Raw genomic sequence first — 115,343 nt, 5'->3', positions numbered from 1 at the left:
AGTGCCAGCGCCTGTCGACAGGTCTGCGCCGCCGCAGGCAGGGCAGACATCATCAGCCACAGGATCATCACTTTAAGTATTAAAGGCGTCATGGACGTCGGAAACCTGCTGGCTGCTTCTATCTCACGATAGCCAAAGGCCCCGTATCCGCAAATCACATTAAAGCGGGTATGCGTTAATCGTTCCCGTTCAGCATCGCCGAGACAGGGGCGAGCGCCACGCGGCTGGCGCGGTCCTGCAAGCCCCAAAGCAGCAACGCACTCACCGTGTCGGGACGCAAACGGCCAACCATGACCACACCGCCCTCTTCCTGTCCGGCCTTAAACGCGGCCTGGTCCAGGAAACGGCGGATCACCGTTGCGTTCTGCCCCGAGGCATCGAAATCACGAAATACGCTGGCCGAGGGCACACCCTCGCGCGCCAACAATTGTTGCGCGGTGTTCAAGCCTTTGGGAAACAGCACGGCGCCATGCCCAGAGTCCAACAGGATGGGGGCCAACTGGTCAGACGCCTCGCGGCTGGCTTGCAGGCCCGAGCCTGTGCCATCCATCACCGCGACCACTTCGGGCAGTTTTGCCAGATTGGCCTGCATTGCCACTTCCGTGTCCTGCGCCCCTGCCCCCTCTGGCAGGTTGATCATCGCCAGCACCTCGAACCCCGAGGCGCGGTACATCGCCATCGCATCCGCCGCACCATCCCAACTGGCATCAACCGCGAAGCTGAGCGGATATGGAAAGCTTTCCAACGCCTCAAGACCGATCGGACTTGAACCGTCATCGATCAATACGATCGACATCAGTGGCTTGCCCTCCGAGTTCTCAAATTCCGCTGCATAGCGTTCAAGCGGCGTGCCGATGTCATCGGCAGGCTCTGTCACCGCCTCGGGATCAGCCTCGGTAACCGCATCATCAGGCGCATCCGCAGCAGGCTCATCCGTGACCGATGGCAAACGGTTGGTCTTCACTTCGGGGGCCAGATCCCCAATCGTGCTTGACGGCTCGGTAGTGTCACCGGCAAGACCTGTGTCTGGCGTATCCGTTTCTGATGCGTCGGCATCCGGGGTGTCGGTGTCGTCTGTTTCAGGCTCTGTGGCAGCAGACCCGGTGACCACATCTTCCGGTTCGCTTTCCGGAATGGGTTCGGCCTCTGGCTCCGTCGCCTCGACGCCGTTATCCTCTTGTGTTTCTGGTGTCTCCGGGGCCTCTGAGGCTTCGGGAACCTCGACAGTCTCTTCTGCCACCGCGGCCAGTTCTTCTTCTGGGAAGACGGCGCTGTCCTCCACATCCGGGGTGCTTGGCTGGGCTGGATCAATGGAAATGGACAGGTCTTCCTCGCTTGCGGGAAGTTCGGGGGCCGCGGCTTGCGGGCTGGGCAGAACCGGGCTTTCGCTGTCCACGGCAACATCCGCAGCACCATCTCCGGTCGCGGGAGTGCCAAGCGCGCCATCCGCCGTCCCAGTCTCGGGCTGCGCGGCGGGTTCAAGATCAGCCTCGTCGATCACAGTCAGGTCATCCGGCTCGGGCGCGGCCACTTGTGGTACCTGCCCGGCCTCGGGCGTATCCGTTTCAGCCGGCAGCGCAGCAGCCGTGTCATCCTTGGGTTGGTTAAAACCTGATCCGTCCGAGACCTCGACCGAGCCGGTCTTGGGTGCCATCATCCCACCGTCACTCGTCAGAACCGATGCCGTCCCCAGACCAAGCCCGGAAACCAGCGTTCCTGCGATCACACCTGAGAAAAATCCGCGTGCCACTGCTTTTGCCCTCTTTTTTGCCTCGCGCACAGTTTTGCGCCCCTTGACGCCCACGCGCAACCCTGAACAAGTATACCGCGACCACGCCCCGGGCCTCCAGCCCTCAAAAAATGACCAAAGGACCGGCAAGATGTTGCTCTTGATCGATAACTACGACAGCTTCACCTATAACCTTGTCCATTACGTGGGCGAACTGGGTGCCGAGGTTGTTGTTAAACGCAATGACGCGCTGAATGTGCAGGAAGCCATGGGGATGAACCCGGCAGGCATCCTGCTGTCCCCCGGCCCCGGCACTCCGGATCAATCGGGCATCTGCCTTGCCCTCACCGAGGCTGCGGCGGAAACCGATACACCCCTGATGGGGGTATGCCTTGGACATCAGGCCATCGGGCAGGTGTTTGGCGGCAAAGTTGTGCGCCACACGGATATCGTACATGGCAAGATGGGGATGATGCAGCACACCGGCAAAGGCGTTTTTGCCGGCCTGCCCTCACCTTTCGAGGCAACGCGCTATCACTCGTTGGTGGTGGATCGCGACAGCCTGCCCGACAGCCTTGAGATCACGGCCGAACTGGACGATGGCACGATCATGGGTCTGCAACACCGCGAACTGCCAATTCATGGCGTGCAATTCCATCCGGAATCCATCGCCTCGCAACATGGGCATGCACTGCTCAAGAACTTCCTTGACGTGATGAAAGTCCCGGCATGAGCGATGCACTGAAACCGCTGATTGGAACAGCCGCCGACCGCGCGCTTACCCGCGACGAGGCCGAGACCGCCTTTCAGATCCTGTTCGAGGGCGAAGCCACACCGGCACAGATCGGCGGTTTCCTGATGGCCCTGCGTACGCGCGGTGAAACCGTGGATGAATTCGCCGCCGCCGCCGCCGTGATGCGCGCCAAATGCAACAAGGTTGCGGCCCCCGAAGGCGCGATGGACATTGTTGGCACCGGCGGGGATGGTAAGGGCACGCTGAACATCTCAACTGCAACGGCCTTTATCGTGGCAGGCGCGGGCGTGCCGGTGGCCAAGCATGGTAACCGCAATCTCAGCTCGAAATCCGGTGCTGCGGATGCCCTGACCCAAATGGGTATCAACGTGATGATCGGCGCGGATGCGGTTGAAAAGGCACTGAAAACTGCCGGCATCTGTTTCATGATGGCGCCGATGCACCATCCGGCCATGGCCCATGTTGGCCCGGTACGCGCCGAGCTATCCACCCGCACGATCTTCAACATCCTCGGCCCGCTGACCAATCCGGCAGGTGTCAAACGTCAGCTGACCGGCGCGTTCACCCGGGATCTGATCCGACCCATGGCCGAAACACTGGGTCAGCTTGGATCGGAGCGGGCGTGGCTGGTTCATGGCAGCGACGGCACGGATGAGCTGACCATCACAGGCGTCTCGTGGGTCGCCGAGTTGAAAGAAGATGGCACCGTCGAGGAAACCGAAACCCACCCGGATGCGTTTGGTCTGGACGTGCACCCGTTCGAGGACATTCTGGGCGGCACGCCCGAAGAAAACGGTGCGGCTTTTCGCGCCTTGCTGGACGGGGCGCCGGGGGCGTATCGTGACGCCGTGTTGCTAAACGCCGCCGCCGCACTGATGGTGGCGGGCAAGGCAGATACCCCCCAAACCGGCGTCGAAATGGCGCGAGAGAGCATTGATAGCGGAGCGGCACGACGCAAGATCGACCTGCTGGCCCAGCTGACATCGGAGAGTAAATGAGTACCCCAACCATCCTGGACAAGATCAAGGCCTATAAACTGGAAGAAATCGAGGCTGCCAAGGCTGCAGTACCGCTGGCAGACATCGAGGCGGCGGCAACAGCCGCGAGCGAAGTGCGCCCGTTTGGCGAGGCGCTTCTGCAAGCCAGCAAGCAGGGCTACGGCCTGATCGCGGAGATCAAAAAAGCCAGCCCGTCCAAAGGCTTGATCCGCGAAGACTTTGACCCCGCCGCCTTGGCCGAGGCTTATGCGGCCGGCGGCGCCAACTGTCTTTCGGTGCTGACCGACACGCCCAGCTTTCAAGGCGCGCCCGAATACTTGCAGCAGGCCCGTGCGGCGTGTGAACTGCCCGTTCTGCGCAAGGATTTCATGTATGATCCCTATCAGGTGGCCGAAGCGCGTGCCTGGGGGGCGGATTGCATTCTGATCATCATGGCCTCGGTCAGTGACGCACAAGGTGCCGAACTGGAAGAGGCCGCCAACCGCTGGGGCATGGATGTGCTGCTCGAAGTCCACAACGAAGACGAGTTGCTGCGCGCCTCCAAGCTCACCTCCAAGCTGATCGGTATCAACAACCGCGACCTCAACACGTTTGAAACCTCGCTGGATACCACGCGGACGCTATCCAAGCTGGTTCCCGTGGAACGCATGATCGTGTCTGAAAGCGGACTTTCGACGCCCGATGATCTTAAAGACATGGCGATGTATGGCGCGCGGTCCTTCCTGATCGGCGAATCCCTGATGCGGCAGGATGATGTGGCCGCTGCCACACGCGCCCTTCTCGCCAATCCGATGACTGCTAGCGGGGGCTTCTGAATGTCCGGGCTCACACATTTTGACGGCAAGGGCGATGCCCATATGGTCGACGTGTCGGACAAGGCCGTCACCTCACGCGTTGCGGTCGCCCAAGGATACATCAAGATGGCCCGTGAAACCTTTGATATCATTTCGGAAGGTCGCGCCAAGAAGGGTGATGTTCTGGGGGTTGCCCGCCTGGCCGGGATCATGGGGGCCAAGGAAACCTCCAGCCTGATTCCGCTCTGCCATCCCCTGCCGATCACCAAGGTGGCAGTGGAACTGACGCTTAATCCGGATCTTCCCGGCGTGCAGATCGAAGCCACCGTGAAGACCACCGGCCAGACCGGCGTTGAAATGGAGGCATTGACCGCCGTGTCGACCGCCGCCCTGACCGTTTATGACATGAGCAAGGCCGTGGACAAGGCCATGGAGATCGGTGGCATCCGCGTTATGTTGAAAGATGGTGGAAAATCAGGGCGGTACGAGGCGACATGATCACCGTTGAAGAGGCGCTGGCGCATCTGTTCTCATTGGTCAGGCCCCTTGGCGCCGAAACTGTTCCACTCAGCGAAGCTGCTGGTCGAGTTCTGGCGGAAGACGCAATCGCAGGACGCGACCAGCCCCCGTTTGCCGCCTCGGCCATGGATGGCTATGCGGTGCGTCAAAGTGATGTCGCCACGGGGGCCACGCTGCAGGTGATCGGCGAGGCAGCGGCAGGGCATGGCTTTGACGGGTCCGTCGCAACAGGCCAAACCGTACGCATCTTCACGGGGGCTCCTGTGCCCGAGGGGGCCGACCGGGTGATCATCCAGGAGGATGTCACGCGCGCCGGAGATCAGATCACTCTAGGTGATAATCTGAGCAAAGGCCCGCATATCCGAGCTGCCGGGGCCGACTTTAAAATTGGCGATCACCTCAAGGCTCCCCGCCTGCTTGGCCCATCTGATATTGCCCTTCTGGCCTCGATGAACCTGGCCGAGATCACCGTGGCGCGCCAACCAGAAGTTGCGCTGATCTCAACTGGCGACGAATTGGTGATGCCTGGCGAAGATCCTGGCCCGGATCAAATCATTGCGTCGAACACTTTTGGGTTAAAAGCTCTTTTGGAACAACATGGTGCCCGCGCCCGCATCCTGCCTATCGCACGCGACAATCGCCCTGCATTGGAGGCTGCTTTCGCGCTGGCCGAAGGGGCTGATCTGGTGATCACCATTGGAGGTGCCTCGGTCGGCGATCATGATCTAGTGGGGCAAGTGGCTGCCGATCTGGGCGTCGAACAGGCGTTTTACAAAGTTAAAATGCGCCCGGGAAAGCCATTGATGGCGGGCCGGATGGGTGAGGCGGCGATGGTCGGTCTGCCGGGTAACCCGGTCTCTGCGATAGTCTGCGGACATGTGTTCTTGCGCCCAATGCTGCGCGCGATGCTGGGGCTGGACGCGGGTCCCGTTCCTCGCCATACCGCACGACTGGCTGTCGATCTGGGAGAAAATGGCCCCCGCGAGCACTACATGCGCGCCGATGTGCAGGATGGCACCATCACGCCCGAAGACAGTCAGGACAGCGCCCTGCTCAGCGTTCTGGCCCATGCCAACGCGTTGATGATCCGCCCGCCTGATGACGGACCGCGCAAGGCGGGTGAGCAGATTGAGTACATCGCCCTCTAAGCGCATCAATCCGACTTATCCACAGAACATGTTGACACAAAACGGGAACATGCGTAGAACAAAATGAAACGCATGGCCCCGGAGGACGTTCAATATGCTGACAAAGAAACAGCTGGACCTGCTGGAATTCATTCACAAGCGCGTACAACGCGATGGTGTGCCGCCCAGTTTTGACGAGATGAAGGATGCGCTGGACCTGCGCTCGAAATCGGGCATTCACCGGCTGATCACCGCACTGGAAGAGCGCGGATTTATCCGCCGTCTGGCGCATCGTGCACGGGCATTGGAGATCGTGAAACTGCCCGAAACGCTAGGCGGCGAGGCCACGCATGGCTTTCATCCCCGCGTAATCGAGGGCGACAAGCCTGACGCGCCGCAACCTGCCAATTCGCAACCTGTCGAGGCGCGGGGATTTGAATTGCCCGTGATGGGCCAAATCGCCGCCGGTGTCCCGATCGAAGCGATTGCACATGCCAGCCATAACGTGTCGGTTCCCGGCTCGATGATCAGCGGCCAGGGTGAACACTATGCCCTTGAAGTCAAAGGTGATTCGATGATCGACGCAGGCATCAATGACGGCGATGTGGTTGTGATCCGGGAAACATCTGTGGCCGATAATGGCGATATTGTCGTAGCGCTGGTCGAAGATCAGGAGGCAACATTGAAACGCTATTTCCGCCGGGGCAATGCGATTGCACTTGAGGCCGCAAACCCGGCTTATGAGCCGCGCGTGTTGCCAGAAGACAAGGTCAAGGTACAGGGCCGTCTGGTTGGTCTGATCCGCACCTATTGATCCCTAGTTTGCATTCCATAACCGCGTGCCCGTTACCTGGCGCGCGGTTATTTCTTTGTATCCCGCCTCGGTCTTGTAAATCGCCATAGCCCCGGTTTGGCGCAGACTGGCGGGATGCAGCACAGCACAGCCCAGCCCTTCGGGAACGCCCTCAGGTGGATCAGCATTCATAACGATCCAGCGCACCTTGTCACAGTCTAGCGGCGCGGCAGCGGCTTTCTTACCCCGCACCGTGGCAAGCGGAAGGCTGGCAGGGCTTAGCATCGCCCATCGTTCCGCCGCCTTATCCTGTTCTGCCGGATCACCATCATTCTCAAGCCAGTTCTGCGCAATGAACCCGCCCCCTTTGGGTCGGTTCAGCGCCCTGCCCTCTGGCGTCATCACCCCCACCAGCGCGCCGGTGTCCGAGATCAGGATGTCTGGGCGTTCTGTCTGTGTCCAAAGGCCAAAGGCCAGCGCCACCGGGATCACGCCCGCAAAACGCACCCGTCCCTGCCACAGCACCAACATCAAGGCACCAAGGGCAATCAGGGGCAGCACCTCGCCCCCCGGGCTGATCACCGTGCCACGCGCACCGTCCAACTCACTGACCCATTTGGCAACGCCCAGAATCCACGCCACACCCTTTCCCATCACCCAAAGGGCGATCCATTCCAACCCCAATGGCATCAGAAATGCCGCGACCACGGCGGCGGGCATCACCAGAACCCCCATCAAAGGCACGCTGAGCAGATTCGCGATCAGCCCGTAATGTGCAAACTGGTTGAAATGCGCCGCCGCGATCGGGGCTGTGGCCAGCCCCGCAACCGTAGAGGAAATCAACACCGCTGTGATGGGCCGGGTCCAGCGCGGCCCCAGCGGGATCTGATGATCCCGTATCCAGTTATAGACCGCCACCAGCGCAGTCGTGGCGGCAAAGGACATCTGAAACCCCGGACCCAGCAAGGCCTCGGGACGTAAGGTCAGCACGATGACGGCGGCAAAGGCCACAGCGCGCAAGCTGAATGCGCGTCGGTCCAGCAAGACTGCCGTCAGCGCCACGGCCACCATGATGAACGCGCGTTCCGTCGCCACATTGCCACCAGACAGGGCCAAGTATCCTGCCGCGACCGGCAGGGCGCATAAGGCGGCCAATTTCTTGGCCGGAAGACGCAGGCCAATCGCCGGAATGGCGGCAAACAGGTAGCGGAGTGTCGCGAAAACAAACCCGGCCAGCAGCCCCATATGAAGCCCGGAAATGGCCAGCAAATGTGCCAGATTGGTGACCCTGAGCGCGCGCAACGTCTCCTGCCCCATGGCCGAGCGGTCTCCGGTCATGATCGCGGTGGCAAAGGCCCCCGGTTCGCCCGGAAGGGCCTTTTGCACCTTGGCCGACACCACCATACGCGCAGCAAACACCTTCTGGCTGCCATCCGGCGGTGCGCGTACCAGAACCGGCGTGCGGGTATAGCCCACCGCGCCGAGTTTCAGAAACCAGGCATGGCGCTGAAAATCGAAACCGCCCGGTTCAACCGGACCACCCGGCGGCGACAGATGTGCTGTCATCATCACATACTGGCCAGGTTCGGGGACAAGAAACCCTTGTTGTCCGTGCAGGGACACCCGCACACGGTCGGGCGTGCGCCCCGGGCTGACGCGATCCAGTTGCACCTTGTCCAAGGTAAGGCGAAGCGCGTCCGAAGACGAGCGATCTATCCCCACGATCCGCCCTTCGACCGGGCCATAGTAACGCCAGCCCAGCACCGGCAAATCCATCTGGTGGGCGCGCCACCCGGCAAGGCAGAAGCCCAACGCGATCAAAGCGCCCCCCCAGAGCAGCGGCGAGAGGGCATCATTCACCAGCCGCCCTAACAGGATCAGCGAAGCTGCACCCGCAAGCGCATAGGCGTAATGAAGCTCTGAAGGTTCTGATCTCAAGGTGAAATACGCCCCGATCCCGGCACCAAGACACACCGGAACCCACGGGAACAGATGCCCCCGCTGAGCCAGCCATTCGGCCTGCCAGGATTGCCAGATCGCCATGTCTTGTCTCCCCTCCGGCGCGCCGATAGACAGGGGAGAACGCTAGCTCCCTCACAGTTACCGAAAGGTTAATACAGCCCATGTCCGAGACAATCGTGACCCGTTTTGCCCCATCGCCCACCGGCTATCTGCATATCGGCGGGGCACGCACAGCGCTGTTCAACTGGCTTTTCGCCCGTGGACGGGGCGGCAAATTCCTGCTGCGGATCGAGGATACTGATCGCGCGCGGTCCACCCCTGAAGCGACGCAGGCCATTCTCGATGGGATGGCGTGGCTGGGGCTGGATCATGATGGCAAGACAATCAGCCAGTTTGAGCGCGCAGATCGTCATGCCGAGGTCGCCAATCACCTGCTGGCCGAGGGTAAGGCCTATAAGTGCTTTGCCACCCAGGACGAGATTCAGGCGTTTCGCGATGCGGCGCGGGCCGAGGGTCGCTCGACCCTGTTTCGCAGCCCCTGGCGCGATGCCGATCCGGCCACACACCCGGATGCGCCTTTCGTCATCCGCATCAAGGCCCCGCAGGACGGTGCCACCGTGATCCGCGATCAGGTGCAGGGCGATGTGACGATCCGCAACGACCAGTTGGACGATATGGTGTTGCTGCGCAGCGATGGTACTCCCGTCTATATGCTGGCCGTTGCGGTGGACGATCACGATATGGGCGTCACCCATGTAATCCGTGGGGATGATCACTTGAACAACGCCGCGCGCCAGATGATGATCTATGACGCAATGGGTTGGCCCCTGCCCGTTTACGCCCATATCCCGCTGATCCACGGGCCCGATGGCAAGAAGCTGAGCAAACGGCACGGCGCATTGGGCGTTGAGGAGTATCAACAGCTTGGCTATCCGGCGGCAGGCATGCGCAACTATCTCGCGCGGCTGGGATGGAGCCATGGCGATGACGAGTTTTTCAGTGATGCCCAAGCCAAAGAGTGGTTTGACCTTGGCGGAATCGGAAAATCCCCAGCCCGGTTTGACTTCAAGAAACTTGAAAATCTTTGTGGTCAGCACATCGCCGCATCGGAAAATGCTGCACTGCTGCATGAACTGGAGGAGTTTCTGGCCGTAACCGGGCAAAACATGCTGTCCGACGACAAAAAGTCGCTTCTCATGGCAGCAATGCCCACCCTCAAAGAGCGCGCGAAAACCTTCTTTGAACTCATTGATAAAGCTGAGTTTATTATGACCGAACGCCCCATCTTACCAGACGAAAAGGCTAGCTCACAGCTTGACAATGTATCCCGTGGTATACTGAAAGAATTGACGCCGCAGTTGCAAAATGCTAGGTGGGAACGAGACGAAATTGAGGCGGCTGCGATGCAGTTTGCCGAAACCAAGGACATGAAATTCGGGAAACTGGCGGGGCCAATACGGGCCGCGCTGGCGGGTCGGACTGCGACACCTAGTGTATTTGATATGATGCTGGTGCTGGGACGGGAGGAAACCATTGCCCGGCTGACGGACGCCGCAGCCAGCACAGGTTAATCTTATCGCAAGCCCCCCGAGTTAAAGACCGCTTAAGGAACGCCGAGCGCACCCCCCGCGCAGGCAGGACGAGGGAGACCACTAAGATGGCCGACACCAAGAAAACCGCAACGCTGAACGTGAATGGCGAAAGCTATGACCTGCCGGTCTTTTCCCCCACCGCCGGGCCAGATGTCATTGATATTCGCAAGCTTTATGGCCAAGCGGGTGTGTTCACCTACGACCCGGGATTCACCTCAACCGCCAGCTGCGACAGCACCATCACCTTTATCGATGGCGGCAAGGGTGAACTGCTGCACCGCGGCTATCCGATCGATCAATTGGCCAGCAAGTCGCATTATCTCGAGGTATGCTATCTGCTGCTTTACGGCGAACTGCCCTCGGCGGCGCAGTTGGAAGATTTTGAAAGCCGCGTGACCAACCACACGATGCTGCATGAACAGATGCACTTCCTGTTCCGCGGATATCGTCGGGACGCGCACCCGATGGCCATCATGGTCGGCGTGGTTGGCGCGCTGAGCGCGTTCTACCATGACAGCACCGATGTCAGCGACCCCTGGCAGCGCGAAGTGGCCTCGATCCGCATGATCGCCAAGATGCCGACCATCGCGGCAATGGCCTACAAATACGTACTGGGCCAACCCTTCGTCTATCCGCGCAATGATCTGGATTATGCGTCGAACTTCCTGCGGATGTGCTTTGCCGTCCCTGCCGAGGATTACGAGGTGAACCCGATCCTGTCGCGCGCGATGGATCGGATTTTCACCCTGCATGCCGATCACGAACAGAACGCGTCAACCTCGACCGTGCGTCTGGCCTCCAGCTCGGGCGCGAACCCCTTTGCCTGTATCGCCGCCGGCATCGCCTGCCTCTGGGGCCCCGCCCATGGTGGTGCCAACCAGGCCTGCCTTGAGATGTTGCAAGAGATCGGCACCGTGGATCGCATCCCCGAATACTTGGCCCGCGCCAAAGACAAGGATGACGACTATCGCCTGATGGGGTTTGGTCACCGGGTCTACAAAAACTTCGATCCGCGCGCCAAGGTGCTCAAGCAATCCGCCGACGAGGTGCTAGAACTGCTGGGGGTCGAGGACAACCCGACCCTGCAAGTGGCCAAGGAGCTTGAGAAACAGGCACTGGCCGATCCCTACTTTGCCGACAAGAAACTGTTCCCGAATGTCGATTTCTACTCGGGCATCATCCTTGAGGCGATGGGCTTCCCCACTTCGATGTTCACACCGATCTTCGCGGTCAGCCGCACGGTGGGCTGGATTTCGCAGTGGAAGGAAATGATTGCCGATCCGCAGCTGAAAATCGGCCGCCCGCGCCAGCTGTACCAAGGCGCGACACTGCGCGATTACGTAGATATCGAAAACCGCTGATCCGGCGGACATCAAGAAACCGGGCCTTGCAACAGGCCCGGTTTTTCTTTGTATGATAAGGCCCTAGCGCCCTTCGAAATGCGGTGGGCGTTTTTCCGTGAAGGCAACGACGCCTTCCTTGAAGTCCCGCGACATCGCGCATTTGCCCTGCAGCTTTGCTTCCAGATCCAACTGCCCGTCAATGCCATTTTCCCATGACTTGCGGATCGCTTGTTTCATATGTGCATAAGCCTGCGTCGGACCCTTGGCCAGATGCGCGGCGCGGGCCTGCCAGGTGGCTGCGAACTCACCGTCCGGCACCCATTCCCAGATCATGCCCCATTCGCTGGCTTGCCGGGCGCTGATCGGCTCGGCAAACAGCGCCGCCCCCATCGCCTTGGCAGCCCCCATCTGACGGGGCAACCAATAGGTGCCCCCGGCGTCCGGGATCAGACCAATGCGGGCAAAGGCCTGTAAGAAATACGCACTCTCGGACGCAATCACGACATCTGCGGCCAGCGCCAGATTGGCCCCTGCCCCGGCGGCAGGGCCGTTGACTGCAGTGATCGTCGGGATCGTGCAGTCGGAAATCGCGCGCAACATCGGTTCGTATTCGTCCCGCAGCACCCGTTCCAGATCAAGCGCAGACAGATCGCCACTGTCGCTGAGGTCCTGGCCAGAGCAGAACGCCTTTCCCTCTCCGGTGATCACCAACACGCGGGCCTTGCGCCCGGCTTCGGTGGCGGCATCGGTGATCTCGGCGCGCATCTGGGTGTTGAGCGCGTTCATCTTGTCCGGACGGTTTAGCCGGATCGTGGCGATATCCGCATCATACTCAAGTGCAATGGTTTGGTAATCTTTCACCGGGCCGCCTCCTTTGGATTGGATAGACGTATCAAACGGCAAAGCCCACGCGGATCAAGTGGAAACGGCGCGTCACCCGCGCATGATTTCGTCCAGACGGGCCTTTTCCTCGGCGCTGAGATCATCATGCGCCTCGCCCGTGGCCTTGGCCCGGCGGCGCAGATAATTCGTCCCGATACCGGCCGCAATCAGCAGCATCAATGGCCCAGCAGCCCAGAGCACAAGGTTTGAACCACCTAGTTTCGGTTGCAACAGCACGTATTCACCATACCGGTCCACAACGAAATCGATCACCTGCTCGTCGCTGTCGCCTTCGACCAACCGTTCCCGCACCAGAAGACGCAGATCGCGCGCCAGAGGCGCGTTTGAGTCATCAATACTCTCATTGCGGCACACCAGACAACGCAGACCCTTGCTGAGATCGCGCGCACGCTCTTCAAGGGCCGGATCGGACAACACCTCATCGGGTTGCACAGCGTAAGCCGGGATGGCCAAGACAAAGCACAGCAGAAGCGCCAGACGTTTCATTCGGCAGGCACTCCTTTTGGGGTCTTGCGACGCGTCTTTTGCGCCCCTGCGGCCACGCGATAGCGCCGATCACTCAGCGATAGCGCGCCACCCAACGCCATAAGGATGGAACCACCCCAGATCCAGTTGGCCAGCGGCTTGTAATAGGTCCGTACAGCCCAGCCGCCATTGTCCTGTGGATCGCCGATGACAACATAGATGTCCCGCAGGAACCCGTTATCAATCGCCGCTTCGGTGGTGGGCATCTGCGCCACCGGATAGAAGCGTTTTTCGGGGTGTAGCTCTGATACGTCACGACCGTTGAGGTCGATATCGAAAGTGGCCTTGGTGCTTAAAAAATTTGGGCCTTGCTCGTCATGCACTTCGGTTAGCGTGACAGTGTGACCGGCCAGATCGAAACTTTCGCCGACATTGACGACGCGGATATCCTCGACCTTCCAGGCCATCATCGCAGCGACACCCGCCATGGTGATCCCCAGCCCCGCATGGGCAACGGATTTACCCCAATCCGCGCGCGGCAGACGGCGCAAACGGCCGAACCTGTCCGGTCCACGACCGGTGCGCGACCACAGGTCAACCGCCGATCCCATCACCAGCCAGGCGGCCAGGAACATCCCAACAGGCCCAAGGGCCGAGCGCCCGGTTTGCATCGCATAGGCCAGGCAGCCAATGGCAATCGCCAGAACGAAGGGCCATTTCAGACTGTTTAGCGCCCGGTCCAGCTTGGCCCGTTTCCACGACAGCATCGCGCCCACGGGCAGGATCAGCCCCAGCACCACCATGAAGGGGGTAAAGGCCATATTGAAGAACGGGGCACCGACGCTGAGTTTACGGTCAAAGAACATCTCGGCCACCAGCGGCCAGATCGTACCGACAAAGACCACGAAACAGGCAACGGCCAGCAGGATATTGTTGACCAAAAGCACGGATTCCCGACTGACCAGCCCAAACACGCCCTTGGCCTGCAGCACGTTGGAGCGCGCCGCGAAAAGCGTCAGACCGCCAAGCATGAAGGTCGCGGTGATCATCAGCAGGAACACGCCACGTTCAGGGTCGTTGGCAAAGGCATGCACCGAGGTAATCACGCCCGAGCGGGTGATAAACGCCCCGATCATCGAGAACCCAAAGGCGATGATGGCGAGCAGAATAGTCCAGCTTTTCAGCGCCTCGCGTTTTTCCACCACGATGGCAGAATGCAGCAAGGCGGCAGAGATCAGCCAAGGCATGAAGCTTGCGTTCTCGACCGGATCCCAGAACCAGAAGCCGCCCCAGCCCAGCTCGTAATACGCCCACCAACTGCCCAGGGCGATGCCGATTGTGAGGAAAATCCACGCCGCCAGCGTATAGGGCCGCACCCACCGTCCCCAGGAGGCATCGACACGCCCCTCAATCAGGGCCGCAATGGCAAAAGAGAACGTCATCGAAAGGCCAACATATCCGACATAAAGGAAGGGGGGATGGAAGGCCAAGCCGGGATCCTGCAACAGCGGGTTCAAATCCTGCCCGTTGAAGGGCGGCACCTCGAGGCGCAGGAACGGGTTCGAGGTGAAGATGATGAAGGCGAAAAAGGCCGCGCCGACCATACCTTGCACCGACAACACCCGCGCTTTCAGCCCCGGAGGCAGGCCCTGACCAAACCAGGCGGCAAAGGCCCCGAACACGGTCACGATCAGCACCCAAAGCAGCATCGACCCTTCGTGATTGCCCCAGACACCGGTGATTTTGTAGAGCATGGGTTTGTCGGTATGACTGTTCAGCCAGACCAGACGTAACGAGAAATCTGACGTCACAAACGCCCATGTCAGCGCGGCGAAGGCCAATGCTGTCAGAAGGAACTGAACAGTCGCCGCGGGTTCAGCCACAGCCATCCAGCCGGGCCATCGTTTATGCGCCCCGATCAGCGGAACAACCGATTGAAAACACGCCACCATGAAGGCGAGGATGAGGCAGAAGTGACCGAGTTCATTTATCATGTCTGAACTATAGTCTGCCGCCGACCTCTGGCCAACACAAACCGCTGCGACAGGAGATCACAGTTTGGTGGTTTGGTGGCGCTTAACGGTCTCGCCGTTCGCCCTGACGCCAATCGTTGAGCGCGCGGTTGGTATCGGGTTGCGTGGTCGCGTTGGTGAGAACGGCATCAGTGCCCGTGGCCGCCGCCCCGGGCGTGTCATTTTCCAAGGCACGCAGATTTCGGATGCCGCTGACCACCTGCGGGGTCATGGCCATGGTGCTGGCCAATGAGCGTTGAAACTCCTGCCCCTTGAACTGGTGGCGCGCGCCGAAATAGAACGACACGATGGCCCCCAACAACCACCACAGGGGCTCGGGTACCAGCGCAATGCCTTGCATACGTTGGGAAAACCAGATCGGATCGACCATTGCCGAAATGAACAGGCCAAGCGTGCCCAGTGCCATGGCCGGGCGCGGAATGCGGTTGATCGCATCCATCACCGTGTCAAACAGCCCCCGGCGTTTCAGGCCGAACTCGCTTCCGAACTGGGCAAGAACCTGCTGGGTCAACAAGGTCTCACGCTCTGCCCCGGCCTCGGCGTTTTCGCGAAACACTTCGGCCGTGTCGACGATTACATTGCGCCCGCCACCAAAAATCGCGCCCAGAATTTTCTCGATCAGTCCCATGGCGCCACCCTTTGCTGAAACTCTGCCGACGTCAGGTGATAGCGCGGATGAATGAACTCCTCGGCCCGGATGATCCACCCGCCCTTGCCGCCCCGGCGGGTGCGGGCAAACTTGCGGCTGGCCGGGCGACGATCAGCGATGCGGAAATAATAGTTGCGCCGCGCGATTCCATAGGCATCAGCCAGATGGCGCGGGGCCGCATTGGCTGCAGCATGGGTTGCGTTGATGGTTTGAGGGCCAATCACTCCGTCCACGGCCACATCATGCCCCATATCGCGCAGCAGACGCTGCAGGATTTTCACGGCATTGCCCCCGGCATTGACATACATGTCAAACACTGAAGCATGCAGGATATCAGGCAAGTCGGCGATACGCGGGCGGCTAAAGTAATGCTCGACAAAGATGTCTTCGGCTTTCTTGCGGGTCAATTGACGCACATCGCGGGTGTCGATATCCCCGTCGCGATCCAGATCAAGGCCCAGGCGCCGCATCGTATGGATGGTGACCCCGAAATTGGTTGCACCACCCGGATCATCCGGGTCGTTCACAAAGCCACCTTCGCGGCCCACGATTTCACGTGCAATCTGGCGTATGTCGTTCATCCGCAATCCCTTTCCACCGGTGAGGCGGACAGGGTGCGGTTAACGGGTTAACGGCGCACTTAACTACCGTCCGGCTTATAGACGCCTTGCTCTTTCAACGCATCGACCACTTCCTGAGGCATGTAATCCTCGTCGTGCTTGGCCAGCACTTCCGTCGCGGTAAAGACGCCGTTGTCATAACTGCCAAGGGCCACCATCCCCTGCCCCTCGCTGAAAAGATCAGGCAGCACGCCTGTATAGCGCACAGGAACAACGGCCCCGCCATCGGTGACGCTGAAGGTGATAGTTTCACTGTCGCCGCGCACCAGACTGCCCTCTTCCACAAGGCCGCCAATGCGGAACACTTCGGTGGGCTCAGGTGGCGCCTCGGCCACCTGGCTGGGTGAGCGGAAGAAGTTGATTCCATCGCGCATCGCATAGCCGATCAAAGCGGTCGAGATGACCAGCGCGACCACGGAAATGGCGATAATCTGAACACGGCGCTTTTTCTTGAGCGATTTCATAACTCCACCCTCTTCAAGGAAATACAGGGGCCAGCATCAGCCCCGTGGTCTCATCTTCACCTAACATCAGATTGGCGTTCTGCAAGGCCTGACCGCTGGACCCTTTGGTCAGATTATCAAGGGCCGCTACCACCACGGCACGCCCGGCAATCCGGTCGGCCACAACGCCGACATGGCAGAAGTTGCTGCCCCGGATATGACGCGTGCTGGGGTGTTCCCCCATGGGCAACACATGCATAAACGGTTCATCCGCATAGGCGCTGGCAAGCGAGGCATGCACTTTGTCCGGATCGCCCTGCACATAAACGGTCGCAATGATCCCGCGGTTCGCAGGCAGCAAATGCGGGGTAAACTGCACCTTCATCTCGCGTCCGGCAATGGCCGAAAACTCCTGATCGAACTCGCCGAGATGCCGGTGCGTGCCCCCGACCGCATAGGCATGCGCCCCTTCAGACAACTCGGCATGCAGCAGGTTTTCCTTCAGGGCGCGCCCGGCCCCACTGACCCCGGTTTTTAGGTCGATGATAATGCTATCCAGATCAATCACCTGGTCTGCGATCAAAGGCCGCAGCGCATATTGACCGGTCGCCGCGTTGCATCCCGTGCCCGCCACCAACCGGGCGGTGCGGATATCCTCGCGGTAAAACTCGGTCAAACCATAGACCGCTTCTTTCTGCATCTCGACGGCCGAATGCGGGTTGCCATACCACTTTTCATAGTCAGCCGGATCGCGCAGCCGGAAATCGGCCGACAGATCGACGATCTTGAGGTCGCGCGGCAAGGCACTGATCACTTCCTGGCTGGTCTTATGCGGCAGCGCACAGAAACACAGATCAATCTCAGAGAAATCGATTTGATCAATCGTGACAAGATCTGGCAAATCCAGATGACGCAGATGCGGAAAGGCCTGCGCCATCGACTGGCCTGCCTTGGAATGTGCCGACAGGGCTGCGATCCGCATCGTCGGATGGGTTGCGATCAACCGGACCAGTTCGGCCCCGGTATATCCGGATGCGCCCAGAATGGCGATGTTATGTGTCTTGATCATAGATGTTCTCACTTTGCGCAGAGGGCTAGGCGTTTACCCCTTACGCGTCAACCAACCTATCTTCCTGAGAATCGGCGCGCGTTGACTAAAATCAACACGTAGAGCGATCATGGATCATGGTGGCAAAGAAACGTAAGAGACGTCTGGATTGCGGCCCTAAAGACGGATGTCAGGCCGCTTCAAATCGGATTTCTCGTCGCAGGAACTGTGTTGCGCGGTCCGAGACGCGGGCAGGATCACCAGTGGTCAGGAACTTGGCATCACTCCCCCGCCCTTGCATACCAGGGTGACGATCCAGATAGTCCGCCAGGCTTTCCGCGACCAGATTGGCCTGGCTATAGACTTTAACATCTGCGCCAAGCGTAGCCTGAAACGCGTCCTGCATCAGCGGATAATGCGTGCATCCCAAGATGGCGGCTTGCGGCTCGGGCATCTTGCGCTTCAGGGCATCCACATGGCTGCGCACCAGCGCTTCGGCCAGGATCATATCGCCGTCTTCGATCGCGTCGACCACGCCGCCACAGGCCTGCGCCTCGACATCCACACCGATGGCGCGAAATGCCAGCTCGCGCTGGAACGCACGGGAGGAAACGGTTGCAGGGGTCGCAAACAACGCCACATGGGTCACGGCCACTTCGCGGGGGGGAGAGTTGTCGCCCCATTGCCGTTCGGTCAGCGCCTCGATCAGCGGGACGAAAACGCCCAGCACTCGTTTGCCCTGTGGCACCCAGGATTCCTGCATCCGGCGCAGGGCCGCCGCAGAAGCGGTGTTGCAGGCCAGGATCACCAGATCACAGCCTTCATCGAACAACCGCCCCACCGCGGTCGTGGTCAGCCCATAGATGTCATCCGCCGTGCGCACGCCATAAGGCGCATGGGCGCTGTCGGCCATATAGACGAATGGCACGTCCGGCAGCCGCCGTGCCACCGCATCCAGAACGGTCAACCCGCCCAGCCCGCTGTCGAAAATGCCCACCGCCATGTGCCTGTGCCTTTATGCGTCAGTCCCATTCAAACCCGCGGGCAGAACTGTCCAGCGGGCTTGGGGACAGCTCATACGTCTTCATACGCAGGAATTCCATAAGGGATTTGCCGTCACCCGCCTGATCCAGCTGATCCCGGCCAATCGGATCACCAATCACGACATTGACCGGTGTATCGACACGTTTGCCGAATTCCTTGATCAACAGCCCCATGCGCAGGGTCGAGTGCAAATGGCTGGCCAGTTGAAATAAACGGCTGCAATGCCCTTCAAAGAAGACGGGCACAACGGTGGCATTCGATTTGGCAATCATTCGGGCCGTAAAATTACGCCAGCCCGGGTCCATTGGCTTGGAAAACGGCGTGGCCGAGGTGCTGACCGCCCCACCGGGGAAAATGCCGATTGCCCCACCCTGCCCCAGATACTCCAGCGCCGTCTTGCGAGTCTTGAGGTTCAGCTGCACCGCTTCTTTGGTTTCATCAAAGCTGACGGGAAGAACCACACGGTTCAGATCCTGTGCCTTGCGAAACACATGATTGGCCAGAATGCGGAAATCCCCGCGCGTCTGGCTCAGCATGTGGCCCATCATCAGACCATCCAGAATACCATAAGGATGGTTGGCGATCATGATCACCGGGCCGGATTGCGGAATATGGCTCAGGCTCCCTGCAACCACATTCAAGGACAACCCATAGCGATCCACCATGACCTGCCAAAAATCCCGCCCTTGCGCGACTTCATTCTCATATCCGCTCGCGCGCTTGATCAGTCGCAGCCGCCCGCTCAGCGTTTCCATCGTGCGGATCATCGCCCGCCCGCCGCGGGTCTGAGCCGAATGCGCATAGCTGATGTCGCGGGCGATATGACGGTCTTGGCGCATGGCTCGGGTTCCTGCTTGGTTGCCCCTAGGTAAGGACCTCCAAGCGTTTTGGCCAGTCAATGTGACAACTTAACGACACTTACTCGGCCGCCTGTGGCTGCGCATCTCCGCCCACCCCAATTGTCGCAAACAACTCGGCCCGGCGTTTTTCAGCCTTGGCGACATGGGCATGTTTGACCGGGCCAAATCCCCGGATGCTCAACGGCAATTCCGCCAGCGCCAGAATCGCAGGGCCTGTGGCCTCGCTCAGCAGCGGCAGCACATCCCGCATGTCCTCCTCATACTGTCTGATCAGGGCGCGTTCCATCTTGCGCTCGGCGGTGTAACCGAATGGGTCAAACGGCGTGCCACGCAAGGCTTTCAACCGTGCCAGAACCCGCATCGGGCGTTCCATCCACGCGCCGAATTCCCGTTTGATCGGTCGACCATCGCTGCCTATGCGCGCCAACAGGGGCGGCGCAAGGTGGAAGGTCATCTTGAAGTCACCACTGAACTCAGCACGCGCCTTGTCTTGGGTCGACAGCAGCAAGCGCGCGACTTCATATTCATCCTTGTAAGCCAATAACTTATGATATCCTTTGGCCACGGCCTCCTTGACCTTTGGGTTGCTGATCCCGCCCACCAGGCTGCGATATCGCTTGGCCAACCTTTTACCTTGATAGGCCACCAATTGATCGGCCCGATACGTGATTTTATCTTCCAGAGACTGGGGCAAAGTAACCACGTTCGGCGCAATTAGTTTTTCAGCCTGCTCGGGGAATTCCGCCGCGAAACGCCCGATCTGGAAGGCGCGCAAGTTCCGCTCAATCGCCGCCCCGTTCAGCTCGATCGCGCCATTGATCGCTGTCAGACTCAGCGGCACCAGCCCATTCTGCCAGGCTGCGCCAAAGACGATCATGTTGGAAAAGATCGCATCGCCCATCGTGGCCTTGGACAGCTCGAACGCATCAAACATCAGAACCCGGTCCTGCAACCGCGCCTCAAGCGCCAGCGCCAAACGGTCCGAGGGCAGTTTGAATTCCGTATCGCGGGTGAAATCACCTGTTATGATCTCGTGATTGTTGACCACGGCACCGGTGCGCCCTGTCCGCGTCAGACCCAGCGTCTTGGCCCCGGCAGACACGACTAGATCCCCGCCGATCAATGCATCACATTCGCCAGTCGCCACCCGTATCGCGCTGATATCTCCGGGATTCTCCGCCAAACGGCAATGGATGTGCACAGCGCCACCCTTCTGCGCGAGCCCGGCCATTTCCATCATGCCCGCGCCCTTACCATCGATCTGCGCGGCTTGCGCCATCACTGCCCCGATGGTCACGACGCCGGTACCTCCGACGCCGGTGATGACAACGTTATAGGTGCCCTCTATCGCAGGCAGCTCCGGGTCTGGCAGGTCAGGCAATTCCAGCTTGGCCGTTTCTTCCTTGCGGATCGTCGCACCCTCAAGAGTCACGAAAGACGGGCAAAACCCTTTGAGGCAGGAAAAATCCTTGTTGCAGCTGGATTGATCAATCGCCCGTTTGCGGCCCAATTCGGTCTCGACCGGCACGATGGACACGCAGTTGGATTGCACCCCGCAATCGCCGCAGCCCTCGCAGACATCTGTGTTGATATACACGCGCTTGTCGGGGTCCGGAAACAGACCCCGCTTGCGGCGACGACGTTTCTCGGCAGCACAGGTCTGGATATAAAGGATAACCGAGACACCCTCGATTTCCTCAAACCGCTTCTGCACCTCCATTAGCTGTGACCGCTCATTTATTTCAATGCCTTGCGGGAAGGCCTTAAAGTCCACATCCTCCTTGTCGTCATAGACAACAGCCAGATGTTTGACCCCCATCGCCTTCATTTCCGCGGCAATGCGCGGCGCATCCAGCCCCCCTTCATTGGCCTGCCCGCCGGTCATGGCAACGGCATCGTTGTAAAGAATCTTGTAGGTAATGGTTGTGCCCGCCGCGAGGGCCGCGCGAATGGCCTGCACACCAGAGTGGTTGTACGTCCCATCACCCAGGTTTTGGAACACATGTTTACGCTTGGAAAATGGCGCTTCACCGATCCAGTTGGCTCCTTCGCCGCCCATATGGGTAAAGCCGGTGGTCTCGCGGTCCATCCATTGGACCATGTAATGACAACCGATCCCGGCATAGGCGCGCGCGCCCTCGGGCAGTTTGGTAGACGAGTTATGAGGGCAACCGGAGCAGAAGTACGGCAAGCGTGCTGCGATCTCTTCAGCATTATCGGCTTTTTCCGCGTCTTCAATGGCTTGCAGCCCTGCCTTGATGCGATCCGTATCGCGCCCTTCCTCGATCAGGATGCCGCCCAGCTTGCGCGCGATCCAGATCGGGTCCAGCGCGCCACGGGTCGGGAAAAGCTCTTCGCGATGCAGCGCACCCGATCCGCCTTTGTACCAGCCATAAACCCGGCGCCCCCGGCGATCATCAAATATCGCCTCCTTGATCTGCACCTCGATCAGCTTGCGTTTCTCTTCGACGACAACGATTAGGTCCAACCCCTCGGCCCAATCGGCAAACCCTTTCATATCCAGCGGAAACACCTGCCCAACCTTATAGGTGGTGATCCCCAACCGCTCGGCCTCAGTCTCATCAATACCCAAGAGGGCCAAGGCATGCACCAAGTCGAGCCAGTTTTTACCTGCCGAGACAAAACCGATCTTTGCGCCCGACTTGCCAAAAACACGCTTGTCCATCTTGTTGGCATGCGAAAACGCCTCGGCGGCAAAGCGTTTGACATCGATGATACGCGCTTCTTGCGCATGGGGTGTATCCCCCAGCCGGATATTCAGCCCACCTTCTGGCATCTCAAATTCGGGGATGACAACCTGCATCCGGTCCGGGCGCCCATCGACAACCGATGTCACCTCAACTGTGTCTTTCATCGTCTTCAGGCCAACCCAAAGCCCAGAAAACCGTGATAAAGCATAGCCATAGATGCCGTAATCCAGAATTTCCTGCACACCCGCGGGTGACACCACCGGCATATAGGCATCAACCAGGGCCCATTCGGACTGATGCAACACCGTGCTGCTTTCACCAGTGTGGTCATCCCCCATCGCCATGAGCACACCGCCATGGCGCGAAGTGCCTGCCATATTGGCATGGCGCATCACATCGCCGGAACGGTCTACCCCCGGTCCCTTGCCATACCAAAGACCAAAGACACCATCATACTTGCCCTCACCGCGCAGCTCGGCCTGCTGACTGCCCCAAAGGGCCGTCGCAGCAAGGTCTTCGTTCAGCCCTTCCTCAAACCGGATGTCCGAGGCCGCCAGTAACTTGGCGGCCCGGTTCATCTGTATATCCACGGCCCCCAGTGGCGAGCCGCGATATCCGGTGCAGTAGCCCGCCGTGTTCAATCCGGCTGCGCGGTCCCGCGCCGATTGCATCAACATCAACCGGACCAGGGCCTGCGTGCCGTTTAAAAGCACTGGCGACTTTTCCAGGTTGAATCGGTCCTCTAGAGAAATCTCGATCTTGCTCATGCGGCCCCTCCCGGCAGCAGACGGGGTGATACCCGATTATACCTCAATAATAGGTCATAATTTGTGACCTACCAAGAGATATTTCTGAAAATCATCCGGCTTTGCCCCTGTAAGTCGGGCCGAAAGTTGCTATTTCAAAACTGCGTCAGATTTGTTTGGAAAGTTGCTGCGATGGATTGGGACAAGCTCAGAATATTTCACGCGGTAGCCGATGCAGGCAGCCTGACCCATGCGGGTGATACGCTGCATCTGTCGCAATCTGCCGTCAGCCGCCAGATTCGCGGGCTGGAAGAGGCCCTGAATGCCACTCTGTTCCACCGCCATGCGCGCGGACTGATTCTCACCGAACAAGGGGAATTGCTGTTTGATGCCACCCGCGCGATGGTCAAGCGGCTCGATGCCGCGACAGCGCGCATCCGCGATAGCGAAGAAGAGGTGTTTGGTGAATTGCGCGTCACCACCACTCAAGGGTTTGGTACGCTCTGGCTTGCCCCGCGCCTGCCGCATCTTTACGAGAAGTATCCCGATCTCAAGATTGACCTAATGCTGGAAGAACGCGTGCTGGATCTGCCCATGCGTGAGGCCGACGTGGCGATCCGCATGAAAGAACCCAGCCAGGCCGATCTGATCCGCAAACGGCTGATGAGTGTGCATATGCGCCTTTATGCTTCACCTGAATATATCGAGAAAAACGGTGCGCCTGACAGTTTGGACCATCTCGGCTCGCACAGGTTGATCTGTCAGAACCCGCATTCAGCACAGGTCGGAGCCAGCGCCACTATGGTCACCGAGTTGTTGGCCCATGACGTGCCGCCACTGTTGACCGTAAACAACTATTACGGTGTCTTGCAGGGGGTGTTACACGGATTGGGAATCGGCGTTCTTCCCGACTACGTCACCCATGACTTTCCTGAACTTGTGCGGGTCTTGCCTGACTTTGAGTCGAACGAAGTGCCGGTTTTTCTGGCCTACCCAGAAGAATTACGCCAATCCAAGCGGATATCAGCGTTCCGGGATTTCGTTCAGGACGAGATCATCGCCTACCGCAAAGACATTAGAAAACAACAAGATACGTGATTTTTTCAATCATATGGTCAAAAGCCATGCAACAGACGCATAACGGCCATGCTGCAGTTGCGGCATTGAAACTCTTGATTGGTTCTAAATCGTCCCCTAATTCAAAGCATGACAGTGACGGCGAAAGCCTTACTATCATACCTCCCTGTTGGACTTCGGCCGAGCTTAGTGCTCGGCCTTTTTTTTGGCGGTAGGGCTGGCTAGTGTTCTTTTATGACCGTAAACCTGCGCCCTGCTCTGCCCAACGAGGCCCCAGCCCTCACCGCACTCAGCCTGCGCTCAAAAGCCTATTGGGGGTATGACGCGGCGTTCATGCGGGCGTGTGTCGACGAGCTGACCTTGTACCCAAGCGATCTGGCTCCAGAGACCTTTGTGGTGGCCACGCGCGACGAGACCGTTGTCGGGCTGGCGCAGATCGCCCCATTGGATCACGATGCCGATCTGCTCGCCTTATTTGTTGAACCTGACCATATGGGCCACGGTGTGGGCCGTGTGCTTTTTGAGTGGTCCGTAGAGGCGGCCCGGGCCATCGGAGCCATAAGGTTGATGATCGAGGCCGATCCGGGTGCCGAACCTTTCTATGCCCGGATGGGGGCCGTGACCGTCGGCACGGCACCTTCTGGATCTATCCCGGGTCGGGTTTTGCCGTTGATGGAATATCGGCTTTAAACGCGCTGAGTAACCGGACGGGTTCGATTATCCGTGGAGAGACAAGCCTAAATCACAACCAACTCTGGCCCGGCAAACGGCGAAATAGCCCTTGGTCCGTCATCCGTGATTACAATGTTTTCCTCATGCACCATGATCTTCCCGGGGCGGACTTCGATCCCCGGTTCCAGCGTGATCACCATCCCCGGCTGCAGCACAGTCTGGTTCTGCGCCGTCAGCGACAAACCTTCGGTCAGTTGCATACCAAGGCCATGACCCAGACGCCCGGCTTCTTCGCCGCCGCCCACGATATCAGCCATTACCCGCCACAGATCGCAGGCCCTTACACCGGGGCGGGCCATCTCGAAAGCAGCCTGTGTTGCCTCGATCAGATGTCGATGGGCCGCGCGGGCAGCCTCCGACGCCTCGCCGATGGCAAAATTGCGATCATAATCACAGAAATACCCGTCCCGAACCGCGCCCGTGTCCAGCATCATCACGTCGCCCCTACGCAACGGGGCCTCGGTGGCCGGTGAGATTACATCGCCATATCCGCCCTGCCCGGCCCCGCCAGAGATGTAGGGCACCCAATCAGCGCCCTCTTCCAGCAACAGCCGCTGAAAATTGCGAAACACATCCGATAGCGCGATGCCCTCCCCTGCGATCTCGCCCATCCGGGCAAAGGCACGCCCGGCGATGGCACAAATCTCGGTGATCTTGGCGATCTCAGCCTCGGACTTCACGGCGCGCAAGTCGGCAACGATGTCATGATCTCCGTCAAATGCCAGACCGCTGGCCGCTTTGACCCGTTCAAAATCCGCCAATGGCATCCGCAGCAGCGTTTCATAGCCCGACGGCACGCCGACCGGACCACCAACTTCGCGCAATGTCTCGGACAGCAGGGTCACACCGTCATCTTCGGGCTGGGGCGCGGACCATGTGCGGATGTCATCAATCCACGTCGTACTCATCAGTGCCGCCCCGATTGACGGGATCACGGCAACCGGCTTGCCACTTGCCGGAACGACCAAAAACCAGGGGCGACTGGGGCTTTCCCAGAACCGGGTCAGAAATCCCGTGAAATAGCGCACATCCGGCTCGCTCGTCAGCAGCAAAGCACCAAGGCCCACTTGCGCCATCCGTGTTTGAGCCCTTTCAACCCTCGCTGCGAACTCAGCCTCGGGAAAGCCGCGGTTCATGCATCTGGTCCTTCGCTCAGAATACACAGCACGCGTGCGTCTGGGCCCAGCCCCATGAGCCGCAGCGCCGCAAGGCCAGCCCCACCGGATTCGGAGGTAGCAAGGTCGTGGTCCGCCAATACCGGAAGGATATCCGACGCCTCATCTTCGGTGATCGTGACAAAGGAATCCGCATCCCGCGCCAACCCCTTCAGAGCGATCAACGACGGCTCTTTGCAATCCAGCCGCCCCATATTCGAGACCGGGCCACTGGTCACCACGGGCTTGCCCGCCTCAATGCTGGCGATCAGGGCCGGGGCCACCTCGGGCTCGACCACGATGACTTGTGGTGCATCACCCCAGACTTCGCGGAAATAGGCGGCACAGGCCCCTGCCAGTCCGCCAACGCCTGCCTGCAGAAAGATATGGGTGGGAGGTTCTGGAATTTGTCTTGCCGCTTCGGCGGCCATGGCGAGATAACCTTCCATCAAACGGTGCGGGAGTTCAAAATATCCGGGCCACGAACTGTCGGAAAGCAAGGTCCAGCCATTCTCCTCGGCGGCGTTCGCAGCCGCTTCCATGCTGGCCTCATATTCGGCCCCTTCTCGAACCACCTGAGCGCCTTTGTCGCGCAGACGGCGCGCAAAATCCTCCGGCACGGTCTCGGCAAGATAGACGACCGCATCGGCCCCGAACACCCGCGCACCAGCGGCCACCGACATGCCGTGGTTGCCCGCGCTGGCAGTTACATAAGTGCGTCCACCCAATGCCGTGGCCATATCATCCGCCCCGGTTTCAGCCGCCTGATGGGCGATCACATAGGCCGCCCCCAGCGCCTTGAAGCTGCCCAGCCCCATACGGCCACGTTCGTCCTTGACCCAAAGTTGCGGGCCAAAGCCTGTGACCTCAGTCAGAGGTGTCTCACCCGCCGAGGGACAGCGCGCCAACAACGCCTCGGACGCATCAGATGCCACGCTGGGCCATGGTACATCGTCCAGTATTGCCTCGGGCAGCCCGGTGCCGCGCCATGGGTTTTCAATCATTTTCATTGCACTCTCCCTGTTGGCGCGCAGACAATCTCAACTGCTCCGCCCGGTCAAGCCATACTGGCTCTTCCCCCGGGCTACGGAATCCCCTAAAGAAACGCGCAAACGCAAGCTTTGGGGATGTCTGCCACATGCAAGAGCCGGAAATCACACCCGACCTGATCGACGCGCATGGGCTGAAGCCCGATGAATACCAGCGCATTCTTGAGATCATCGGGCGCGAACCGACATTCACCGAGCTGGGTATCTTCTCGGCCATGTGGAACGAGCATTGTTCTTACAAGTCTTCAAAAAAATGGCTGCGCACCTTGCCCACCGAAGGCCCGCAAGTGATCTGTGGACCAGGCGAGAACGCAGGCATCGTTGATATTGGCGACGGTCAATGCGTTGTTTTCAAAATGGAAAGCCACAATCACCCCAGCTATATCGAACCCTATCAAGGCGCGGCGACGGGCGTCGGGGGCATCCTGCGCGATGTCTTCACTATGGGCGCGCGCCCCATTGCATCGATGAATTCGCTGTCCTTTGGCGAACCGGATCATCCCAAAACCCGGCAACTTGTGCATGGGGTTGTCGAGGGGATCGGCGGGTATGGCAACTCGTTCGGTGTGCCCTGCGCAGGTGGCGAAGTGCGCTTTGATCCGGCCTATAATGGCAACTGCCTTGTGAATGCCTTTGCCGCTGGTCTCGCCAACACGGATGGTATTTTCTATTCTGCCGCGTCGGGCGTGGGTATGCCCGTGGTGTATCTGGGGGCCAAGACCGGGCGTGACGGTGTCGGCGGCGCGACGATGGCCTCAGCTGAATTCGATGAAAGCATCGAGGAAAAACGCCCCACCGTGCAGGTTGGCGATCCGTTCACCGAAAAGCGCCTGATGGAGGCCACGCTGGAGTTGATGCAGACCGGCGCCGTGATCTCGATTCAGGATATGGGCGCGGCTGGCCTGACCTGTTCCGCCGTGGAAATGGGCGACAAGGGCGGCCTTGGGGTCAAGCTGCAACTGGATGACGTCCCGCAACGTGAAGAGAACATGACGGCCTATGAAATGATGCTGTCGGAGTCTCAGGAACGCATGTTGATGGTGCTCAAGCCCGAACTTGAGGCCGAGGCCCGCGCCGTGTTTGAAAAATGGGACCTCGATTTTGCCATTGTCGGCGAAACCATTGCCGAAGATCGCTTTCTGATCCTGCATGGCAACGAGGTGAAGGCCGACCTGCCGCTGGCAACCCTGTCGGGCAGTGCCCCGGAATATGACCGCCCGTGGGTGCCCACGACCCCTGCTGCGCCGCTCGATCCGGCTTCGGTGCCTGCCGTGAATGCCGTGGAGGGTCTGAAAGCACTGATCGCATCACCCAACTATTGCTCGCGCCAATGGGTGTGGGAGCAATATGACACCATGGTCATGGCCGATTCAGCCCGCACGCCGGGTCAGGGCGCGGGTCTGATCCGCATGCACGGCACCGACAAGCTGCTGGCCTTTACCAGCGATGTGACACCACGCTACGTCAAGGCCGACCCGGAAACCGGTGGTAAACAGGCCGTGGCCGAGGCGTATCGCAACCTCACCGCCTTGGGGGCCAGACCGCTGGCCACCACGGACAACATGAATTTCGGCAACCCCGAAAAGCCCGAGATCATGGGCCAGTTTGTCGGTGCCATCAAAGGCATCGGCGCAGCGGTGGCGGCGCTGGATATGCCAATCGTGTCGGGCAACGTCTCGCTTTACAATGAAACCGATGGGGCGGCGATCCTGCCGACGCCAACAATCGGCGCTGTCGGCCTGATTGCCCATGCGGATGAAGCGATCACCGGGCAGGCCCGCGATGGGCATGTGGCCTTGTTGATTGGGGAAACAGAAGGCCATATCGGCCAGTCCGCTTTGCTAGCGGAACTGCACGGGCGCAGCGAAGGCACCGCCCCGCCGGTCAATCTGGATGCCGAAAAACGCAACGGCGATTTCATCCGTGCCAATCACACTTGGATCAAGGCCTGTACCGATCTGTCCGATGGCGGGCTGGCACTCGCCGCGTTTGAACTGGCCGAGGCAGCCGGCGTGGGCGTGTGCCTGGACAGCGACGACACTGCTTTCCTCTTTGGCGAAGATCAGGCCCGTTACCTGATCGCCTGCAGCTTTGACGAGGCCGAAGCCCTGATGATCGCGGCCGGAAAAGCAGGCGTACCGATCCAAACCGTGGGCAAATTCACCGGCGACATGGTCAGCTTTGGCAGCACCTCTGCCCCACTGGCCGAGTTGTCGCGGATCTTCCGCTCCAGCTTTGCGGCGACCTTCGACAGCTAGCATCACAGCGCATCACAGTTGCATGACGCTTATGGCCGATGCCGCATGAAAATGGCAGGCTTTGTGAAACCACGCTCACAAAGGATACCGCCATGCTCCGTTTTGCTCCGCTGCTTCTGGCTCTGCTGATCGCCATCGCCCTGCCCTTGCGCGCTCAGAGCTCAGATGAGCCCGCCACCGAAGCCCCCATGACACTCGAACGGCTGAACGAGATCATCATGGTTCTCGATCCCGAAGCGCTTCGCGAGGGCACTATCTGGCAGCTTCAAATCGCCGAGGTGCCTGTGTTGATCGTCACTGATCCGGCGGCCGACCGAATGCGCGCCGTGGCCCCTGTACGCGAGGCAGACGGACTCACCCAGGAAGAACTGACCCGGATGATGCAGGCCAATTTCGACAGCGCATTGGACGGGCGCTACGCAATCGCCAAGGGGATGCTGTGGTCCACCTTCATCCATCCGCTCGGGCCCCTTGAAAAGGACCAGTTTATTTCGGGGCTGGGACAAGTGGTGAACCTGACGCAAAGCTATGGCACACTTTATTCAGGCGGGGCGATGCAATATGGCGGCGGCGACAGTCAGGGATTGCAACGTGCGTTGATCGACGAACTGCTGAAAAAGGGCGAAGAAATCTGACACGCCTTGCACTGGGATGCGCCCGGCTCTACATCAGGGACAAGACAAAACAGGAGATGCGCCCATGGCCATGCAAGCCCAGGAAATCGAAGACCTGATCCGCGCCAGTTTTCCGCAAGCCCAGATCACCATCACCGATCTGGCCGGGGACGGAAATCACTATGCGGCCGAGGTGATCGATGCCTCCTTCGCCGGCATGAACCGGGTGCAGCAACAGCGCGCTGTCTACGCCGCGCTGAAAGGCAAAATGGATGGCCCCTCGGGCGATCTGCACGCCCTTGCCCTGACCACCAAAGCCCCCGACTGATCCCAATTCCAGACGAACAGGACGCCTCAAATGACCGACGTCAAATCCCAGATCGACGAAACCATTACCGCCAATGACGTGGTGCTTTACATGAAAGGCACCAAATCCATGCCGCAATGCGGGTTTTCGTCCCGCGTGGCCGGGGTGCTGAACTTCATGGGCGTGGACTTTGCCGATGTGAATGTGCTGGAGGACGAGGCCATCCGACAGGGCATCAAGGATTATTCCGACTGGCCAACCGTGCCCCAGCTGTATGTGAAGGGCGAGTTTGTCGGCGGATGTGACATCATCACCGAGATGACCCTCTCGGGCGAGCTGGACACGTTGTTCGAGGAAAACGGTGTTTCTTACGACAAAGACGCCGCCGACAAAATCCGTGAAGCCAACGCCTGATTCATCGCCAGTATGCTAGCAAGGATTCGCCCGGCCCAATCGGGTTTTTCGGTTGTGGCGCTAGTCATCCGAAGGTCCGCGCATAACCCAAAGCGGGCATTGACCTAAGCCGCGCGATGGCCAGACCGCGGGGTGGCGATCTGACCTTTTTGCACAGCACTTTATGGCAACCAAATCCGCAAAAGATCGGAGCGGCGCGCCTCCCTTACCAAATCGCCAGCCCTTGCGGGCGGTCTGGCGATCGCGCGGCGGCTTCGCCTTGATTCCGCGCGGGGGGCAAGTTACCGCTTTGCCCCGCAAAAAGTCATCCTGCTTCATGCTCCCTTTAACAGCGACAATTCACTCGGCAGGTTCCAAGACCGTCACCCCTACCGCCGCAGCCCGCGCCAGATCGCGGTCCAGTGACATCGGAATATATTCGCCCCGCCGCCACAGCTGTGCCAGATCATCATAGTGACGGCTCAGGAAATGTCCGGATTGCCCGGTCGAGGTGATGAACACCGAACTATCCGGATCAGCAAAATCATAAACGCCGCGATAGCCCGCGCCATGCACATTCTGGAACGGATCGGGGCCATCGCCGCCACGTGTGCGCCCGCGCTGCAAAGTATTGTCCCCACCCGACGTGCTTTGACGAATGTTCACGAAATACCGCAGCAGTGGCACTTCTCCCAGTACCGGGTGATCATGGGTGGCCTGATGCGCATCACCCCAGCGCAGGCTCTCCAGCGCTGTGCCATAATGCTCCTCCACCCATATCAGCGCGTCATCAAGTGCCAGCCGTGCAACATCGACACAGGTCTCAACCGGCGAGGACTGACGCACATCGCACCACGCCGAGGCGCCATCTAGGTCGCGATAGACCCGCTCGATAAACAGTGGATTCACATGCGTAAATTCATCGGCCAGCGGCCCAAGATCATCCCGGATCAGGCGATCCTGCAGCGCCCGCACCCAAGCGGCGTAAATCAGCGGCTCAGGCAGGTGCTCGTTCATCTCACCATTCCACTCGGACAGCAGGGCCAAGGCGCGTTGGCGCAACCGCTCGGGCGTACCTTCCGCTGCCGCCTCGCCGGTGAACCAAAGCTCGGCCCCGATCAGGGGCAAAAGGGAGCGGGCCGAGAAGCTGACCGTGTCTAGCTGTGCCTCGATGAAACTGTCGCGGGTATGTACCTGCCGACTTTGCATCAGCCGCCGCCAGCGGTTCACACGTTGGGTATCCCCCCACCAGTGGCTGACATGCAGCGGAAAGGGCCGGTTGACCGTCTTGTTGTTGGTGTTGCCCAACAGTCCGCCGATTGGCGCAACAAATTCTGGGTTCGCCGAGAACGGGATGATCCCCTGCCAACGGTTCTCACTGCGCCAGCCCGGGCTGGGCATGCGACCTTCGCTTTGATGTCGGGCATCGCGGCGCGGCATCGCCCCGATGGTCTTCATTGCGATCTTGTCCTGATCGACCACCGTAAGGTTCTGAGCCGGTGCGATGTAAAACTGCCCCGCCTCCAGCGCCTCATCCACCGTGGCGGAATACATAATTGCCACAGCCGCACTCATCGTCGTGTCTCGCCCGGTCAATGCAGTCCAATTGACCGCCGCCACATGGCCTTGCGGCGTCACCTTGCCCAGATCATAGTGCGAGCCCGGCAGCAGCGGGCCATTGTCCGTCCAGCGCAGGGTCAGGGTGATCGGATCGCTGTCCTTGATTTCAATGATAGACTTGCGGGTCTCAAAGGCCTTGAACCCATCCGGCGTGCGGTATTCTTCCGGATTGGCAGGGTTCAACTCTTCGATAAAGACGTCCTGATCGTCCAAATAAGCCGAGGTGATCCCCCAACCCAGGTTAGCGCTCCGCCCGGTCATCACCGCCGGCACACCCGGTATCGTCCCGCCGATCACACCGCCAGTACTCAACTCCAACCGCGCCAGATACCAAACCGTTGGCGCGGTGAGGCCCAGATGGGGGTCGTTGGCCAGCAAGGTGCCACCCGAGGCCGAGCGTTTGGGCGCGGCAGCCCAGGCGTTGGAGGCCCCGGCCAGCTCATGCATTCTGAACGGTGACAATGGATCGCCTGACGGTTCGGCACGCACCACCTGGCGGCGCCCGATCGGCGCATCGAACAGGCTGGCATATTCCGGCAAGGCGGCAATTCCGCTGCCCGGAGCGTCTGGCAGGATGTCGGCCAAACGGTCGGGGTCAGGCACTTCCAGCGCCGTGCGTGCGGTTAGCACCTCGTGGCTCAGATGCCCTGACAACTGGATCGCCAGCAGCTTGATAATCGCAATGGAATCTGCGGGTTGCCATGGCGCAATCGGGTTCTCAAAAATGAACATCTCAGGCGCACCGCGCCCCAATGCTTCGGCATTGATCTCGGCCAGACGGGCATTCACCCCTGCCGAGTAGGCCTCAAGCGCGGCCATGGTACGCCCATCCTGCACCTCGACTGATTGGCGGGCCAACCCATAAAGGTCGAACCGCCTCAGAACCTTGTCGATCTCGATGGTGCGGGGGCCGAACACCTCGGACAACCGCCCCTGCACGGTCCGGCGCAATACTGTCATCTGCCACAGCCGGTCCTGCGCATGGGCATAGCCCAGTCCAAAGAAAACATCCGGGTCCGCCTGCCCGAAGATATGCGGTACGTTGGAGTTGTTCCGAATAATCTCAACCGGGGCGCTGATACCCGCGACACGCAGCGTCTTGCTGTAATCCGGCAGCGACCGGGACAGAAGGAAATAGGCCACCAGCACGGCCAGACCACCCAGCAGAATCAATCCGCCAGTGATCCGCACCAACCACCGAAACAGCACCGCCATTCGCGCGCGCCCCTTTTCCCTTGCATCCGCGCACCGGGATAGTCAGAAATCCGGGGCGAGACAATGGTCGGGAGACGAACAATGGCGAAACTTGCATTCCTAGGCTTGGGCGTGATGGGATATCCGATGGCAGGGCATCTGCAATCCGGCGGGCACGACGTCTGTGTCTATAACCGCAGCGGTGCCAAGGCCGCGAAATGGGTAACCCAGCATGGCGGGCAAAGCGCCCCTACCCCGCGCGAAGCCGCAGCCGATGCGGACTTTGTGATGGCTTGCGTGGGAAATGACGATGATCTGCGGTCGGTCTGCACAGGAGAGGATGGCGCCTTTGCAGGCATGAAACCCGGCGCTGTGTTCGTCGACCACACGACCGTGTCCGAGAAAGTCACGCTTGAGCTTTATGCCGCCGCCAGGTCGGCCGGTCTCAGCTTTGTCGATGCGCCGATTTCAGGCGGCCAGGCAGGGGCCGAGAATGGTCAATTGGGCATCATGTGCGGTGGCGACGCCGACAGCTATAACGCCGCCGAGCCGATCATTAATATCTACGCCAAAATCTGCCGGCGCATTGGCCCCTCGGGGGCCGGGCAACTGACCAAGATGGCCAATCAGATCGCCATTGCCGGCTTGGTTCAAGGCTTGTCCGAAGCACTGCACTTCGCCGAGAAAGCCGGGCTGGATGGCCGTTCCGTGGTCGAGGTAATCAGCCAAGGGGCGGCCGGCAGCTGGCAGATGAGCAACCGTCATGACACCATGCTGGACGACCATTTCGACCACGGATTTGCCGTTGACTGGATGCGTAAGGATCTGGGCATCGTTCTGGACACCGCCGATGAAAACGGGGCCTCCCTGCCCGTCACCGCCCTTGTTGATCAGTTTTACAAGGACGTTCAGAAAATGGGTGGCGGACGCTGGGACACTTCCAGCCTGTTCAAACGCCTGCGCAAAATGGGCTAAGCGCCGCTATTGACGCAGTTCACGCTTCTTCTGGCCCAAAATATCCCCGCCGGAGGCTCGGAGCGTCAAGCCAAACACACCCGTTCGACATCACGCGAACCTCTGGCCTCAGACGCCAATCAAACAAAAAAAAGCGCGCGGCCCTGCCAGGGGCCGCGCTCCGTTTGATCAAATCAGTTCTCAGGCCACAGCGACAGCGCGCCTGGTCATGACAGCCGCCAGGTGGGCGCGATACTCGCCTGATCCATGCAGATCCGAGATCATGCCCGATCCATCCAAGCTCAGACCTTCCAACGCGGAGGCTGAGAAATCAGACGACAGTGCCGCCTCGGCCTCGGCCCAACGGAACACGCCCTCTTCCGAGGCACCGGTGATCGCCACGCGCACGCCATCGCCATGTTTAGCGACAAACGCCCCGACCAGTGCAAAGCGTGATGCAGGCTGATCGAACTTCATGTAAGCCGCCTTTTCAGGCACCGGGAATTTGACCTCAGTGATGATCTCCCCTTCTTCAAGGGCCGTGGTGAACAGCCCGTCAAAGAAATCATCCGCCGCGATTTCGCGGGTGTTGGTGATCACCGTCGCGCCCGAGGCCAAAACAGCCGCAGGGTAACAGGCCGAGGGGTCATTATTGGCCAATGACCCGCCGATTGTGCCGCGATTGCGGACAGCTGGGTCGCCGATGTTCCCCGCCAGTGCAGCCAGCGCCGGATAAGCCGCCGCGGCTGCGGCAACCTCGGCATGGGTGGTGGCCCCGCCAATGCAGATGCGGCCCTCATCATCGGTGCAAATCCCGCGCATTTCATCAATGCCGCTGAGGCAAACCAGCCGATCCGGGCTGGCCAGCCGTTGTTTCAGCGTCGGGATCAGGGTTTGACCGCCGCCCAGTGGCTGACTTTCGGTGCTGTCACTCAGTAGTTTCACGGCATCGGTCACACGGGTGGGGCGTTCGATATCAAAGCTATACATGATCTTCTCTCCTTACCCTTGCATCGCCGACCAGACGCGCGAAGGCGTCAGGGGCATATCAATATGGGTGATGTCGTGTCCGGCGCGTTGCAGCGCATCGACCACCGCATTGACCACCGCAGGCGGCGAGCCAATCGCGCCAGCCTCGCCACAGCCTTTGACGCCCAAGGGGTTATGCGTGCAGGGTGTCTGGCAGGAATGATCGACCTGATAAAAGGGCACATCATCGGCGCGCGGCATGGTGTAATCCATGTAGGACCCGGTCAGAAGTTGCCCATCTTCGTCATAGGCACAGCCTTCCATCAAGGCCTGCCCGATCCCCTGCGCCAGCCCGCCATGGACCTGCCCCGAGACGATCATCGGATTGACGATATTGCCAAAGTCATCGGCGGCTGAGAAGCGTTCGATCGTGACCTTGCCGGTGTCGGGGTCCAACTCGACCTCGCAGGCATAGGCGCCCGCCGGATAGGTAAAGTTGGCCGGGTCATAAAACGCGGTTTCCTCCAGCCCCGGTTCGATCTCTTCCAGCGGGTAGTTGTGGGGCACATAAGCGGCCAGGGTCACATCGCCCCAGGCTACGGATTTGTCCGTCCCTGCCACGCTGAACTGACCATCTTTCAACTCGATGTCACCTTCAGAGGCTTCCATCAGGTGGGCGGCAATCTTGCGTGCCTTGGCGATAATCTTTTCTGTCGCCTTCACCATCGCGCTACCGCCAACCGCCAGCGAGCGTGAGCCATAGGTGCCCATGCCCATTGGTGTATTGGCCGTGTCGCCATGCACCACCTCGACCATGTTCGGATCAATCCCGATCATATCGGCCACCACCTGGGCAAAAGACGTCTCGTGCCCCTGCCCGTGGCTGTGGCTGCCGGTCATCACCACCAGACCGCCTGTGGCGTTGACCCGCACCGTGGCGCTTTCATAAAGCCCCGCCCGGGCGCCGAGCTGACCAACAAGGTTGCTGGGGGCGATCCCGCAGGCCTCGATATAGCAGTTCACGCCAAGACCGCGCAGCTTGCCATTGGCCTTGCTTTCAGCCAGCCGCGCTTCAAAACCCGACATGTCGGCCATCTCTTCCAGCTTATCCATCGTGGCATGATAATCACCCGTGTCATATTCCACGGCCACTGGCGTGGCATAAGGGAACTCGGTCACGAAGTTCTGGCGGCGCAAAGCGATGGGGTCGCCCCCCAATTCACGCGCGGCCTTATCGATCACACGTTCGATCTGGAATGTCGCCTCGGGACGGCCCGCGCCACGATAGGCATCAACCGGAACGGTGTTTGTGAACACCGCCTTGACGTTCACATAGATCACCGGCGTCTTGTAATTCCCCGCCATCAGCGTGCCATGCAGCCATGTCGGGATCGACGGCGCGAAGGTGCTGAGATACGCCCCCATATTCGCATAGGTCTCGGTCCGGATGGCGGTGAAGTTGTTATCACCATCCAGCGCCAGTTCAATCTTGGTCACATGATCTCGGCCATGGGCATCGGACATAAACGCTTCGGAGCGGCTACAGGTCCATTTCACCGGCCGGTTCAGCGCCTTGGCGGCAAAAGTGCAAAACGCCTCTTCCGCGTAGTGATAGATTTTTGAGCCAAATCCGCCGCCCACATCCGGGGCCACAACCCGCAACTTGTGTTCCGGAATACCCAGCACGAATGCGCCCATCAAAAGGCGGATCACATGCGGGTTTTGAGAGGTCGTGTAAAGCGTGCTGTCGCCGGTTGAGCGATTGAAATCTCCGACCGCCACGCGCGGCTCCATCGCGTTGGGGATCAGCCGGTTATTGACCAGCTCCAGCGTGGTGACATGGGCCGCATCCTTGATCGCCTGATCCACCACATCCTTGTTTTCCTCAACGAAACCCCAGTCATAACAAAGGTTTGAGGTCAGATCGTCATGTACCTTGGTCGCGCCGTCCTCCAGCGCGGCCTTCATGTCCATCACCGCTGGCAACTCAGCAATATCGACGTCAATCGCCTCGGCGGCATCGCGTGCTTGTTCGCGGCTTTCGGCGACGATCGCGGCAATCGGATCGCCCACATGGCGCACCTTGCCTTCGGCCAGAACCGGGTGTTTGGGTTCCTGCATGACCTCACCATGCTTGTCGGTCACCTGCCAACCGCAGGGTATCCCGCCCACATCGGCAAAATCAGCCGCTGTAAAGATGCGGATCACGCCGGGCATACCCGCCGCTGTGCTGGTGTCCACGCCATTGAGCGTTCCGTGCGCCACATCAGAGCGCAGGAAATGTACATAGGCCTGACCCCGCATATTGATATCATCTGTATAATTGCCGTTTCCGGTCAGAAACCGGACGTCCTCGCGCCGTTTATTGCTGGCGCCGATGCCTCCATCTGCTGGCATTTTTGAATTCCTCCCTTGGGGATGGCGGGGTGAACCCCGCGCCTCGCGCCTTATTCGGCGGCGATTGAGCTTACGTCCTGACCAGATGCGGCCATGATCGCCTTGACGATGTTGTGATACCCGGTGCAGCGGCAGATATTGCCTTCCAGATACTCCCGGATTTCGGCCTCGCTGGGCGTCGGGTTCTCGTTGAGAAGCGCCGCCGCAGACATCACCATGCCCGGCGTGCAAAATCCGCATTGCAGCCCGTGATGGTCCTGAAACGCCTGCTGAATCGTCCCCAGCGAGCCGTCGTCATTGGCCATACCCTCGACGGTGACAACCTCGGCACCCTCGGCCTCCGCGGCAAAGACAGCACAGGCTTTGACCGCCTTGCCATCCATATGCACAACACACGCACCGCACTGGCTGGTATCACAGCCAACATGCGTACCCGTCATGCCCAATGTGTCTCTTAGAAAATCTACAAGCAGCGTCCGGCCTTCAATCTCGCCGGATACGCCCTTGCCGTTCACAGTCATGCTGACCTGTGACATCGGCTCCTCCCTGCTGGTTATTATACTGGCTTAAGTAGAGTTAAGCACGGCCCCGGCCAGTTGAGAACCCGGTTTTTCCCAAATGGTCAGAATTCAGCTTTTCCCGGGTTCGATCTGCGCCCTCAACACAGGCTCAACCGCGAACAGATCTCAGGGTGCGGCAACACAATTGTTCAGTAGCACCGTCTCGTCGGACGCACCTTCAGCCTGATAGGTCAGGAAGGCGGCCTTGCCCTTCACGTGCCATCGATATCCGATCTCACCGTCACCACTGGTATAAAACGCCCCCGAGGCGGCTGGCGCATCTTGCAACGCCACCAGTTGGCCCTCGATGTAAAGCACTGCCAGTCCCGCCGCCTCTTTCGGATTTACGTAAATCGCCCGCACCTCGGCATTGCGATCACAGCGATACCGCACCTCAGCAGGCAAACTGTCGGCCATGGCCCCGAATGGCATCAGGCTGGCGGCTATGCCCATTGTGATCCGTTTCGATGCCATGATCGGCCTCCCTATATCCTCATACGCTTGGTTTACCGCGTCTTGGTTGCGGGCGCGTCGGAATCTCCTTCAACAGACCGCCCACCCCCATCGCCGCAAAATCCGCATCCTCGATGGGCACACCACAGGCGACCCGGCTAAGAACCCAATCGGCGCCGTGCAACACGGGCGAGCGCGCGCTGCCGGGCAGACCAATCACTGGCCGGTCGCCCAACGCACCCAGAAACAACAGATTGCCGGGATCAACCGGAATGCCGAACCGCGTGATCTGCCCCCCGGCCTGGCGCAGCGCCTCGGGTGCCGTGTCACGGATATCAGAGGTGGCCGATGCGGTCAGGATCAACACGATCTGGCCCTTTGCCAAGCCAATTTCCTGCGCCAGCTCCGCTTCATCATGGGCGCAGAGGCGGGTTTCAAGCAGCTCTATACCCAGACCGTTCAGACGGTTGAAAATCGCCTCCTCACCCTTGCGGCCCGGTCCTCCGGGAATATCCGTGACGATCAGGCTGGCGCTGGCATAGATCGGTGTTGCCAGTCCGATAGCCTCGCCCAACAACTCGGTCGCCCGCATCACCGCCACGCCCGGTACAGCATAGGAAATTACCTTGATGGTCGCGATCATGCCCCCGGAGTGGATTTGGTGAAACGGCGGCACGGTGGCCACGGTGATCATAGGATCAACCGCATTGGCCGCGTCGATCTGTGCCACGTCCAAACATACCACACCGGGGGTCTGCGCAATCAGGTTGACCCGACCGGTGAAAGGCGCGCTCAGCTGAATCCGGGCCTCTCTTTTGCAGCTTGCAGCCGCCAATTGACGCGCGGCCGCGTCTTCATGCACATCGCCCTCTTCAAGCTGTGCGACCGTGACCTGAGACACGCCCGCCGCCGCCAAAGCCGCGCATTGCGCTGCCGATAGAACAGCCCCTTTGCGCATCCGTCCTTCGGGCAGATTCAGCGAGTGGGCCAGGATTGCTCCTTCGGCATCGTCCACCGAAACAGGACCGAATTTCATGCGGGTTTCCTCAGCACAGCAATCATCTGCGCGAGGATCGACACAGCAATTTCCGCAGGACCCGCAGCACCGATATCAAGACCGACAGGCCCGTGAATGCGCGCGATCTGTTCAGGAGTGAAGCCTTTGGCCGTCAACCGCTCCACCCTCTTCGCATGGGTGCGGGTCGAACCCAGCGCACCGATGTAAAACACCTCCGAGGCCAGCGCCTGTTCCAGCGCGGGATCATCCAGCTTTGGGTCATGTGTCAGCAGAACCAGCGCGGTGCGCGTGTCCAGCCCATAGGCCTGCACACCCTCGTCAGGCCAATCGTTGAGAATGGTTTCCCCCGGGAAGCGATCTGCCGAGGCAAAGCTGTCACGCGGGTCTATCAGCAAAGGATCAAAACCAGCGGTCCGCGCCATCGGCACAAGCGCCTGCGCGATATGCACCGCGCCAACAATAATCAGGCGCAGCGGAGGATTGTGAATGCCCACGAAGGTCTCGCCATCCTCCTCAAAGCCCGAACGGTCCATGCGAAACCGCGCATCGTGCCCCTGCCGGTCCAGCCGCCGTTTGCATTGCATCCCTGTCACATAGGCAACCGGCTCGCGCGCCGCACGGGCCGCCACCAGCTCTTCCAATACCGGCACAGGCATAACCGTGCCCACAGGTTCCACCAGCACGCGGATTGTTCCACCGCAGGCCAAGCCGACCGCAAAGGCATCATCATCACTGACGCCGTATTCCAGCATCACCGGCTTACCGTCTTCGATGGCCTCCAGTGCCTCGGCCACGACGGCGCCCTCGACGCACCCACCCGAGACGGAGCCTGCGATCTCGCCTTCGCCCGAAATTACCAGCTGACTGCCAATACGGCGCGGCGCGCTGCCCCAGGTCTGCACCACGGTGGCCAGCGCAGCGCCTTTGCCCTCGCGGTGCCAACGCAATGCGGTCTCGGGAATATCGTCAAATCGGTCCATGATCAGGCTCCTCAGCCTCCAATATGGGTCGCGTTACACCGCAGCACAAATCGAAAAGCGAGTTCCATTTCCTTTAGAGCGCCGCCATCAAGCGTTCCTTTTCGCCAGCATCATTCGGGCGGGACAGCGCTACCGCCAAATCTTCCAAGGTTGCAATGGAATGACCGGCGCGAAACGTATCCACATGCGGCAGCATCGCGCGAATGCCTGCGGCTTTGGGGGCAAACCCCTCCCATCGAAGCAGCGGGTTAAGCCAGATCAGACGACGGGACGACAAGTGCAACCGCTCCATTTCCCGTCCCAGTGCATCGGGATCATCCCTGTCCAACCCATCGGTGATCACCAGAACAACGGCACCCTGCCCCATCACCCGGCGTGACCAGTCGCGGTTGAACTCGTGCAGGCAGGCCCCGATCCGCGTGCCACCTTCCCAGTCCTGCGCTTCCTGCCCGGCTGCGGCCAGCGCGGCATCCACATCCCGCGTGGCCAGATGGCGGGTGATATTCGTCAACCGTGTGCCAAAGGTAAACGCATGCACCTTGGACCAACCCTGCCCCTGTCGGTTGGCCACCGCGTGCAGGAAATGCAGGATCATGCGGCTATATTGGCTCATCGAGCCGGAAATATCACAGAGCACCACAAGGTTGGGCCAGCGCGGACGCGGTTTCTGCAGGTGGATTTTGCGCAGCTCGCCACCCCGGCGCATCGCCGCGCGCAGGGTCTTGCGGGCGTCGATGCGCGCACCTGAATGACTGGGCTGTCCCCGACGCGAGGCCAGGGGTTTGACCGGCAAATCCAGCCGCGCCAGCATCCGCTTGGCCGCGGCAATCTCGTCAACGCCCATCTGTTCGAAATCGAGAGTGCGGAGACGTTCTTCCCCCGACATGGTCAGCGAGGCATCAACCTCGATCTCGGTCTCTTGCACGGGCTGGTCATCGGATTGTTCCGGCTGATCCGGCTCGATCCCGTCCAACAAGGCTTCGGCAGCGCGTTTTTCGGCAGGTTTGGCGCTGCGATCCTCCTGCACGCCGCGAATGGCGGGCAGCATCATCGCCATCATATGCTCCATATACCGCGGATCACGCCAGTAAAGCCGGAAAATCTGGGCAAACACAGCACGCTGTTCAGGCCGGTTCACGAAACAGGCGCGCAGCGTGTAAAAGAAATCGCGTTGCGAGGTGAAGCCCGCAGCCTCGACCGCCCGGATTGCATCCACCACCCGGCCCGGCCCGGCAGGCAACCCGGCCTTGCGCAACGCCCGCGCGAAATGGGTGATGTTATGGGTAAGTTTGGGGCGATCGGGCAGATCAAGCGGGGCGTATTCAGACATGATTCCGAGTGGGGGCCAGCCCCCACACCCCCGGGATATTTCTGGCCAGAAGAAACATCAGACAGGCTCGAGGCTGGCTTTCGCCTCGTTCAGTATTCGTTTGGCTTCTGACCCCTGCAGCTTCTGAATATCATCCTGGTATTTCAGGATAGCCCCAAGCGTGTCGGCGATGACTTCCGGTGATAGCGAAATCACATCCAGCGCCAACAGGCATTTGGCCCAGTCGATGGTTTCGGCCACGCCCGGTTTCTTGAACAGATCCTCGGTGCGCAGGCGTTGAACAAAAGCCACAACCTCGCGGCTGAGGGCGTCAGCGGCTTCCGGGGCGCGGGCCTGTAAAATCTCGATCTCGCGCTCCATGCCCGGATAATCAACCCAATGATATAGGCAGCGGCGTTTCAGAGCATCATGCACTTCACGAGTGCGGTTCGAGGTGACGATCACAATCGGCGGTTCGGGCGCATGGATTGTGCCAAGTTCGGGAATTGTCACCTGAAAATCGCTGAGTGCCTCCAACAGGAACGCTTCAAACGGTTCATCGGTGCGGTCCAGTTCGTCAATCAACAGCACCGGCGCGCCACCCGGTTGGGGCCGCATGGCTTGCAACAAGGGGCGTTCAATCAGGAAATCATCGGTGAACAACTCGTCTTTCAACCGATCCCTTTCGACGCCACCCGAGGCCTCGGCGGTGCGGATCGCGATCATCTGCTCAGCGAAATTCCATTCATAGACGGCCGAAGACGCATCCAGCCCCTCGTAACACTGAAGCCGGATCAAACGACGGCCCAACCCCGTTGCCAGCGCCTTGGCGATCTCGGTCTTGCCCACACCCGCCTCACCCTCAAGAAACAGCGGACGGCCAAGGCGCAGGGCCAGAAACACAACCGTGGCCAAGGCGCGGTCACAGACATAATTCTGCCCCGCCAACAGCGCCTGGGTATCATCAATCGAAGATGGGGACATGCAGACCAGCCTTCCTTTAAGGGTCAAAGTCCTGCACGGCCCTCTTGGTGCCGTCAAGAGGTAGGCAAACGGACAACTTGCTCAGAAACCCCTTGGATTTTACAAAGTTTTGCCCAAGTTTCTCAGTATCTCAATTCTAGCGCGCAAGCCGAAAGTAACAATGCGCGCAACGAGGAACGAGTATATGCAGGATCATTCCCAGATGTTTGCCACGCCACTCGATGGCCAAAGCTGGCTTGACTGGGTACAATCGACGACCGACATTATCGGCGAAAACGGCTCTGTTGAACATCTTGGGCCGCGACACGCCGCCCTGTTTCTGAAAAAGAAACCCCAGACCCTTCTGGTCAGCTTCGAGGCCCACCACCGAATCGAGGATGTTTCGGACACCGCCCACCCGCTGGGCTGGCAGATGGCGAACGCGTTGGGGTGGTCGCATCTGTGCCTCGCAAGTGAGACGGACACCTGGTTTCGCGACAATCGGGTCTATGCCTATTTCGACCGCCTTATCGACGAGGGCTTCTTTGACGCCTACGAGCAGGTGGTCTTCTATGGTGCCGGTGCCTGTGGATACGCCGCGTGCGCCTTTTCCGTGGCGGCCCCCGGCGCCCGGGTACTGGCGCTCTGCCCCCAGGCCACGCTTGATCCGCGTGTGAGCGAATGGGATGACCGGTTTCTGTCAATGCGGCGCGTGGCGTTTGATGACCGCTATGGTTATGCGCCGGACATGCTGGACGGGGCCGAGCATGCGTTTGTCCTCTATGACCCCGAGGTCGAGCTGGATGCGATGCATGCAGCGCTGTTCACCCGCCCGAATGTAACCAAATACCGGATGCGCCATCAGGGTCCGCGCATTGACAGCGCGCTGGTTCAAATGAACATCCTGATGCGGATGTTGGCGCAACTCAGCGTGGGTAAATTGAATACACTCAGCCTGTCCAGGCTCTATCGCGCCCGGCGCGACTATGCCTCCTACCAGTTCAACCTGTTGAAATGTACCACACGCGATGACCGTCACCATCTTACCAAATTGCTGGCCGAGGTGGTTCTGAGCAAACGTAACTCGCCCCCCTTCCACAAAGCGCTGGCACGGGCCAAGAATAGTCTGGCGGCGCAAGCTTCACTCCAAGCTGAAGCTGCCGATCGCGGCTGACACCCATTCGCCCTCTGGCATGGACCTGCGTGATTGTGTAAGCCCTCGGGCATGACCACCACGCTGAGACTCACCCGCCCCGACGACTGGCACCTGCATTTGCGCGATGGTGCGATGCTGCGCGCCGTATTGCCCGAAACCTCGCGCGATTTTGCCCGGGCGATCATCATGCCCAACCTGGTGCCCCCCGTCGTGACCGGGGCCGATGCCGAAGCGTACCGGGATCGGATCATAGCCGCCCTGCCCGAAGGCGATGACTTCACGCCCTTGATGACACTGTACCTGACAGAAGACACGGACCCGGATGATTTGGCCGCCGCTCATGCCAGCGGGTTGATCACTGCTGTCAAACTCTACCCCGCCGGCGCCACCACAAATTCCGCATCCGGTGTGCGCGATTTTGACAAGGTGCGCCCGGTGCTGGACCGCATGGCCGAAATTGGCTGTCCCCTTTGCGTACATGGCGAAGTCACCGATACCGAGATCGATATCTTTGATCGTGAGGCCGTATTTATCGATCGGGTGCTCGATCCGATCCGCCGCGCCACACCGGGCCTGCGCGTGGTGATGGAACATATCACCACTTCAAACGGCGTTGACTACGTGCTGGCAGGCGATGACAGCCTTGGGGCCACGATTACCACCCATCACCTGATCATCAATCGCAACCATATCCTGGTGGGCGGGATCAAACCGCATTATTACTGCCTGCCGGTCGCCAAGCGCGAGGAACATCGCCTTGCCCTGCGCAAAGCCGCCACCATTGGGCAGTCGCGCTTCTTCCTGGGCACCGATTCTGCACCCCACACGGATGCACTGAAGGAAAACGCCTGCGGCTGTGCCGGGTGCTTCACCGCCACCAACACGATGACTCTTCTGGCACATGTTTTCGAGGAGGAAGGCGCGCTGGATCATCTGGAGGCCTTCAGTTCGCTGAACGGCCCGGCGTTTTACGGCCTGCCTGTAAACGAAACCCAGATCATGCTGACCAAAGGCGATGTCACGGCCTTCCCCGAAAAGATCGACAGCGACGATGGCCCGGTGACCGTGTTTGATCCGGGCTTTGAGGTATGTTGGAGCGTGTCTCAATGAGCCTGCGGCTGACGCTGGCCTTCGGCATCGTGCTGGCCGGATCAGCCGCTCAAGCACTGGATTGCCAGTTGGTCAACCTTGCCGAGCGCGTCGACTCCATCATGCGCGCGCAGGCCAAACCGACGGCGAAGTACCAACAAACGGAAACTCTGGGCATCGGTGTATTGTCCAAGCCACGCAACATGGAATGCTCGGGCAGCGACTGGACCAACGAAACCACCTGTACGGGGACGCAGACCTTCACGGGTACGCTTTATTCAGTACATGGCGTGGCCGACGTCAAAGACACCCCGATCCAGACGACCTTTTACGAATACGCGTTGAACGCCGACCTCGAACCCCCATACGACTCGATGCAACCGTGGACAAAGGAGGCGATGCTGATTTCCTTCAGCCAGCCCATCGACGGCCCATTGGAGATGGTTCATATCGACACCTGCGCCAATGGTTTGATCATGAAAGCCACCGAGCAATTGGACGCCGCGGTGCGCGCCTGCCATGCCAAAGGCCGCTGCCCCGGCAAAGCGGGCCGTTTTCTCAAATCCCTCAACCAATCCGTCTTCTAGACCTCCATAGGACTTGCCCCATGATCCCCTCTTCCTACCCCTCGCCCGAAGAAATGGCCCGCCTGACAGCGCGGATGCTCTTGGAAATCGAAGCCGTGCATTTCAACGCGACGGAGCCGTTTACGCTGGCTTCTGGCCTGCCCTCGCCCACCTATATCGACTGCCGTAAACTGATCAGCCATCCGCGTATCCGCTCGACACTGATGGATTTCCTGACCGTCACCGTGATGCGCAGTGCCGGGTTCGAGGCGTTTGACAACATCGCAGGCGGCGAAACCGCGGGCATCCCCTTTGCTGCGCTGGTCGCCGAACGCATGGCCCTGCCCATGACCTATGTGCGTAAGAAACCAAAGGGTTATGGCCGCAATGCCCGCATCGAGGGCGCGATGAGCGAAGGCGAGCGCGTGCTTCTGGTTGAGGATCTGACCACCGATGGCGGGTCCAAGCTGTCCTTTGTCGATGCAATCCGCGAAACCGGGGCAAGCTGTGGGCATACGGCGGTGATTTTCTATTACGGTATCTTCTCCGAGACCGAGAAAACCTTGGGCGACCATGGCGTCACCCTGCATTACCTGTGCACCTGGTGGGACGTGCTGGCCGAGGCCCGCAATCAGGGCGCGTTCAATGCCGCGACACTGGACGGGGTCGAGGCATTTCTGAAAGATCCGCGCAAGTGGCAGGATGAAAACAAGAAATAAACTTCTCCCCAACCGCCTGCGGATAAACGCGACCCGAATCGCCAGCGCATACTTCATTTGGCAAAGTCAGTGGCGTTTGCTACCATATGTTGCGGCGTTGATTTGTATCGACAGGTTATCCACCGGGTTTTCCCGGCCACCATCCACAATTTTATTCAGATAGCCTCGCAACGCGTCCTGCACTACACCCGGTGCACCAGAGCAGATAAAAACATAAGGGGACAGACGTGAACGAGATCGCCAGCTTCAATGCCACCGGAACCGAAACCTCCGAGACCGAGGCGATGCCCCATTCCATCGAGGCTGAACAGCAGCTTCTGGGCGCGATCCTGACGAATAACGACATTTATGACCGGGTCGCCTCGATCATTGGACCGCAGCATTTCTATGACCCCGTGCATGCCCGCATTTACGAGGTCGCCGCCGCGCGCATCGCCAAGAACAACCTTGCCTCGCCTGTCACCTTGAAGGCGTTTCTGGAGGATGACGAGGGCCTCAAGGAACTGGGTGGCCCAACCTATCTGGCGCGTCTGGCTGGGGCAGCGATCAGCTCGTTCGCGGTGCGTGACTATGCCCAGATAATCTATGACATGGCAATCCGGCGCGAGTTGATCGGGCTGGGCCATGACATTGCCGGAAAGGCCCAGAAATCCGAGGTGGATCTTGAGCCGCGCGAACAGATCGTTCAGGCTGAACAAGCGCTTTACCAACTGGCTGAGCAAGGTCAGTCTGAAAGTGGATTTCAAAGCTTTCTCAAGGCTGTAACGGACGCAGTTAATGTCGCAAATGCCGCCTACCAGCGTGAAGGTGGGTTGGCTGGTATCGCCACTGACCTGACCGATCTGGATAGCAAGCTGGGCGGTCTGCATAAGTCTGACCTGTTGATCCTCGCCGGTCGCCCCTCCATGGGCAAAACCTCGCTGGCCACCAACATCGCCTATAACATCGCCAAGGCCTATAGACGCGGCACGCGCCCAGACGGCACTGAAGGCGCGATCGACGGCGGTGTGGTGGGATTCTTCTCGCTGGAAATGAGTGCTGAACAGCTGGCCGGTCGTATTCTGGCCGAAGCGTCCGAGATTTCGTCGCATAAAATTCGTCAGGGCGACATGACCGAGGGCGAATTCCGCCGCTTTGTCGAGGCCGCCAAGACGCTTGAATCCTGCCCCTTGTTCATTGACGATACGGCAGCCATTCCCATAGCCCAGCTGGCCGCCCGCGCCCGACGTCTGAAACGCACTCACGGTCTGGACCTGTTGATTGTCGACTACCTGCAGCTGGTGCGCGGCACATCGGACAACCGCGTGCAGGAGATCGGCGAGATTTCCATGGGCCTCAAGGCCATCGCCAAGGAACTCGAAATCCCGGTCATCGCCCTCTCGCAGCTGTCCCGTCAGGTCGAAGCACGCGACGACAAACGCCCACAACTCAGCGACTTGCGCGAATCCGGGTCCATCGAACAGGATGCCGACGTGGTCATGTTCGTCTATCGCGGCGAGTATTACAAAGAACGTGAAAAACCCGATGATAACAACGCCGAAGCCATGGCCGCCTGGATGGAAGACATGGAACGGCTGCATGGCAAGGCCGAGGTGATCATCGGCAAACAGCGACATGGCCCGATCGGCACGGTCGAGCTGAGCTTCGAGCCGCAGTTCACCCGTTTCGGCAATCTTGCCCGTCCCTGGCAGCAATCCGGCAGCGATCAGGAGTTCTGATCATCCGCTGGTTTCGAGAAAATGCGGCCCCGATCGAGGCGTTTGCCGCGATTGCGACGGCCTTGATCGCCCTTCTGGCGTTGGTCGGCGTCAAATTGCAGATTGATTCTGCGACCGAGCTGGCAGATCAGCACTCGGCCCGGGAAATCTATCGTGGTTTTCTACAGCTCAGCATTGAAAATCCCCAACATGCCCAACCTCAGTCCTGCACCGGCATCACCGGACCCGACAATCCGGGTTATGAAGCCTATCTCGATTATCTGCTCTACACAGCCGAGCAGGTGATCGCGCTTGACCCGGCATGGGACCCGGTCATGGAGAACTGGTTGCAACGACACAGCCGCCAGCTTTGCTCGATTGACGATCTGGGCGTAGACACGCCGCAGGTGGCGGCGTTGATCACCCGCCTGCGCGATCAGCATTGTGCGGACGCACCGGTCTGTAACTGATGCGGCAGCCTGTCATGCATCATGGGCAGAATTGAGCGATTAACCGGGCCGTTTCCCCCTTGACCCTTTCGCCCAGCCTGTCAAAACCACGCCCATGAGTACCGCAACCCTTACCATCGATCTGGATGCCATCACCGCCAACTGGCGCGCGCTGGATGCCATGAGCTCGGGCGAAACCGCCGCCGTGGTCAAGGCCGATGCCTATGGGCTGGGGGCCGCACGGGTGGCCCGCTGCCTTGCCCGCGCCGGGGCGCGCAGCTTTTTCGTGGCCGTGGCCGAAGAAGGCGCCGCCCTCAGGCAGGCACTAGGGCCGAAACCCGATATCTATGTCTTTGCGGGGCACATGTCCGGTGATACCGACATGATTGGCGATCTCGACCTGATCCCGATGATCAACTCGCTGGATCAGATGATCCGCCATGTCGAGGCCCTGCCCGGCCATGCCTTTGGTGTTCAGCTTGATAGCGGCATGAATCGCCTGGGAATGGAACCGGGCGAATGGTCCGCGGTGCGCGACATCGCACTGGCCCAAGGTCCGCGCCTGATCATGAGCCACCTGGCCTGCGCGGATGAGCCCGATCACGCGATGAACGCCCAGCAACTGGCCGCCTTTCGCGAGATGACCGATGGCATCAACTGCCCCCGCAGCCTAGCCAATACCGGCGGCATTCTACTGGGATCCGACTATCATTTCGACATGTCCCGCCCAGGGATCGGCGTCTATGGCGGCCTACCCTTCAGCGACGCTCAGGCAGTTGTGACGCTGGACGCGCCGGTGATCCAGTGCCGCAGCCTCGATACGGGTGAAACCGTTGGATACGGCAACAGCTTTACCGCCACGCGCGACACCCGCATCGCTACGATCAGTGCCGGATATGCCGATGGTCTATTGCGAGTTATGGGGCCGAAGGCGCTGTTGATTGCAGATGACGTGGCCTGTCCTATTGCAGGGCGCATCTCGATGGACCTGATCGGCGTGGATATTACTGATCTGGGCCACGATCCCAAATCCATCCGCATTCTCGGATCGGGACAGACCGTCGATGACCTGGCCGCGAACGCGGGCACGATTGGCTATGAAATCCTCACCTCGCTGGGGGCCCGCTATAACCGCCGGTATATCGGCGGATGAGCTGGCTGACCGCGTTTCTTGCCACAATCGGGCGTAATGTTCTGGGCGTGATCGCGATGCTGGGCCGCGTGTCCCTGTTTACGACCCGTACGTTCAGCCACATGATCCGCCCGCCCTTCTATCCGCGCGAGCTGGCTCATGCGTTGATGCAGATAGGGTGGCTGTCCTTGCCTGTCGTCGGCCTCACAGCCCTGTTCACGGGCGGCGCGCTGGCCTTACAAATCTACTCGGGCGGCGCCCGCTTCAATGCCGAAGCCGTGGTGCCTCAGATTGTCGCCATTGGTATGGTACGCGAGTTAGGGCCTGTTCTGGTGGGCCTGATGATTGCCGCGCGTGTGACCTCGTCCATCGCCGCCGAAATCGCCACCATGAAAGTGACCGAGCAGATTGACGCGCTGACCACCCTATCAACGCACCCGATGAAGTATCTGGTGGCCCCGCGCGTGCTGGCCGCATTAATCACCGTGCCGCTTCTTGTGGGCGTTGGCGACATCATCGGCATCGCTGGCGGCTATACGGTTGCGGTTAAGAACTTGGGTTTTAACTCAGCGACTTACCTGCACAACACCGTCAACTTCCTCGAGGCGCACGATATCATATCCTCGCTGATCAAGGGGGCCGTGTTCGGCGTGATCGCTGCATTGATGGGCTGTTACTTCGGCATCAATTCGGGCCGCGGTGCCCAAGGCGTGGGTAGCGCCACCAAAGGGTCGGTACAGGCTGCGGCAGTGCTCATCCTTGCGGCGAACTTCGTTCTGACGGGGGTGTTTTTCTCGCTATGATCGAAATGAAAGATGTCCATAAGGCCTTTGGCGACAACCGTGTATTGCAGGGCGTGAACCTGACAATTGAGTCGGGCACCTCGATGGTGATCATCGGCGGGTCCGGCACCGGCAAGTCGGTGGCGTTAAAGTGTATCCTGGGCCTGATTGCACCTGATAGCGGCACGATCACGCTGGATGGACAGGACGTCACCAAGGGTGACCGGGATGCTTTTCTGGCGCGCTTTGGCATGCTGTTTCAGGGTGGCGCACTGTTTGACTCTCTCCCTGTCTGGCAAAATGTCGCCTTCCGCCTGCTGCGCGGCAGCCTGAAAAGGCCGTGGGACGAGGCGCGCGACATCGCGATTGAGAAACTGCGCCGCGTCGGGTTGAAATCCGAACAGGCCGACAAATACCCTGCAGAGCTGTCAGGCGGTATGCAAAAACGTGTCGGCCTTGCCCGCGCCATTGCGGCCGAGCCCGAGATCATCTTTTTCGACGAACCCACCACCGGCCTTGATCCGATCATGTCGGGCGTGATCAACGACCTGATCCGCGAGATCGTCACCGAAATGGGCGCCACCGCCATGACCATCACCCACGACATGACCTCAGTCCGCGCCATCGCCGACAACGTGGCCATGCTGCATGATGGGGTCATCCAATGGACCGGGCCGGTTGGCGAGATGGATTCCTCGGGCGATCCCTATTTGGAGCAGTTCATTCAGGGCCGCGCTGAGGGGCCGATCGAGGCGGTGCGCTAGCTTTTACCGATATTACTTAAGAAGGTGGACTTTATGGCGATAATACTCTTTTTTTGCGGATGGTTAGTTCTCTTAGTCATTCCACATTTTGCCTATACGCTTTCCAAATTCCCCAACCGCAAGTTGCTGTCTCTAATCCTAATTCTATCCTTTCTGCTGGCTTTAGTTGCCAAACCAATGGCCCTTGTAAGCTGGGGAGGATCAGTCGCACCAAATCAATTGAATCTATTCGTGTTACTCTTTGTTTTCAGTTGCCTGTCGGTACTATTTTGCCTTTTACTTGTTCTCATACGTGGCCCTCACCGGGATCGATCAGCAGTTGCAATACTGGTATGTATCGGTGCTGTTGCTCAGTTTGCTTTCGCTGCCCAGACCATTGCCTAAGTCATAGACTAGCAGAATATTCTTGAAACAAGACGCATACGCTTGCACCCAGACCTTCTATTGCCTAGCTCCCTTACATGATCCGCTATGCCAACCTCGCCCTTCTCATCCTCTTCCCCATCGCTTGGTTTGCCCCTCTCCTGCGCGCCGCCCTTTTGCCGATCTTCGGAATGCAGGAGATCAGCGTGATCACCGGGCTGCAATCGCTGTGGGGGTCGGACGTGTTCCTTGCCCTGCTGGTGACCTTCTTCGCCCTCTTCGCGCCTTACGTGAAAACCATCGGTCTGGCGCTAATCCACTTCGGGATGCTGCGCCGCAAGACGCTGCCGGTTCTGCAAATCCTCGGCAAGCTGGCGATGGCCGATATCTTCCTCATCGCGCTCTACATCACGGTTTCAAAGGGTATCGGTGTCGGTAAGATCGAGACGGCATGGGGCCTCTACCTTTTTACGGGCTGTATCCTCGCTTCAATCGCCATCGGCTATCTGACCGAAAAATCCTCGCGATCCGCCAATACTGTGTCCAAACCCGAAACAATCGCGCGTTAAGCGTGCATGAATTCCACACTTGACACGGATTTTTTCATTTTCCCCTTTGGAGATTACGAGACGTCGGCATAAACTCGCCTATAGTTATATATTGATTATAGTTAATGATCAGTCTGCTTTCTGGGGGGGAAGTCATGACCGGACACTTACAGTCTCTCGCATTTCTAGTGCAATTCCTGATGCAACGTCTGGCTGTTCTGGCTTTTGCCATCGCTGCAGTCACTCTCACCGTGGTCACCGTCATGGCCACATTTGGTCAAGCCCCCTGGTTGGAATTCTCCGTCACCATCGGCGGCACGGTTTATGAACAGGCTGGCTGGTACACGCAAATCGGGCTGACCGTTCTGGCTGTCATGCTGTGCTTTTTCCTGCCCTCCAATGCCCGGATCATGCGGCTTGAGAATTCACATCGCCGCTTTTCCATCGGGATGCAGGACGTCGCCCGGGCCTATCATTTTGCCCACGCCGCTGACCGCGAGGGCCTGTTCCAGATGTCCTCGGAATTCGATGCCGTACGCGAGCGTCTTGCCTATCTGCGCGATCATCCCGATTTGGAAAGCCTTGAGCCCGCGTTGTTGGAGGCCGCGGCCCAAATGTCGCATATCAGCCGCGAACTGGCAGATGTCTATGCCGACGAAAAAGTAAGCCGCGCCCGCGAATTCCTGCGCCAACGCCAGCATGAGGTGGGTCAGTTCAACGAGCGTATCGCCAAGGCCAAGCAAATCACCTCGGAACTGAAACACTGGGTGCACGAGGTCGAGTTGGAAGAAAGCGTCGCCGCCAGTCAGCTTCAACGCCTGCAGGACGAGTTGCGTGAGATTCTGCCCGAATTTGGCGATGAAAAGATGGCCCGCGCCGACGGCACCGTCATCAGCATGCCACCAAAAGCCGCAGAGTAACCCTTCCTGATCCGCCTCTGTAGAGACGGATTTCTTAAGGCTGACCGTGGGGGATGTGCATGCCCCGCTTTCTCACCCTATAAAGCGCCAATTCCGACTCACCCCGAGGCGCCTATGGCCAAATCCACCATCACCTTCACCTGCAATGCCTGCGGGGCCAGCCATACCAAATGGTCGGGCCGATGCGAGGCCTGTGGCGAGTGGAATTCGATCACCGAAGACACGCCCTTGTCCGCTGGCCCAGGTTCAAAATCGCTGGGGGCTAAACGCGGCGCGGCACTGCATCTGACGGATCTGTCCACAGAAGAAGCCCCCCCACCCCGAACCACCTCCGGTATGGATGAGTTGGATCGCGTGTTGGGCGGTGGCCTTGTTCCGGCCAGCGCGATCCTTGTGGGCGGTGATCCGGGAATCGGCAAATCCACGTTGCTTCTGCAAGCTGCGGCGCGCTTTGCGCAAGCGGGCGTCAAAACCCTCTATGTCTCAGGCGAAGAAGCCAGCGCCCAGATCCGGATGCGCGCCCAACGCTTGGGATTGACCGACGCACCAGTACAACTGGCCACAGCCACAGCGCTGCGCGACATCCTGACGACGATGGAGACCGAAAAACCCCAACTGGTGATCATCGATTCGATTCAAACCATGTGGGCCGACACCGTCGACAGCGCGCCGGGCTCCGTCAGCCAGGTGCGCGCCGCCGCCCATGAGTTGACCAGCTTTGCCAAACGCAAAGGCGTGTCGGTCGTTCTGGTCGGCCATGTCACCAAGGAAGGCCAGATCGCGGGCCCACGCGTGGTCGAGCACATGGTCGATACTGTGCTCTACTTCGAAGGCGAGCGCGGGCACCAATTCCGCATCCTGCGCAGCGTGAAGAACCGCTTTGGACCTGCTGATGAGATTGGGGTTTTTGAAATGACAGGTGCCGGGTTGGCCGAGGTTCCCAACCCTTCGGCGCTGTTCCTGTCCGGGCGCGGCGATCCCTCGCCCGGCTCGGTGGTGTTTGCCGGGATCGAAGGCACCCGGCCCGTTCTGGTGGAAATGCAGGCGCTGGTCGCCCCCACCCCGCACAGCCAGCCACGCCGCGCCGTGGTCGGCTGGGACAGTGCGCGCCTTGCCATGGTTCTGGCCGTGCTTGAGGCGCGCTGCGGCATCCCGTTTGCGGGTCTGGACGTCTATCTCAACGTTGCAGGCGGCCTGCGCGTGTCCGAACCTGCCGCCGATCTGGCGGTCGCCGCGGCGCTTCTGAGTGCCCGAGAAGACACAGCCCTACCCGCGGAAACAGTTATTTTCGGGGAAATCAGCCTATCGGGCGCACTTAGACCGGTGGGGCAGACGGAAAATAGGTTGAAAGAAGCGCAAAAACTTGGTTTCACCTCCGCAATAGCTCCAAGCGGTGGTAAGACCGGCGCGAGCAGCGGTCTGAGCCTCAATCAGTTTGGCGATCTGACCGGATTTGTAGGTGACATTTTCGGCGCAGGGTAAGTGCCACAAACGGGACAGGACAAGAACTATGGACGGTTTCACCATTATCGACGGCATTGTGGCCGTTGTTATCATCCTGTCGGCATTGCTGGCCTATTCCCGCGGCTTCGTACGCGAGGCGCTGGCGATTGCAGGCTGGATCGTGGCGGGCTTTGTTGCCTTTCTGTTTGCACCGCAGGTCGAACCGCTGGTCAAGGAAATCCCCGTCGCGGGCGATTTCATCGCCGATAGCTGCGAGTTATCGATGATCGGCGCATTCACCATCGTTTTTGCCGCGGCGCTGATCGTCGCCTCGCTGATCACGCCACTGTTTTCGTCGCTCGTGCAACGCTCGGCCCTTGGGGGGATTGATCAGGGTCTTGGATTCCTCTTTGGTGTAGCACGCGGCATCCTGTTGGTTGCCATCGCCTATTTTGTCTACGAGACGGTCATCACCTCGCAAAATATCGCGATCATTGATGATAGCCGCTCGGCCCGCGTGTTTGCACGCCTGACCGATCAGGTCGCAACCGGCAATCCCGAGGCCGCACTGGGCTGGATCACCACACAATACGAGCAACTGGTCGGTGCCTGCGACGCACCTGTTCAGCAGTAAGCGAGTGCCTCAATCCACCCTGTTTGCCGTGATGCTTGTCGCCTTTGCCGGCGCGCTTATCTCGGTCCAGGCTCCTATGAACGCGGCCCTTGGCCGGGGTATCGGCAGCCCGCTGGCCGCTGCTGCCGTGTCCTTCGCTGTTGGGCTTTTGGTGTTGGTGACCGTTGTGGCGATTGTCGGTGACACACCTGCGTTTTTGCGCCTCAACACCGTATCGCCCTGGCTTTTGCTGGGCGGGGCAATGGGCGCGGTCTTTGTGTTCTCATCACTTTGGGCAGTGCCGATTCTCGGCGTTTTGACCACGGCGATATTGTTGATCCTGGGACAGCTGATCGCTGCCATCATACTGGATTACTTCGGTGTCTTCGGGATCGCACCGCGTGATATCTCGCTCACCCGGTTGTTGGCTGTAGCCCTTGTGGCTGCGGGGGCCGTGCTGTCGCAATTCTGACGCCGTCCAGAACCCGCGTCACATTCGCGTCACGTCACCGAAACCAAATGTGATAGGTTCGTGACAAGAGCGCATCAACGCCTTATGTAAAAGCCAACCCAAAACTGGATTCGGAGCTGCCCCTCTTGTCCGATCAGAAAATGCCTCCCGCACACCCTTTTGACGACGATAAACTGCGAGAGGAGTGCGGCATCTTTGGCGTGATCGGTTTGACCGATGCGGCAAATTTCGTAGCGCTCGGCCTGCACGCCCTGCAGCACCGCGGTCAGGAAGCAGGCGGAATTGTCTGTCATCATCCTGAACATGGTTTCAATTCGGCCCGCCGGTTCGGCTATGTGCGCGACAATTTCACCAAGCAAAGCCTGATGGAAACCCTGCCCGGCCCGCTTTCGATCGGGCATGTGCGCTATTCCACCGCTGGTGGCAAAATGCCGGTGATCCGCGATGTGCAGCCGTTTTTTGGCGAGTTCGCCATGGGCGGGGCCGCCATCGCGCATAACGGCAATATCACCAATGCCGATGCGTTGCGCAAAGAACTTGTCGAACGTGGATCAATCTTTCAGTCCAACTCGGATTCCGAGTGTATCATCCACCTGATGGCGCGCTCCCTGCAACGGACCATTCCTGAGCGGATGGAAGATGCGCTGCGCCGGGTCGAAGGTGCGTTTTCAATTGTCGCCATGACGCGGACCAAACTGATCGGCGTGCGCGATCCTTTGGGCGTGCGCCCCTTGGTGCTGGGCCAGGTCGGCGATGGTTGGGTCCTGAGTTCGGAAACCTGCGCGCTGGACATCATTGGCGCGCAATATGTTCGCGAGATCGAGCCCGGCGAAATGGTCGTGATCACCGCCGAGGGTGGCGTGGAAAGCCACCACCCTTTCCGTCCGGTCAGCCCCCGTTTCTGTATCTTTGAGCATGTCTATTTTTCGCGCCCCGATTCGATTATCGGTGGCCAGTCAGTCTATGAAACCCGCCGCCAGATCGGCATCGAATTGGCCCGCGAAAATCCGGTAGATGCCGATATCGTCTGTCCCGTGCCCGACAGCGGCACCCCCGCGGCCATCGGATACAGCCATGAATCTGGTATTCCCTACGCGATGGGCATCATCCGCAATCAGTATATGGGCCGCACCTTTATCGAACCGACCGAGCAGATCCGCAACATGGGCGTGCGCCTCAAGCTGAACGTCAATCGTGCCCTGATCAAAGACAAGCGGGTGATCCTCGTGGATGACAGCGTGGTGCGTGGCACGACCAGCCGCAAGATCAAGGAAATGATCCTTGATGCCGGCGCGAAAGAAGTGCATTTCCGCATCGCCTCGCCGCCCACGGCCTGGCCCTGTTTCTACGGGGTGGACACGCCCAACCGCGAGAAACTGCTGGCCGCGACCATGTCCGAGGATGAAATGTGCGAACATTTGCAGGTCGACAGCCTCAAGTTCATATCGCTTGACGGGCTTTATCGTGCCGTGGGCGAAGCGACCGGGCGCAACGCCAAGTGCCCGCAATATTGCGATGCCTGCTTCTCGGGCGAATACCCCGTGGCACCCTCTGACCAGATCGCCAAGGGATTCGAGTTGAAGGCCGCCGAATAAACACATAATGCCATTATGCCGCAGTGCAGCATAATTCCGCCGATCACGCGGTTACACCCCTTTTCCTATCGCTCTCTTGGCTCTATCTGCCTCGTTCCGAATCCTTTTCGCAACAGGCAGCCAAATGGCAGAAACCACAGACACACCGCAGGACACCCACGACAAGGCAACGCAGGAAAACGTGTTGCCACGCCGGGGGCTTACCCTGCTCGGCACCATGATCAATGACGAGGCCCCCATCGCCCTGCTGCGCGTCCGCCCCGGCGATATCCGCCGTGTCAGCCCTGGTGATCAGGTGGGAACTGCCCTTGTGATCGCAATCGAGCCGGGAATTGTTCACCTTGCCCGGGGCGGGGCCAGCCAACGGCTCTCCATGCCGCAAGGCTGACAACAAAAAAACGCCGCCCCAGCCGGAGCGGCGTTCTGGATTCCAAAGTGGATCGGATCAGGCGTTGCGGGCTTTCAGCGCCTTCCAGCCGCCCCAGACCACCATCGCGGCAATCACGGCCTTGATCGCATCACCGATCAGGAACGGTGCCATCCAGCCGCTCCAAAGCTCAGGCAGCGTCTTGCCGAGCATAGCGGCAGGCCATGCCAGGCCCGGGATGTAAAGCAGCGCGGAAAGAACGATGCCGACCAGCGCTGTGGACACTACGCCGCGCGCCACACCTTTTTCAACCGCGAGGCCCGCAAGGAAGGCCATGGCAACGAAGCCGTAAAGGAAGCCCGCTGTCGGACCAACCAGAGCTGCGGTCGCCATCCCATTCGAGAAAACCGGCAGCCCCATCGCGCCCTGGGCCAGATAAGCCAGCAGCGTCGCACCCGCCAGACGCGAACCAAAAGTGAACCCGATCACAAGAATAGCCAGCCCCTGGATCGACATCGGTACCGGCCAACCAATGCTGGCTTGTGCGGCCAGCGCGATCAAAAACGATCCGCCAATGACCAGCGCCGCCTTACGAAGCAGCGTGTCGTGGCCCAAAGCGGCCTTTGTCAAAACCTGATCATGCATTGGCTCAATTCCTTTTCTCATGTTTTCTGTTGTCTGGCCCACTTTTTTCGCTGCAATGCCGCAAAAGTCAAGTCGCGAGGGCTTGCTTTTGGCGCTCAGGAATGGGATTTGCCCCCTATGAACAGTGTTGAGACACCAAAAATCGCCCTAATCACCGGGGCCTCCCGTGGCCTTGGCGCTGCGTTGGCCGAGGCGCTCTGTACCTCACATCACATCGTTGCCCTGGGGCGCACCACCGGCGCGCTGGAAGAGCTGGATGACCGCATTCTGGCCAAAGGCGGCAGCGCCACGCTGGCCCCGATGGATGTCACCAACATGGATGCGATGGCACAGCTGTGCCGGTCTATCTATGACCGCTGGGGCAAGCTGGACCTGTGGGCGCACACCGCCGTACATGCAGCACCTTTAACACCCACAGCCCATCTGGATAGCAAGGATTGGGCGAAATCCGTAGCGTCCAATGTCACCGCCACCGGACAGTTGATCCCGTTCATCGCCCCCCTTCTGGGCGAGGACGGTCAGGCCCTGTTTTTCGAGGATGATCACGCCGGACAGAAATTCTTTGGTGCCTATGGCGCCAGCAAGGCCGCACAGATCGCTCTTGCACGCAGCTGGCAGGCCGAAACGGTCAAGACCGGGCCAAGGGTTCATGTCCTGTCACCCAACCCTATGCCCACCGGCACGCGCGCCCGGTTCCACCCCGGCGAGGATCGTGACGGGCTGGCGAACATCCACGCCGAAGCCGCGCGGTTGCTCAAGCAGATCACGGTGTAAGCGCCTCAGTATTGGCCCGACTGACGCTCTGATATCTGAACGCTCAGCAACCATCCCAAACCGGCATCCGGGCCGCAGGCTGTTGGCCTCGCCCCCGATCACCCACCCATTCCAATTCTCTACTGCTTCACCTTGCCCCTCCAGCAGCGCACCGCTACTAAGTTCAAAACACCAAAGGGACACGCTTTGCGCATTCTCATCACCAATGACGACGGCATTAACGCCCCCGGCCTTGACGTCATGCACGACATCGCGACAGAGCTGGCAGGCCCCTCGGGCGAGGTTTGGACCGTGGCCCCGGCGTTTGAGCAATCTGGCGTGGGCCACTGCATCTCCTACACGCGCCCGATGATGATCTCGCAAATGGGCGAACGTCGCTTTGCCGCAGAAGGCAGCCCTGCGGATTGCGTGCTGGCCGGTTTGCACGACGTGATGAAGGATACCCCCCCCGATCTGGTGCTCTCGGGCGTCAATCGCGGCAACAACTCGGCCGAGAACGCGGTTTATTCCGGCACAGTGGGCGCGGCGATGGAGTCCGCATTGCAAGGGGTGCCTGCTATTGCGCTCAGCCAATACTATGGCCCCGCCAACAAAGACCTTGAGGATACGTTCGAGGCCGCGCGCGTGCATGGCCTGCAAACCTTGCAGACGCTTTTGGACAAGGGCGTGTGGACCAAGGACGATTACGGCATCTTCTACAATATCAATTTCCCGCCGGTGCCTGCCAAGGACGTTAAGGGCCTGCGCGCCGCGCGTCAGGGGTTCCGCCGGGACATGGGCTTTGGCGTGCAACCACACACAGCCCCGTCAGGCCGCCGGTTCCTATGGGTTACAGGCGCGCCGCAACAACAACCCACCTCGCCCGGCTCGGACGCAGATGTGAACCTGCAAGGCTATATCTCGGTCACCCCGATGCGCGCAGACCTCACGGCACATGACGCACTGGAGGCCCTGACGGCAATCGAATGACGGATGTCGACCCCGATATCGCCGAACGCAAAATGCAGTTCCTCTTCGCTCTGCGTTCGCGCGGGGTGACGGATGCAAGCGTGTTGGGGGCGATGGAAAAGGTGGATCGCGGCCTGTTCATCCGTGGCACCTTCGCCGATCGCGCCTATGAGGACATGCCCCTGCCCATTGAATGCGGCCAGACGATCAGCCAGCCCTCGGTCGTGGGGTTGATGACACAGGCTCTGAAACTGACCGGGCGCGAAAAGGTGTTGGAGGTCGGAACCGGCTCGGGCTATCAGGCCGCGATCCTCAGCCTGCTGGCGCGCCGGGTCTATACGGTGGATCGCCACAAAAGCCTTGTGCGTGCCGCCAGCCAGATCTTCCGCGACATGGATCTGACCAATATCACCACGCTGACATCGGATGGCAGCTTTGGCCTGCCCGATCAGGCGCCGTTTGATCGCATCATTGTCACGGCCGCCGCCGAAGACCCTCCGGGGCCCCTTTTGGCCCAGCTGAAACCGGGTGGGATCATGGTTGTGCCCGTAGGCCAATCCGACGCCGTACAGCACCTGATCCGGGTCACCAGAACAGAAACCGGCTATGACTATGACGAACTTTTACCCGTGCGCTTTGTCCCGCTTGTAGAAGGGCTGGGCCGCGACGGGTAAACTATGATATATAGCAAGTAGCAATGAAGCCCCGGCCAACAAGGGGCAGTGATGAGGACTGATCGAGATGAGCTTCCGTATTCCCTATGCCCCGCTTTTGGCAGGCAGCGCCGCACTGACGCTGGCCGCCTGTGACGAACCCCTTGATCTGGATATGCGCGGGATTTTCGGCGACGCACCCAGCACCGCCCAAGCCGCGCGCAACGCCACCGCAGATCGCCCTGAACCCGATAGTCGCGGGATCATTTCCTACCCCGGCTATCAGGTGGCCGTGGCGAGGCGTGGCGATACCCTGGGATCACTTGCGGCGCGGATCGGGGCGGATGTGAACGAGTTGGCCCGCTACAACGGGATGCAACCCGGCGATCCCCTGCGCAAAGACGAGATCATTGCGTTGCCAGGGCGTGTGGCGGAACCGGCCGGTGGACCAATCCAGAACCCCGATCGGGTCGATATCACCACCCTTGCAGATGGCGCGATCCGCTCGGCTGACACAGCACCTGTAACAGCAACCCCGCTAGGCGCTGCGCAGGTTGGCGTCGAGCCTGTGCGCCACAAGGTGGTGCGCGGTGAAACCGCATACACCATCGCGCGGCTTTATGATGTCTCGGTGCGCAGCCTGGCCGAATGGAACGGCCTTGGCAGCGATTTTTCCGTCCGCGAAGGTCAGTACCTGTTGATCCCCGTGGCCTTGCCCGGCAACTCCACACCCAAGTTTGACCCAGCGGACGTGCCCACCACGCTGCCCGGCACCGGCAGCCCCACGCCAACCCCTCCAAGCGCCTCGAAACCCCTGCCCGAGAATGACACGCGGCCAGCGGCAGAACCCGTAAAAACCGTCGCGGCCCCTGATCTCAGTGGCACTCAGACCAAATCTTCCAGCAACGCAAGGATGGCCTATCCTGTGCGGGGCGACATCATCCGCGAGTATTCCAAGGGCAAAAATGACGGCATAGACATTGCCGCCTCGCCCGGCACGCCGGTCAACTCGGCCGCGGACGGGGTGGTTGCCGCAATCACCGAGGATACCAATGGCATCCCGATCATCGTCGTCAAGCATCCCGACAATCTGCTGACCGTCTATTCCAATGTGGAAAGTGTTGCCGTCAAGAAGGGCGATTCCGTTTCACGCGGTCAGAAACTGGCTGCGATCCGCAAGAAGGGCACTGCTGCGCTGCATTTCGAGGTGCGCAAAGGGTTCGACAGTGTAGATCCGATTCCGTACCTGAACTGATCTGGCTGCGTAGGGTTGCGAGCGGCACCCAGCGCGGGCAGGGTTTCATGCTGTTAACAGGCTGGCTCCCAAGGTGCCGTCAAAGCCCCAACTGTATCCCGCCCGCCACCGGCAGGTTGATCCCTGACACATAGGCCCCCTGCGGCCCGGCCAGATACAGAACGGCCTGCGCGATATCTTCTGGCGTGCCGGCATCGCGCAAGGCAACAGCCTCGTATCGGCGCTGCTTCATCTCATCAAGGGACACACCCTCGGCTTCAGCCAGCCGGGTGTTCGAGGCGGCATGCATGTCGGTCATGATATAGCCCGGGCACACAGCGTTGCAGCGAATGCCATCGACTCCGAATTCGGCGGCGATGGTCTTGGTCAACCCAGTGATCCCATGTTTCATCGCTGAATAGGCCCCGAAAGCAGGGCGTCCACCCAAACCCCCGATAGAGCCCATGTTGATGATCCGTCCGGCTTTCTTGGCCTGCATGCCGGGGATCACCGCCTGCGACAATCGCATTGGGCCCAGCAGATTTACCTGAAAGCTGACGTCCCATTGCTCGGGTGTGCTGTCCATAAAGGGTCCTGCCCCGGTCACGGTCCCGGCATTGTTGACCAGTATGTCGACACCCCCAAACGCGTGAGCGGCCTTGATCACGGTGGCAATGTCATCAGCTCTGGTCACGTCCAGCGCCAGTGCTTTGGCCAGCCCGCCCGCCACAGTGATTTCGGCCACCACCTCGTCCAAAAGGTCCATCCGTTCGCGTGGGCCATCTTCGAGCGGGTGCAAGCCCGGTTGGTCAGTAACCAACACAGTCGCGCCTTCGTCAGCCAACAGCTTGGCCGTGGCGCGGCCAATCCCACGAGGGGCCGCACAGCCAGTGATCAAGGCACATTGCCCCGCGAGAACCCCGCTCACAGCGTAACCCCTCGACGGCCTGCCAGATCGGTAAAGTACTGCCACGCCACCCGACCTGAACGCGCCCCGCGCGTGGCCTGCCACTCAATCGCCTCGGCCCACAGCGTTTCCTCGTCGATCTCAACGCCATACGCGGCACAATAACCCCGGATCATCTCAAGATACTCGTCCTGCGAACAGGGATGAAAGCCCAGCCACAGACCAAATCGGTCGGACAGCGACACTTTCTCTTCGACCGCCTCGCTGGGATTGATCGCCGATCCGCGCTCATTCTCGATCATATCACGCGGCATCAGGTGACGCCGGTTGGACGTGGCATAGAACACCACGTTCTCGGGCCGCCCTTCGATCCCGCCATCCAGAACAGCCTTGAGCGACTTATAGTGCTGATCATCATGGGAAAAGCTGAGGTCATCGCAAAACAGCAAAAAGCGATGCGCGCTGGTCCGCAGAAGGTTCAGCAGCCGCCCCACGCTGGGCAGATCTTCGCGCTGCAGCTCGACAATTTTCAAGCTGAGACCTTCGGCACAAACAGCCCCATGAATGGCCTTGACCAGCGAGGATTTTCCCATCCCCCGCGCGCCCCAAAGCAGGGCGTTATTGGCCGGAAGGCCCCGGGCAAACTGACGGGTGTTTTCCAACAACGTATCACGAGAGCGCCCAATGCCGACAAGCAGCCCCATGTCGATCCGGTTCACTTGCGCCACAGGTTCCAGACGATCCGGCTCCACATGCCACACGAAGGCATCGGCGGCGTCAAAATCCGGGGCCTCAAGGGGCGCCGGGGCCATGCGTTCCAGCGCAGCGGCGATCCTTTCGTAAGGGTCGCTCACGACTTGCCCTTCTCGGCCTCGCCCTCGTCTTCGTCGAATTCGGCTAGCAGCTCATCGTCTTCGGCTTCGGCCTCGTCGTCGTCATCTTCAAACCACACGCCCTCTTCGCGCAGGCGCGCCTCGCGGTTTTTTTCAACCCGGCGGACAAGAAAGATCGAAATCTCGTAAAGGCCGTAGACCACGGTGAACAGGATCAACTGCGTGATGACGTCCGGCGGGGTGACCAAAGCGGCCAGCAGCAGGATGCCGACCATGGCGTATTTGCGCACACCGCCAAGACCCTCGGCACTGACCAGACCGGCTTTACCCATCAAGGTCAGCAGCACCGGCAGCTGGAAACACAGGCCAAACGCCATGATGAATTTCAGTGTGATATCAAGACTTTCATTGACCTTCCCAAAGAAGGTAATGCGCAGCCCCTCATCCGTCGCAGGCACTACAGCACCGAAATTCTCGGGCACCACCGGCAAGTTGGGATCAACCGTGGTAGGCACCTCACTGACCGCGCCTGACATCAGGTTGGCAAAGATCGAACTGACATCAGCAAAGCCCAGAAAGAACGCCATGGCCAGCGGGGTGACCACAAAATGCGCAAACGCCGCGCCCAGCAGGAACATGATCGGCGAGGCGATCACAAAGGGCAAAAATGCCGCTTTCTCTTTCTTGTAAAGGCCGGGGGCCACAAAGCGCCACAGCTGATGCGCAATCAGAGGAAAGGCCAGGATAAAGCCGAACACCATCGAGATGCGGAACAAGGTAAACAGGTATTCCTGTGGCGATGTGTATTGCAATGTGGGGGCCGGATCGCCCAACTCTCGCAGGGTTTCCTCAATCGGGGCCAGCAGAAATTGCAGAATTGGCTCGGCCACGATGAAGGCCAGGATAATGCCCGCCAGAAAAGCCAGAACCGCGCGGATCAGTCGCGTGCGCAGCTCGGCCAGATGTTCGATCAGCGGCGCGCTGGTGTCTTCAATGTCATCGCTTGAGGTGCTCATGCCTTGTCCTCAGCCGCCTTCTTGGCCGCTGGTTTGCGCTTTGCCGGGGCCTTCTTGGCAGCCGTGTTCTTGGCTGGGGCCTTTGTGGCGCTGGCCTTGGCGGCGGGTTTCTTTGCGGCTGGCTTCTTGGCTGCTGCTTTGGGCGCTGCGGGTTTCTTGGCAGACGCTTTCTTGGCTGCAGCCTTCTTGGCGGCTGGTTTGACCGCTTCGGCCTCGGCTTTTTCCTTGGCCTGACGTTCCAGCGCCATCTCGGCCGACTTTTTGCGAATCTTCTCGGCGGCTTCGGCACGCTCAGGCGACAGCTTGGGCTTGCCGGAATTCATCGTCTGTTCGGTGAAGCTTTCGGTGGATTTCTTCACCTCATCCACCGCCGATTTCATCGGGTTTGCCGCGGATTTGATGGTTTTTTGCAAATCCCCGACGCCGGCATCATCGGCGGCGTCATTCATCGCCTGGCTGAACTCGCGGGCCATCTTCTTGGCCTTGCCGACAAAATTGCCAACAGTCCGGAACATGCCCGGGAGGTCCTTCGGCCCCACGACGATCAACGCCACGATGCCGATGACCATCAGCTCGGTCCAGCCAAGATCAAACATCTAAAGGATCAGGCCTTGTCTTTGTCGGTCTCGGGCGTCACGTCGCGTGCAGCCTCTGCCGCCTCTTCGCTGGCATCGTCGATTTCCTTGGTGCCCTCGGCCACGCCCTTTTTGAACGATGTGATGCCCTTGCCAACTTCGCCCATCAGCGACGAAATCTTGCCGCGTCCAAACAGGACAAGCACCACGACCGCGATCAGAAGAAGGCCGGGAAGGCCAATATTGTTCAGCATTGCATTTCTCCCACTGCCCGGGTCAGGTTCGGATTACCCGGGAATTTCGTCAACTTATCTAAGCCCTTCGGACCCGGGTTGAAAGATGGAATGCACAAGATTGACACGCAAATGTGCATTATTGCGGAAATTAGCGGGTCTGAAACACGAAACATTTGTCACGGCGCAGCATCAGCCACATCACCTTGCCCGCATTTGGCAAGAACACATTGGGCACTGTCGCGCGCAATTTGCTGCCATCGTGATCCATACGAAACTCTACCAGACTTTCGCTGCCCATGAAACGCGCGCGTTCCACCACACCACGCACAGGCGTGCCCATTTCGATGGTCGAGTCCGGCCCGCGCCCCGAGCGGTCAAAGTCAATCTTGACATGTTGAGGGCGAATTACGATCTCAACCTCCTGCCCGTCAGGCACACCGGGCGTCAGAAACTTCCCAAACGCGGTTTGCGTCAAAGCGCCTTCAGATTTGCCCCGTATCACGTTGATATCACTAAAAAATGCAACAGCCTCGCGATCCTTCGGGGCATTGAAAATGTTGTAAGGCGCGCCCTGTTGAACAATCTCACCGTCGCGCATCAGGGCGATTTCATCGGCCATGCGCATGGCTTCCTTCGGTTCATGCGTCACCAGCAGGACAGCGGTGTCCTCTTCACGCAGAATCTCAAGTGTTTCATCCCGAATGCCATCCCGCAGACGGTTGTCGAGCCCTGAAAACGGCTCGTCCATCAGCATGATCCGGGGGCGCGGGGCCAGGGCACGGGCCAGTGCCACGCGCTGCTGTTCACCACCTGAGAGCTCGTGGGGGTAGGACTCGCCATAGCTGCCCAATCCCACCCGTTTCAGCAACTCGGCCACTCGTGCTGCCTTGTCGCCCTTGTCACCACTCAGGCCAAAGGCGACGTTTTCGCCGACCTTAAGGTGGGGAAACAGCGCAAAATCCTGAAACATCAAGCCGATATGGCGTCGCTCGGGCGGGATGCGAAAGATCGTGTCGCAGACCAGATTGCCATCAACCCAAATCTCGCCGCTGTCCTGCATCTCGACCCCCGCGATCATCCGCAAGGTCGTGGACTTGCCGCAGCCAGAGGGGCCCAGCAGGCAGGTCACCTGCCCCGGTGCCACCTTCAACGAGACATCATTGACCACGACGCGCCCCTCATAGCGACGCATGAGGTTCTTGATTTCCAGTCTGGGAACAGCTTGCTCCAACGGGGCCTCTTGTCGATTATCCGATCAATTTAATCGGGTTAAGCTTGCCGCCAGATAGCAACCCAGTGCGCCGCGCGCAATAGCGACCGGGCCAACGATGTGCACCCATCATCCGTGAATCAACGGCACGCGGGGCACATGGGTAATGATCTCGGGGGGGCCTTCGGTGATAATCGCCTGCTCGGCCACGGCCATCGACAGACCTGTATGCCGGTCATTCAGGATCATATGCGTGAAGAAAACCATGTTCGGCTCCAGCATGACCAGATTGCCAGCCTGAATCAGAGGCTGCTCCATCCATGTGGGCGGCCAAGCCGCGCCCATGGTATAACCACAGACGGTCAGCACCGCATCAGCTTCGTCGTGATCGACCAGAGTGTCGCGATACGTATCAAAAATCTCCCCTACCGTGGTGCCCGGACGCAATCTGGCCTGGACCGCATCAAGGGCCTTCACACTGACCTCATGCATTTTCAGATGGCGCGGGTTCACATCGGGTCCGGTCAGGACCACCCCCATCCCCGCGGCGTGGTAGTGCCGCCAGGCCAGGCCCAGTTCCAGCGTGACTTGATCGTTCTCCCCTATATGACGCCGTCCCGATGTATAACGCAGGTTCAGAGCCGCATCCCCTCCGCCAATGGGTGGAATATGCGCCGGAAGATCGGCCCCCAGCCGGAACAGCGTCTCGTAGAATGTCGCGTATATATCGCCCTCAAAAGCCCCCGGTTGTGTTGCCTCAACCGTCGCCGCAAAGGCCTGATCCAGACATTCGCCCGCCTTGCGAAAGTAGTCCAGTTCTGCCGGGCTTTTGATCAGCCGCAACTCGCGAATGAAATCTGGTGCAGCGGACAGGATGCACCAGTCGGACAGGGCCGCTTCAATCTCTAGATAAAGCCGCGGGGTCAGACCCATCGTGTCGACCTGAATGCCGATCCGTTTCCCCGCCATCCCCAAATCGCGCAGCATGTCCCGGATATGCTCTGCCCGCGACTGATCCGCCCCATCCAGCGAAACGCGGATATCCGAACAAGAGGAGGAATAGCCGACATTGCCCAGATCCGCCGGGCGCACCAGATGGGTCAGCCCACCATCTGCCCCCATAAACAGGCACCCAAAAATGCAGAAACCGTCAGATTCATAACCTGTCAGCCAATAATTGTCCTCGGCCTTGAACACCAACAGCCCATCAAGGCCCAATGCAGCCATCCGGGCACGCGCCTTGTGCTGGCGGTCAGCATATTCCTGACGATCAAAATGCAGATAGGGTTTTGGCATCCTGGGGCCTCCTATGAATTGCCCCAAAGCTAGACCCGGAAACACCTGGCTTGCAAAGGCTTCATGCGTTGCGGCGCGCGCCAAGCAACACGGAAAGCGTACTCACAAGCAAAACAGCGATGCAAATCACCAGCAATTGCTCGTATTTATGCGCTTGGGGCAGCACAGCCGCGAAAAGACCATCACGCGCGAAATACGCCACGGCGCCCAGCATTGCGGCGCCAAACGCCACCAGATAAGCCGAAAGCGCCACCGGGCGCCCCAAAACCAATCCGACGATCAGGACGGGGGTCAGGAACATGCTGGCCGTGCCACTGACGGCAACCGCGTCAAACAGGCTTTGATTGCCCCAAAGGGTCAGGGCCGCACCCAGAAGCATGAAAATCACCATCGCGCCGCGCCCTCCGGCAAGGCTGCGCGGGGCCAAGTGCAATTCATCCACCACCAGCCGCGCCGCCGAGGCCAGCGCCGAATCAAGCGTGCTGAGCGCGCTGATCAAAAGTGACACCAGCAGAGCCACATAAATCCACGGCGGGAACATCTGCGCCCAGGTGCCCAGCAGCTCCCCCTCATACTCAGCGTCGCCAAGGGCGGCCTGAATGCCAAACATGCCAAAGGCGATGATGCACAGGCTGGAAATCCAGAACGCGTGCAGGAAGGATTTCCGCGTGGTCGATGGATCGGCCAGAAACCCGCGGTCCATCATCACCGGATCATGCACCGGGTAGGAAAACACCTGCAGGAACGCCACCAAAAGCAAGACCTGCCCGTTCCATGACCCCGAGCTGCCGCTAGCGGTCAAGACCGCAGAGATATCGAACCCGGGGCTGACGATCAGGGCCAGAAAGGCGGCGAAAAAGACCACAAGAAAGACGCCCATCTGCAACACATCCGTGCGCAGTGCCGCGCTCAGGCCTCCCCAGGCGCTATAGGCCAGCCCCAGCAGGGCTACGAGGACAATCGCCCCTTCCTTGGCCAGTCCCACTTCGGGCAAGGCCGCGCCAAAGATCAGACTAACGACCAGCAGATTGGCAAAAACTTCCGACAGCAGGCGCAGCGCAATCACCAGATTGTAGCATCCCACCCCCAGCTGACCGAACCGCGCGATCAGCCAGTCCTGCACCGATCCGGCACCGGCATCGCGCAAGCGGCCCACCACAAACCCGCCGGTCAGGAACGAGCCGTAATAGGCCGTGTAGGCCAGCACCCCCCAGATGCCATAGAAATAACCCAGAATGGCGGCATTCATCAGTGAGCGAGCAAAGATCCAAGTGGTCACCTGGCTCAGCACCAGCATCCAAAGACCTGGCGCGCGGCCATCTTCGGCACGCCCCCCGAAAAATCCGTCAATCGTCGCGCGGCGCGGGGCCACGGCCAGACTGGCCAGAATGACAAGGGCGAAAATCACAAGGATGGCAGTGGCTTGCATGGACGAGGATCCTTTAAAACTCTCCTCGCCCTAACAATCACACTCTGGTCCGGCCAGCCCGTTTCGCCACGTTCCCGTAAACGTGAAAACCCGTGTGCAAGCCGCCTAGAGCGTGGCGTTTACGCTGCCACCATCCAGCAAGAGGTTTTGCCCAACGATATAGCCGGCATGCTGGCTGCACAGAAACGCACAGGCCGCGCCAAATTCATCGCTGGTGCCGTAACGCCCGGCGGGGATCGTGGCACAGCGTTGCGCCTTGGCCTCGTCCATCGAAATGCCCTGAGCCTTGGTCACACCTGTATCCAGCGCCACGGCGCGGTCGGTGGCATGAATGCCGGGCAGAAGGTTGTTGATATTCACACCATGCCCGGCCACCTGCCGCGCGGTGCCTGCCACATAACCCGTCAGACCGGCACGCGCCGAATTACTCAATCCCAGCACGGCAATCGGCGATTTTACGGACTGCGAGGTGATATTAACCACCCGTCCCCATCCCCGCTCCATCATCCCCGGTAAAAGAGCTTTCATCAGTGCGATGGGTGTCAGCATGTTGGCATCAAGAGCCGCGATAAAGTCATCCCGATCCCAGTCACTCCACATGCCCGGCGGCGGACCACCTGCATTGGTCACAAGGATGTCGACATCACCCGCCTCGGACAGGACTGCATCGCGTCCCTCATCGGTGGTGACATCGGCGGCCACGGTAACCACTTCGACACCGAAGTCATTGCGAATGTCAGCGGCGGACGCCTCAAGCGCTTCAGCTCCGCGTGCGTTCATCACCAGATTGACCCCGGCCTCGGCCAGCGCCCGGGCACAACCCAGGCCCAAACCTTTGCTGGACGCACAAACCAGTGCACGTTTTCCGTTGATGCCCAAATCCATTCCGACACTCCCTTGTTTTACGCTGAATCGTGGTTAGCATCCTTGCCTCCCCCAATGCCAGCAAAACACCAAGACGTTGACCCTTTGACGCCATAATCCTAGGCTACCTCATTCACCGGGGAGCACGCACCCCGTTTGGTTACACAGGTCCTGTCACGTTCATGCCCACGCAGTCGCGCAAACCGGCCCAGTCTATTCCTGTCTATCCGGCAGGGGACTTTACCGTGGTGAATGGTGCCAACCTGGGCGATCCCGTCTCTTTCGCGGACGAGCTTGATCTGGATGACACCTATGAGTTAGGCGTCAATGCGCGCCTTGAGCCGATTTCCCTGCTCGCCGATGCCTCTGGTCATTTTACCGTGGCCGAGGGCTCATCGCTTGGTCATCCCGGTGCGCAGGTCTTTCTGGACAGTTGCCTGACATTGATGTCGGCCAGTGGGCAAACCACCGAGGTGCTGGTTCTGGTCGAAGTGGACGATCAGGGCGACGTCGAAGACGTGTATGCCCTGCCGCTGGCCAAAATGATGCCCCGCACGGGGTATTCTCTGGTCGGCATCAACCGCGACACCGCCCGTCAGCGCTATGCCGAGGTGGCCTGCGTGTCCTTTACCCGAGGCACGCATATCACGATAGCTTCTGGCGAACAGCGCCCGGTCGAAGAGCTTGAGGTGGGCGACAAAATCCTAACCCGCGATGACGGCATTCAGGAACTGCGCTGGGTCGGGCATTCCACCACCCGCGCGGTCGGTGAGTTTTCCCCGATCCGCATCAAGGCGGGCACGCTGCACAATGAAAATGACCTGTTGGTTAGCCCGGATCACCGGCTGTTCATCTATCAACGTTCGGACGCTTTGGGCGCGGGCCGCTCCGAAGTGCTGGTACGCGCGCGTCATTTGGTGAATGGGGACACCGTTACCCGGCAGGATGGCGGCTTTGTGGACTATTTCCAGCTTCTGTTTGATGAACATCAGATCATCTATGCCGAAGGCATCGCCGCGGAAACCCTGCTGGTCGACACCCGCACCCGCGCCGCCCTGCCGGACGAGCTAACCGGCCCGCTTGCCGACAGCCTGCCCGAGCATGCCAATCGCCCACATCAGGCCTTCGAGGTTGAAGAGACGTTGCTGAAAGATCTCGACGCCGCCGAACTCCTGCGTCGCGCCTCGACCAGTTAAGGACAGCCAACGCGCTTGTTATTGCGCCGCGATGCCCGGCCCGCTATACGCCGCAGCATGTCAGATATGCCCTCAAACCGCCCCGACTTGCCGCCCGAAATTGCGCGGCGTCGCACATTCGCGATCATCAGCCACCCGGATGCGGGCAAAACCACGCTGACCGAGAAATTCCTGCTATACGGGGGTGCCATTCAGATGGCCGGGCAGGTCCGTGCCAAGGGCGAAGCACGGCGCACGCGGTCGGACTTCATGCAGATGGAAAAGGATCGGGGCATCTCGGTTTCGGCTTCGGCAATGTCGTTTGATTTCAATGACCTGCGGTTCAATCTTGTCGACACACCCGGCCACTCGGACTTTTCGGAAGACACCTATCGCACACTGACGGCGGTGGACGCAGCCGTCATGGTGATCGACGGAGCCAAGGGCGTGGAAAGCCAGACCCAGAAACTGTTTGAGGTCTGCCGCCTGCGCGATCTGCCGATCCTGACGTTCTGCAACAAGATGGACCGCGAAAGCCGCGACACGTTCGAAATCATCGACGAAATCCAGGAAAATCTTGCAATTGACGTCACCCCGGCCTCTTGGCCCATCGGACAGGGGCGCGATTTCATCGGCTGTTACGATCTGATGAACGACCGGCTGGAGCTGATGGATCGGGCCGACCGCAACAAGGTTGCCGAGACGGTGCAGATCAACGGTCTGGATGATCCCAAGCTCGCCGATCATGTCCCTGCCGATCTGATTGATCAGATGCGCGAAGAGATCGAAATGGCCCGCGAGTTGCTGCCCGCGCTGGACTCGCAGGCGGTCCTGGAAGGGCATATGACACCGATCTGGTTCGGCTCGGCGATTAACTCGTTCGGGGTGCAGGAATTGATGCAAGGCATCGGCACTTATGGCCCCCAACCACAACCACAGCGGGCTGACCCACGTCAGATTATGCCAGAGGAATCAAAGGTTTCCGGCTTTGTCTTCAAAGTTCAAGCCAACATGGACCCTAAGCACCGGGACCGTGTCGCCTTCCTGCGTCTGGCCTCGGGGCATTTCAAACGCGGTATGAAACTGACCCATGTACGGTCCAAGAAACCGATGGCAATTTCCAACCCCGTTCTGTTTCTCGCCTCGGATCGCGAATTGGCGGAAGAGGCATGGGCAGGTGACATCATCGGTATTCCCAACCACGGCCAGCTGCGCATCGGCGATACATTGACCGAGGGTGAAGCCCTGCGCGTCACCGGCATCCCCTCTTTCGCGCCCGAATTGCTTCAATCGTGCCGTGCAGGTGATCCGCTGAAGTCCAAGCATCTTGAAAAGGCGCTGATGCAGTTCGCCGAAGAAGGGGCCGCGAAAGTGTTCAAGCCCAACCTTGGGTCAGGCTTTATTGTCGGCGTTGTGGGTGCGTTGCAATTTGAAGTGCTCGGAAGCCGGATCGAGCTGGAATACGGCCTGCCGGTGCGCTTTGAAGCCTCGCAATTTACCTCTGCACGCTGGGTGAAGGGTGACAAACAAGCCATTGATAAATTTATCAATAGCAATAAACAGCACATCGCCCACGATCATGATGGCGACGTCGTGTATCTCACCCGCCTGCAATGGGATATCGACCGGGTGGAACGGGATTTTCCGGATGTCACACTAAGTGCGACGAAAGAAATGATGGTCTGATTCCACTCGTTGTCCTGCCAAAAATATCCCCACCGAAAGCATCCTTTGGTTGCAACCTACAGCCTCGACCCGCAGGATCACGGTTATGAGCACTGCAACCTGGGGCATCGTCTCCACCATCAAGGCCCCGGCCAAAGACATCCTCACCTTCGCGGCCTATCACCTCGATCTGGGCGCGCACCGGGTGCATATCTATCTGGACGAGGATAACCCGCAGGCCCGCCACGCCCTCAAGGCGCATCCGAAATGCCGGGTAACGGTCTGCGATGACGGATATTGGCGTCGCCGCAAAGGCCGTCCGGATGCGCATCAGCCACGCCAGACCGCAAATGCCACCCATTGCTATAACCGGCGCCCAAAAATCGACTGGCTGGTCCATGTCGACGTGGACGAATTCATCTGGCCGCACAGCCCTTTAGAAGAACAATTGGCCGCCATCCCTGACAGCGCGATCAGTGCCCGCATACGCCCGATCGAGGCGCTGGCACCGGACCCCGAAAATCCCCCCTCACCGGGCCGGATCTGGTGCAAGGGCGTCACGCGTCATCGCGGGCCTCGTCGCGCCCAGACTGCCGAGATTTTTCCGACCTATGGCATACATCTCAATGGCGGTTTTCTAAGCCACGTGGTCGGCAAGGTGTTCGTACGCACCGGATTGGAAAAGATCAGCCTGCGCATTCACAACGCTTTTCAGGCAGGCAAGGTCGATGGCAATCCATTTGAGATGTCGGGCACCCTGCTGTGCCACCTGCACGCGCCCAGCTGGGAGGCATTTCGCGATGCCTATCGCTATCGTCTGGAAAATGGCTCCTACCGCGCCGGGCTGAAACCTGTACCTTTGGCCGGGGACGCGGGAATGAATATGCACGGGTTGTTTTCCATGCTTGAAGAGGAAGGCGGCGAAAAGGCCTTGCGTGCCTTTTATGACGAGGTCTGTGTCGCCACACCGGCCCTGCGTGAACGGTTGCTGCATCACAAGCTGTTGCACGGCGTCGCCCTTGACCTCGAGGCCAAGCTGGCGCGCCACTTCCCCGATTACTGACGAAGCGTTTTTGAAAACTCGAGGAAGCGCGCTGCGGTGTTGTCCTGTGCCGGTCGACCCCTAAGACTATGTCACTACACGGTCCAACACCGCTGCCTCAGAAGATAAAGTCCGAGCTGTCCAGATCGCTGATATTGACATTATTCAGCGTAATGGAATTGCCACCGCCAGTGTCGATCACCACGTTGGCGCCCACCTGCGTCGCCGCCCCGCTCGAGGCATTGCCCAGTTCGAGCCCGGCCAGTGTCAGCCCGGTGATCCCCGACAGGTCCAGCTTTTCAAGCCCGTTGAACTCATCGAAATCGCCCACGGTGTCGACCCCGTGACCATCCGCAAAGACGAAGGTATCGGCGTTGAAATCCCCGAAGATCAGGTCATCGCCCGTGCCGGCGTCGATCAGGTCAAAGCCCGAGCCCGCGCCAATGCTGTCATTCCCGCCGCCCGCTTCGATGACGTCATTGCCACTTTCACCAAAGAACTTGTTCGCCGCATCGCCGGACTGGATCGTGTCGTTGCCCGACCCGCCGAAATAGCCGCCAAACCCGTCGAAATCCTGCAACAGGTCATTGCCGGCCCCGCCAAACAGCCGGTCAAACCCGTTGCCGCCATCCAGCGTGTCATTGCCGTCCTCGCCAAAGAGATTGTCGGCCTGATTGCCGCCGTTGATCTCATCGTTGCCGATGCCACCAATCAGCAGGTCAAAGCCGACGCCACCAAAGATCGTGTCATTGCCGGCACCGCCTTCGACCCCATCAACCGAGGTGCCAAAGTTGAAGCCTGCATCGATCCAGTCATCGCCATCGCCCCCAAAGATGCGGTCAGCGCCACTGTCGCCATAGATGACGTCAGCACCAAGGCCCCCTTCGATCACATCGGTACCATCCCCGCCATGGATCTCGTCGTCACCATCGCCGCCAATCAACTGATCGGCGTTGTTTTCGCCCAGAAGGGTATCGTTTCCGTCTCCACCTTCAAGAGAATCGAAACCGCCCCCACCGAGAATGCTGTCGTTGCCGCCGTTGCCCGAAAGCGTGTCATTCCCGCCAAAGCCAGAGATGAAATCGCCATTGGCGCCGCCCGACAATGTGTTTGGATCTGAGTCCCCGATCAAAGCACTGCCTGCGATTGCAGTAAGCTGCGCAAAGGTCAGGGTGTTTCCGCCGTTGAATTCAACGTTTTCTACGTCATTCGCGATAAAGTCGGCACCATCGGCGCTTCGAACGATCAAACCGCCATTCGCAAGAGTGACCACGATACTGTCCTGATCAGCTGCGATCATGGCAAGGTCGGTGCCGTCGCCGCCTTCGATGCGGTCATTCCCTGCGCCACCGATTAGGGTGTCATTCCCACTGTCACCAAGCAGAGTGTCATTGCCGCCAGCCCCGTTGAGGCTGTCATTGCCGCCACGGCCATCCAGAAGCTCATTCGCGCCGCTGCCTGCGATGGTATCGTTCCCGGTCCGTGACCCGCGCACATGTTCGATATTGCTGATCGTATCCGTGAAGCTATTGCCATTATATGTCCCGGTGGCTGTCCCGGCAGCCAGATCGACATTCACCGCATCATAGCCCGAGCGATCGTATCGCAGCCTGTCGAACCCGTCGCCACCATCCAGCGTGTCGTTTCCGCCCCGCAGGATGAAAGATTCATTTGCGGCGCTGCCAAGGATTGAATCGTTGCCGTTGCCAGAGCGGAGTTCCCAGAAATCTCCGGTAATCGTGTCGGTAAACCCATCCTGGGTAATCGTTCCGGCCCCAAGATCTGCAACGACATTCCCGCTGCTAAAGTGATAGGAAACGCGGGCAATACCAGTACCGGTAAACGTGAAATTGATAGTGTCATTGCCTTCGACACCGACAACATCCATCCACTGTTCGTCGCCCAGGGTAATATTGAACGTGTCATTCGCGTCGGTACCGACAACTTGCAAACCCCCGGTTGTCCATCCTGCGCCGAGAACATTGTTGACGTTTACAAGAGTGTCCGTGCCCTGCGCACCTGCATTAATGCTGCCTGTGTTATTGACGCCGTTGATCGCAACGGTCAGTGGGCCAGTCAGATCGTTATGCTGAAGTTGAACGTAACCAGTTACAATTTGCGAAAAGTCAATTGTGTCGCTGCCCAGTCCGCCCTCGATCGAGTCACCGTTGCTGCCGTCATTGTCCCCTGGGTTCAGGGTGTCATCCCCCGTGCCGCCATCCAGAGAGTCATCGCCAGCGTCGCCATACAGCGTGTCATTCCCACTGTCACCATTCAGCGTGTCATTGCCGCCGTCTCCCGCGATGTCATCATTCCCCGCGCCGCCAGAGATATCGTCAGTGCCGTCACCACCGTCAATCGTGTCATTGCCCGATCCACCTAGCAGGTCATCGCCAAAGCTCGACCCGGTGATGTCGACGGGCTGTGTGATCAGCGGCATGATCTCATCCAGAACCGTGTACATGTCATAGCCATCGCCAGCCGTGCTGGCATCAATGGTTATCGGGCTCTGGTTGAACAGGGCCGCTATAGGCCCGTAGTCGTCGGAATCCTCGATGGCATCCAACGCCTGACTAAAGGCCACCAGACTCCAGCTGATTCCCGTGATTGCCCCCTGCACCACGCCGCCTTGGGAAAAACTCATCCCTGTTATCGTCCCACCAAGCGGGTCCCCGTTAGGCGAAAACGCAAAGCCGCTGCCGGTGACTACCGTGGTCACTCCGGTGGCTGTATTAAGCAATGTGAATTGTGTGGATGTTGGCGTGCCAACCACATCCAAATCATTGGTCGTACCATTCGCATCAAAAAATGCATCACCCAAAAAGTCAGTGTTCGTGCCAATAAAGTCGATGTTCATTCCGTCCCCCCCGGGAAAATAAAGTTAGTGTTTTTCTTGGGAGGAACCGTACTGTTTATCCGTGGGATATCAACGAAAATTATCTCAATACCAATACTTTATCCCCCGCAGGAATATGCCCCGCTTGGATAGAGGCAGGATTAAAATATCCACGCAGGATCCCCAACGGATCCTATATCGGTTTGGGGATAAGCGTTTCGCCTTAAGCAAGGGCCTTAAGGCAAAACGCTTTGGTGATCCAAATCAGAAGATAAAGTCCGAGCTGTCCAGATCGCTGATATTGACGCCATTGAGCGTAATGGAATTGCCGCCGCCAGTGTCGATCACCACGTTGCCGCCCACCTGCGTGGCCGCCCCGCTCGAGGCATTGCCCAGTTCGAGCGCGGCCAGCGTCAGCCCGGTGATCCCCGACAGGTCCAGCTTTTCAATCGCATTGAGCGCGTCGAAATCGCCCACCGTGTCGGCCCCGTGACCATCGGTAAAGACGAACGTATCGGCGTTGAAATCCCCGAAGATCAGGTCATTGCCGGTCCCGGCATCGATCACGTCAAAGCCCGCACCGCCGCCGATCGTGTCATTGCCGCCACCGGCCTCGATCACATCATTGCCGCCTTCGCCAAAGAACTTGTTCGCCGCGTCACCGGACTGGATCGTGTCATTGCCCGACCCACCGAAATAGCCGCCAAAGCCTTCAAAATCCAGCAAAAGGTCATTGCCGGCACCGCCAAACAAGCGGTCAAACCCGTTGCCGCCATCCAGCGTGTCGTTGCCGTCTTCACCGTAGAGATTATCAGCCTGGTTGCCGCCATAAAGCTCATCGTCGCCAGTGCCGCCCAGAAGCAGGTCAAAGCCCGCTTCACCAAAGATACGGTCATTGCCGGCACCGCCTTCGACACCATCAACTGCGGTCCCGGTGCTGGACCCTGCGCGGATCAGGTCGGCCCCGTCCCCGCCAAAGATGCGATCGGCCCCGGCCCCGCCAAACAGCTGGTCATTGCCGATGCCGCCTTCAAGCTGGTCGGCCCCGTCCCCGCCAATCAGCAGGTCCTGACCGGCACCACCCTGCAACAGGTCGGCATTGCTTCCGCCATCCAGCGTGTCGTTCCCTTCACCGCCTTCAAGGGTGTCAAAACCAGCACCGCCAAGAAGGCTGTCATTCCCATCGCCGCCCAGGATACTGTCACGGCCGCCATTGCCATGGATCGTATTGGCCGCTGCGTTGCCGGTGATCGTGTCATTGCCAGCGCCGGAAAAGAGATTTTCGATCACCGTTCCGACAGCGATGCCCATCACACCGATAGACGTGCCAATATTGGAGAACATGCCACCGTTGAGGTTGATATTGCTTCCCTGGCTGGCCGACAGGTAGGACAGGTTGATCGTGTCCTCACCACTTGCATCATAGATGGTGAAGGCCATCGGGTTGCCTTGGATATTGCTGCTGGTCGCCCCTGTGGCCATCGCGGCAAAAATCTCGTCCATGTAATTGCCCAGGTTCGACCCCTGGCCATAGGTGGTGTTGCCCGCTGTCGCGCTACTCGCCCCCGGCGCACCATAAAAATCCTGGATGGCAACGATATCCGCAATCATCGGCCCGGCCAGATAGCCAAAAGTAGAATTGGTCGACGTATTCTCGGTCTGGCTGAAATAGGACATGACCGACATCTGCCAGCTGTCATTGGTGAAAAACGCGAAATCTTCGTAGGTGATGGAAACACCCGGTGTCGCGTTGTAATTGCCCAGATGGTTCAACCCTATCGCATGGCCGAATTCGTGCACGAAGGTCTGGAAAGAATAGCTGTCAAGCGAGGTGCCGCTGTTGACCAGCCACTGCTGTGATACATTCAGCTCGACCCCTGCGGCGGTCGAACCGGCATTGGGGTAATAGGCAAAGGCCCCACTATCCTCGTCATCGACGGTGATCATCTCATTGCCCTGGCCATCGTACTGCACAATAAAGTCAAGATTGGCGACCATTTCCCAGGCCTCCATCGCCCAGAGCGCCAGCTGCTGGCCTGCCGCTGTCAGGCCCGAGATATCCACCGTGATCTGGTTCGAACTGCTGGTGTCGAACGTGTATTCGATCCCGCCATTGGTCCCGCTTTTGAGGAACTCGGCCAATTGGTCAACCGTGCCCACAGTGCCGGGAACCGGCGGCGGGGCCACCTCATTTACAGCGAGGTTGTAAGAGCCCGCATTTCCATCCTGGTAAGACGAGACCGCAATATAATAGGTGCCGGTGATCGTGGCGGTATAGGTGATCTGTGCATCAAACCCGCCCCCATCGAGATCGTCATATTCAATGAAGCCGCCACTGCTGTTGTAGAGCGTCAGATCCGTGTCATAGAGCGTGCCGCCGCCTGTGCTGCCCGAACCCAGAGCGTCAATCTGATAGGTCGTGCCAGCCTGAAGCGTAATGGCCACCCAATCCACATCTCCCAGCTGAGCGATGTTCCCCGAAAACGTATCGCCCGGACTCATCGTATAGGTGGTCGAGATGCCCGAGGCCGCATCGCCGCTCTCCGAAATAGTGGCGTTCAGCGGATCGAGAGGACCGTCAAAAACAGGCTCGTCCCCCGTGTGGCGGTCAGGGTCAAAGGTTTGGGTCATCATGCAAATCGTACACATGGGGTCGTCTTCTCCGTTCAAACAGCAGCTATCGAGACCCGCTCAGGGCCTCTGCCAACCCGGGGCTGGCTTTGACTATATGGCGAGCAAATTCGGCATCATTGTGGCCATCTCGCAGAACAATTTCGCCTTTATTGTCCTGCCAATAGAGTTGCGCCGCCCCGGCCGCACTGATGTCCAGACGCAAATCAAAAGCCTCGGGTGGGTGGGGTTTGGGGTTGATGCGATAAAGATGCGTCGGGGCCATTTCCGACAAGGCCTGCACCAGGGCCTGGCACAGACGCAGATCGGCATCGCAGGTAACGGCGACAACCGGATAAGGACGTTGGCTGGCTCTGGCTTCGGGGCCGGCGTTCATGAACAGCCCACCACCGACAAAAGCTGCCCCCAGCAGCCCACAGGCCAGCACAAACGAGACCACAATCCGACCCCGTCTGACCTTATACCATGCAAGGCCGCGATCTGCTCTTCCTGCGCCCATATTCTCACTGTCACATTCCTGGATTCTCTTTAAGCGCAACTTATGATTTTCATGCCTTATGATCCAGCGATTTAACCTGCGTTTTACATGATAACTGAGGATCGTGATCCGGGTGCCATCAATGCCCATCCCTGTTGCATCAACAGCTTGCTGGGTTTCTGCGGGATCACCCTTTTATATCTTTGGTTTAAAAAGATATTCCAAATGGCAGCGCCCGGCGATCCTGCCCTCGATATGCCCGGGCCGCCCCGTTTTTCAGGGTGTGTTTTACGACCCCTTATTGCGCGCCTTGACCCACCCCAAAAAAGCCTTGTCAGGGGAGGACACGCGCTGCCGTCCGGTTTCGGCCCAAAAGGCGCGCCATTCCGCCTCAAGCGCATAGACATCCGCGCCCGGTACAAGGCCGCGCGCCGCCTCCAGCGCATCTGATCCGGGGCGCGGGGCCTCTGGTTCTACCACCCGTTGGCGTCGGACCACCAGGATGTCACCTTCTGCTTCGCTGAGGTCATAATCCGGCAAATGCGCATCCGCGATGATACGGCGCACAGCCGCACGAAATACCCGTACCGGGGCGGCACTTCCTGTTTTCTTGTGCAAGGTGGGGATCGACACGCGCCATTCGGGCTGACGCCCACAATGCTTGCGCACCAATTCGTAGATGCGCCGCTCCAGCGGTTTGCGCAGGCGGAAGTAATCGCGGCTCAGCGTCAGAACGGCCCGCGCCTCGACCGCACGGAAAAGCCATTCCGACAGAACCACCGTCACCGAGATCATCCGCCCGCCTTTTGAACGGCGCAGGATTTCCCAGCTTTCAATCAGGCCAAAGCCTTGCGTGCTTTCCAGCCCGCCGGTTTCCAGATTGGTGGTGATCCGAGTGCCGGCCAAACGTTCAAACGCCTCTCGCAGACGCGCATAGCTGTCGCCGCCCGTATCGCGATTGGTGGCCACCAGTAAATCATGGGCCTTCAGGGTGACCCGACGCGACACCGTGCGCCCGGCATTCAGCGCGGCAATCAACTGGCTCACGCAATAGATCAGGATATCCTTGTCATGGATCGTGGCCCGCCCCCGCACGCTTGGGGTGACGGTGACCTCACAGCCGTTATGCGCATAAGACAGCACCCGGCGATCCGGGCGTGTGGACAGGGAAAAAATCGGGTGCTCCATCGACGCCAGATCATCCTTGGGCGACGCCCCAAAAATATCACAGACGAAAAAGTCGCCCGTAGGATGACGATCCGGCAAAAGCCCCTGAGATCCGGTCATAACTCTGCTCTGCTCACGCCCCCGATTCTTTCGGGGTTTCAGTGACACCCAGCCTAGAGTTATCCACAGGCCCGGTCCAGTCTGCAGAGCGTCGGTTCAGAATCGCTCTGGCGGTGGATCAGAGTCACCTTATCGGGGGTTCAGAGTCGGCCTGATTTTGAAAAGTACGAAAAAAATCATTTAATTCAGAAGATTACAGAAGCTCTGAATCCCTGTAACATATAATTAACAAGATATAACTGGATAAAAAATCTTCGCATCTTGGGCCGACTCTAAAAAATCAGGGGCTTTCTTTCCCTCATATCTTTGAATTTCTTAAAGAAAACCACAGGTGTTATCTCTTTTCTTCCATATGCGCTGTTTTCTGGTATTCTGGGAAAAAGGGCGAACATTGTGCCCCAATAATGCAGAGAACAGGCTGAAGCACAGATGCCCCCCAAGGCCCCTTCCCCCGACCTTCCTCCCTATTTCAACATCGACCCCAAGGTCGCGCAAGCTGCTTTGGGAGAAGGCACAACCACGGCCCGGTTTGCCGAAATTGCCGAGGCCTGTGCCAAGGGCCGGTCCGATTTATCCTCACGCGGATTGGATGATGGAGCCACCCGGCATCTGCGTCTTTTTTCAACCTGGGAAATCACCCGCTATCTGATCCCTGTTGCAACAGGTCATTTCCGCCGCGTGTTAAAGCAAAACCCGGATTTGCCCCAAGGCCGGTCCGAAACAGAAGGCGGTGCAAAATGGTTCAGTTTTGACGAGGTTCTCCGCCTCAGAGCCCACTTTGGCGAAGAAGGATCGAAAGCCAAAGAATACCTTCCTTATCGCCCTGCCGGATTGCCAGCCAAGATGGTGGCCGTGGCCAACTTCAAAGGCGGTGTCGGCAAGACATCGACCACCGCGCATCTGGCCATGTCGGCCGCTCTTGATGGGTACAAGGTTCTGGTGGTCGATCTGGACAGCCAGGGATCCATGACATCGATCTTCGGGGGGCAGGTCGAGGATGAATGGCAAACCGTGTTCCCCTTGATGGCGCGCCACTATGCAACCCATTTGCGGGTCGAAAACCAGCGCCGCCTGGACCGTGGCGAGGCCCCTGCCCCACTGGATGACACGCTGACCGAAGCCCTGGATGTCACAGCAAGCGCGCTCATTCAAAACACCCACTGGCCCAATATCGATCTTATTGGGGCCCAGCTGAATCTCTACTGGGCCGAATTCCAGATTCCCGTCTGGCGCATGGGCGCGCGGGGTTGGAAATTATGGGATGTCCTGACCGACACATTTGCGCAGGACGGGGTGTTGGATGAGTATGACATCATTTTTCTCGATACCCCCCCTGCCCTTGGATATCTGACCATCAACGGGCTGGCGGCGGCCGATATTCTGCTGGTCCCGCTGGGGGCGTCTTTTCTTGAGTTTGATTCAACGGGCCGCTTCTTTGATATGCTACATGCCACTTTCGGCTCGATCGAGGAGGCCGAGAATATGGCCGCCCGTGCGTTGGGCCGGGATGGGCTGGCGTTTGAATGGGATGCTGTGCGGGCGGTCATCACCCGGTATGATGGCACCCAACAGGCGGAATTAGCGGCTCTGATGCAGGCTTATTTGGGCCCGACTCTCTCGCCCCACCGTCAGGATTTCACCGCGCTGATTGGGCAGGCCGGGGAGCAGGTGCAAGGCATTTACGAGGCGGACTACCGTGATTTTAACCGCGAAACCTATGTCCGCGGCCGACAGACCTTTGATGCCACCTATGCGGCCTTCAAACAGCTTCTGGTGGGGGCCTGGGCCAAGGATGCCGAGGCCGTGCAGAGTGCCGACACTGCGGAATAATCCTGTTCCGCCACGAAAGAGGGAATGAAATCGATATGGCCAAACGCAAACGCCTCAGCCCTGCCAATCCAGACATGTTTGGCGCCGCCCCCGAGACGAAATCGGCGGTTTCTCGTGCCCCTATTGCCGATGTGGCCTCGGACGCGGCAACGGCTGCTGCGCTGTCTGATTTAAGCCAGGAAATGCGCAATGCGCAGGATGAGGGGCGCATGGTTTTGTCCCTGCCGATCACGGCCATCAACATGGATCATATTATCCGCGATCGGTTTAAGGCCGACGATGCAGAGATGGAGGCGCTGCTGACCTCCATTGCCACGCGGGGCCAACAGACGCCCATCGACGTGCTTGAGATTGCGCCAGGCCAGTATGGTCTGATTTCTGGATGGCGGCGCTGTCAGGCTATCGCGCGTCTGGCCGAAGACGGTCAGCATGATGGTCAGGTTCTTGCTCTTTTGCGGCGGCCATCCGAGGCGTCCGAGACCTATCTGTCCATGGTTGAAGAAAATGAGATCCGGGTGGGTCTGAGTTATTTTGAACGCGCGCGCATTGCCATGAAATCAGTGGAACAAGGCGTGTTCGAGACTGAAAAGGCGGCCCTGCTCAGTCTGTTTCGTACAGCATCGCGCCCCAAACGTTCCAAGATCCGGTCGTTTTTGCCGCTGGTGACGGCCTTTGATGGAGTTCTGAATTTCCCCTATCTCATTGGCGAGCGATTGGGTCTGCGCCTGTCAGCCGCGTTGGAAAAAACGCCTGAGTTTGCAGCGCATGTTCAAGACGCGATTTCCAAGGCAGCCCCCGCAACCGGAGAGGCAGAACAAGCGCTGCTGGTCAAACTGGTAGGTGCAGTGGAAAAACAGTCTCTAAAGAGCGGTTTAGAGACTAATAAAAAGCCGGCCTCATCTGAAAATCCCGCTTTGAGGCAGCAGAGCATTCGCCCTGGTCTGCAGGCACAATGGGTTGATGGGGATGCGGTGTTGCGGTTGTCAGGCCCGGATGTGACCCCGGCGTTTCGCAAGGCCTTGCTGGATTGGTTGCGTGACGCGCCCAAGACATCCTGAAAAGGTTTCGCGCGCGAAACATCGGGCGTCAGGTTTTATTGCAGAAGTCGCCTCAGATAGGCCCCATAGCTGTTCTTGCTGAAAAGCTTGGCGCGCTCTTCAAGGGCGGCGCGATCTATCCAGCCTTGCTCATAGGCAATCTCGTCGGGGTTGCCGGTTTGCATTCCCTGACGTTCGCTCAGGGTGCGTACGAAATTTCCGGCATCCAGCAGCGAGGCATGAGTGCCCGTATCCAGCCAGGCATACCCGCGCCCCATCCGCTCAACACTCAAGAGGCCTTCGGACAGATACATTTCCAGCAACGTGGTGATCTCCAGCTCGCCCCGGGGTGATGGCTGTACCTGGGCAGCGCGGTCTGGCGCGGTGCCGTCAAGAAAGTAAAGCCCCGTGACTGCATAGTTTGACGGCGGCACCTCAGGCTTTTCGATGATCTGCTGCGCCTGACCATCTGCATCAAAGCCCACCACCCCATAGCGTTCCGGATCGGCGACGTGATACCCAAAGACCGTCCCCCCTTCCATGCGCTGATCGGCATTGGCCAGCATCTGTGGCAGACCATGCCCGAAAAAGATGTTGTCCCCCAGCACCATGGCCGACGGGGCGCCATTCAGGAAATCCCTGGCCAGCAGATAGGCCTGGGCCAGCCCGTCCGGAGAGGGTTGTTCGATAAAGGTAAAGGACAGGCCCCACTGGCTACCATCCCCCAGAAGCCGCTGGAATTGGCCGCGGTCTTCGGGCGTGGTGATCAGGGCGATCTCGCGGATACCTGACAGCATCAGAACGGACAGGGGATAAAAGATCATGGGCTTGTCATAGACCGGCAACAGTTGCTTGGAGACGCCCATGGTGATGGGGTAAAGCCGCGTGCCCGAGCCGCCTGCCAGAATGATGCCTTTGCGTGTCATGGAAAGCTTTCTTTTAGAGACCCGAGCGAAACCGGTCTTGGACGTTGTAAAGGGAGAGGCATCGCTGGAACTGATCCTGCATTGCCTGTGAGTAATGCCGCTCCAGCATGGCGGTGATCTGTTCGATGTATTTGGGTTGCAGCTGTGTGCGCAGCGACCAGGGCAGCTTGACCAGATCCATGCAAAGGGCTTCGAAACGATCCTGGTCCATACTGAGATCCACGGCAAAGATGTTTCCGTGATTGGCTTCGGACCGGATGCGCATTGCATCGGGGAACTGGTCAAAAAGATATTTGGGGCCGATACCGAACATCACGTCTTGCAACTGGAAAAGCCTCAGATCGTGATGGATCATCAATTTGGGGCCTGACATGCGTGGATAAAGCGCCATCATGTCGATCATCGGCCAGGGATGCTGGTGATTGGCGTCGATAAAGGCCATGTCGAACGTGCCGTCAATCTCGTGAATGTCGAGGGCCGTGCGAAATTTGATCAGTGACAGGTCCAGTGCGGTGCCATCGTATATCTCGGGCACCAGGAACCCGTTGGGTTTTGACGTATCGCCAAAGAACGTGTCGTCATGATCAAGCGAGACCACCCGTTTGCCGCCATATGCCTCCATGAAGCGGGCGATGAATCCGGTCGAGATACCCGATGCCATGCCGATCTCGACAAAGCTTTCGGGGCGGTGGTCGCGGATCAGGGACTGGATGAAGTCGATTTCGGAGGGTGCAACCGTACCATAGCCGGGCTTGGTCAGGCGCTGGCAGATCTGCTGAATCTCACCCAACTCGGCGGGTCCGGAATTTGGGGCGGTCTCTGTCACGGGTACTGCCTCTGTTTTTGCAGGAATATCTGCCTTGCTGGTCGCAGCTTTGCGGTTCTTTCCAAACAATCCCAGCATGTCATTCTTCCTTCAGGGTTTTCAGTATCTGATCAAGGCCGTTGTGCCAATCGGGGCGGGGCAGGTCAAAGACTGTTTCGGTTGTTGTGCAGTCAAGTCTCGAATTCAATGGGCGTGCGGCCGGGGTTGGAAAGTCAGTGCTGGGAATATCCGTTACGGTGCAGGACAGTGCTGCCTTGTCAAAGATTGCCCGCGCGAAATCGGCCCATGTGACGTCCGGGGCACCGGAGAAATGATAGGTGCCAGATGCGCCGGGAGTGTCTTGCAAAACAGCTCCGATCTTCAGGCACGCGGTGGCAATGTCGCGGGCCGGGGTAGGCCCCCCCACCTGATCGACTACGATTGAGAGGGCGTCGCGCTCTGCTCCGAGCCGCAGCATGGTTTTCACAAAATTGCTGCCATGGGCCGAAACCACCCAGGAAGTACGCAGGATCGCATGGCAGCCGCCTGCGGCGCGCACGGCGTCTTCACCGGCCAGCTTGCTCCGGCCATAGGCGTTTTGGGGGGCCACCGGATCGTTGGGCATCCAAGGCTGGGTGCCGGTTCCTGCAAAGACATAATCGGTGGAAATGTGAACGAATGGTATAAGATGTTTCGCAGCGGCGCGTGCCATGGCGCCGGGGGCTGCACCATTGATCTGGTGGGCCAACCCCTCTTCTTCTTCAGCGCGGTCCACCGCTGTGTAGGCGGCGGCGTTGATCACCAGATCGGGGTGATGAGCGTCGATGGCCGCCGCGCAGGCCTCGGGGTTCGACAAATCCGCCTCGTCACGGCCCAGAAAAGTGGCATCGGGGGCCACCAAGCGCAATTCGGTGGCCACCTGGCCGTTGGTTCCAAAGACAAGCGTGGTCATCCGCATGCGCTCCAATCATGAGGGGTATATCCAAAGCGTGCAAAATCGCGGTGATAACGTTGGGCGATCTGGTCAATCGCTGCAGCAGTCGGGATCACCGGGGTGTCGTCTTTCCCCAAGTGCTTGAGACGCGCGGTCATCATATTTCGCGGTGCGATCTCAGGGAGGGCAGGGTGGTCGGGGCCGACAAGGTCCTGCACCCAGGCCCGAACCGCTTCAAGCCCGTTTTCAAGGCGAAAGACGGTTGCACCCTCGGGCACCAGATCATCCATTGGGCGGTTGTGGTTGTCGTAGTCCCAAAATGCCTCGGATCGGTTGGTTTCGATCCGGTGCAGCCAATCTTCAAAAAGTATGTCCGGGGAAACAGTTTCCTCCACATCCCGCTGAAAGCGAAACGCCGAGATCAACCTCGGCACCGGGTGGCGGACCACGGTAAAGACAGCATCGCAAAATCCACGGGGAAAAAGCCGCTCAAAAGCCTGCCGGTCCATATGCTGAGGCGAGCTGCGGGTCCAACGTTCGGCCGGGGGCAGGGTGAAGAACTGTGGATCATAGAAGGCCAGTTGGCCAAAGGCGTCCCGCAGCCACCATTCGATGGCGGTTCCGGCGCATTTTGGGACATGTGCGAAATAGACCAGTTGGCCGGATATCTGGACAAGTGGCATGTCCTTTAATGGCCTTTTCCCAGTCGCTGGCCCACACCATCCCGGTCCTGCAGGGCGCGCCACCAGGTCTCGTTGTCGAGGTACCATTGCACCGTTTTTTCCAGCCCTTCCTCGACAGTGACCGAGGGGCGCCAGCCCAGCTCGGTGCGGATGCGGGTGGGATCAATCGCATAGCGCGCATCATGGCCCGGGCGGTCCGCGACCTGCGTGATCAACTCGGCATAGGGGCGATCGCCCGGGCGCAAACGATCAAGAAGGCTGCAGATGGTCTTGACCATATCCATATTGCTGCGCTCGTTTTCTCCGCCGATATTATAGCTGCGCCCCAATGTCCCCTGCTGCAAAACCAGCAGCAGCGCATCGGCATGATCCTCGACATAGAGCCAGTCGCGCACGTTTTCTCCACTGCCATAGACGGGGATGTCTTTGCCCGCCAAGGCGTTCAGGATGACCACCGGGATCAGCTTTTCGGGGAAGTGATAGGGGCCGTAATTGTTGCTGCAATTGGTCAGAAGAACGGGCAGGCCATAGGTCTCGTGCCAGGCGCGCACCAGGTGGTCACTGGCGGCCTTTGAGGCTGAATAGGGCGAGCGCGGGTCATAGGGTGTCTCTTCGGTGAATTGCCCCGTGGGGCCAAGCGAGCCATAGACCTCGTCAGTCGAGATATGATGGAAGCGAAATCCCTCCGGGCGTCCCTGATCCTGCCAGTAGTGGCGTGCGGCCTCAAGCAGGGTAAAGGTGCCGTCGATATTCGAGCGGATGAACGGGGCAGGGCCGTCAATGGAGCGGTCGACATGGCTTTCAGCCGCCAGGTGCATGACTGTATCAGGTGCATGATCTGCAAAAATCCGCGCCATTGCATCGGCGTCACATATGTCTGCCTTTTCAAAGGCATAGCCGGGATCATCCGCGACGCTGGCGACATTGTCGAGGCAGGCGGCATAGCGCAGGGCATCCACATTGACGATCTGATGTCCCCGCGCGATGGCCAGCCGCACCACGGCCGACCCGATAAAGCCAGCCCCGCCTGTCACCAGGATTTTCATGAAGCACCTTCCCAGACAAAAGGACTGTCAAAATCACCCAGCAACGGCGCGTCTGCGTCTTTCTCTGACAAGACAGGGTCTGCTGTCAGACCCCAGTCAATGCCGATATCCGGATCGTCAAAGCGCACGGCCCCGTCACAGTCAGGGGCATAGTAATCGCTGCATTTATAGAGAATTTCGGTGTCGGGTGCGCGGGTGACAAACCCATGCAGGAACCCTGCCGGAATCAAAAGCTGCAGGCCATTGTCATGGCTCAATTCATACCCCACCCAGTGGCCATAGGTGGGGCTGCCCTTGCGGATGTCCACGGCCACATCAAACAGCTGCCCGCGCCCACAGCGCACCAGCTTGGCCTGTGCATGGGGGGGCGCTTGAAAGTGCAGCCCTCGCACTGTGCCCACCTGCGCCGAGAGCGAGTGGTTGTCTTGCACGAAATCGATGTCGATCCCGTGCGACGCCAATGTCTTGCGGTTCCAGCTTTCGCTGAAAAAGCCCCGGTCATCGCCAAAGCGGGGCGGCTCTAGCAGAAACACGCCGGGCAGGGCTGTTTTGGTGATGTTCAACGGGCGTCTCCAATTGGATATCGCCCCGGTCTTATCAACCGCCTCTGCCCTTGTCACGACGGTGTTGTGCCGTGCCCATCAGAGATATGTGCTGTTGTGCAGGGTTGTCCCGGCGACACTGCCGGGGATGAAAGTGACTCCTGCATTGGCCGTGTTGAGTGCCGACGAAAGCGACAAACTATAGCGTCGGCCAATGGCGCTACCGGTGTCCCCGTTAAATTGTGAGCTTTGCAACCAGGCCAGGCAGAAGCCTTGCATGAAAAACGCGCCTGAAGCGCCCCAATCGATGCCGGTTTCCAGCGTGAAGGTTGCCCCAAAACCGGACAGGTAGGCATAATTGTACATCGTGGCGATGGTTGTGACCGCAGGTCCAAAGCTCAGGTTGGCATAATTGGCATTAATAAAGGCCTGTTGCAGGCTGAGGGCCGATCCGGGGCCGGAAAAATGCAGATCGCCGACGTCGACTTTCGCGTCGGACTGAACCGTCAAACCGTTGGCGGCTGTCAGTTCGAACCCTTCGATACTGAGAGAGGCGCCTTGGGTGCAGATGATCTTCTGAGTCTTGACCTGCTTGGGATCGGTGGTGTCGCCCACAATCTTGTAGGTGCCGGATCCGAGAATTTGCCCTGAAACAGAGACGTTTTCACTATAATCTCCTGGGGCGACCTGGACCGTGACGTCATAGGTGCCGCAATCGAGACTCAAAAGCCTGTTGATTGCGTGTTGCAGACTGCGAAAGGCATCGCCCGCACTGTTGCTCAGACCCGTATTGCTGTCGCTGCCATCCATGCGCACGAAATAGGTGCGGTCTGCGCTCAGCTGTTCGCGTGATGAACCGTTTTGCGGAAAACTGACCTTGCCGGTATCGGCGTCCACCGTCAGCGCGGTCAGAAATTGTGTGCCGTCGGGCGAGACCTTGATGGTGAAATCGTCCGAACCGGTGGTGCCCATCTCGGCCCGGCCGGACCAGCCGGTCTGAAACAGCAGGCTGGCGGTGTCGGTGGTTGCGTCCTTGTTGATCTTAAGCTGGTGGCCCGCCCCGTCATGGGTCAGCAATGTGGCCTCAGAGGCCACGGCCAGGCGATTGGTGGCATCGGCCGAAGTGTTCAGCCCCAACAGGGGCAGGGTGCTGGGCAGGGCCGCATTTTGCCAGGCCGTGCCGTCAAAGCGCAGGGTTAACCCTGTGGGGATCACGTCAGCCCGCCAGCCAGGCTGGGGCGCAAAGAATTCCCATGTCCCGCCCGAGCGCAGGGCAATGGCCTGATCCTGCTCGGCCCAGTCCCCCTGGCCGGGGGTTGCCACGATATAGCGCGCGCCTTCATCCGGGTCACTTGGTGGTGTGGTGAGATCCGCGCTTTCCACGCTCAGCTGGGTCACGGCATCAAGGATGCGCAGCGCTTCGTTATGGGTGACGTGTTTTTGCGCCTGTGATGGCTGGATATAGGGCAGGGCAAGGGCTGGGGAGGTCTCGGACACGTGGACGATCCTTTATAGCTGTGAGCGGGGTCGAGAGATGCCGCCACGGTTCTAAAACAACGTTAACCAAGCGACCGGGGCCGCGCCTGTTGGCGCAACACTTCCCGGTCTTGCAGTCATTTCCCCGAAGCATCCGTAAAACTGTTCAAATACAGAGAAAACTGGCAGCAAAAGCCAGCATTGAACCGCAATCGCGTCCCCAGTCCAGCCGCTGGCACATGGTGTTTGGCTGTCGTGTGGGGACTGGGCTTTGCGTGCCCTGTCTCGTGAAGATGGAGTGCGGGATGCTGCGGACGACATTGATGGGTCAGGGTGCCGTCACTGTGGGTGACCCCGATCTGCTGGTTGGCCTGACCGATCTCGAGATCGGCTTTGTGGATGGTGCACCGGTGCTTTATGCGGCAGGCCGCGGGGGCAGTACGCTTAGCCGGTTTGCCTTGGGTAACGGGGACGATCCTGCCAGCTTGCAGGACAGCTGGACCATCCCGACCCAGTTCTTGCAGCTTGAAGACACCGAGATCGCTCTGGTCACGGGGCCAGGGGGCACCACCAATGTGCTGCTGGCAGGTCTGTCTGATGATGATTTGCAAGGTCAGGTCGAGACGGGATCGGGCCTAAACGGTTCCGTCACCTTTGATGCGGGTGGATTTGATCTGGGCCAGATCAGTGCCATCGCTATGTCCGGGGATGGGACCAGCGCCATGATCACCCTGCGGGGGGGCGGGCTGGCCCAGCTGGAGTTTGGCAGCAACGGGCAGGTCAGCGTCAGCGTGCCAACAGGGCTTGGCGAATTGGCAGGGCAGACAGCCAATGCCGTGTCATGGGTCACTGTAAATAGCATCGATTATGCGGTGGTGACCTATGCCGGGTCAGACCAGATCGCGCTGCTCAGAGCCGGGGGCAACGGGCAGTTTGCCCATGTCGACACGGCCAGCCCCGAGGATGGGGCCTGGGTCGATAGTCCTAGTGCCGTGGTCACGCTCACCGGGCCGGATGGGATGGCCTATGTGATCATGGCGGCCTCGGGCAGTTCTTCGCTGACTGTTCTGGTTATCGAGGGCAACACCCTTGTGCCAGTGGATCACATGATCGACACGCTCGACACCCGGTTTGACGATGTCAGCCATCTGTCTGTTATGGAAATCGCCGGGCAGCCTTACGTGGTGGCAGCCGGCAGCGATCAGGGGCTGACAGTGTTCACGTTGCTGCCGGGGGGGCAGCTTTTGGAAGTGGCCACGCTGGCGGCGAGCCTTGAAACGCCTCTCAACGGGATTTCAGCGATTGAGGTGGTGGTGACGGGTGACATGGCCCGGATCTTTGTGGCGATGCAAGGGCCCCCTTATTTGGTCGAATTTTCCTTTGATCTGGAGAATGCGGGTGTGACCCAGACCGGCGATGCCGGTGCTGATATCTTCTCGGGAACCGCGGGGGATGACGTCATTTCTGGCGGTGCCGGTGCTGACACGCTGTCAGGCGGTGTGGGCAATGATGTGATCACCGATGGTGCGGGCCTTGATCTGCTGAGCGGTGATGCCGGGGCCGACACGTTCATATTTGCAGAGGACGGCGCGGTTGACCGTATCCTGGATTTTCAGCGGGGCATCGACACGATCCTGCTCACGGCCCCTTTGCCGGGTCTCGGAGTTGAGGACATCCTGTTGATCAGCCGCAGCTGGGGCGCTGAGATTCGCATCGGCACTGAGGTGCTGCATGTCTATACGGCGGATGGATCACCTTTGACATGGGCGGATTTTGAAGACGGTGGGTTGGGCCTGAACCCGAATATTTCGACCGATCTGGACGATTATATCGATGACAGCCCCGACACAGGGCCAGAAACCGGTGGCGATCTGGATCCGACCCTGTTTTATCCCAAACCTTCTTTTGAGGTTCAGATGCGCCCGGAACCCGTGATTGTGGCGACAGGCGGCAATGCACAGATGGGCTCTCCTCAGAACGACAATCTGATTGGCGGCTCCAGCACAGATGAAATCGTCGGCCAGGGCGGCAATGATCTGATCGAGGGCAATGGCAACAATGATGTTCTGATCGGGGCGGGAGGGTTCGACACGATCCTGGGCGGCGTGGGGGATGATACGATCTCGGGAGGCAACAATGCGGATTTCCTCGAAGGGGGAACGGGCCATGACGTGATCACGGGAGGTGACGGGTTTGACGTGATCTATGGAGGCGTGGGCGATGACCAAATCTGGGGCGGAGGCAGCCCAGACCGTATCTTCGGGGGCGATGGTGATGACTGGATCAGTGCGGGCTTCAGCTTTGGCTTCACTGTGGATGGGGTCGAAGGCGGCGCCGGCAATGACACCATTCTGGGGGAACAAGGTTTTGACCTTTTGATTGGTGGCAGTGGCGATGATGTGATCGATGGCGGACACCAGGCGGATAACCTCTTTGGTGATGAGGGGAACGATACCCTTTATGGCAACTTGGGCTTTGACCGGTTGTTTGGTGGTGACGGGGATGATCTGCTTTATGGCGGCGAAGGGCCGGACAGCCATTTTGGGCAGGGCGGCAATGACCAGATGTGGGGGGGCACCGGGGATGACCGGTTTTTTGGCGGATCAGGCAATGATTACATCGTGGGCGAAGAAGGCGACGATATTCTGGGTGGCAATTCCGGGTTCGACACGCTGATTGGCGGCGCGGGCGACGACATCCTTTACGGGGATTTCAATGCTGACCGGTTTGTCTTTGCCGACGGACATGGGCATGACCGGGTTATCGGTTTTGATGCGAACAACATTCTCGAGGTTCTGGATATCAGTGGCCTGTCGACATTCTATGTCACCTCTGATGTGCTGGCGCAGACCGAGCAGGTGGGTCTGGATGTGGTGATCACCACCGGCGTCGACAGCTCGATTACCCTGGTGGGGGTTGATCTGGCGGATCTTGACGGAACAGATTTCCTGTTCTGACAGCCTATGTCTGGCTTGCGATCCATTTTTGACACTGCATCAGGCTTTGATTGATGACCTGATGCATGTCCAGATACTGATATGTCCCGCAACGCCCGATAAAGCTGAGGCGGTCATGCCGCTCGGCCTCATCCGCATAGCGGCGATAAACCTCCTGATACCGCCCATCAGCAGTTTTGACAGGATAATAGCGCTCGTACCCGTTGTCTTCGTAAGAGCAGGGTTCTTCAACCGTGACCGTGGTCTGCGGACCTGGGTCAACCTCGTGTCCGGGCAGCAGCGCCCACCTGGTTTCGCGGGTCAGGGGGCCGTCATCGGTATAGTTGACCACCGATGTGCCTGTCAGATCTGCACGCGGGCGCGCCTCTGTATGAAACCGGATCGATCGGTAGGGCAGCGCGCCAAAGCACCGGTCGAAATAATCGTCAATCGCCATGGCGTTGAAGCACCAATGCGCGTCGCGTTGCATATCACGGTCAAAATCAGTGCTGAGGCTGATCGAAATATTCGGGTGATCCAGGATATTGGCAAAAAGCGCGGTGTACCCGTCTTGGGGCACCGCCTGATAGGTGTCATTGGGAAAATAATCGCTGGTGTAATCGTCGCGCAGCGGGATGCGGCGCACCACCGAAGCGTCCATGTCCTCCAGCTCAAGCCCCCACATCTTCCTTGTATAGGGTCTGAAAAACAGGTCTGTGAGCTGGGGGCCGATCCGGCTTTGCAGATATTCCCCAGCATTTGCAGGGGCTTTGATGGGGACAGCCTGGGCTGCCAGCAACGCCTCGACAGCGGCGGCATCGGGCAGGGTGACGTCAAAAAGCGTCTCTAACGTGGCCCGATTGATGGGCAGCGGCACGTGGCGGCCATCCTCCAGCCGGGCCGTCACGCTGTGACGATAGGGCGTCATTGCGCCAAAGCGGCAGATCCAGTCGAACACCTCTTTGTTCTGGGTGTGAAACAGGTGTGGGCCATATGTGTGGACCCGCACGCCATTGCCATCCACGGCATCATGAGCGTTGCCGGCCACATGATCGCGCCGGTCGATGATCTCGACCCGCCAGCCCGCCTCGGCCAGGGTGCGCCCATAGACCGCCCCGGCAAAACCGGCACCCACGATCAGGATGTGCCGCGCGCCATGCAGGGCAGGGGCATCAGTCATCCACGGGCCTTCAAGATCTTGGCCAGCCCTTTAAGATCGATTTCAGGTTTGCCCTGCTTGTTCTCGATGCCGTTCACGCCTTCCACGTTATGGCCTGCAGCTGCGGCGCAGCGGGAAATGAAGGCCGGCCCAAAGGGCGCGCCGGTTATCTCGGTATAAAAACTGCCTTCCGGCATCATGATCATGTTCATCAACCCGGCGCCATGAACCCCGAGGATATGCGTGGCGTTGGCCCAGAGCGCGAACTGGTCTTCAATCGACAGCGTCGAGACCTCGACCACCTCATACCCATGCTCGCTGGCCAGCGCCTCGTAGGCGTCCATGTTGACAAACTCGCGTCCGCCGCCGCCCTTGCCGTCACGGCGGGACACACAGACCTTGCGGGCTGATCCATCCCGATACGGTGCCATGGCGCTGCGCAGCCGCTCTGCCAGGGTGGCAAGGCCCGCGGGGTTGAACCGAGTCGACGAGCAGAAATTGGCGGGCCAGACCAATTCCTCGACTTCATAAACATTGCCGGGGGCCAGCTCGATGATGTCGTAACCGGCAAAAACAGTCTCTAACAAGGCGCGTTGCATAGGAAAGCGGCAACGAGGCGCGAGGATTTTGTGCTCACCCGGTTTGATAGCACCGACCGCGTCGTAATGGATGCGGGCCAGAACGTCATGGATGAAGTGCCCGTAATTCGCGGCGGCGTTGGTGATCAGGGAAAAAGCCTTGCCCGGGATCTTTTCGCGCGGGCCACGGGCCTTGATAAGGGCCTCGCCCGTCTCGGCATCCAGATGGTGCAGGACGCTGCGCACATGACGGTCTTGCCAGGGTTCGAGGTGAAACGCCCCGTCATAGTAATTGTAAAGCCGTCCCGGCATGCGCACCGACCCATCCGAGAACAGTTCGGCGCCCTTGATCCAGGCGGCGCGGGTGGGCAGCAGATCCTGGGGCTTGCGCCAGTTCTTGGGGATATTGGGATAGGTTTTCGTATCGCCCATATTCAGGGAGGCAGCCCCATCGTTAAAGCGGCGCACGTCAAGGCCCGCTTCCTCCATCTGATCAAAGGTCACATGGCGGACATGGGACAAGAGCAGCCCGTCCTCGGGGCCGGCGGCGTGCTCGGCCGGGGCGGCCGCAGCTACAATCTGTGGCACGCGTTGTCCGGGGCGGCGACGTTTGGCGCGGGCCACCACCTGTTCGGAGGCAGGCACGAAGGCCAGATATTCCGGCACCCGGTCGGTGCGCGCGCAAAACTCCATGAAGGCGCGATGCTCGTCCCGCTCCCAGCCGGCGAAATTCAGGTATTCGTCAAAGACAATGATCGTATCATCGTCGATCTGGTTTTCCAGTTCGGTAAAGATCGTAACCGTGCCTGAGTAAATATCGCAATCCACATGCAGCAGTTTGACCCGCTCGGGGTGGGAGGCGACAAAGCCCGGCAAGGTATCCTCGAAAAGGCCCACCACCAGCTCGACATTCTTGCGCACCTTGGGAAGCGCATCCTGGGCAAAGGCCCCTTTGGGAAAGCCGGGGCGCCATGTTTCGGGCAGACCGGTAAAGACGTCAAAGCCATAGACCGGACCTTTGTGCAGATTGGCCAGCTGGTTGACAGTGCCGCCGCTGGCCACCCCAAACTCCATCACCAGCCCGTCGCCCTTGGTCTGGCTCATGGCCCAGGGATACATCTGATTTTTTTCTGGGAACGGGCGGGCCTGGGTGAACTCGGCATTGGCAAATTCAGCCGAGGACATGGCCGCGATGAAATTGCCCACATCCATGATGTTGTGATGCTTGCCGATGCCTGGGAAAAGCCGGGCAGGGGGCTGGGGGCTGCGCCCGTGTTGGGCGGCCGGGGCAGGGGCGTGCGGAGGGGGTGGCGCAAGCCGCCGGGCCAGAGCTGAGATATATCGTTTCATGAGCGTGCGTAGACATCCTCGTAGCGGGTGATGTCGTCTTCTCCCAGATAGCTGCCGGTCTGAACCTCGATCAGAACCATGGGCACTTTGCCCGGGTTTTCCATGCGATGGACGGCGGCGAGCGGGATATAGACGGATTGATTTTCGCTGACCAACTGTTCGGTGCCGTCAATGGTCACTTTGGCAGTGCCTTGCACAACGATCCAATGTTCAGAGCGGTGGTGGTGGCTTTGCAGGCTCAGCGCCGCGCCGGGATGCACATGGATGCGCTTGACCTGAAAACGGTCCCCGATGGCAAGGCTTTCGAACCACCCCCAGGGGCGGTGGTCCTTGGGAAACTCTGTGGCTTGGGGGGCCGATTTGGCTTTGAGTTCGGCAACCGCCTCTTTGACTCTTTGGGCTTGCGAGGCATGGGCCACCAGCACTGCGTCGGGCATGGCGACAGCCACGACATCCTCAAGCCCAATGCCCACCAGTGACAGCTGATCCGCCTCTGAACGTAGCAACGTGTTCTGACAATCAAGGGCAGTGGCATTACCGGAGGTGGCAACGCCTTGTGTGTCCTGTGTGCTTTCGCGCCAGACTGCATCCCATCCGCCAAGGTCAGACCAACCATGCGGGAAGGGCACGACCGACAGATTATCCGCGCGTTCCATCACGGCGTAATCGATCGAGATGTCTTCGGCTTTTCCCCAGGGTTCTGGCGCCAGGCGCAGGAAACCCAGATCGGGCTTTGCCGCCTCAAGGGCTGCGCGGACCGGGGGGATGAGGCCGGGGGCAGTGGCCTCGAACGCGGTCAGGATATCGCGTGCGCGAAACAAGAATATCCCGCCATTCCACAGATGCCGCCCGTCGGTCACCATTTCAGTCGCGCGGTCCGCATCAGGTTTTTCAACAAAACGGGACAGGGGCACGGGCGCCACCCCTTGTGGGGCCTCGGCCAGTTCCAGATATCCATAGCCGGTCTCTGGATAGGTCGGTGTGATGCCAAAGGTGACAAGCTGGCCGGTTTCTGCTGCGGGTACCCCGGAGGCGACGGCATCGCGAAAGGCGTTCGCGTCACGTACTGCGTGATCACATGGCGCCACCAGCATCAGCCCGTCCGGGTCGTCTTGGGCCACATGCAGGGCGGCGGCCAGAACAGCGGGGGCGGTATTGCGTCCTTCGGGCTCCAGCAGGATGGCGCTGGCGTCGATCCCCACCGCTTGCAACTGCTCGGCTACGATAAAGCGGAAATCCGAGGCTGTTATCACCAGAGGGGCGTTATAATCCGGCCCTGACAATCGCAAGGCCGACGCCTGAAACAGGGTCTGGTCATCCAGAAGCTGCGTGAACTGTTTGGGGTATGATTTCCGACTAAGAGGCCACAGCCGCGTGCCCGAGCCGCCGCACAAAAGCACAGGTGTGATCATGGTATTGTCCTTTGCTTCGGGCCGATCGTTATACGTGCCCGCTTTTAGCGGGAAAGCTGTTGCCCGAACAGGGCGATTTTCCGGACCGTGGCAAAGGTACATATGGCGTCCAAAGCGCAAAAATTAACATAACATTGATTACAGGCCTAAAAGGGATGGCAGGGGGTGTTCTATTCTGAGTTGCAAAGAAATTCCCGGTCTTTTGGAAGACAAAGAGAACGGATTATGATGTTGAGACAGCCGGGCCCGGCGCAACGAGTTTCGAGATTTCATGTTCCAGCGCCCTGGCCTGATCGTCAAATCCTGTGACGTCACGGGTTGTAGGCAGGTCCTGATGCCCTTTGAGGATGGCCTCCTCAAGCTGGGTCTGCAATGCTTGAGGCCCTGCCCCAATGGGAATGAGCCGCGCAGGGTCTACGGCCCCGTGTTCGGTGGTTCCGCCGCTGTCGGTCTGGATCACGTGGATGCCGCGGGCAAGCGCTTCCCGGATCGCAAGACCAAAGGTTTCTTTCCATTGCGACATGAACAGCAAGACGTCGATGCCGGCATAGAACTGATCCATATCCGTTTGCTCAAAGCGCGGCAGGACGCGCCATTCTCCTGGCAGGTCGGCAAAACTGTGCCCCCGCCACCATTCGCCATCGCGGCTGCCATCCACAAGGTCGACCCGAAAGTCGGCACGCTCCAACCCTTTGAAGGCGGCGCGGATGATGGGCCATCCTTTGATCTGCGATGGCCCGCCGACAAAGCCAAAGACCGTGCGCGGATCACGGGTGCGGCGGGCAGCCTGAGCGGCGGCAAAGCCTGGCCCGGGCAGATGAACCCCGTTTTCCCAGACCACTCCATGCCCGGGGGCAAGGTTTGAGGCCTCGCACAGCTCCAGTGCAAAGCGGCTTGGATAGGTGACAATCTGGGCCATTTGAGCGGCCTCCGTGAGGGCCTCAAAGCGAGAGCGGGTGGCGTTAATATCTCCCACGCAGCCTTTGCAGGCCTCGACCCGCACCGGGTTTTGCCCACAATAGACGTTGTCCATGCGCACCATGAACTGGCGTTCACAAATCCACCAGAAATCATGCACGGACAGGATGGTGGGCACCTGCCTCCGGTCTGCGGCGCGCAAAAGGCCAATCCCGATTTCCTGAATGCAATGGGCATGCAGCAGATCCGGGGACAGCTGACCCATCAGATCGTCCAGCACTGCCTCGACTTCAGGATTGTCCCAGAAAGCCTGTGGGCTGCGGCCTGCGGGCATGTTGATCAGGTAGTTGTCGATTCCGCCCACATGTGACCGAATGACAGTATAAGGGGCAAGTTCCGCGCGTGACATAAGCGATACGGCACTGACTTTGGCGGCGCCCCGTCGTACGAGAGACCGGGCAACTTCTTCGGCCACCACTGTTGCCCCGCCATAGGAAAAAGGGGCGAAAAACACATTGGCCAGCAGGATATGGGGCACGGTCTGGGTCATGTGCGGACCCAGTCCAGCACTTCGGGGTCGATGATATGCGGCGCGGGTTGCCCGGCCCAATGCGTCTCGAGCTGGGCCCGGGCTGCCTGCCCCATGGTCCGCGTTTTGGCTCGGTCCTGTGCCAGATTTTCCAGGGCGTTCAACCAGTCGTCGGGCTGGCGGGCCACATACCCCGTGGTGCCGTCTTCCACCAGGTTGGCCAGATCGCCGACATCACTCACCACCGATACCAACCCCACCGAGGCGGCATCAATCACCCGCACGGCGCTTTTGCAGCGATTGAAAAGATCGTCCTGCAGCGGCATCACCGCTACATCGGCCCGGGCTAGATGCTCCAGATATTCTTCGTAGGGCAGGAACTTGTGATGCTCGGTGCGCGCCCGCAAGGAACTGGGCAGCAGATCCAGACGGAAGTGTCCCAGCACCATCAGGCGGCGATCCGAAGCTGCTGTGACAAAGGCCTCCATCGCCTCGGCGATGATCTCGAAATCGGCCTCATGCCCTTGCGACCCGCTGGCAAAGACCACGCGAAAGAGTGCGTCATCCGGCGTCTTCTGGACGGCCTCTATCGCCTGCGCCCCATCTGCAAGCGTTTGTTCATCGGCAAAGTTGCGGCGCATATGAACGGGGCGCGGGGTATAAAGCCTTGCGTGCTCAACCAGGCCCGGGGTCGACAGGGTGACCATGTCGGCGCTGTTCATCATCTGGGCATAGCGCGGGGCAACAGACAGGAAATGTGCTTTCAGTCCGGGCTCGAGCGCGGCCATGTTGTGGTAGGTTTCATAGGCCGACACGGAAAACAACGGGTCATCAATGTCATAAAGCACCGGTAGCCCCAGCCTCCGTGCTTCATAGCGGTACATCTGCGTGAGCGGTGTCGCTTCAAGCCGGTATTCACACAGATGCGTGGCCTCCTGCAGAAGGCGGACACAGCGCGGGATATCCTCGTAATGTGCATAATCGCAGGCCACGCCCTGTGCCTGCCAGAAGGCGGCCAATTGCTCGACCCTGTATTTGCGACATTGCGACAGGTTGAGGTCCCCAATGAGGGCGATCTTCGGAGGGCCTGTTCGATCACGGGGCGCATGAAAACCGCCGCCTCGCGCGATATCGGCCCAGGTGCCCTGCAGATAGGCTTCTGGCGCTGTCGCCGTGCCCTTGGCTCTCAGAACGCTGGGGCCAAAGCCGCGAAGCTGGCGCCCAAGATACAGCCCGACGCGATGCAGGGCGTGGCCAAGCCCTTCTTGTCTGACAACCGCAACAAAGCGTTTGACCAGCGCCCAGCGAAGATAGTTACTCATGAAATCCAGACCTAGTCTTTGCACCTGCGCCCCGGATAAACTAATCCCGGCGGGAGCACCACTGTTCCCAATGCTGGATCCGGTGGAGGCGGCAGGACATGGCTGAGGCAGGTATGGGCAGTATTCAGATACTCATGGGGGTATGCGAGGGCGCAGACCATCTGCCAGCACAATTGCACAGCCTGGCCGCGCAAAGTCATGGGCAATGGCGGCTTCTAGCCAGTGATGACAGTGCCGGAGGGGAAAGCCGTGTGGTGCTCGAGGCGTTTGCTGGCGATGTAGCACAAGAGGTGTCGGTGATCTCGGGGCCCCGGTCCGGGTTTGCGGCCAATTACCTGCATCTGATCGGTCAGTCTGGGCCAGGGCCGCTGGCGTTTGCCGATCAGGACGATGTGTGGACGGCGGATAAACTGGCGCGCGCTGTTGCCGCCCTGACCCCCCTGCCCGCAGATGTGCCGGCCCTTTATTGTGCGCGGGTGCGGCCCTGGGACGGGTCCGAAGATCACACGCAGCGTTCCATGCCCCCGCTTGCCCGCCCCCCGGGCTTTGCCAATGCACTGATCGAGAATGTGGCCACCGGCAACACCATCGTACTGAACGCGGCCGCCGCCGCCCTGGCGCGCAGGATGGCCCGACGGATCGACGCGCTTTTTGCGCATGACTGGTGGCTTTATCAGCTGGTCAGCGGCGTGGGAGGACATGTACTGCATGATGATGGTCCGCCCGTGGTGCTGTATCGCCAGCATGCAGGCAATGCGATTGGCGCGGGGCGTGGGGCGCTGGCGCAGCTGGCGCGCAAGCGGGCGGTGCTGGGCGGGGCCTTTGCCCGGCGACTCAACCTGAACGCGGGCGCGCTGAGGCACATGCGGGATGACCTGACGCCAGAGAACAGCGCTCTTTTCGATGCGTTCGAGGAAGCGCGGGCACAACGCGGCCTGTCCCGGGTGCGGGCCTTTGCCCGGCTGGGGCTTTACCGGCAACGCCCTCTGGGCACGGCAGGTTTTTTCGGAGCGGCGGCTCTTGGGCTTGTCTGAGCCACACATCGTTCTGTTGGGGGGCGACGGACATGCGTCAGGTGTGCCGCGCCATATCACCGATCTGGTGGGCGCCCTGCAAGGACATGCGCGCCTCACCGTGATCAGTGAACCGGACCAGGGCGGTTATGCGAACATTTCTGCCTTGGGGGCGAAACATGTGGCCCTGCCGGGGTTGGCAAGCCGTCTTGACCCTCGCCACTGGCGCGCTGCGCGGGGCGCGCTGGCTGCCTGCCTGACAGATCATCCTGCTGATCTTGTCTGGGCTCATGCGCGGATGCCGGTGTTGGCTCTGCGCCAGTTGATGGTGTCAGGGCAGTGGCAGCCCGACCATCATGGCCCGTCCGGCACGCGTGTGGCGCTGACCTATCACGGCTTGCCCTTTGGGCGTGGTCACCGTCCGGGCACCAGTACCCCTGCCCGCAGGATTGAACGTCGCCTGCTGACGGCCTGCCCGCCTTTGGATCTGGTGTTTCTGACCCCGGCCCAAAGAGACAGGATGCAGGCCGAGATGGGAGAAGCCATGACCGGTCACGTCTCCCATGTGCTGGGCAATGCCTCGCATCTGGGGTCCGTATCGGGACGCGTGCCAGATCAGGTCTCCGGCCTGTCCCGCCCGCCGGGGCGACATATTGTCATGACAGGCCGGGTGGGCTGGCAAAAGAACTATGCCGCCGCCTTGCGCCTGATGCGGCATTTGCCGGGCGATGTCACCCTCAGCCTTTGCGGCGCCGGCACCAATCACCCGCGCTTTGCACAGCAGGTGCAGCGGCTGGCTGGTGCGGCTGCGGGGCGGGTGCGGCTGTTGGGGCCGCTTCCGGATGTGCGTCCGCTTCTGGCGCAGGCGGATGGGTATATGCTGAGTTCGCGCTACGAAGGTCAGCCCATTGGGGCGCTGGAAGCTTGTGAATATGGCCTCCCTTTGATCCTGGGAGCGTTCGACGGGGCCACGGCGCTGGCTGAAGGGCACCCTCTTGCTCTGTGTTTGCAAGGCAACCGGGCGGCGCAAGTGACGGCTATCGATGATATGCTCACGCGCTACCTGGCAGACAGAAAGGCATATGAGGCCGCTATCCGGTCTTTTTGGGCATCACGCTATGCGCCCGAACGCTTTGCCACAGAGGCAAGGGCACTGGCAGCAACGCTGTTGACCGGGCGGATAACCCCGGATTGAGCGGAACGATAAGAGCAGCTCTACATTCTAATTCGGGGGCGGCCTTTTCATGTTTTCGTCATGATGCGCCAGCGCGGCGTCCACATCATCATAAAAGGTGACCTCACCGTTTTCCAACACCACCGCCATGTCGCACATGGCCTTGATCATGGGCGGTGAGTGCGACACCACCACTGCCCCAGCCGTGCGGCGGCGGTCTGCGAAAAGAGCGCCGCTTTTCTCGCGGAACGATCCATCGCCCACCGACATCACCTCGTCCACCAGATAGGTGTCAAAGGGGATGCCCATCGAAACGCCAAAGCTCAGACGCGAGCGCATCCCCGATGAATAGGTACGGAAGGGCATATGGAAATGGCGCCCCAGTTCTGCGAAGTCTTGTACGAAATCAATCAGTTCATCGGTATCGACTCCGTAGATACGGGCGACAAAGCGGGTGTTCTGGGCGCCCGAGAGCTGGGGGTGAAATGTGCCTGCAAAGCCGACGGGATAAGAAATCGTGCCCGTGGAGAGGATACGTCCCGAACTGGGGCGCAGCGCCCCCGAGATCAGACGCAAAAGTGTCGATTTTCCCGCTCCGTTGCGGCCCAGCAGAGCAACGCTCTGACCGCTGGGAAAGACGGCTGAGAGATCATCGATCACCGTCTTGTATCCGCTGCGCATGGGAAACCGCTTGGTCAACCGTTCCAGCTTGATCATGGCGTTTAGCGCCTGTCACGCAGGCTGTAATAGAGCAGTACGCCGATCGCCCAGGAGAAGAACAGGAACAGCCCCACCAGCAACAGGATATTGCCGCGCTTGGGATATTCGGCGCGCTCGGCCAGGGTCGGGCGCACATGGGGGGCGAGATAACGGCTTTGACGGCGTGCCTCGGCCAGGGCGGAATCATAGGACGCCAAGGCGCTGGTATAGGCGGCCTCGGCAAATTCGCGGTCTACGATCAACCCTTCGTATTCGCCTACCAGCGTGGCAAAGACATCGCCGCCTTCGCTCGCGTTGCCCAGGCCCAGCTTGCGGCGCTCGGCTTCGATGCGAAGCTCGATCACCTCGATCCGGCGCTGTGCCTGCACGATCCTGGGGTCATTGTCCTGGGTGGTGTTCTGCAGCAGGTCAAGATCAATCAACGATTCAGCCAGTTGCTGTTGCAGGGTCACCAAAAGCCCCATCTGGTTCTGCGTGTCGATGGACGGGTCCACGATCTGCGTGCGGTTGCGGAACTCGGTCACCGCCTGACGTGCGGTTTTGAGCCGCTCAACCGCCGTTTCCAGCTCGGTTTTTGCATAGCCGATCGCATCCTCGCGCGCGATGGCCGACAAGGCGTTGATCATCTCGGTGGATTTTTGCAAAAGCGCCTCGGCAACGATCTGGGCGTCTCTCGGATCAAAGGCAAGAACGCGCACATCAATCAGCCCGGTACCACTGTCGTAGATGATGGTTACCTTGCGCTCCCAATGCGCCAGAAGATCTTCGATTGTACCGTCCGGATCATAGGAAAAGACAGGATCCTGCCGACGGCTTACACGGGACCAGATGGTGCGCAGGCCAATTGCCTCATCCAGTTGGCGCACCAGTTCCTGACTTGTCAGAAAGTCATAGAGAATATCTGTATCCGACGAGCTGCCTGACGACAGATCGGTAATTCCGCCCAGGATCTCGATGGCCGAACTCGCTTCTTCGGTGCGTACAGAAAAGCCCAGGTGAGAGGCATACTGATCCGCGGCCCGTGTCCAGAGATAACCGGCCGTCAGTATCATCGGCAAAATCCAGACCAGTACGAAGCTGATCGCCAGTCGTGCGTGCCGCCGCTGCAGCAGCGCCTTGGCCGCAGGTTTGCGGATTTTCGGTTCGACCTTTGGTGCAGCAGGAGCTGCCCGGGCCGGAGCCACCAGCATCGGTGCAGAAGGCGGGTTGGACATGGAAACTGGACTTTCCGACCGTTTCAGAGGATTTTGAATTATGTCATGACTATATGCGAATTGCCAAAGGGCTGCCAACACTCCTTTCCATGACCGATATTACCCCACCTTCCTCGCCCCAACCCCGCATTTCCGCGGATGAGATGGCGCAATTGCGCGAAGTGCGTCTGCCTTTTGCCACGTCGCGGACGGTGTTCGCGTTGATGCTGCGCGAGATGTCGACCTCTTATGGGCGCTCTCCGGGCGGCTATATCTGGGCGGTGCTGGAACCGGTGGCGGGCATCGCGATTCTGACGGCAATCTTTTCGGCCGGGTTTCGCCATCCGCCACTCGGCACATCTTTTCCGCTGTTTTATGCCACAGGCATTCTGACGTTCCTGATATATAGCGATGTGGCTGGCAAACTGTCGCAAACTCTCAATTTTTCCCGGGCCCTTCTGGAATACCCGCGGGTTACCTTCGTCGATGCGCTGCTGGCACGGTTTATCCTGAATACATTGACCCAGTTCATGGTGCATTTTCTGGTGATGACCGGGGTTATCCTGCTCTTTGTGGGGGATGTCAGCATCGACTTGGGCAAAGCCGCACTGGCTTATGTGATCGTGTTGACACTGGCGGTTGGCATTGGAACGCTCAATGGCTTTCTGGTCGTGGCCTACCCGGTCTGGCAATCGGTCTGGGCGGTGTTGAACAGGCCTATGTTCCTGATCTCTTGCATGTTCTTTTTGTTCGAGACGGTACCGCAACCTTATCAGGACATGTTGTGGTACAACCCGCTGGTTCATCCCATCGGGATGATGCGGGATGCGTATTACCCCTATTATAACCCCACCTATATCTCGGTGGCCTATCCAATGCTGATCGGGGCTTCCATGATGCTGGCCGGGCTTTTTCTGTTGAACCGTTACCATCGGGATATTCTGGATAAATAACCGGTACCCTGTGGCGCTGCAGCCCTATAGCCGATAGAGCCAAGCCTGCCGGAGCAGATATGAGGATAAAGAGTTTGGCCATGTTGAAAATCAAGACCCGCCCTCAGGACCCGCGCTGCACTATCATGGTGGAAGGCTCTGTTTTCGTTAATTTTGCGACGACGCCATCCCACCCGGTAGATTTGGGCATGCAATCTGCGCGTGTGCCTTTTACGCCTTGCCCGGCGGCAGCTTTTGACGATTACTCTTTTGCACGGCGCACGGCGCTGGCAGCAGATGGGCTCAATCAGCATATCCAGACTCACCCGCCCGAGGCCTCACCCGGTGACATGGTTGCCGTCTGGGTCAACCAGCTGATGGATTGGGCCTTGCCCGGCAGCCAAACCGTCCAAATGATGGTGGTGCACCGGGATACGCCTACTCGGATCGAGATCAGCCGCCCTATAGTGGTTGACGTTGAAGAACCCGGCCTTTGCTTTCAGGCGCTTTTGGGCACGCACCGGGCGCGCGCCACATTGCATGTGCAGTTTCATCATGTCGACAGTAACGTCTTCACGGACCGCAAGGTGAGTTTTGAGATGAATGCCCGTGGTGGGGTCCATGCTCAAGATTACCAGAAAGTGTCCGTGCCCCTGCCCCATGGCAATGGCCGCTTTGAGGTGCGACTGGTTGTGGAATATGCCGGCTATGTCGATGATGGCTCCGGAAGCGAGCCGTTCATGTTTCTGTCGGATGTGCATGTGGGGCCCGGAGGGGCAAAAGAACCGGGCAAGATGCTGACCCCGGTGATCTTTGACGGAGATACTCTTCCTACCGATGGTGTCTGGGTATCGGCACGCATGCCGGCCATTCCGGAGCCCGGCGCCACGTTGCTGCTGTATCAGGGGGATGACCGGCAGACCTTTTCCCTGCCCTCTCTGCCCGAGGTCAGGGTGGATATCGACGACGGCTATACGCTGATGATCGAGGCACAACATGCTGTGGATCTGTCACTTTATGTGGATGGGCGTCATGATCGGCAGGTCAGGCTGCAGCCCGGGCAGACCCCGTTGCGCCTGTCCGAGCGCTATCTGGACGGGGTGACCCACCATCTCAGCCTGCGCGATGGTTCCGGGAGTGTGCCGTATTGGGAAACCCTGGTGTTTTTGCCAGCCATTCTGACGCCGGCGGATGTGTTGCAACGCGAAAGTGCGGCCCCCTTCCCCGATGCCATTTTCGCCCAGACCGCGCGGCGCTATGCCGGGCTTAAAGCGCTCTTTGCGCAAGCAGGCCGGGGCGAAACACCGTCCGGGGCAGATTTCGCCCAGCTGGCCTTTGCCCTGGCCACGGTTGAAGGTGGCTATACCAGGGTCAAATTACAGCCGCTTGCCTTTCCGCAGGTCGACAAGCCTGATGTGTCGATCATCATCCCTGCCTATAACAAGGTTGAAGTGACGTATCTGGCGCTGTGCTCGCTGCTTATTGCCCCCAACCAGGCAAGCTTTGAGGTGATCGTGGTCGATGACGGTTCGACGGATGAAACGGCCGAGCTTGAAACAATTGTCTCGGGCATCACGGTGCTGCACAACGCCGAGTCGCAACGCTTTATCCGAGCCTGTAACGCGGGCGTGGATAAAGCGCGGGGCGATTATGTGGTGTTGCTCAATAATGATGTAGAAGTCACCACAGGCTGGCTTGATGAGCTTCTGGCAGCCTTCAAACGCTTTGATAATGTCGGGCTTGTTGGCTCCAAGCTGCTTTATCCCGATGGCGCGCTGCAGGATGCGGGCGGCATCATTTGGGGCACGGGTAATCCCTGGAACTATGGCAATCGCCAGAACTCTAACGACCCGCGCTTTTGTTATGCGCGTCAGGCCGATTACCTGTCAGGGGCGGCCATGATGGTGCCCAAGGCCGTCTGGAACGAGGTTGGAGGGCTCTCGCATTATCTCGAACCGATGTATTTTGAAGATACCGATTTTGCCTTCAAAGTGCGCGAGGCGGGGTACACCACCTGGTTTGTTCCGTCATCGGTGGTCTACCATTACGAAGGCATGACGTCGGGTACCGATGTGACATCGGGTTTCAAACGCTACCAGGAAATCAATCGTCCCAAGTTCAAACGCCGTTGGGCCAAGGACTATGCCAAGTTCGGGCGCGAAGGCAAAGACCCGGATCTGGAAAAGGATCGCGGCATTATCGGACGCGTGCTGTTTGTCGACTACACCACCCCGCGGACGGATCAGGATGCAGGGTCCTATGCAGCCCTGCAGGAAATCCTTCTGGTGCAGTCGCTGGGCTACAAGGTCACCTTCATGCCCACCAACATGGCGCATATGGGGAAATATACCGAAGATCTGCAGAAGCTGGGGGTCGAGGTGGTCTATGCCCCCTTCTACCTCAGTCCCCAGGAATATCTGATGCGCCATGCCGCCGATTTTGATGCCTTTTACATCACGCGGTTTTACGTGGCGCGTGATGTGCTGCCACAAATCCGTGTGCTGGCCCCTCAGGCCAAGGTGCTGTTTAACAACGCCGATCTTCATTTCCTGCGTGAGATCCGTGCGGCGCGGGCCGAACAGGATTCAGCCCGGCTGGAAGACGCGCGCCAGACCCGAAAGGATGAGATCGACATCATCAAGCAGGTCGATGTCGTGCTCAGCTATAACGAGATGGAACACGCCGTGATCGAGGCCGATACGGAAGGCGCGGCCAAGGTGCTGCGTACCCCGTGGGTGGTGCATATGCCCCACAAGGTTGCCCCTTTGAAAAAGCGGCGTGGCATGTCTTTCCTGGGTGGGTTTCGTCACCATCCTAACCACGAAGGTATCCTGTGGTTTGCCCGCGAAATCATGCCCCTGATTTCTGGAAAATGCCCGGATCTGACCCTGACCATCTATGGCTCGCATATGACCGGTGAGATCAAGGCCCTTAAAGGGAAGCGGATTGATCCCGTGGGTTTTGTTGAGGATATGGCCGACGCATTTGATCCCCACCGCATCTTCGTGGCCCCCTTGCGTTCGGGCGCGGGCATCAAGGGTAAGGTGCTTGAAGCGCTGGCGCGCGGAATCCCTTGTGTGCTCAGTCCCTTGGCCGCCGAAGGGATCGGGCTGCGCGACAAGCAGGAATGCTTTATCGCCCGGACCCCGGATGATTGGGTCTCCGCGCTTCAGCAACTCGATACCGATGATGCGCTCTGGCAGAAAATGTCAAAGGCCGCCCGGGCTTATATGGCTGACCGCTATTCCTTTGAAAGCGGGCACATCGCCATGCGTGAAGCATTTGAAGCGGCAGACTTGTTTCTGTCCACGACTCCTACGCGTTGAATGGATTGAGAATCGCGCGTAGGCTGAGTGCGTTCATAACAAAATTGGCGACCTGACGTCTTGCGCACCATTATTTTACATTACCACCTCTTTAAAAATGCCGGTACGTCACTGGATTTCATTTTGAAGCAGAACTTTGGTGAGCGCTGGGTCACAAAGGAGTTTCAGGGCGGTCCCATGGGTAACACGCCTCAGGTCGAAGAGTGGATTCGCTCCACGCCTGAGGCCGTGGCCTTTTCTTCGCATACGATGATGGGGCCAGTGCCGCAGGTCGAAGGGGTGCGGGTGGTCTCTGTTATGCTCTTGCGTGATCCGATCGCACGGATCAAATCCGCCTACCGGTTCGAGCGCAAGCAACAGGCTGAGACTTTCGGTGCAGTGCTGGCCAAACACACCGATCTCGAAGGCTATGTCCGGGTCCGCCTGTCATTACCACATGACCGGCAATGCCGCGATTTTCATACCCAGCGCCTCGCTGCACTGGTTCCCGGCCCTGAACCCGAGCTGATCCGGGCCATGGCGGCGCTGGATCAGCTGAGCCTGGTTGGCCTGGTGTCGGATTTCAACGGTACGCTGGAACGGCTTGCAGCGGCTATCGCTGACCCTTACCCCGAGTTTTTCTGGTCCGAGGAACGGCGCAATGTCTCCAGCGAACCAGACGCAATCGAGAGCACGGCAACCGGGTCACTGGATGCGCTTCTGGCAGAGGTAAACGCAAATGATATGGCACTTTTGCAACGGGTGACCCTCGGCTGGGGGGCCGAACAGGCCATTGTGCAGTAACAGGCCGGTAACAAGGACCAACATGCAGCTTTTTCAGTTCTGGAACACCCCCACCGCCCCGGCGGAAGTCGAGCGCCTCATGGACAGTTGGGCGAAAGAAGACAGCTTCACCTATCGCCGCTTCGACGAGGAAAGTGCCGCGGCGTATATCGATACGCATTTCGAGCCACGTGTGCTGCAGGCTTATCGTCAATGTGCGGTCCCAGCCATGATGGCCGATTTCTTTCGCTACTGCGCACTTTATCAGGAAGGGGGCATCTATGTGGATGCCGACACCCATAATGGCGGCGGCCTGCCTGATCTGATCGTCCCTGCCGCCCGCGGCATGCTGATGTTGCGCGAAACGCGGGTTGCCAATGATTTCCTGTTTGTCCGCGCCCCGCGCGATCCGCTTTATGAAAAGGTGATTGCCCAGTTGGTGGAGAATGTGGAGGGGCGCATTTCCAATAATGTCTGGCTGGTCACGGGTCCTGGCATCATGACCCATATGTATCACAACCCTGCCCTGCGCCCCTGTTTCGATGGTTTTGATTTTCAGCCAGCCCGCGTGGTGCGCGAGATCGTCCAGTTCCGCAATGACCTGGCCTATAAATCCAGCGATGATGACTGGCGGGGCAAGATCGACGACACGGACGCGTCGATCTTTCGTGGCTAAAACTACATGCCCTGTTCAGTGCGAGCCGTATCTTTCAGCCACTGGTGAAGTTCGGCGTTGTTCCGATCGATCTCGTCAAACACAGCCATGGAGGACGCGAATTCGTACAGTCTCTGTGCCTTGTCCGTGATCTCTTGGATCGAGAGAGAAAAAACGCGATCCAGAACCTCATCGAAATCCGACAGATCCGGTGCAACCAGAGCATAAAGATCCTGGCTGCTCAGCCGGGGGTAATACCACTGTCGGAACCCATCCCACGAGGCGACCCGTATCAAGTAAGCGCGTGACAACATCTTGGTAAAGAAGCCACCCCAGGAATTGGAGTTCCCATCGACATCCACGCCATAGCGGTAGAGCGAGAACGTGTCCGGACTGACCCTTGTCGCAGGCTGGGCGAATTCCGGAATCTCGCCGAGTTCCTCCATCAGCTGTTTGAGAACGGGATCGGGCGTGTCAATGATCCCAAAATCGAGGCGTTCGTGGTGTTTGGACTGTTGCATCTTGCTGCACAGCAAGTAGCGCTGGCTGTTTGCAAACGTGGTCCGGATCCCTGAAGCCGAACCCCTCCAAAAGACCTTATCCCGCTTGTCAGCAAGCGCTAACGTGTTCTTTTCCAGTTCACTCTGCAGTCTGAAATAGGCCTTTGAAATAATGAAAAACGGATCCACAACGCAAAAATGCGCCGGCTTGGAGGTGCAATAGGCAAGGACGGGCTTGTCGAACTTTGGCGCGTCTCCAAAATCGAGAAACATGCCCCCTTCGGGAAAAGTGTATTGCGTCGTGTAAATTGACAGCTGCAGGTGCGAACAGAAAAGACGCCAATATCCCGGCGGTAACCGATTGTCCCGCACAAGCCGTTCTATCTCCGTGCGACGGACAGAATTGAGGCTATAGATAAGCGTCTCGCCATCGAATTCTACCTTGACGGTCGATGCCCCGTATTCGCTTTCTTCATCATACCCGAACCGCGTGACAAAAGGCAGAGCGATGAACTCCGGGCTCGAATGATCAAAGTAAAACAGCCTATCCCGGGACGGTTTGAACGCGAGTGGTTCAATTGGCCCAAGTTCCCCATCGCGCACGACATCGTTCAACCACATCAGATCAGTGTAGTTTTCATAATCAGGATTGGTCATGATTTTTGTTCCAATGCAGTGGTCCTGCGCTGATACATGACCGTCAAGAGCTCAACAACTCGTCAAAATAGGTGATCGTCTTTCCAAGCCCTTCATCCAAAGAACATTCCGGCTGCCAGTCCAGATTGGTTGTCGCCAGGGTGATATCCGGGCACCGTTGCTTTGGATCATCCTGTGGCAGCGGGTGGCGTGTGAGCTTGGATTTAGAGCCCGTCATCGCGATAATCTTTTCTGCCAATTCAAGAATTGTGACCTCGGTTGGATTACCCAGATTCACCGGGCCGGTAAAATCTCTTGGGGAATCCATCAGGTGCAGAAACCCCCGGACCAGATCATCCACGAAACAAAAAGACCGTGTCTGGCTCCCATCACCGAAGATCGTGATTTCCTCATCTTTCAGGGCCTGCACGATAAAGTTGGAGACAACACGGCCATCATTGGTGTGCATGCGTGGTCCATAGGTGTTAAAGATGCGGGCGACCTTGATATCCAAACCCATTTCCCGGTGATAATCGAAAAACAGCGTCTCGGCGCAGCGTTTGCCTTCGTCATAACAGGACCGGGGCCCGATTGGGTTGACGTTCCCCCAATAATCCTCTCGCTGCGGGTGGACACTGGGATCGCCATAGACCTCGGATGTTGAAGCTTGAAAAATCCTGCATCCAAGACGCTTGGCCAGCCCCAGCATATTGATCGCTCCATGGACCGAAGTCTTTGTCGTCTGGACCGGATCGTGTTGATAGTGGACGGGCGCTGCGGGACAGGCCAGATTATAGATTTCATCCACTTCAACAAAGAGCGGAAACGTAACGTCGTGCCGCATGAACTCAAACAGAGGGTTTCCATGAAGATGGTCAATGTTCCGCTTACTTCCTGTGAACAGGTTGTCCAGACACAGCACCTCGTGGCCCTGTTCAAGAAGGCGATCGACCAGGTGCGAGCCAAGAAAACCAGCGCCGCCCGTGACAAGAACGCGTTTGCGCGTGTCGTAAATCCGAGATTTTTGCTTTTTCATTGGAGCGGTGTCTCCTTAAGTCGCCAATCGCTTGAAGCCCGTTTGTTGGCCTTCTTTGAGAATAAATGTGTTCACAGGCTCTTATATCTATATTGCCGGTGAACGGTGTTTCGGCCAATCCGCGGTGGCACCTGAAGGGTTTGCCATGCCGGGGATAACGTCCTTCAACCGTTGTGCTGTTCAGAGACAAAATGCGCCGGGTCCACCTTGCGCCAGATGCGCGGATCGCCATGCAATTCGACACGGTCGACGATCTGCGGGGCGAATTCCAGCGTAAATCCATTGGCCTGCAAAAGCTGGGGGATCGGCATGTGGTTCGGGTTGTGGAACTGCTGGTGGTCGCGGATGTAAATAGCCCCGGTTTTTTGCGTGACACGGCTGAAGATGGGCATCAGCGCATTGACCAGCGGCCCCGGCAATTCCTTAAGCACCTGCACGCAGGACACCATATCCACACAGCCATCAGGCAACAGGTCATGACGCCAGGTGGGGATGTGTATTACATCATGGCTTTCGATGGCAGCCTGCAGATCGGCCTGGGTCAGGTCCTGGTCGCAGTGATCCAGATATTCCCAGATGCGCAGCCCCAACCCCTTCAGGTAAGCAAGCTGGGTGAAATAGGTCGAAGGAATCGCCTCCATGGCGATATAGGTGGTGATACGGCGGGTTTCGTCGGGATCATTGAAACCCAGATTGGCCAGGCGTGCGTGCCCTGCCCCGAAATCCAGCAGAGTGCGCACCCGGTTGCGTTCGGGCACCGGATAGGAACGCATCAGCATATGGTCCTGCGCGTTGTAACGGCCCAGCTTGGCAATCAGGGGTAGATTGGTGGGCAAACCGTACGCTTCGAACAGCTTGGTGTCGATCTCGGCCGAGGTCGCGGCCAAGGCTCCGGCCTGATCTTCAGGCAAGTAGTCGGCAAAATTGGCATTGGTGTGCCAGCCAAAGAATTTGCCGATATGAGCGGGACCCTCATAGGCATTGAACCCCATTTCCTTGCGTGCGCCGCGCGCATCCAGACGTTCGCCAAACAACCAGCGGGCGAAATACTCAGGGAAATCAAACCGCTCTTTATCCTGCACCAGAACCTGTTCAAGCCGGGCATTAAGGCCTTCGGCGTCATGGAGGTCGAGTTTCATGTTTAACCTTTCAATACCTTTGTGACCGAGGCCACCGGGGTCGTATCATGCAGGGCCGCCCTGCGTAAGGTCTCAGCCCCAGCTGTCAGGTAATGTGAACCCTTCGGCTTCGATCTCGTCTTTGATGCGAGCGATGTCATGCGCAAAAAGCTCAGGGAAAAAATCGGGCATGGGGTGGTTGACGCTTTCGGTAAAGCGGCGCTCCAGAAGCGGCTGAGGATAGGTGAAATTGGTCAGGCCCAGAAAATCCTCGATCGACGCAAGCGTGCCGCGCTGATCAGCATGCAGATCCTCATAAAAGATCACCTTGCGCTGGTCGTTGGCCAGCCCCTCGCGCATCCGGCGCAGAACGGCTCCGTATTCGGCGTTTTCCCAGATATGGGGCAATCGCACGAACCTGTTGAAATCCTCAGGGGCCCAGTCTTCCAAGTGGTGCAAACCCCCTGTCATCTGAAGATGAAACTTGGTGTGGCTCCAGAGCCGCTTGAGAGGGTGACGCATCGTGTAAAGCACGCGTAGCTCGTCGCAGCTGTCGGCGATTTGTGGCCAGGCCGATGCCGGCACGAAAGAATGCAGATTGGAAAAGTCGCAGGCCCATTCCTCTGTGCCGCGCAAATCAAAAAGGTTGCGGTACCAGAAATCATCAACCGGGCGATTGAGGTAATTGGCGACCCAATGCAGGTTGCCCCGGATCCGGTCAATATTGGCCTTTTGCGGATCAAAACGAAACAGATAGCGGTCTTTGGCCGATTGCAGGCGGCGCTGCTCGCTTAGGTGCCGGCCATTGACATATTTATGGTAGAAATAGTGGATTTCCTTTTCTGGCGTGAAATGCAGGGCCGGGTGACGATCCAGCACGGCGTAAAGCCAGGTGGTACCTGCTTTCATGGCACCAATGCTCAAAAAGAGCTTACCGAAAATCTTGGGGTGCATCTACTGCGCGACTCCTTTGCGTTCCATTGGCGGCCTATCGTGACCGCCAATGGAGGTAAAGGGGAAGCCTCAGAAGATAAAGTCCGAGCTGTCCAGATCGCTGATATTGACATTATTCAGCGTAATGGAATTGCCGCCGCCAGTGTCGATCACCACGTTGGCGCCCACCTGCGTGGCCGCCCCGCTCGAGGCATTGCCCAGTTCGAGCCCGGCCAGTGTCAGCCCGGTGATCCCCGACAGGTCCAGCTTTTCAAGCCCGTTGAACTCATCGAAATCGCCCACGGTGTCGACCCCGTGA

Annotated in this window: 103 protein-coding genes and 1 pseudogene (1 of these 104 cut by a window edge); 47 read left to right on the top strand and 57 right to left on the bottom strand. The window is 59.2% G+C overall.

Features of this window, described 5'->3' with window-relative positions; genetic code table 11:
* Both V6N02_RS02040 and V6N02_RS02035 read right to left on the bottom strand, forming a co-directional pair.
* Nucleotides 1-92: the start of a DUF1194 domain-containing protein gene (locus V6N02_RS02040; protein WP_371223818.1), read on the bottom strand. 667 nt of this gene lie to the left of the window's left edge; the window shows 92 of its 759 coding nt (coding positions 1-92); it begins with the start codon at nt 90-92; its stop codon lies beyond the left edge, outside the window.
* Nucleotides 93-175: 83 nt separating this feature from the next.
* Nucleotides 176-1,750 (bottom strand): polysaccharide deacteylase family 2 protein, encoded by a 1,575-nt coding sequence (locus V6N02_RS02035; protein ID WP_371223817.1) that lies wholly within the window; start codon nt 1,748-1,750, stop codon nt 176-178.
* 130 nt (nt 1,751-1,880) lie between these two features.
* Between V6N02_RS02035 and V6N02_RS02030 the strand changes: the two genes are divergently transcribed.
* The 6 genes from V6N02_RS02030 to lexA all read left to right on the top strand — a co-directional run bounded on the left by V6N02_RS02030 (nt 1,881) and on the right by lexA (nt 6,735).
* Entirely contained in the window at nt 1,881-2,462 is a 582-nt protein-coding gene (locus V6N02_RS02030; RefSeq protein ID WP_371223816.1) for an anthranilate synthase component II, read from the top strand.
* Nucleotides 2,459-3,481, top strand: a complete 1,023-nt coding sequence (gene trpD, locus V6N02_RS02025) for an anthranilate phosphoribosyltransferase (RefSeq protein ID WP_371223815.1) — start codon at nt 2,459-2,461, stop codon at nt 3,479-3,481. Before V6N02_RS02030 ends, trpD begins: the two co-directional genes overlap by 4 nt.
* On the top strand, nt 3,478-4,296 hold the full coding sequence (gene trpC / locus V6N02_RS02020) for an indole-3-glycerol phosphate synthase TrpC (protein ID WP_371223812.1): 819 nt from the start codon (nt 3,478-3,480) through the stop codon (nt 4,294-4,296). Before trpD ends, trpC begins: the two co-directional genes overlap by 4 nt.
* A complete protein-coding gene (gene moaC / locus V6N02_RS02015) occupies nt 4,297-4,773 on the top strand; it encodes a cyclic pyranopterin monophosphate synthase MoaC (RefSeq protein WP_371223810.1) in 477 nt (158 codons plus the stop codon).
* Nucleotides 4,770-5,942, top strand: coding sequence for a molybdopterin molybdotransferase MoeA (locus V6N02_RS02010; RefSeq protein WP_371223808.1), 1,173 nt, complete (start codon nt 4,770-4,772; stop codon nt 5,940-5,942). Before moaC ends, V6N02_RS02010 begins: the two co-directional genes overlap by 4 nt.
* Before the next feature lie 94 nt (nt 5,943-6,036).
* Nucleotides 6,037-6,735 carry a transcriptional repressor LexA gene (gene lexA, locus V6N02_RS02005; RefSeq protein WP_371223806.1) on the top strand — a complete coding sequence of 233 codons (699 nt, stop codon included), beginning with the start codon at nt 6,037-6,039 and terminating at the stop codon, nt 6,733-6,735.
* A gap of 3 nt (nt 6,736-6,738) precedes the next feature.
* Here lexA and V6N02_RS02000 read toward each other — a convergent pair whose 3' ends face one another.
* The gene (locus V6N02_RS02000; protein ID WP_371223804.1) at nt 6,739-8,757 is read right to left on the bottom strand and encodes a ComEC/Rec2 family competence protein; all 2,019 of its coding nucleotides are present in this window, start codon (nt 8,755-8,757) and stop codon (nt 6,739-6,741) included.
* A gap of 80 nt (nt 8,758-8,837) precedes the next feature.
* On the opposite strand from V6N02_RS02000, the gene gltX reads away from it, so the two are divergent.
* On the top strand, nt 8,838-10,247 hold the full coding sequence (gene gltX, locus V6N02_RS01995) for a glutamate--tRNA ligase (RefSeq protein WP_371223802.1): 1,410 nt from the start codon (nt 8,838-8,840) through the stop codon (nt 10,245-10,247).
* Between the two features lie 86 nt (nt 10,248-10,333).
* Nucleotides 10,334-11,629: a citrate synthase gene (gene gltA, locus V6N02_RS01990; protein WP_371223799.1), complete on the top strand. Its 1,296-nt coding sequence runs from the start codon at nt 10,334-10,336 to the stop codon at nt 11,627-11,629.
* A 63-nt stretch (nt 11,630-11,692) separates the two neighbouring features.
* On the opposite strand, the gene V6N02_RS01985 is transcribed toward gltA, so the two are convergent.
* From V6N02_RS01985 to V6N02_RS01940, 10 genes are all read right to left on the bottom strand, one after another.
* The gene (locus tag V6N02_RS01985) at nt 11,693-12,472 is read right to left on the bottom strand and encodes an enoyl-CoA hydratase-related protein (RefSeq protein WP_371223797.1); all 780 of its coding nucleotides are present in this window, start codon (nt 12,470-12,472) and stop codon (nt 11,693-11,695) included.
* Nucleotides 12,473-12,544: 72 nt separating this feature from the next.
* A complete protein-coding gene (locus V6N02_RS01980) occupies nt 12,545-13,000 on the bottom strand; it encodes a cytochrome c-type biogenesis protein (RefSeq protein WP_371223795.1) in 456 nt (151 codons plus the stop codon).
* Nucleotides 12,997-14,973, bottom strand: a complete 1,977-nt coding sequence (locus V6N02_RS01975) for a heme lyase CcmF/NrfE family subunit (RefSeq protein WP_371223793.1) — start codon at nt 14,971-14,973, stop codon at nt 12,997-12,999. The genes V6N02_RS01980 and V6N02_RS01975 overlap by 4 nt, the downstream gene beginning before the upstream one ends.
* 82 nt (nt 14,974-15,055) lie before the next feature.
* Nucleotides 15,056-15,640 carry a holin family protein gene (locus tag V6N02_RS01970; protein ID WP_371223791.1) on the bottom strand — a complete coding sequence of 195 codons (585 nt, stop codon included), beginning with the start codon at nt 15,638-15,640 and terminating at the stop codon, nt 15,056-15,058.
* The gene (locus V6N02_RS01965) at nt 15,631-16,242 is read right to left on the bottom strand and encodes a holin-associated N-acetylmuramidase (RefSeq protein WP_371223788.1); all 612 of its coding nucleotides are present in this window, start codon (nt 16,240-16,242) and stop codon (nt 15,631-15,633) included. The genes V6N02_RS01970 and V6N02_RS01965 overlap by 10 nt, the downstream gene beginning before the upstream one ends.
* A gap of 59 nt (nt 16,243-16,301) precedes the next feature.
* A complete protein-coding gene (ccmE, locus tag V6N02_RS01960) occupies nt 16,302-16,745 on the bottom strand; it encodes a cytochrome c maturation protein CcmE (protein WP_371223786.1) in 444 nt (147 codons plus the stop codon).
* Nucleotides 16,746-16,758: 13 nt separating this feature from the next.
* Nucleotides 16,759-17,793 carry an N-acetyl-gamma-glutamyl-phosphate reductase gene (gene argC / locus V6N02_RS01955; RefSeq protein WP_371223784.1) on the bottom strand — a complete coding sequence of 345 codons (1,035 nt, stop codon included), beginning with the start codon at nt 17,791-17,793 and terminating at the stop codon, nt 16,759-16,761.
* 169 nt (nt 17,794-17,962) lie between these two features.
* Nucleotides 17,963-18,775 (bottom strand): glutamate racemase, encoded by an 813-nt coding sequence (locus tag V6N02_RS01950; protein ID WP_371223782.1) that lies wholly within the window; start codon nt 18,773-18,775, stop codon nt 17,963-17,965.
* A 19-nt stretch (nt 18,776-18,794) separates the two neighbouring features.
* Nucleotides 18,795-19,655: a lysophospholipid acyltransferase family protein gene (locus V6N02_RS01945; protein WP_371223780.1), complete on the bottom strand. Its 861-nt coding sequence runs from the start codon at nt 19,653-19,655 to the stop codon at nt 18,795-18,797.
* 79 nt (nt 19,656-19,734) lie between these two features.
* A complete protein-coding gene (locus V6N02_RS01940) occupies nt 19,735-23,154 on the bottom strand; it encodes an indolepyruvate ferredoxin oxidoreductase family protein (protein WP_371223778.1) in 3,420 nt (1,139 codons plus the stop codon).
* Nucleotides 23,155-23,325: 171 nt separating this feature from the next.
* Between V6N02_RS01940 and V6N02_RS01935 the strand changes: the two genes are divergently transcribed.
* Nucleotides 23,326-24,231 (top strand): LysR family transcriptional regulator, encoded by a 906-nt coding sequence (locus V6N02_RS01935; protein WP_371223776.1) that lies wholly within the window; start codon nt 23,326-23,328, stop codon nt 24,229-24,231.
* Nucleotides 24,232-24,444: 213 nt separating this feature from the next.
* Complete coding sequence (locus tag V6N02_RS01930; RefSeq protein ID WP_371223774.1) at nt 24,445-24,900, top strand: GNAT family N-acetyltransferase; 456 nt, start codon at nt 24,445-24,447, stop codon at nt 24,898-24,900.
* 47 nt (nt 24,901-24,947) lie between these two features.
* Here the strand turns inward: V6N02_RS01930 and V6N02_RS01925 are convergent, their stop codons facing one another.
* On the bottom strand, nt 24,948-26,078 hold the full coding sequence (locus tag V6N02_RS01925; RefSeq protein ID WP_371223772.1) for a M24 family metallopeptidase: 1,131 nt from the start codon (nt 26,076-26,078) through the stop codon (nt 24,948-24,950).
* Complete coding sequence (locus V6N02_RS01920) at nt 26,075-27,106, bottom strand: pyridoxal-phosphate dependent enzyme (RefSeq protein WP_371223770.1); 1,032 nt, start codon at nt 27,104-27,106, stop codon at nt 26,075-26,077. Before V6N02_RS01920 ends, V6N02_RS01925 begins: the two co-directional genes overlap by 4 nt.
* Nucleotides 27,107-27,234: 128 nt before the next feature.
* On the opposite strand from V6N02_RS01920, the gene purL reads away from it, so the two are divergent.
* The 4 genes from purL (at nt 27,235) to grxD (ending at nt 30,738) form a co-directional block, all read left to right on the top strand.
* Nucleotides 27,235-29,403 (top strand): phosphoribosylformylglycinamidine synthase subunit PurL, encoded by a 2,169-nt coding sequence (purL, locus tag V6N02_RS01915; protein ID WP_371223768.1) that lies wholly within the window; start codon nt 27,235-27,237, stop codon nt 29,401-29,403.
* 92 nt (nt 29,404-29,495) lie between these two features.
* Nucleotides 29,496-30,038 carry a hypothetical protein gene (locus V6N02_RS01910; protein ID WP_371223766.1) on the top strand — a complete coding sequence of 181 codons (543 nt, stop codon included), beginning with the start codon at nt 29,496-29,498 and terminating at the stop codon, nt 30,036-30,038.
* Between the two features lie 64 nt (nt 30,039-30,102).
* Nucleotides 30,103-30,345, top strand: coding sequence for a BolA/IbaG family iron-sulfur metabolism protein (locus V6N02_RS01905; RefSeq protein ID WP_371223764.1), 243 nt, complete (start codon nt 30,103-30,105; stop codon nt 30,343-30,345).
* Nucleotides 30,346-30,375: 30 nt separating this feature from the next.
* Nucleotides 30,376-30,738 (top strand): Grx4 family monothiol glutaredoxin, encoded by a 363-nt coding sequence (gene grxD / locus V6N02_RS01900; protein ID WP_371223762.1) that lies wholly within the window; start codon nt 30,376-30,378, stop codon nt 30,736-30,738.
* Between the two features lie 339 nt (nt 30,739-31,077).
* On the opposite strand, the gene V6N02_RS01895 is transcribed toward grxD, so the two are convergent.
* On the bottom strand, nt 31,078-33,552 hold the full coding sequence (locus V6N02_RS01895; protein ID WP_371223760.1) for a penicillin acylase family protein: 2,475 nt from the start codon (nt 33,550-33,552) through the stop codon (nt 31,078-31,080).
* Between the two features lie 81 nt (nt 33,553-33,633).
* Here V6N02_RS01895 and V6N02_RS01890 point away from each other — a divergent pair, with 81 nt between their 5' ends.
* A complete protein-coding gene (locus V6N02_RS01890; RefSeq protein WP_371223758.1) occupies nt 33,634-34,506 on the top strand; it encodes an NAD(P)-dependent oxidoreductase in 873 nt (290 codons plus the stop codon).
* 180 nt (nt 34,507-34,686) lie between these two features.
* Here V6N02_RS01890 and V6N02_RS01885 read toward each other — a convergent pair whose 3' ends face one another.
* The 8 genes from V6N02_RS01885 to V6N02_RS01850 all read right to left on the bottom strand — a co-directional run bounded on the left by V6N02_RS01885 (nt 34,687) and on the right by V6N02_RS01850 (nt 43,155).
* Nucleotides 34,687-35,475, bottom strand: a complete 789-nt coding sequence (locus V6N02_RS01885; protein WP_371223756.1) for an FAD binding domain-containing protein — start codon at nt 35,473-35,475, stop codon at nt 34,687-34,689.
* A gap of 12 nt (nt 35,476-35,487) precedes the next feature.
* A complete protein-coding gene (locus tag V6N02_RS01880) occupies nt 35,488-37,851 on the bottom strand; it encodes a xanthine dehydrogenase family protein molybdopterin-binding subunit (RefSeq protein ID WP_371223754.1) in 2,364 nt (787 codons plus the stop codon).
* Between the two features lie 50 nt (nt 37,852-37,901).
* Nucleotides 37,902-38,387, bottom strand: coding sequence for a (2Fe-2S)-binding protein (locus V6N02_RS01875; RefSeq protein ID WP_371223752.1), 486 nt, complete (start codon nt 38,385-38,387; stop codon nt 37,902-37,904).
* Between the two features lie 150 nt (nt 38,388-38,537).
* Complete coding sequence (locus V6N02_RS01870) at nt 38,538-38,885, bottom strand: MliC family protein (RefSeq protein WP_371223750.1); 348 nt, start codon at nt 38,883-38,885, stop codon at nt 38,538-38,540.
* 19 nt (nt 38,886-38,904) lie between these two features.
* A complete protein-coding gene (locus V6N02_RS01865) occupies nt 38,905-39,900 on the bottom strand; it encodes a molybdopterin-binding protein (RefSeq protein WP_371223748.1) in 996 nt (331 codons plus the stop codon).
* Nucleotides 39,897-40,862, bottom strand: coding sequence for an XdhC family protein (locus V6N02_RS01860; protein ID WP_371223746.1), 966 nt, complete (start codon nt 40,860-40,862; stop codon nt 39,897-39,899). The genes V6N02_RS01865 and V6N02_RS01860 overlap by 4 nt, the downstream gene beginning before the upstream one ends.
* A 73-nt stretch (nt 40,863-40,935) precedes the next feature.
* Nucleotides 40,936-42,192: a vWA domain-containing protein gene (locus tag V6N02_RS01855; RefSeq protein WP_371223744.1), complete on the bottom strand. Its 1,257-nt coding sequence runs from the start codon at nt 42,190-42,192 to the stop codon at nt 40,936-40,938.
* A gap of 57 nt (nt 42,193-42,249) precedes the next feature.
* Nucleotides 42,250-43,155 (bottom strand): AAA family ATPase, encoded by a 906-nt coding sequence (locus tag V6N02_RS01850; RefSeq protein WP_371223742.1) that lies wholly within the window; start codon nt 43,153-43,155, stop codon nt 42,250-42,252.
* Between the two features lie 184 nt (nt 43,156-43,339).
* Between V6N02_RS01850 and V6N02_RS01845 the strand changes: the two genes are divergently transcribed.
* The 16 genes from V6N02_RS01845 (at nt 43,340) to V6N02_RS01770 (ending at nt 57,830) form a co-directional block, all read left to right on the top strand.
* Nucleotides 43,340-44,308, top strand: coding sequence for a phosphoadenosine phosphosulfate reductase (locus V6N02_RS01845; protein ID WP_371223740.1), 969 nt, complete (start codon nt 43,340-43,342; stop codon nt 44,306-44,308).
* Between the two features lie 51 nt (nt 44,309-44,359).
* A complete protein-coding gene (gene pyrC / locus V6N02_RS01840) occupies nt 44,360-45,400 on the top strand; it encodes a dihydroorotase (protein ID WP_371223738.1) in 1,041 nt (346 codons plus the stop codon).
* On the top strand, nt 45,397-45,966 hold the full coding sequence (locus V6N02_RS01835; protein WP_371223736.1) for a hypothetical protein: 570 nt from the start codon (nt 45,397-45,399) through the stop codon (nt 45,964-45,966). The genes pyrC and V6N02_RS01835 overlap by 4 nt, the downstream gene beginning before the upstream one ends.
* A gap of 20 nt (nt 45,967-45,986) precedes the next feature.
* Nucleotides 45,987-46,664: an orotate phosphoribosyltransferase gene (locus tag V6N02_RS01830; RefSeq protein ID WP_371223734.1), complete on the top strand. Its 678-nt coding sequence runs from the start codon at nt 45,987-45,989 to the stop codon at nt 46,662-46,664.
* A 227-nt stretch (nt 46,665-46,891) separates the two neighbouring features.
* Nucleotides 46,892-48,382 carry a replicative DNA helicase gene (locus V6N02_RS01825; protein WP_371223732.1) on the top strand — a complete coding sequence of 497 codons (1,491 nt, stop codon included), beginning with the start codon at nt 46,892-46,894 and terminating at the stop codon, nt 48,380-48,382.
* Nucleotides 48,383-48,444: 62 nt separating this feature from the next.
* A complete protein-coding gene (locus V6N02_RS01820; protein ID WP_371223730.1) occupies nt 48,445-48,831 on the top strand; it encodes a hypothetical protein in 387 nt (128 codons plus the stop codon).
* 94 nt (nt 48,832-48,925) lie between these two features.
* Nucleotides 48,926-49,963 (top strand): alanine racemase, encoded by a 1,038-nt coding sequence (alr, locus tag V6N02_RS01815; RefSeq protein ID WP_371223728.1) that lies wholly within the window; start codon nt 48,926-48,928, stop codon nt 49,961-49,963.
* Nucleotides 49,960-50,745 carry an MlaE family ABC transporter permease gene (locus V6N02_RS01810; protein WP_371223726.1) on the top strand — a complete coding sequence of 262 codons (786 nt, stop codon included), beginning with the start codon at nt 49,960-49,962 and terminating at the stop codon, nt 50,743-50,745. The genes alr and V6N02_RS01810 overlap by 4 nt, the downstream gene beginning before the upstream one ends.
* Complete coding sequence (locus V6N02_RS01805) at nt 50,742-51,488, top strand: ABC transporter ATP-binding protein (RefSeq protein WP_371223724.1); 747 nt, start codon at nt 50,742-50,744, stop codon at nt 51,486-51,488. Before V6N02_RS01810 ends, V6N02_RS01805 begins: the two co-directional genes overlap by 4 nt.
* A gap of 461 nt (nt 51,489-51,949) precedes the next feature.
* Nucleotides 51,950-52,420, top strand: coding sequence for a paraquat-inducible protein A (locus V6N02_RS01800; RefSeq protein ID WP_371223722.1), 471 nt, complete (start codon nt 51,950-51,952; stop codon nt 52,418-52,420).
* A gap of 134 nt (nt 52,421-52,554) precedes the next feature.
* On the top strand, nt 52,555-53,319 hold the full coding sequence (locus tag V6N02_RS01795; RefSeq protein WP_371223720.1) for a DNA repair protein: 765 nt from the start codon (nt 52,555-52,557) through the stop codon (nt 53,317-53,319).
* A gap of 114 nt (nt 53,320-53,433) precedes the next feature.
* Nucleotides 53,434-54,801, top strand: coding sequence for a DNA repair protein RadA (gene radA, locus V6N02_RS01790; RefSeq protein WP_371223718.1), 1,368 nt, complete (start codon nt 53,434-53,436; stop codon nt 54,799-54,801).
* A 28-nt stretch (nt 54,802-54,829) separates the two neighbouring features.
* Complete coding sequence (locus tag V6N02_RS01785; RefSeq protein ID WP_371223716.1) at nt 54,830-55,396, top strand: CvpA family protein; 567 nt, start codon at nt 54,830-54,832, stop codon at nt 55,394-55,396.
* A 4-nt stretch (nt 55,397-55,400) separates the two neighbouring features.
* Entirely contained in the window at nt 55,401-55,847 is a 447-nt protein-coding gene (locus tag V6N02_RS01780; protein WP_371223713.1) for a DMT family transporter, read from the top strand.
* Nucleotides 55,848-55,987: 140 nt separating this feature from the next.
* Entirely contained in the window at nt 55,988-57,442 is a 1,455-nt protein-coding gene (purF, locus tag V6N02_RS01775; protein WP_371223711.1) for an amidophosphoribosyltransferase, read from the top strand.
* A 124-nt stretch (nt 57,443-57,566) separates the two neighbouring features.
* A complete protein-coding gene (locus V6N02_RS01770) occupies nt 57,567-57,830 on the top strand; it encodes an amidophosphoribosyltransferase (protein WP_371223709.1) in 264 nt (87 codons plus the stop codon).
* A 57-nt stretch (nt 57,831-57,887) separates the two neighbouring features.
* Here V6N02_RS01770 and V6N02_RS01765 read toward each other — a convergent pair whose 3' ends face one another.
* Complete coding sequence (locus V6N02_RS01765; protein WP_371223707.1) at nt 57,888-58,475, bottom strand: biotin transporter BioY; 588 nt, start codon at nt 58,473-58,475, stop codon at nt 57,888-57,890.
* Between the two features lie 96 nt (nt 58,476-58,571).
* On the opposite strand from V6N02_RS01765, the gene V6N02_RS01760 reads away from it, so the two are divergent.
* The 4 genes from V6N02_RS01760 to V6N02_RS01745 all read left to right on the top strand — a co-directional run bounded on the left by V6N02_RS01760 (nt 58,572) and on the right by V6N02_RS01745 (nt 62,084).
* The gene (locus V6N02_RS01760; RefSeq protein ID WP_371223705.1) at nt 58,572-59,228 is read left to right on the top strand and encodes an SDR family oxidoreductase; all 657 of its coding nucleotides are present in this window, start codon (nt 58,572-58,574) and stop codon (nt 59,226-59,228) included.
* A gap of 186 nt (nt 59,229-59,414) precedes the next feature.
* Nucleotides 59,415-60,197: a 5'/3'-nucleotidase SurE gene (gene surE, locus V6N02_RS01755; RefSeq protein WP_371223703.1), complete on the top strand. Its 783-nt coding sequence runs from the start codon at nt 59,415-59,417 to the stop codon at nt 60,195-60,197.
* Nucleotides 60,194-60,850 carry a protein-L-isoaspartate(D-aspartate) O-methyltransferase gene (locus tag V6N02_RS01750; RefSeq protein ID WP_371223700.1) on the top strand — a complete coding sequence of 219 codons (657 nt, stop codon included), beginning with the start codon at nt 60,194-60,196 and terminating at the stop codon, nt 60,848-60,850. The genes surE and V6N02_RS01750 overlap by 4 nt, the downstream gene beginning before the upstream one ends.
* A gap of 67 nt (nt 60,851-60,917) precedes the next feature.
* Nucleotides 60,918-62,084 (top strand): peptidoglycan DD-metalloendopeptidase family protein, encoded by a 1,167-nt coding sequence (locus V6N02_RS01745; RefSeq protein WP_371223698.1) that lies wholly within the window; start codon nt 60,918-60,920, stop codon nt 62,082-62,084.
* 79 nt (nt 62,085-62,163) lie between these two features.
* Here the strand turns inward: V6N02_RS01745 and V6N02_RS01740 are convergent, their stop codons facing one another.
* The 9 genes from V6N02_RS01740 to V6N02_RS01700 form a co-directional block, all read right to left on the bottom strand.
* Complete coding sequence (locus V6N02_RS01740) at nt 62,164-62,991, bottom strand: SDR family NAD(P)-dependent oxidoreductase (protein WP_371223696.1); 828 nt, start codon at nt 62,989-62,991, stop codon at nt 62,164-62,166.
* Entirely contained in the window at nt 62,988-63,824 is an 837-nt protein-coding gene (locus V6N02_RS01735; RefSeq protein WP_371223694.1) for an ATP-binding protein, read from the bottom strand. Before V6N02_RS01735 ends, V6N02_RS01740 begins: the two co-directional genes overlap by 4 nt.
* Nucleotides 63,821-64,819 (bottom strand): twin-arginine translocase subunit TatC, encoded by a 999-nt coding sequence (gene tatC / locus V6N02_RS01730; RefSeq protein WP_371223691.1) that lies wholly within the window; start codon nt 64,817-64,819, stop codon nt 63,821-63,823. Before tatC ends, V6N02_RS01735 begins: the two co-directional genes overlap by 4 nt.
* Complete coding sequence (tatB, locus tag V6N02_RS01725; protein WP_371223689.1) at nt 64,816-65,415, bottom strand: Sec-independent protein translocase protein TatB; 600 nt, start codon at nt 65,413-65,415, stop codon at nt 64,816-64,818. The genes tatC and tatB overlap by 4 nt, the downstream gene beginning before the upstream one ends.
* Nucleotides 65,416-65,423: 8 nt before the next feature.
* On the bottom strand, nt 65,424-65,648 hold the full coding sequence (locus tag V6N02_RS01720; RefSeq protein WP_371223687.1) for a twin-arginine translocase TatA/TatE family subunit: 225 nt from the start codon (nt 65,646-65,648) through the stop codon (nt 65,424-65,426).
* Between the two features lie 130 nt (nt 65,649-65,778).
* Nucleotides 65,779-66,822: an ABC transporter ATP-binding protein gene (locus V6N02_RS01715; protein ID WP_371223685.1), complete on the bottom strand. Its 1,044-nt coding sequence runs from the start codon at nt 66,820-66,822 to the stop codon at nt 65,779-65,781.
* Nucleotides 66,823-66,969: 147 nt separating this feature from the next.
* Nucleotides 66,970-68,136, bottom strand: coding sequence for a M24 family metallopeptidase (locus V6N02_RS01710; protein WP_371223683.1), 1,167 nt, complete (start codon nt 68,134-68,136; stop codon nt 66,970-66,972).
* A 61-nt stretch (nt 68,137-68,197) separates the two neighbouring features.
* The gene (locus V6N02_RS01705) at nt 68,198-69,565 is read right to left on the bottom strand and encodes a sodium:proline symporter (protein WP_371223681.1); all 1,368 of its coding nucleotides are present in this window, start codon (nt 69,563-69,565) and stop codon (nt 68,198-68,200) included.
* Between the two features lie 105 nt (nt 69,566-69,670).
* A complete protein-coding gene (locus tag V6N02_RS01700) occupies nt 69,671-70,450 on the bottom strand; it encodes an SDR family oxidoreductase (RefSeq protein WP_371223679.1) in 780 nt (259 codons plus the stop codon).
* 161 nt (nt 70,451-70,611) lie between these two features.
* Here V6N02_RS01700 and V6N02_RS01695 point away from each other — a divergent pair, with 161 nt between their 5' ends.
* From V6N02_RS01695 to V6N02_RS01685, 3 genes are all read left to right on the top strand, one after another.
* Entirely contained in the window at nt 70,612-71,625 is a 1,014-nt protein-coding gene (locus V6N02_RS01695) for a Hint domain-containing protein (RefSeq protein ID WP_371223677.1), read from the top strand.
* Nucleotides 71,626-71,682: 57 nt separating this feature from the next.
* On the top strand, nt 71,683-73,290 hold the full coding sequence (locus V6N02_RS01690) for a peptide chain release factor 3 (RefSeq protein WP_371223674.1): 1,608 nt from the start codon (nt 71,683-71,685) through the stop codon (nt 73,288-73,290).
* A gap of 85 nt (nt 73,291-73,375) precedes the next feature.
* Nucleotides 73,376-74,332: a glycosyltransferase family 2 protein gene (locus V6N02_RS01685; RefSeq protein ID WP_371223672.1), complete on the top strand. Its 957-nt coding sequence runs from the start codon at nt 73,376-73,378 to the stop codon at nt 74,330-74,332.
* Between the two features lie 97 nt (nt 74,333-74,429).
* On the opposite strand, the gene V6N02_RS01680 is transcribed toward V6N02_RS01685, so the two are convergent.
* From V6N02_RS01680 to V6N02_RS01665, 4 genes are all read right to left on the bottom strand, one after another.
* A complete protein-coding gene (locus tag V6N02_RS01680) occupies nt 74,430-77,168 on the bottom strand; it encodes a calcium-binding protein (RefSeq protein ID WP_371223670.1) in 2,739 nt (912 codons plus the stop codon).
* 243 nt (nt 77,169-77,411) lie between these two features.
* Complete coding sequence (locus V6N02_RS01675; protein WP_371223668.1) at nt 77,412-79,781, bottom strand: M10 family metallopeptidase C-terminal domain-containing protein; 2,370 nt, start codon at nt 79,779-79,781, stop codon at nt 77,412-77,414.
* Nucleotides 79,782-79,824: 43 nt separating this feature from the next.
* On the bottom strand, nt 79,825-80,217 hold the full coding sequence (locus tag V6N02_RS01670; RefSeq protein WP_371223666.1) for a hypothetical protein: 393 nt from the start codon (nt 80,215-80,217) through the stop codon (nt 79,825-79,827).
* 327 nt (nt 80,218-80,544) lie between these two features.
* Complete coding sequence (locus tag V6N02_RS01665; RefSeq protein WP_371223664.1) at nt 80,545-81,543, bottom strand: replication initiator protein A; 999 nt, start codon at nt 81,541-81,543, stop codon at nt 80,545-80,547.
* A gap of 429 nt (nt 81,544-81,972) precedes the next feature.
* On the opposite strand from V6N02_RS01665, the gene V6N02_RS01660 reads away from it, so the two are divergent.
* Nucleotides 81,973-83,373 (top strand): AAA family ATPase, encoded by a 1,401-nt coding sequence (locus tag V6N02_RS01660; RefSeq protein WP_371223662.1) that lies wholly within the window; start codon nt 81,973-81,975, stop codon nt 83,371-83,373.
* A gap of 35 nt (nt 83,374-83,408) precedes the next feature.
* Complete coding sequence (locus V6N02_RS01655; RefSeq protein WP_371223660.1) at nt 83,409-84,431, top strand: ParB/RepB/Spo0J family partition protein; 1,023 nt, start codon at nt 83,409-83,411, stop codon at nt 84,429-84,431.
* A gap of 35 nt (nt 84,432-84,466) precedes the next feature.
* Here the strand turns inward: V6N02_RS01655 and rfbA are convergent, their stop codons facing one another.
* The 7 genes from rfbA to V6N02_RS01620 form a co-directional block, all read right to left on the bottom strand.
* A complete protein-coding gene (gene rfbA / locus V6N02_RS01650; RefSeq protein ID WP_371223658.1) occupies nt 84,467-85,336 on the bottom strand; it encodes a glucose-1-phosphate thymidylyltransferase RfbA in 870 nt (289 codons plus the stop codon).
* A gap of 13 nt (nt 85,337-85,349) precedes the next feature.
* Nucleotides 85,350-86,240: a class I SAM-dependent methyltransferase gene (locus V6N02_RS01645; protein ID WP_371223656.1), complete on the bottom strand. Its 891-nt coding sequence runs from the start codon at nt 86,238-86,240 to the stop codon at nt 85,350-85,352.
* Between the two features lies 1 nt (nt 86,241).
* Nucleotides 86,242-87,093: a dTDP-4-dehydrorhamnose reductase gene (gene rfbD / locus V6N02_RS01640; RefSeq protein ID WP_371223653.1), complete on the bottom strand. Its 852-nt coding sequence runs from the start codon at nt 87,091-87,093 to the stop codon at nt 86,242-86,244.
* A complete protein-coding gene (locus tag V6N02_RS01635) occupies nt 87,090-87,758 on the bottom strand; it encodes a sulfotransferase family 2 domain-containing protein (RefSeq protein WP_371223650.1) in 669 nt (222 codons plus the stop codon). The genes rfbD and V6N02_RS01635 overlap by 4 nt, the downstream gene beginning before the upstream one ends.
* A gap of 5 nt (nt 87,759-87,763) precedes the next feature.
* On the bottom strand, nt 87,764-88,804 hold the full coding sequence (gene rfbB, locus V6N02_RS01630; protein ID WP_371223648.1) for a dTDP-glucose 4,6-dehydratase: 1,041 nt from the start codon (nt 88,802-88,804) through the stop codon (nt 87,764-87,766).
* Nucleotides 88,801-89,367: a dTDP-4-dehydrorhamnose 3,5-epimerase gene (gene rfbC, locus V6N02_RS01625; protein ID WP_371223646.1), complete on the bottom strand. Its 567-nt coding sequence runs from the start codon at nt 89,365-89,367 to the stop codon at nt 88,801-88,803. Before rfbC ends, rfbB begins: the two co-directional genes overlap by 4 nt.
* Nucleotides 89,368-89,445: 78 nt before the next feature.
* Nucleotides 89,446-90,843: a DUF2793 domain-containing protein gene (locus V6N02_RS01620; protein ID WP_371223644.1), complete on the bottom strand. Its 1,398-nt coding sequence runs from the start codon at nt 90,841-90,843 to the stop codon at nt 89,446-89,448.
* 284 nt (nt 90,844-91,127) lie between these two features.
* On the opposite strand from V6N02_RS01620, the gene V6N02_RS01615 reads away from it, so the two are divergent.
* Nucleotides 91,128-93,779 carry a calcium-binding protein gene (locus V6N02_RS01615; RefSeq protein ID WP_371223642.1) on the top strand — a complete coding sequence of 884 codons (2,652 nt, stop codon included), beginning with the start codon at nt 91,128-91,130 and terminating at the stop codon, nt 93,777-93,779.
* A gap of 4 nt (nt 93,780-93,783) precedes the next feature.
* On the opposite strand, the gene V6N02_RS01610 is transcribed toward V6N02_RS01615, so the two are convergent.
* From V6N02_RS01610 to V6N02_RS01590, 5 genes are all read right to left on the bottom strand, one after another.
* Entirely contained in the window at nt 93,784-94,938 is a 1,155-nt protein-coding gene (locus V6N02_RS01610; RefSeq protein ID WP_371223640.1) for a UDP-galactopyranose mutase, read from the bottom strand.
* Nucleotides 94,935-96,845 (bottom strand): glycosyltransferase 61 family protein, encoded by a 1,911-nt coding sequence (locus V6N02_RS01605; protein ID WP_371223637.1) that lies wholly within the window; start codon nt 96,843-96,845, stop codon nt 94,935-94,937. Before V6N02_RS01605 ends, V6N02_RS01610 begins: the two co-directional genes overlap by 4 nt.
* Nucleotides 96,842-98,257: a mannose-1-phosphate guanylyltransferase/mannose-6-phosphate isomerase gene (locus V6N02_RS01600; RefSeq protein WP_371223635.1), complete on the bottom strand. Its 1,416-nt coding sequence runs from the start codon at nt 98,255-98,257 to the stop codon at nt 96,842-96,844. The genes V6N02_RS01605 and V6N02_RS01600 overlap by 4 nt, the downstream gene beginning before the upstream one ends.
* Before the next feature lie 223 nt (nt 98,258-98,480).
* Nucleotides 98,481-99,725: a glycosyltransferase gene (locus V6N02_RS01595; protein ID WP_371223633.1), complete on the bottom strand. Its 1,245-nt coding sequence runs from the start codon at nt 99,723-99,725 to the stop codon at nt 98,481-98,483.
* The gene (locus V6N02_RS01590; protein WP_371223631.1) at nt 99,722-101,026 is read right to left on the bottom strand and encodes a glycosyltransferase; all 1,305 of its coding nucleotides are present in this window, start codon (nt 101,024-101,026) and stop codon (nt 99,722-99,724) included. The genes V6N02_RS01595 and V6N02_RS01590 overlap by 4 nt, the downstream gene beginning before the upstream one ends.
* A 98-nt stretch (nt 101,027-101,124) precedes the next feature.
* Here V6N02_RS01590 and V6N02_RS01585 point away from each other — a divergent pair, with 98 nt between their 5' ends.
* A complete protein-coding gene (locus V6N02_RS01585; protein WP_371223629.1) occupies nt 101,125-102,060 on the top strand; it encodes a glycosyltransferase in 936 nt (311 codons plus the stop codon).
* Nucleotides 102,053-103,234, top strand: a complete 1,182-nt coding sequence (locus V6N02_RS01580) for a glycosyltransferase family 4 protein (RefSeq protein WP_371223627.1) — start codon at nt 102,053-102,055, stop codon at nt 103,232-103,234. The genes V6N02_RS01585 and V6N02_RS01580 overlap by 8 nt, the downstream gene beginning before the upstream one ends.
* A gap of 27 nt (nt 103,235-103,261) precedes the next feature.
* Here the strand turns inward: V6N02_RS01580 and V6N02_RS01575 are convergent, their stop codons facing one another.
* Both V6N02_RS01575 and V6N02_RS01570 read right to left on the bottom strand, forming a co-directional pair.
* The gene (locus V6N02_RS01575) at nt 103,262-103,930 is read right to left on the bottom strand and encodes an ABC transporter ATP-binding protein (RefSeq protein WP_371223625.1); all 669 of its coding nucleotides are present in this window, start codon (nt 103,928-103,930) and stop codon (nt 103,262-103,264) included.
* Nucleotides 103,931-103,935: 5 nt separating this feature from the next.
* Nucleotides 103,936-105,147: a KpsE/RkpR family capsule polysaccharide export protein gene (locus tag V6N02_RS01570; protein ID WP_371223624.1), complete on the bottom strand. Its 1,212-nt coding sequence runs from the start codon at nt 105,145-105,147 to the stop codon at nt 103,936-103,938.
* 89 nt (nt 105,148-105,236) lie between these two features.
* On the opposite strand from V6N02_RS01570, the gene V6N02_RS01565 reads away from it, so the two are divergent.
* The 4 genes from V6N02_RS01565 (at nt 105,237) to V6N02_RS01550 (ending at nt 110,822) form a co-directional block, all read left to right on the top strand.
* Nucleotides 105,237-106,079 carry an ABC transporter permease gene (locus V6N02_RS01565; RefSeq protein WP_371223622.1) on the top strand — a complete coding sequence of 281 codons (843 nt, stop codon included), beginning with the start codon at nt 105,237-105,239 and terminating at the stop codon, nt 106,077-106,079.
* 80 nt (nt 106,080-106,159) lie between these two features.
* Nucleotides 106,160-109,384 carry a glycosyltransferase gene (locus V6N02_RS01560; RefSeq protein WP_371223620.1) on the top strand — a complete coding sequence of 1,075 codons (3,225 nt, stop codon included), beginning with the start codon at nt 106,160-106,162 and terminating at the stop codon, nt 109,382-109,384.
* Between the two features lie 177 nt (nt 109,385-109,561).
* Complete coding sequence (locus tag V6N02_RS01555; RefSeq protein WP_371223618.1) at nt 109,562-110,167, top strand: hypothetical protein; 606 nt, start codon at nt 109,562-109,564, stop codon at nt 110,165-110,167.
* A gap of 22 nt (nt 110,168-110,189) precedes the next feature.
* Nucleotides 110,190-110,822, top strand: a complete 633-nt coding sequence (locus tag V6N02_RS01550) for a glycosyltransferase family 32 protein (protein WP_371223616.1) — start codon at nt 110,190-110,192, stop codon at nt 110,820-110,822.
* A 2-nt stretch (nt 110,823-110,824) separates the two neighbouring features.
* Here V6N02_RS01550 and V6N02_RS01545 read toward each other — a convergent pair whose 3' ends face one another.
* The 5 genes and pseudogenes from V6N02_RS01545 to V6N02_RS01525 all read right to left on the bottom strand — a co-directional run.
* Nucleotides 110,825-111,958, bottom strand: a complete 1,134-nt coding sequence (locus V6N02_RS01545; RefSeq protein WP_371223614.1) for a hypothetical protein — start codon at nt 111,956-111,958, stop codon at nt 110,825-110,827.
* A gap of 43 nt (nt 111,959-112,001) precedes the next feature.
* A complete protein-coding gene (locus V6N02_RS01540) occupies nt 112,002-112,973 on the bottom strand; it encodes a UDP-glucuronic acid decarboxylase family protein (protein WP_371223613.1) in 972 nt (323 codons plus the stop codon).
* Nucleotides 112,974-113,137: 164 nt separating this feature from the next.
* Complete coding sequence (locus V6N02_RS01535) at nt 113,138-114,112, bottom strand: class I SAM-dependent methyltransferase (protein ID WP_371223610.1); 975 nt, start codon at nt 114,110-114,112, stop codon at nt 113,138-113,140.
* 72 nt (nt 114,113-114,184) lie between these two features.
* A complete protein-coding gene (locus tag V6N02_RS01530; protein ID WP_371223608.1) occupies nt 114,185-115,045 on the bottom strand; it encodes a sulfotransferase in 861 nt (286 codons plus the stop codon).
* 69 nt (nt 115,046-115,114) lie between these two features.
* Nucleotides 115,115-115,343 (bottom strand): annotated as a pseudogene (locus V6N02_RS01525) (calcium-binding protein); the annotation flags it as partial.

Source organism: Roseovarius conchicola, assembly GCF_041403425.1.
In the GTDB taxonomy this organism is placed as follows: domain Bacteria; phylum Pseudomonadota; class Alphaproteobacteria; order Rhodobacterales; family Rhodobacteraceae; genus Roseovarius; species Roseovarius conchicola.
This window is presented reverse-complemented; position numbering and strand designations above follow the sequence as displayed.

Bases quoted from the DNA above. Each gene is read 5' to 3' on its own strand.
- V6N02_RS01895 (WP_371223760.1), bottom strand. From the start codon at position 33,552: ATGGCGGTGCTGTTTCGGTGGTTGGTGCGGATCACTGGCGGATTGATT.
- V6N02_RS01970 (WP_371223791.1), bottom strand. From the start codon at position 15,640: ATGGGACTGATCGAGAAAATTCTGGGCGCGATTTTTGGTGGCGGGCGC.
- V6N02_RS01950 (WP_371223782.1), bottom strand. From the start codon at position 18,775: ATGGCGGTGGGCATTTTCGACAGCGGGCTGGGCGGGTTGACCGTTCTG.
- grxD (WP_371223762.1), top strand. From the start codon at position 30,376: ATGACCGACGTCAAATCCCAGATCGACGAAACCATTACCGCCAATGAC.
- V6N02_RS01750 (WP_371223700.1), top strand. From the start codon at position 60,194: ATGACGGATGTCGACCCCGATATCGCCGAACGCAAAATGCAGTTCCTC.
- V6N02_RS01655 (WP_371223660.1), top strand. From the start codon at position 83,409: ATGGCCAAACGCAAACGCCTCAGCCCTGCCAATCCAGACATGTTTGGC.
- V6N02_RS01605 (WP_371223637.1), bottom strand. From the start codon at position 96,845: ATGAAACGATATATCTCAGCTCTGGCCCGGCGGCTTGCGCCACCCCCT.
- pyrC (WP_371223738.1), top strand. From the start codon at position 44,360: ATGACCACCACGCTGAGACTCACCCGCCCCGACGACTGGCACCTGCAT.
- V6N02_RS01705 (WP_371223681.1), bottom strand. From the start codon at position 69,565: ATGCAAGCCACTGCCATCCTTGTGATTTTCGCCCTTGTCATTCTGGCC.
- V6N02_RS01635 (WP_371223650.1), bottom strand. From the start codon at position 87,758: ATGCCACTTGTCCAGATATCCGGCCAACTGGTCTATTTCGCACATGTC.
- V6N02_RS01530 (WP_371223608.1), bottom strand. From the start codon at position 115,045: ATGCACCCCAAGATTTTCGGTAAGCTCTTTTTGAGCATTGGTGCCATG.
- V6N02_RS01800 (WP_371223722.1), top strand. From the start codon at position 51,950: ATGATCCGCTATGCCAACCTCGCCCTTCTCATCCTCTTCCCCATCGCT.
- V6N02_RS01875 (WP_371223752.1), bottom strand. From the start codon at position 38,387: ATGTCACAGGTCAGCATGACTGTGAACGGCAAGGGCGTATCCGGCGAG.
- gltA (WP_371223799.1), top strand. From the start codon at position 10,334: ATGGCCGACACCAAGAAAACCGCAACGCTGAACGTGAATGGCGAAAGC.
- V6N02_RS01905 (WP_371223764.1), top strand. From the start codon at position 30,103: ATGGCCATGCAAGCCCAGGAAATCGAAGACCTGATCCGCGCCAGTTTT.
- V6N02_RS01770 (WP_371223709.1), top strand. From the start codon at position 57,567: ATGGCAGAAACCACAGACACACCGCAGGACACCCACGACAAGGCAACG.
- trpC (WP_371223812.1), top strand. From the start codon at position 3,478: ATGAGTACCCCAACCATCCTGGACAAGATCAAGGCCTATAAACTGGAA.
- V6N02_RS01600 (WP_371223635.1), bottom strand. From the start codon at position 98,257: ATGATCACACCTGTGCTTTTGTGCGGCGGCTCGGGCACGCGGCTGTGG.
- V6N02_RS01855 (WP_371223744.1), bottom strand. From the start codon at position 42,192: ATGTCTGAATACGCCCCGCTTGATCTGCCCGATCGCCCCAAACTTACC.
- argC (WP_371223784.1), bottom strand. From the start codon at position 17,793: ATGATCAAGACACATAACATCGCCATTCTGGGCGCATCCGGATATACC.
- V6N02_RS01715 (WP_371223685.1), bottom strand. From the start codon at position 66,822: ATGCGTCGCTATGAGGGGCGCGTCGTGGTCAATGATGTCTCGTTGAAG.
- V6N02_RS01685 (WP_371223672.1), top strand. From the start codon at position 73,376: ATGAGCACTGCAACCTGGGGCATCGTCTCCACCATCAAGGCCCCGGCC.
- V6N02_RS01745 (WP_371223698.1), top strand. From the start codon at position 60,918: ATGAGCTTCCGTATTCCCTATGCCCCGCTTTTGGCAGGCAGCGCCGCA.
- V6N02_RS01865 (WP_371223748.1), bottom strand. From the start codon at position 39,900: ATGAAATTCGGTCCTGTTTCGGTGGACGATGCCGAAGGAGCAATCCTG.
- V6N02_RS01565 (WP_371223622.1), top strand. From the start codon at position 105,237: ATGACCGATATTACCCCACCTTCCTCGCCCCAACCCCGCATTTCCGCG.
- V6N02_RS01890 (WP_371223758.1), top strand. From the start codon at position 33,634: ATGGCGAAACTTGCATTCCTAGGCTTGGGCGTGATGGGATATCCGATG.
- V6N02_RS01920 (WP_371223770.1), bottom strand. From the start codon at position 27,106: ATGAAAATGATTGAAAACCCATGGCGCGGCACCGGGCTGCCCGAGGCA.
- V6N02_RS01980 (WP_371223795.1), bottom strand. From the start codon at position 13,000: ATGAAACGTCTGGCGCTTCTGCTGTGCTTTGTCTTGGCCATCCCGGCT.
- trpD (WP_371223815.1), top strand. From the start codon at position 2,459: ATGAGCGATGCACTGAAACCGCTGATTGGAACAGCCGCCGACCGCGCG.
- V6N02_RS01585 (WP_371223629.1), top strand. From the start codon at position 101,125: ATGGCTGAGGCAGGTATGGGCAGTATTCAGATACTCATGGGGGTATGC.
- V6N02_RS02030 (WP_371223816.1), top strand. From the start codon at position 1,881: ATGTTGCTCTTGATCGATAACTACGACAGCTTCACCTATAACCTTGTC.
- V6N02_RS01555 (WP_371223618.1), top strand. From the start codon at position 109,562: ATGGGTAACACGCCTCAGGTCGAAGAGTGGATTCGCTCCACGCCTGAG.
- V6N02_RS01945 (WP_371223780.1), bottom strand. From the start codon at position 19,655: ATGCGCCAAGACCGTCATATCGCCCGCGACATCAGCTATGCGCATTCG.
- ccmE (WP_371223786.1), bottom strand. From the start codon at position 16,745: ATGAAATCGCTCAAGAAAAAGCGCCGTGTTCAGATTATCGCCATTTCC.
- V6N02_RS01830 (WP_371223734.1), top strand. From the start codon at position 45,987: ATGATCCCCTCTTCCTACCCCTCGCCCGAAGAAATGGCCCGCCTGACA.
- V6N02_RS01535 (WP_371223610.1), bottom strand. From the start codon at position 114,112: ATGAAACTCGACCTCCATGACGCCGAAGGCCTTAATGCCCGGCTTGAA.
- radA (WP_371223718.1), top strand. From the start codon at position 53,434: ATGGCCAAATCCACCATCACCTTCACCTGCAATGCCTGCGGGGCCAGC.
- V6N02_RS01860 (WP_371223746.1), bottom strand. From the start codon at position 40,862: ATGGACCGATTTGACGATATTCCCGAGACCGCATTGCGTTGGCACCGC.
- V6N02_RS01845 (WP_371223740.1), top strand. From the start codon at position 43,340: ATGCAGGATCATTCCCAGATGTTTGCCACGCCACTCGATGGCCAAAGC.
- V6N02_RS01870 (WP_371223750.1), bottom strand. From the start codon at position 38,885: ATGGCATCGAAACGGATCACAATGGGCATAGCCGCCAGCCTGATGCCA.
- V6N02_RS01795 (WP_371223720.1), top strand. From the start codon at position 52,555: ATGACCGGACACTTACAGTCTCTCGCATTTCTAGTGCAATTCCTGATG.
- V6N02_RS01765 (WP_371223707.1), bottom strand. From the start codon at position 58,475: ATGAGAAAAGGAATTGAGCCAATGCATGATCAGGTTTTGACAAAGGCC.
- V6N02_RS01720 (WP_371223687.1), bottom strand. From the start codon at position 65,648: ATGCTGAACAATATTGGCCTTCCCGGCCTTCTTCTGATCGCGGTCGTG.
- lexA (WP_371223806.1), top strand. From the start codon at position 6,037: ATGCTGACAAAGAAACAGCTGGACCTGCTGGAATTCATTCACAAGCGC.
- V6N02_RS01615 (WP_371223642.1), top strand. From the start codon at position 91,128: ATGCTGCGGACGACATTGATGGGTCAGGGTGCCGTCACTGTGGGTGAC.
- V6N02_RS01835 (WP_371223736.1), top strand. From the start codon at position 45,397: ATGAGCCTGCGGCTGACGCTGGCCTTCGGCATCGTGCTGGCCGGATCA.
- V6N02_RS01805 (WP_371223724.1), top strand. From the start codon at position 50,742: ATGATCGAAATGAAAGATGTCCATAAGGCCTTTGGCGACAACCGTGTA.
- V6N02_RS01965 (WP_371223788.1), bottom strand. From the start codon at position 16,242: ATGAACGACATACGCCAGATTGCACGTGAAATCGTGGGCCGCGAAGGT.
- V6N02_RS01675 (WP_371223668.1), bottom strand. From the start codon at position 79,781: ATGATGACCCAAACCTTTGACCCTGACCGCCACACGGGGGACGAGCCT.
- V6N02_RS01850 (WP_371223742.1), bottom strand. From the start codon at position 43,155: ATGTCCCCATCTTCGATTGATGATACCCAGGCGCTGTTGGCGGGGCAG.
- V6N02_RS01930 (WP_371223774.1), top strand. From the start codon at position 24,445: ATGACCGTAAACCTGCGCCCTGCTCTGCCCAACGAGGCCCCAGCCCTC.
- V6N02_RS01710 (WP_371223683.1), bottom strand. From the start codon at position 68,136: ATGCCAAAACCCTATCTGCATTTTGATCGTCAGGAATATGCTGACCGC.
- V6N02_RS01940 (WP_371223778.1), bottom strand. From the start codon at position 23,154: ATGAGCAAGATCGAGATTTCTCTAGAGGACCGATTCAACCTGGAAAAG.
- V6N02_RS01550 (WP_371223616.1), top strand. From the start codon at position 110,190: ATGCAGCTTTTTCAGTTCTGGAACACCCCCACCGCCCCGGCGGAAGTC.
- V6N02_RS01660 (WP_371223662.1), top strand. From the start codon at position 81,973: ATGCCCCCCAAGGCCCCTTCCCCCGACCTTCCTCCCTATTTCAACATC.
- V6N02_RS01540 (WP_371223613.1), bottom strand. From the start codon at position 112,973: ATGAAAAAGCAAAAATCTCGGATTTACGACACGCGCAAACGCGTTCTT.
- V6N02_RS01785 (WP_371223716.1), top strand. From the start codon at position 54,830: ATGGACGGTTTCACCATTATCGACGGCATTGTGGCCGTTGTTATCATC.
- tatC (WP_371223691.1), bottom strand. From the start codon at position 64,819: ATGAGCACCTCAAGCGATGACATTGAAGACACCAGCGCGCCGCTGATC.
- V6N02_RS01910 (WP_371223766.1), top strand. From the start codon at position 29,496: ATGCTCCGTTTTGCTCCGCTGCTTCTGGCTCTGCTGATCGCCATCGCC.
- V6N02_RS01880 (WP_371223754.1), bottom strand. From the start codon at position 37,851: ATGCCAGCAGATGGAGGCATCGGCGCCAGCAATAAACGGCGCGAGGAC.
- V6N02_RS01680 (WP_371223670.1), bottom strand. From the start codon at position 77,168: ATGAACATCGACTTTATTGGCACGAACACTGACTTTTTGGGTGATGCA.
- purL (WP_371223768.1), top strand. From the start codon at position 27,235: ATGCAAGAGCCGGAAATCACACCCGACCTGATCGACGCGCATGGGCTG.
- V6N02_RS01545 (WP_371223614.1), bottom strand. From the start codon at position 111,958: ATGACCAATCCTGATTATGAAAACTACACTGATCTGATGTGGTTGAAC.
- purF (WP_371223711.1), top strand. From the start codon at position 55,988: ATGCCTCCCGCACACCCTTTTGACGACGATAAACTGCGAGAGGAGTGC.
- V6N02_RS01665 (WP_371223664.1), bottom strand. From the start codon at position 81,543: ATGACCGGATCTCAGGGGCTTTTGCCGGATCGTCATCCTACGGGCGAC.
- V6N02_RS01695 (WP_371223677.1), top strand. From the start codon at position 70,612: ATGCCCACGCAGTCGCGCAAACCGGCCCAGTCTATTCCTGTCTATCCG.
- V6N02_RS01925 (WP_371223772.1), bottom strand. From the start codon at position 26,078: ATGAACCGCGGCTTTCCCGAGGCTGAGTTCGCAGCGAGGGTTGAAAGG.
- V6N02_RS01645 (WP_371223656.1), bottom strand. From the start codon at position 86,240: ATGCTGGGATTGTTTGGAAAGAACCGCAAAGCTGCGACCAGCAAGGCA.
- V6N02_RS01690 (WP_371223674.1), top strand. From the start codon at position 71,683: ATGTCAGATATGCCCTCAAACCGCCCCGACTTGCCGCCCGAAATTGCG.
- V6N02_RS01595 (WP_371223633.1), bottom strand. From the start codon at position 99,725: ATGACCCAGACCGTGCCCCATATCCTGCTGGCCAATGTGTTTTTCGCC.
- V6N02_RS01610 (WP_371223640.1), bottom strand. From the start codon at position 94,938: ATGACTGATGCCCCTGCCCTGCATGGCGCGCGGCACATCCTGATCGTG.
- alr (WP_371223728.1), top strand. From the start codon at position 48,926: ATGAGTACCGCAACCCTTACCATCGATCTGGATGCCATCACCGCCAAC.
- gltX (WP_371223802.1), top strand. From the start codon at position 8,838: ATGTCCGAGACAATCGTGACCCGTTTTGCCCCATCGCCCACCGGCTAT.
- V6N02_RS01590 (WP_371223631.1), bottom strand. From the start codon at position 101,026: ATGAGTAACTATCTTCGCTGGGCGCTGGTCAAACGCTTTGTTGCGGTT.
- V6N02_RS01575 (WP_371223625.1), bottom strand. From the start codon at position 103,930: ATGATCAAGCTGGAACGGTTGACCAAGCGGTTTCCCATGCGCAGCGGA.
- V6N02_RS02010 (WP_371223808.1), top strand. From the start codon at position 4,770: ATGATCACCGTTGAAGAGGCGCTGGCGCATCTGTTCTCATTGGTCAGG.
- rfbD (WP_371223653.1), bottom strand. From the start codon at position 87,093: ATGACCACGCTTGTCTTTGGAACCAACGGCCAGGTGGCCACCGAATTG.
- rfbA (WP_371223658.1), bottom strand. From the start codon at position 85,336: ATGACACGCAAAGGCATCATTCTGGCAGGCGGCTCGGGCACGCGGCTT.
- V6N02_RS01560 (WP_371223620.1), top strand. From the start codon at position 106,160: ATGTTGAAAATCAAGACCCGCCCTCAGGACCCGCGCTGCACTATCATG.
- V6N02_RS02000 (WP_371223804.1), bottom strand. From the start codon at position 8,757: ATGGCGATCTGGCAATCCTGGCAGGCCGAATGGCTGGCTCAGCGGGGG.
- V6N02_RS01700 (WP_371223679.1), bottom strand. From the start codon at position 70,450: ATGGATTTGGGCATCAACGGAAAACGTGCACTGGTTTGTGCGTCCAGC.
- tatB (WP_371223689.1), bottom strand. From the start codon at position 65,415: ATGTTTGATCTTGGCTGGACCGAGCTGATGGTCATCGGCATCGTGGCG.
- V6N02_RS01810 (WP_371223726.1), top strand. From the start codon at position 49,960: ATGAGCTGGCTGACCGCGTTTCTTGCCACAATCGGGCGTAATGTTCTG.
- V6N02_RS01760 (WP_371223705.1), top strand. From the start codon at position 58,572: ATGAACAGTGTTGAGACACCAAAAATCGCCCTAATCACCGGGGCCTCC.
- V6N02_RS01885 (WP_371223756.1), bottom strand. From the start codon at position 35,475: ATGTATAGCTTTGATATCGAACGCCCCACCCGTGTGACCGATGCCGTG.
- moaC (WP_371223810.1), top strand. From the start codon at position 4,297: ATGTCCGGGCTCACACATTTTGACGGCAAGGGCGATGCCCATATGGTC.
- V6N02_RS01570 (WP_371223624.1), bottom strand. From the start codon at position 105,147: ATGTCCAACCCGCCTTCTGCACCGATGCTGGTGGCTCCGGCCCGGGCA.
- V6N02_RS01975 (WP_371223793.1), bottom strand. From the start codon at position 14,973: ATGATAAATGAACTCGGTCACTTCTGCCTCATCCTCGCCTTCATGGTG.
- rfbB (WP_371223648.1), bottom strand. From the start codon at position 88,804: ATGAAAATCCTGGTGACAGGCGGGGCTGGCTTTATCGGGTCGGCCGTG.
- V6N02_RS01935 (WP_371223776.1), top strand. From the start codon at position 23,326: ATGGATTGGGACAAGCTCAGAATATTTCACGCGGTAGCCGATGCAGGC.